Origin of the sequence: Paenibacillus sp. 276b, from assembly GCF_900107875.1 — a bacterium.
Classification (GTDB): Bacteria; Bacillota; Bacilli; order Paenibacillales; family Paenibacillaceae; genus Paenibacillus; species Paenibacillus marchantiae.
On the sequence record NZ_FNRR01000001.1, the window covers coordinates 2,322,524 to 2,437,866 of the forward strand.

99 protein-coding genes (2 of these 99 running past the window's edge) are annotated in these 115,343 nt (G+C 45.4%); 17 read left to right on the top strand and 82 right to left on the bottom strand.

From position 1 onward, the window contains the following. From licT (BLV50_RS09895) to BLV50_RS09920, 6 genes are all read right to left on the bottom strand, one after another. A protein-coding gene (licT, locus tag BLV50_RS09895) for a BglG family transcription antiterminator LicT (RefSeq protein ID WP_063563219.1) crosses the window boundary here: on the bottom strand, positions 1-711 show its 5' portion. Its footprint begins 129 nt before the window's first position; the window shows 711 of its 840 coding nt (coding positions 1-711); it begins with the start codon at positions 709-711; its stop codon lies off the left edge, out of view. A 687-nt stretch (positions 712-1,398) separates the two neighbouring features. Further along, positions 1,399-1,704: a hypothetical protein gene (locus BLV50_RS09900; protein WP_063563113.1), complete on the bottom strand. Its 306-nt coding sequence runs from the start codon at positions 1,702-1,704 to the stop codon at positions 1,399-1,401. A 21-nt stretch (positions 1,705-1,725) separates the two neighbouring features. Next, positions 1,726-2,286: a DEAD/DEAH box helicase family protein gene (locus BLV50_RS09905; RefSeq protein WP_090807272.1), complete on the bottom strand. Its 561-nt coding sequence runs from the start codon at positions 2,284-2,286 to the stop codon at positions 1,726-1,728. Between the two features lie 179 nt (positions 2,287-2,465). Next, on the bottom strand, positions 2,466-3,554 hold the full coding sequence (locus tag BLV50_RS09910) for an acyltransferase (RefSeq protein WP_090807274.1): 1,089 nt from the start codon (positions 3,552-3,554) through the stop codon (positions 2,466-2,468). Positions 3,555-3,705: 151 nt separating this feature from the next. Then, entirely contained in the window at positions 3,706-4,233 is a 528-nt protein-coding gene (locus tag BLV50_RS09915) for a GNAT family N-acetyltransferase (RefSeq protein ID WP_063563116.1), read from the bottom strand. 142 nt (positions 4,234-4,375) lie between these two features. Continuing rightward, positions 4,376-7,087 carry an alpha-L-rhamnosidase gene (locus tag BLV50_RS09920; RefSeq protein WP_090807276.1) on the bottom strand — a complete coding sequence of 904 codons (2,712 nt, stop codon included), beginning with the start codon at positions 7,085-7,087 and terminating at the stop codon, positions 4,376-4,378. 137 nt (positions 7,088-7,224) lie between these two features. Here BLV50_RS09920 and BLV50_RS09925 point away from each other — a divergent pair, with 137 nt between their 5' ends. Further along, a complete protein-coding gene (locus BLV50_RS09925) occupies positions 7,225-8,106 on the top strand; it encodes an AraC family transcriptional regulator (RefSeq protein ID WP_079693973.1) in 882 nt (293 codons plus the stop codon). A gap of 31 nt (positions 8,107-8,137) precedes the next feature. Here BLV50_RS09925 and BLV50_RS09930 read toward each other — a convergent pair whose 3' ends face one another. From BLV50_RS09930 to zwf, 8 genes are all read right to left on the bottom strand, one after another. Continuing rightward, complete coding sequence (locus tag BLV50_RS09930; protein ID WP_090807278.1) at positions 8,138-8,731, bottom strand: 5' nucleotidase, NT5C type; 594 nt, start codon at positions 8,729-8,731, stop codon at positions 8,138-8,140. A gap of 124 nt (positions 8,732-8,855) precedes the next feature. After that, positions 8,856-10,319: a glycoside hydrolase family 1 protein gene (locus BLV50_RS09935; RefSeq protein WP_079693974.1), complete on the bottom strand. Its 1,464-nt coding sequence runs from the start codon at positions 10,317-10,319 to the stop codon at positions 8,856-8,858. 59 nt (positions 10,320-10,378) lie between these two features. After that, complete coding sequence (locus BLV50_RS09940) at positions 10,379-12,298, bottom strand: beta-glucoside-specific PTS transporter subunit IIABC (RefSeq protein WP_090807280.1); 1,920 nt, start codon at positions 12,296-12,298, stop codon at positions 10,379-10,381. 144 nt (positions 12,299-12,442) lie between these two features. Next, entirely contained in the window at positions 12,443-13,285 is an 843-nt protein-coding gene (gene licT / locus BLV50_RS09945) for a BglG family transcription antiterminator LicT (protein WP_062328359.1), read from the bottom strand. 371 nt (positions 13,286-13,656) lie between these two features. Then, positions 13,657-14,760, bottom strand: a complete 1,104-nt coding sequence (locus tag BLV50_RS09950; RefSeq protein ID WP_090807282.1) for a metallophosphoesterase — start codon at positions 14,758-14,760, stop codon at positions 13,657-13,659. Positions 14,761-15,045: 285 nt separating this feature from the next. Further along, positions 15,046-16,464 (bottom strand): NADP-dependent phosphogluconate dehydrogenase, encoded by a 1,419-nt coding sequence (gene gndA / locus BLV50_RS09955; protein WP_064637026.1) that lies wholly within the window; start codon positions 16,462-16,464, stop codon positions 15,046-15,048. Between the two features lie 60 nt (positions 16,465-16,524). Beyond that, a complete protein-coding gene (fsa, locus tag BLV50_RS09960; protein ID WP_063563123.1) occupies positions 16,525-17,190 on the bottom strand; it encodes a fructose-6-phosphate aldolase in 666 nt (221 codons plus the stop codon). A 42-nt stretch (positions 17,191-17,232) separates the two neighbouring features. Beyond that, positions 17,233-18,750 (bottom strand): glucose-6-phosphate dehydrogenase, encoded by a 1,518-nt coding sequence (zwf, locus tag BLV50_RS09965; protein WP_090807285.1) that lies wholly within the window; start codon positions 18,748-18,750, stop codon positions 17,233-17,235. 112 nt (positions 18,751-18,862) lie between these two features. Between zwf and BLV50_RS09970 the strand changes: the two genes are divergently transcribed. Further along, positions 18,863-19,750, top strand: coding sequence for a LysR family transcriptional regulator (locus BLV50_RS09970; protein WP_063563125.1), 888 nt, complete (start codon positions 18,863-18,865; stop codon positions 19,748-19,750). A gap of 108 nt (positions 19,751-19,858) precedes the next feature. Here the strand turns inward: BLV50_RS09970 and BLV50_RS09975 are convergent, their stop codons facing one another. The 4 genes from BLV50_RS09975 to BLV50_RS09990 form a co-directional block, all read right to left on the bottom strand. Then, positions 19,859-20,530, bottom strand: coding sequence for a hypothetical protein (locus BLV50_RS09975; RefSeq protein ID WP_090807287.1), 672 nt, complete (start codon positions 20,528-20,530; stop codon positions 19,859-19,861). Between the two features lie 170 nt (positions 20,531-20,700). Next, positions 20,701-21,285 (bottom strand): cupin domain-containing protein, encoded by a 585-nt coding sequence (locus BLV50_RS09980; protein ID WP_090807289.1) that lies wholly within the window; start codon positions 21,283-21,285, stop codon positions 20,701-20,703. Positions 21,286-21,511: 226 nt separating this feature from the next. Continuing rightward, positions 21,512-22,465 carry an aldo/keto reductase gene (locus tag BLV50_RS09985; protein ID WP_090807572.1) on the bottom strand — a complete coding sequence of 318 codons (954 nt, stop codon included), beginning with the start codon at positions 22,463-22,465 and terminating at the stop codon, positions 21,512-21,514. 127 nt (positions 22,466-22,592) lie between these two features. Then, complete coding sequence (locus BLV50_RS09990) at positions 22,593-23,399, bottom strand: helix-turn-helix transcriptional regulator (protein WP_090807291.1); 807 nt, start codon at positions 23,397-23,399, stop codon at positions 22,593-22,595. A 165-nt stretch (positions 23,400-23,564) separates the two neighbouring features. Between BLV50_RS09990 and BLV50_RS09995 the strand changes: the two genes are divergently transcribed. Beyond that, complete coding sequence (locus BLV50_RS09995) at positions 23,565-25,103, top strand: hypothetical protein (protein ID WP_090807293.1); 1,539 nt, start codon at positions 23,565-23,567, stop codon at positions 25,101-25,103. 486 nt (positions 25,104-25,589) lie between these two features. Here the strand turns inward: BLV50_RS09995 and BLV50_RS10000 are convergent, their stop codons facing one another. The 7 genes from BLV50_RS10000 to BLV50_RS10030 form a co-directional block, all read right to left on the bottom strand. Beyond that, complete coding sequence (locus tag BLV50_RS10000; protein WP_063563130.1) at positions 25,590-25,976, bottom strand: hypothetical protein; 387 nt, start codon at positions 25,974-25,976, stop codon at positions 25,590-25,592. A 19-nt stretch (positions 25,977-25,995) separates the two neighbouring features. Next, a complete protein-coding gene (locus tag BLV50_RS10005; RefSeq protein WP_090807295.1) occupies positions 25,996-26,739 on the bottom strand; it encodes a hypothetical protein in 744 nt (247 codons plus the stop codon). Next, the gene (locus tag BLV50_RS10010) at positions 26,739-28,043 is read right to left on the bottom strand and encodes an SPFH domain-containing protein (protein WP_090807296.1); all 1,305 of its coding nucleotides are present in this window, start codon (positions 28,041-28,043) and stop codon (positions 26,739-26,741) included. Before BLV50_RS10010 ends, BLV50_RS10005 begins: the two co-directional genes overlap by 1 nt. 298 nt (positions 28,044-28,341) lie before the next feature. Continuing rightward, complete coding sequence (locus BLV50_RS10015; RefSeq protein WP_072733359.1) at positions 28,342-29,409, bottom strand: ankyrin repeat domain-containing protein; 1,068 nt, start codon at positions 29,407-29,409, stop codon at positions 28,342-28,344. 199 nt (positions 29,410-29,608) lie between these two features. Continuing rightward, positions 29,609-30,934 (bottom strand): MFS transporter, encoded by a 1,326-nt coding sequence (locus tag BLV50_RS10020; protein ID WP_256337916.1) that lies wholly within the window; start codon positions 30,932-30,934, stop codon positions 29,609-29,611. Between the two features lie 28 nt (positions 30,935-30,962). Next, positions 30,963-31,727 (bottom strand): ABC transporter ATP-binding protein, encoded by a 765-nt coding sequence (locus BLV50_RS10025; protein WP_063563134.1) that lies wholly within the window; start codon positions 31,725-31,727, stop codon positions 30,963-30,965. 10 nt (positions 31,728-31,737) lie between these two features. Beyond that, the gene (locus BLV50_RS10030; RefSeq protein WP_256337917.1) at positions 31,738-34,044 is read right to left on the bottom strand and encodes an ABC transporter permease; all 2,307 of its coding nucleotides are present in this window, start codon (positions 34,042-34,044) and stop codon (positions 31,738-31,740) included. 357 nt (positions 34,045-34,401) lie between these two features. On the opposite strand from BLV50_RS10030, the gene BLV50_RS10035 reads away from it, so the two are divergent. Continuing rightward, positions 34,402-35,376 carry a serine hydrolase domain-containing protein gene (locus BLV50_RS10035; RefSeq protein WP_090807300.1) on the top strand — a complete coding sequence of 325 codons (975 nt, stop codon included), beginning with the start codon at positions 34,402-34,404 and terminating at the stop codon, positions 35,374-35,376. Positions 35,377-35,493: 117 nt separating this feature from the next. Here BLV50_RS10035 and BLV50_RS10040 read toward each other — a convergent pair whose 3' ends face one another. Together BLV50_RS10040 and BLV50_RS10045 are read right to left on the bottom strand one after the other, a co-directional pair. After that, entirely contained in the window at positions 35,494-36,225 is a 732-nt protein-coding gene (locus tag BLV50_RS10040; protein ID WP_063563137.1) for a DUF1361 domain-containing protein, read from the bottom strand. Between the two features lie 34 nt (positions 36,226-36,259). Further along, positions 36,260-36,793 carry a hypothetical protein gene (locus BLV50_RS10045; protein WP_090807302.1) on the bottom strand — a complete coding sequence of 178 codons (534 nt, stop codon included), beginning with the start codon at positions 36,791-36,793 and terminating at the stop codon, positions 36,260-36,262. A 131-nt stretch (positions 36,794-36,924) separates the two neighbouring features. On the opposite strand from BLV50_RS10045, the gene BLV50_RS10050 reads away from it, so the two are divergent. Together BLV50_RS10050 and BLV50_RS10055 are read left to right on the top strand one after the other, a co-directional pair. Then, on the top strand, positions 36,925-37,569 hold the full coding sequence (locus BLV50_RS10050) for a spore coat protein (protein WP_063563222.1): 645 nt from the start codon (positions 36,925-36,927) through the stop codon (positions 37,567-37,569). Between the two features lie 216 nt (positions 37,570-37,785). Next, positions 37,786-38,742 carry a hypothetical protein gene (locus BLV50_RS10055; RefSeq protein ID WP_090807305.1) on the top strand — a complete coding sequence of 319 codons (957 nt, stop codon included), beginning with the start codon at positions 37,786-37,788 and terminating at the stop codon, positions 38,740-38,742. 146 nt (positions 38,743-38,888) lie between these two features. On the opposite strand, the gene BLV50_RS10060 is transcribed toward BLV50_RS10055, so the two are convergent. Then, positions 38,889-39,815 carry a sigma-70 family RNA polymerase sigma factor gene (locus tag BLV50_RS10060; protein ID WP_090807307.1) on the bottom strand — a complete coding sequence of 309 codons (927 nt, stop codon included), beginning with the start codon at positions 39,813-39,815 and terminating at the stop codon, positions 38,889-38,891. A gap of 37 nt (positions 39,816-39,852) precedes the next feature. Further along, positions 39,853-40,299 carry a carboxymuconolactone decarboxylase family protein gene (locus tag BLV50_RS10065; RefSeq protein ID WP_063563140.1) on the bottom strand — a complete coding sequence of 149 codons (447 nt, stop codon included), beginning with the start codon at positions 40,297-40,299 and terminating at the stop codon, positions 39,853-39,855. Positions 40,300-40,658: 359 nt separating this feature from the next. On the opposite strand from BLV50_RS10065, the gene BLV50_RS10070 reads away from it, so the two are divergent. After that, positions 40,659-41,705 carry an aromatic ring-hydroxylating oxygenase subunit alpha gene (locus BLV50_RS10070; RefSeq protein ID WP_090807309.1) on the top strand — a complete coding sequence of 349 codons (1,047 nt, stop codon included), beginning with the start codon at positions 40,659-40,661 and terminating at the stop codon, positions 41,703-41,705. A gap of 124 nt (positions 41,706-41,829) precedes the next feature. Here BLV50_RS10070 and BLV50_RS10075 read toward each other — a convergent pair whose 3' ends face one another. Continuing rightward, the gene (locus BLV50_RS10075) at positions 41,830-42,534 is read right to left on the bottom strand and encodes a cupin domain-containing protein (protein WP_063563142.1); all 705 of its coding nucleotides are present in this window, start codon (positions 42,532-42,534) and stop codon (positions 41,830-41,832) included. Between the two features lie 150 nt (positions 42,535-42,684). Next, positions 42,685-43,737, bottom strand: coding sequence for a leucine-rich repeat domain-containing protein (locus BLV50_RS10080; protein ID WP_090807311.1), 1,053 nt, complete (start codon positions 43,735-43,737; stop codon positions 42,685-42,687). 105 nt (positions 43,738-43,842) lie between these two features. Here BLV50_RS10080 and BLV50_RS32440 point away from each other — a divergent pair, with 105 nt between their 5' ends. After that, positions 43,843-44,136 (top strand): hypothetical protein, encoded by a 294-nt coding sequence (locus BLV50_RS32440; protein WP_143021529.1) that lies wholly within the window; start codon positions 43,843-43,845, stop codon positions 44,134-44,136. Between the two features lie 100 nt (positions 44,137-44,236). Here the strand turns inward: BLV50_RS32440 and BLV50_RS10090 are convergent, their stop codons facing one another. From BLV50_RS10090 to BLV50_RS10170, 17 genes are all read right to left on the bottom strand, one after another. After that, positions 44,237-44,848 carry an SMI1/KNR4 family protein gene (locus tag BLV50_RS10090; RefSeq protein ID WP_090807313.1) on the bottom strand — a complete coding sequence of 204 codons (612 nt, stop codon included), beginning with the start codon at positions 44,846-44,848 and terminating at the stop codon, positions 44,237-44,239. Positions 44,849-44,874: 26 nt separating this feature from the next. Next, a complete protein-coding gene (locus BLV50_RS10095; RefSeq protein WP_256336325.1) occupies positions 44,875-45,297 on the bottom strand; it encodes a hypothetical protein in 423 nt (140 codons plus the stop codon). Positions 45,298-45,356: 59 nt separating this feature from the next. Continuing rightward, entirely contained in the window at positions 45,357-46,658 is a 1,302-nt protein-coding gene (locus tag BLV50_RS10100) for a hypothetical protein (protein WP_090807315.1), read from the bottom strand. A 3-nt stretch (positions 46,659-46,661) separates the two neighbouring features. Then, positions 46,662-47,414: an SMI1/KNR4 family protein gene (locus tag BLV50_RS10105; protein ID WP_072733369.1), complete on the bottom strand. Its 753-nt coding sequence runs from the start codon at positions 47,412-47,414 to the stop codon at positions 46,662-46,664. 70 nt (positions 47,415-47,484) lie between these two features. Beyond that, the gene (locus BLV50_RS10110) at positions 47,485-48,042 is read right to left on the bottom strand and encodes a hypothetical protein (protein WP_090807317.1); all 558 of its coding nucleotides are present in this window, start codon (positions 48,040-48,042) and stop codon (positions 47,485-47,487) included. Beyond that, complete coding sequence (locus tag BLV50_RS10115; protein WP_063563149.1) at positions 48,042-48,461, bottom strand: hypothetical protein; 420 nt, start codon at positions 48,459-48,461, stop codon at positions 48,042-48,044. The genes BLV50_RS10110 and BLV50_RS10115 overlap by 1 nt, the downstream gene beginning before the upstream one ends. A gap of 24 nt (positions 48,462-48,485) precedes the next feature. Next, complete coding sequence (locus BLV50_RS10120) at positions 48,486-49,094, bottom strand: hypothetical protein (RefSeq protein ID WP_090807576.1); 609 nt, start codon at positions 49,092-49,094, stop codon at positions 48,486-48,488. A 187-nt stretch (positions 49,095-49,281) separates the two neighbouring features. Then, on the bottom strand, positions 49,282-50,013 hold the full coding sequence (locus tag BLV50_RS10125; RefSeq protein ID WP_090807319.1) for a ZIP family metal transporter: 732 nt from the start codon (positions 50,011-50,013) through the stop codon (positions 49,282-49,284). Positions 50,014-50,118: 105 nt separating this feature from the next. Continuing rightward, the gene (locus BLV50_RS10130) at positions 50,119-52,068 is read right to left on the bottom strand and encodes an FtsX-like permease family protein (protein ID WP_090807321.1); all 1,950 of its coding nucleotides are present in this window, start codon (positions 52,066-52,068) and stop codon (positions 50,119-50,121) included. Further along, positions 52,043-52,813 carry an ABC transporter ATP-binding protein gene (locus BLV50_RS10135; protein ID WP_090807324.1) on the bottom strand — a complete coding sequence of 257 codons (771 nt, stop codon included), beginning with the start codon at positions 52,811-52,813 and terminating at the stop codon, positions 52,043-52,045. Before BLV50_RS10135 ends, BLV50_RS10130 begins: the two co-directional genes overlap by 26 nt. A gap of 172 nt (positions 52,814-52,985) precedes the next feature. Continuing rightward, the gene (locus BLV50_RS10140) at positions 52,986-53,978 is read right to left on the bottom strand and encodes a sensor histidine kinase (protein WP_090807326.1); all 993 of its coding nucleotides are present in this window, start codon (positions 53,976-53,978) and stop codon (positions 52,986-52,988) included. Next, complete coding sequence (locus tag BLV50_RS10145) at positions 53,975-54,688, bottom strand: response regulator transcription factor (protein WP_063563154.1); 714 nt, start codon at positions 54,686-54,688, stop codon at positions 53,975-53,977. Before BLV50_RS10145 ends, BLV50_RS10140 begins: the two co-directional genes overlap by 4 nt. Before the next feature lie 81 nt (positions 54,689-54,769). Then, positions 54,770-55,873, bottom strand: a complete 1,104-nt coding sequence (locus BLV50_RS10150) for a diacylglycerol kinase catalytic domain-containing protein (protein WP_256336326.1) — start codon at positions 55,871-55,873, stop codon at positions 54,770-54,772. Next, on the bottom strand, positions 55,870-56,913 hold the full coding sequence (locus tag BLV50_RS10155; RefSeq protein WP_063563155.1) for an SPFH domain-containing protein: 1,044 nt from the start codon (positions 56,911-56,913) through the stop codon (positions 55,870-55,872). Before BLV50_RS10155 ends, BLV50_RS10150 begins: the two co-directional genes overlap by 4 nt. Positions 56,914-57,154: 241 nt before the next feature. Further along, positions 57,155-58,171 (bottom strand): iron-hydroxamate ABC transporter substrate-binding protein, encoded by a 1,017-nt coding sequence (locus BLV50_RS10160; protein WP_063563156.1) that lies wholly within the window; start codon positions 58,169-58,171, stop codon positions 57,155-57,157. A 160-nt stretch (positions 58,172-58,331) separates the two neighbouring features. Further along, a complete protein-coding gene (locus BLV50_RS10165; RefSeq protein ID WP_090807328.1) occupies positions 58,332-62,690 on the bottom strand; it encodes a glycosyl hydrolase 53 family protein in 4,359 nt (1,452 codons plus the stop codon). A gap of 240 nt (positions 62,691-62,930) precedes the next feature. Then, on the bottom strand, positions 62,931-63,650 hold the full coding sequence (locus BLV50_RS10170) for a YceI family protein (protein ID WP_090807330.1): 720 nt from the start codon (positions 63,648-63,650) through the stop codon (positions 62,931-62,933). 191 nt (positions 63,651-63,841) lie between these two features. Between BLV50_RS10170 and BLV50_RS10175 the strand changes: the two genes are divergently transcribed. Continuing rightward, the gene (locus tag BLV50_RS10175; protein WP_063563160.1) at positions 63,842-64,528 is read left to right on the top strand and encodes a response regulator transcription factor; all 687 of its coding nucleotides are present in this window, start codon (positions 63,842-63,844) and stop codon (positions 64,526-64,528) included. After that, positions 64,513-65,976 (top strand): HAMP domain-containing sensor histidine kinase, encoded by a 1,464-nt coding sequence (locus tag BLV50_RS10180; protein ID WP_063563161.1) that lies wholly within the window; start codon positions 64,513-64,515, stop codon positions 65,974-65,976. The genes BLV50_RS10175 and BLV50_RS10180 overlap by 16 nt, the downstream gene beginning before the upstream one ends. A 164-nt stretch (positions 65,977-66,140) precedes the next feature. Here BLV50_RS10180 and BLV50_RS10185 read toward each other — a convergent pair whose 3' ends face one another. Then, on the bottom strand, positions 66,141-66,953 hold the full coding sequence (locus tag BLV50_RS10185; protein ID WP_090807332.1) for an AAA family ATPase: 813 nt from the start codon (positions 66,951-66,953) through the stop codon (positions 66,141-66,143). Between the two features lie 364 nt (positions 66,954-67,317). On the opposite strand from BLV50_RS10185, the gene BLV50_RS10190 reads away from it, so the two are divergent. Both BLV50_RS10190 and BLV50_RS10195 read left to right on the top strand, forming a co-directional pair. Next, entirely contained in the window at positions 67,318-67,470 is a 153-nt protein-coding gene (locus tag BLV50_RS10190; RefSeq protein ID WP_090807335.1) for a DUF1540 domain-containing protein, read from the top strand. Between the two features lie 202 nt (positions 67,471-67,672). Beyond that, on the top strand, positions 67,673-69,130 hold the full coding sequence (locus BLV50_RS10195; protein ID WP_090807337.1) for a 4-hydroxyphenylacetate 3-hydroxylase family protein: 1,458 nt from the start codon (positions 67,673-67,675) through the stop codon (positions 69,128-69,130). A 22-nt stretch (positions 69,131-69,152) separates the two neighbouring features. Here BLV50_RS10195 and BLV50_RS10200 read toward each other — a convergent pair whose 3' ends face one another. From BLV50_RS10200 to BLV50_RS10210, 3 genes are read right to left on the bottom strand one after another with little or no spacing between them, the layout of a single operon-like run. After that, on the bottom strand, positions 69,153-69,719 hold the full coding sequence (locus BLV50_RS10200) for a nitroreductase family protein (protein WP_072733380.1): 567 nt from the start codon (positions 69,717-69,719) through the stop codon (positions 69,153-69,155). Between the two features lie 52 nt (positions 69,720-69,771). Next, on the bottom strand, positions 69,772-70,575 hold the full coding sequence (locus BLV50_RS10205) for a hypothetical protein (RefSeq protein WP_090807339.1): 804 nt from the start codon (positions 70,573-70,575) through the stop codon (positions 69,772-69,774). Between the two features lie 6 nt (positions 70,576-70,581). Beyond that, positions 70,582-71,034 carry a flavodoxin gene (locus BLV50_RS10210; protein WP_064636952.1) on the bottom strand — a complete coding sequence of 151 codons (453 nt, stop codon included), beginning with the start codon at positions 71,032-71,034 and terminating at the stop codon, positions 70,582-70,584. A 262-nt stretch (positions 71,035-71,296) separates the two neighbouring features. Between BLV50_RS10210 and BLV50_RS10215 the strand changes: the two genes are divergently transcribed. From BLV50_RS10215 to BLV50_RS10225, 3 genes are all read left to right on the top strand, one after another. After that, entirely contained in the window at positions 71,297-72,160 is an 864-nt protein-coding gene (locus BLV50_RS10215) for a class I SAM-dependent methyltransferase (protein ID WP_090807341.1), read from the top strand. After that, positions 72,160-72,894 carry an RluA family pseudouridine synthase gene (locus BLV50_RS10220; protein ID WP_371129227.1) on the top strand — a complete coding sequence of 245 codons (735 nt, stop codon included), beginning with the start codon at positions 72,160-72,162 and terminating at the stop codon, positions 72,892-72,894. The genes BLV50_RS10215 and BLV50_RS10220 overlap by 1 nt, the downstream gene beginning before the upstream one ends. Before the next feature lie 119 nt (positions 72,895-73,013). Further along, positions 73,014-73,358, top strand: coding sequence for an MGMT family protein (locus tag BLV50_RS10225; RefSeq protein WP_072733382.1), 345 nt, complete (start codon positions 73,014-73,016; stop codon positions 73,356-73,358). Between the two features lie 112 nt (positions 73,359-73,470). On the opposite strand, the gene BLV50_RS10230 is transcribed toward BLV50_RS10225, so the two are convergent. The 25 genes from BLV50_RS10230 to BLV50_RS10350 form a co-directional block, all read right to left on the bottom strand. After that, positions 73,471-74,982: a DHA2 family efflux MFS transporter permease subunit gene (locus BLV50_RS10230; RefSeq protein ID WP_063563169.1), complete on the bottom strand. Its 1,512-nt coding sequence runs from the start codon at positions 74,980-74,982 to the stop codon at positions 73,471-73,473. Next, positions 74,979-75,425, bottom strand: a complete 447-nt coding sequence (locus tag BLV50_RS10235) for a MarR family winged helix-turn-helix transcriptional regulator (protein WP_063563170.1) — start codon at positions 75,423-75,425, stop codon at positions 74,979-74,981. Before BLV50_RS10235 ends, BLV50_RS10230 begins: the two co-directional genes overlap by 4 nt. A gap of 242 nt (positions 75,426-75,667) precedes the next feature. Further along, the gene (locus BLV50_RS10240) at positions 75,668-76,105 is read right to left on the bottom strand and encodes a MarR family winged helix-turn-helix transcriptional regulator (protein WP_063563171.1); all 438 of its coding nucleotides are present in this window, start codon (positions 76,103-76,105) and stop codon (positions 75,668-75,670) included. Between the two features lie 229 nt (positions 76,106-76,334). Beyond that, the gene (gene gyrA / locus BLV50_RS10245; protein WP_063563172.1) at positions 76,335-78,797 is read right to left on the bottom strand and encodes a DNA gyrase subunit A; all 2,463 of its coding nucleotides are present in this window, start codon (positions 78,795-78,797) and stop codon (positions 76,335-76,337) included. 12 nt (positions 78,798-78,809) lie between these two features. Then, positions 78,810-80,789, bottom strand: coding sequence for a DNA topoisomerase IV subunit B (gene parE, locus BLV50_RS10250; protein WP_063563173.1), 1,980 nt, complete (start codon positions 80,787-80,789; stop codon positions 78,810-78,812). 76 nt (positions 80,790-80,865) lie between these two features. Continuing rightward, positions 80,866-81,855: an ABC transporter permease gene (locus tag BLV50_RS10255; RefSeq protein ID WP_063563174.1), complete on the bottom strand. Its 990-nt coding sequence runs from the start codon at positions 81,853-81,855 to the stop codon at positions 80,866-80,868. Next, positions 81,848-82,813 (bottom strand): ABC transporter ATP-binding protein, encoded by a 966-nt coding sequence (locus tag BLV50_RS10260; RefSeq protein WP_063563175.1) that lies wholly within the window; start codon positions 82,811-82,813, stop codon positions 81,848-81,850. The genes BLV50_RS10255 and BLV50_RS10260 overlap by 8 nt, the downstream gene beginning before the upstream one ends. Then, a complete protein-coding gene (locus tag BLV50_RS10265) occupies positions 82,814-83,680 on the bottom strand; it encodes a GDSL-type esterase/lipase family protein (protein WP_063563176.1) in 867 nt (288 codons plus the stop codon). Positions 83,681-83,927: 247 nt separating this feature from the next. After that, the gene (locus BLV50_RS10270) at positions 83,928-84,728 is read right to left on the bottom strand and encodes a CAP domain-containing protein (RefSeq protein WP_256337918.1); all 801 of its coding nucleotides are present in this window, start codon (positions 84,726-84,728) and stop codon (positions 83,928-83,930) included. A gap of 349 nt (positions 84,729-85,077) precedes the next feature. Then, positions 85,078-85,536 carry a GNAT family N-acetyltransferase gene (locus tag BLV50_RS10275; RefSeq protein WP_062328403.1) on the bottom strand — a complete coding sequence of 153 codons (459 nt, stop codon included), beginning with the start codon at positions 85,534-85,536 and terminating at the stop codon, positions 85,078-85,080. Continuing rightward, entirely contained in the window at positions 85,526-86,713 is a 1,188-nt protein-coding gene (purT, locus tag BLV50_RS10280) for a formate-dependent phosphoribosylglycinamide formyltransferase (protein WP_063563177.1), read from the bottom strand. Before purT ends, BLV50_RS10275 begins: the two co-directional genes overlap by 11 nt. Before the next feature lie 136 nt (positions 86,714-86,849). Beyond that, the gene (locus tag BLV50_RS10285; protein ID WP_072733385.1) at positions 86,850-88,700 is read right to left on the bottom strand and encodes an ABC transporter ATP-binding protein; all 1,851 of its coding nucleotides are present in this window, start codon (positions 88,698-88,700) and stop codon (positions 86,850-86,852) included. Further along, positions 88,697-90,469 (bottom strand): ABC transporter ATP-binding protein, encoded by a 1,773-nt coding sequence (locus tag BLV50_RS10290; protein WP_063563179.1) that lies wholly within the window; start codon positions 90,467-90,469, stop codon positions 88,697-88,699. Before BLV50_RS10290 ends, BLV50_RS10285 begins: the two co-directional genes overlap by 4 nt. Positions 90,470-90,790: 321 nt before the next feature. Next, the gene (locus BLV50_RS10295; protein WP_090807346.1) at positions 90,791-94,462 is read right to left on the bottom strand and encodes a dynamin family protein; all 3,672 of its coding nucleotides are present in this window, start codon (positions 94,460-94,462) and stop codon (positions 90,791-90,793) included. Positions 94,463-94,516: 54 nt separating this feature from the next. Continuing rightward, positions 94,517-94,726: a hypothetical protein gene (locus tag BLV50_RS33070; RefSeq protein WP_072733387.1), complete on the bottom strand. Its 210-nt coding sequence runs from the start codon at positions 94,724-94,726 to the stop codon at positions 94,517-94,519. 31 nt (positions 94,727-94,757) lie between these two features. Next, on the bottom strand, positions 94,758-95,030 hold the full coding sequence (locus BLV50_RS10305) for a hypothetical protein (protein WP_024630585.1): 273 nt from the start codon (positions 95,028-95,030) through the stop codon (positions 94,758-94,760). A gap of 23 nt (positions 95,031-95,053) precedes the next feature. Continuing rightward, the gene (gene nth, locus BLV50_RS10310) at positions 95,054-95,749 is read right to left on the bottom strand and encodes an endonuclease III (protein WP_063566827.1); all 696 of its coding nucleotides are present in this window, start codon (positions 95,747-95,749) and stop codon (positions 95,054-95,056) included. Positions 95,750-95,911: 162 nt separating this feature from the next. Then, positions 95,912-98,650, bottom strand: coding sequence for an S-layer homology domain-containing protein (locus BLV50_RS10315; protein ID WP_090807348.1), 2,739 nt, complete (start codon positions 98,648-98,650; stop codon positions 95,912-95,914). 72 nt (positions 98,651-98,722) lie between these two features. Continuing rightward, the gene (locus BLV50_RS10320; protein ID WP_090807350.1) at positions 98,723-99,406 is read right to left on the bottom strand and encodes a GerMN domain-containing protein; all 684 of its coding nucleotides are present in this window, start codon (positions 99,404-99,406) and stop codon (positions 98,723-98,725) included. 35 nt (positions 99,407-99,441) lie between these two features. Continuing rightward, positions 99,442-100,854 carry an N-acetylmuramoyl-L-alanine amidase family protein gene (locus BLV50_RS10325; RefSeq protein WP_063566824.1) on the bottom strand — a complete coding sequence of 471 codons (1,413 nt, stop codon included), beginning with the start codon at positions 100,852-100,854 and terminating at the stop codon, positions 99,442-99,444. A 258-nt stretch (positions 100,855-101,112) separates the two neighbouring features. Continuing rightward, on the bottom strand, positions 101,113-102,519 hold the full coding sequence (locus BLV50_RS10330; RefSeq protein ID WP_090807352.1) for an N-acetylmuramoyl-L-alanine amidase family protein: 1,407 nt from the start codon (positions 102,517-102,519) through the stop codon (positions 101,113-101,115). A 274-nt stretch (positions 102,520-102,793) separates the two neighbouring features. Then, a complete protein-coding gene (gene leuD / locus BLV50_RS10335) occupies positions 102,794-103,411 on the bottom strand; it encodes a 3-isopropylmalate dehydratase small subunit (RefSeq protein WP_063566822.1) in 618 nt (205 codons plus the stop codon). Positions 103,412-103,442: 31 nt separating this feature from the next. After that, complete coding sequence (gene leuC / locus BLV50_RS10340; protein ID WP_063566821.1) at positions 103,443-104,864, bottom strand: 3-isopropylmalate dehydratase large subunit; 1,422 nt, start codon at positions 104,862-104,864, stop codon at positions 103,443-103,445. A 455-nt stretch (positions 104,865-105,319) separates the two neighbouring features. Then, positions 105,320-107,908 (bottom strand): metallophosphoesterase, encoded by a 2,589-nt coding sequence (locus BLV50_RS10345; protein ID WP_090807354.1) that lies wholly within the window; start codon positions 107,906-107,908, stop codon positions 105,320-105,322. Positions 107,909-107,927: 19 nt separating this feature from the next. Next, positions 107,928-108,764 (bottom strand): chitosanase, encoded by an 837-nt coding sequence (locus BLV50_RS10350; RefSeq protein WP_256337919.1) that lies wholly within the window; start codon positions 108,762-108,764, stop codon positions 107,928-107,930. 301 nt (positions 108,765-109,065) lie between these two features. Here BLV50_RS10350 and BLV50_RS10355 point away from each other — a divergent pair, with 301 nt between their 5' ends. Then, on the top strand, positions 109,066-109,905 hold the full coding sequence (locus BLV50_RS10355) for an AraC family transcriptional regulator (protein WP_090807356.1): 840 nt from the start codon (positions 109,066-109,068) through the stop codon (positions 109,903-109,905). 257 nt (positions 109,906-110,162) lie between these two features. Here the strand turns inward: BLV50_RS10355 and nagA are convergent, their stop codons facing one another. After that, entirely contained in the window at positions 110,163-111,305 is a 1,143-nt protein-coding gene (gene nagA, locus BLV50_RS10360; RefSeq protein WP_063566818.1) for an N-acetylglucosamine-6-phosphate deacetylase, read from the bottom strand. A 26-nt stretch (positions 111,306-111,331) separates the two neighbouring features. Next, positions 111,332-112,117, bottom strand: a complete 786-nt coding sequence (locus BLV50_RS10365; RefSeq protein WP_177031153.1) for a DeoR/GlpR family DNA-binding transcription regulator — start codon at positions 112,115-112,117, stop codon at positions 111,332-111,334. A gap of 457 nt (positions 112,118-112,574) precedes the next feature. Between BLV50_RS10365 and BLV50_RS10370 the strand changes: the two genes are divergently transcribed. Next, a complete protein-coding gene (locus BLV50_RS10370; protein ID WP_064636917.1) occupies positions 112,575-113,495 on the top strand; it encodes a LysR family transcriptional regulator in 921 nt (306 codons plus the stop codon). A gap of 220 nt (positions 113,496-113,715) precedes the next feature. Here the strand turns inward: BLV50_RS10370 and BLV50_RS10375 are convergent, their stop codons facing one another. From BLV50_RS10375 to BLV50_RS10385, 3 genes are all read right to left on the bottom strand, one after another. Then, positions 113,716-113,901 (bottom strand): hypothetical protein, encoded by a 186-nt coding sequence (locus tag BLV50_RS10375; RefSeq protein ID WP_024630602.1) that lies wholly within the window; start codon positions 113,899-113,901, stop codon positions 113,716-113,718. 86 nt (positions 113,902-113,987) lie between these two features. Further along, positions 113,988-114,809 (bottom strand): carbon-nitrogen family hydrolase, encoded by an 822-nt coding sequence (locus BLV50_RS10380; RefSeq protein WP_072733397.1) that lies wholly within the window; start codon positions 114,807-114,809, stop codon positions 113,988-113,990. A 48-nt stretch (positions 114,810-114,857) separates the two neighbouring features. Next, on the bottom strand, positions 114,858-115,343 hold the final stretch of the coding sequence (locus tag BLV50_RS10385; protein WP_090807361.1) for an ABC transporter substrate-binding protein. The gene runs 1,161 nt beyond the window's last position; 486 of the gene's 1,647 nt are visible here — the last part of the coding sequence; its start codon lies off the right edge, out of view; its stop codon occupies positions 114,858-114,860.

Sequence of the window (115,343 nt, forward strand, 5' to 3'; positions counted from 1 at the left end):
AGGATACTTTTTCTGAATCATCTCGAATAACTCATCGTCGTTGTTGCTCTTATAATGCTTGCCTTTTACCAGCCGTTGGGCGAAAAACTTCAGATGAGTCACAAATCGATAATAATTCAATGAGTTCTCGTCAAAGTCCATTTTGAAATGATATTTGATGATCGTCAAAATCTCCTGCATGACCTGAGTCATGCTTCGGATGTTAGGCATCTCTTCGTTAAGTGCTGCATTTACAAAATGAAGTGCCATAAACCCCGCCTCATCTTCCGGCAAAAGCACACCAAACTGATCACAAATCATATTTAACGCTTCCAGCCCTACCTCATATTCGTCCTTGTAGAGTTGCTTGGTCTCCCACAGCAGTCCATTACGGATGGGCAGATTGTTACGATAACGTTCAATGGCAAAATGAATATGATCCGTCAGATGCAGATAGATACTCTCGTTTAGCTTTTTCCCAAGCTTCAGCTTGGCATAGGCAATAATCTCTTCAGACACTTTCATGTATTCCAGTGGTATGCTCGCGATTAATGCCTTGAAATTTTCCTGAATATTTTCATTCTGTAAAGTAAATATCTTATCAATATGCTGCTCCGACACCTCATCGCCGGCTCGCTTCTGAAAAGCAATTCCCCGGCCAATAACGATGACTTCACGTTCATCTTTAATCGCAACTACAGCATTATTGTTTAACACCTTCTCGATCTTCACTTTATCCACTCCAATATACAGAAAAAGGCAAACCGTGCCTTCCATGAGGTCACTGGCCTTGCCCATTTCACTTCAATGTTAACTATATGTGCGTTCATGGTATTACATTTTTCTACATTGTGCAACAAAAAAATCGATGATGCTTTCCACCTAAAAAAACACTTTCTGATTGCATAAATGAATCTGTTTATCTGCTTTGTATTTTTTTCTGTTTGCGAATAATCATTCTGTATCTATCTACCTTCCCATTATAAGCACTCCCTTAGCATGACGCCTTATCCAGGGAATTATACTTGCACCCAAAGCTCCAGATCCAGAATTTCAATACCTGTCTGTATTAGATCTGTATCATTCAGCCTACTCCTCTCCTTCCACTTCGTCCATTAATAAACCAAAATTTATAGATACGTTCATGAACATTTTCGCGCCAGTTCAGATAAAAAGTGCTTGCACTTATTCACTATATTTTGGCTAATATGCTTCTTGAAATTCTGTTGAATTCGGATCATAAATAAACAAAAAAGCCCTCCTTAGAGGAGGACTTAATGTGTCCGAATGATGAAAAATTGCATACAAAAAAAATTAATTATCATTATTTCGTCACGCTTTTCTCACTTTTTTGCAGATATATATCATCTCTCGAATCCATTGGCACTCTATTTCTTCATTTTTCGTGTAGTCGGTTCATCATGATTTATTCTTTTTGCTTTCCTTCTCCAGTTCTGCTTCGATTCTTCGATTAATGATCTTCAACTGGTCCGAATCCAAGTGTTCGATATCCGTTAACTGTTTATCGATCTGGTACTCTTCCGCTTCGCCCTTGTGCATCAATCCTAGATGATGCTTGATGGATCGAATATCCTCGCGCATACTCATGGTCTGACGATAATTGTCTGCAACAAGTGCAAATATAATCGCGCCTGCCAGAATCGTACCATATGGCATCAGAAGACACAGAACAAATCCTACTATTAAAGCCAAAATGATATACATGCTTTTCCCCTCCACTTTCAATTACAGTTTGAATCGTTCTTGGATTAGCTGTGCCACGTCTTTCGGGCTCTTGTCAGTGTTATTAATCCGAATATAATGCTCATGCGTAATTTCTCCAGGCTCGGAGTTCAATCGATATTTCTCCATACTCGAAAGCAGATCCTGCTCTGACCATTCGACATTACGCTTCGTTGCTTTGTGCAGCAGCCGATATGGGCTCTTGTTACGCTCCAATCGTTCCGCCAGATCAGCCTCCAGTTCAACATAACATACCTCTGCACCTCTGGACTCAAACAACGCACAGACTTTGCGAATGTACTCCCAATCCTCTTTCATATCGAATGCCCACACAAATGTAAAAATCAAACCGGGCAGCTCGCTCTTCGCCACTTCTTCAAAAATCTCCTGACGGAACAGATTAACAAGTCTCTTTCCTTGAGGTGTACCATAACTGAAATAAGGTGACACCAATTCAATCGTCATATGATTGTGAAACAATTTCAGATCGGTGATCTTCTCCAATTCCTGACCCACCGTCATTTTCCCTACAGCCTGTGGACCAAAAATAATGATGAACTTCATTCCACCACTCCTGACATTAACAACATGTATTCCATTACTTGAATTTTATGGACATTAGTCCATAATAACGCCTCTTCGACAAATAAAAAAGAGATATCAAGTCACCCGCTGAATGTTCAGGGCTTGAAATCTCTTTTTCGGTTTTACTTTATATTCATCGTTACACAGTCTGCCAAACGTTAACGTCCGATCAGGACCCATCCCCACTTCATTCGACGAAGTCCCATGGCAATAATCCATGAGAGCAAAATCGCCACAACATAAGACAGCATAATACCAAGACTGAAGTGTGGGGCGAGTTCCACGGTGAGTTCTCTTCTCCAGAACAAGAGCACTAATGGGTGTATTAAGAATACACCAAACGCCACCGTACCCAAAGAGTTCAGAATGCGAGTTGTCCGATTAGATCCATTCTGTTTCCATGCACCTATTCGTTCACATACGATCAGTAAGAGTAAGCAGGCTGAGAGAGTAAACAGATTACGGAATAGAAATAGCAACGTATAGGTTAGCGCCGGAGTTGCGGCGAAAGCCGTTTTTATATAAGTATTACCGTAAATAAACACTGCTCCTCCGCTCAACAATGCAGCAATCAGCACATAACGGTACGAGAACAATTTCTTCAAAGCCGCATCGAAGTTCAACCCAATCCATGCACCGAATCCAATAACAATTAGGTAACTGGGCAGCAAACTCCCCATCCGTGAGAAATGAAACTGCAAATGCAACGCGTAAAAAACAGCCTGCGTAGCAATAAAGAACAAAGGTAAATATCGATTAAACAAACGATAACGTGTTAACGATAGAAGTAGTGGAAACACCACATAAAATTGCAAAATAATCAGAAAAAAATATAAATGCGTGTGTGCAGTACCGGTTAACAATTGCTCCGAGAACTGCTTCACATGTGCCAGAGGTTCTTTGCCTGCTAGCCATTGTTTGACGATAAAATAAATGAGTGACCAGGCCAGATAAGGCACAAAAACATAAAATAATCGCTTTTTATAAAAAGCGGGCATCCAGCCCTTTTCCTTTATCTTGGAGCTGTAATTGTAGAACAACACCAATGAGGACAGAAACAGGAATGCAGGTACGGCGAATTGCAGAAAGCTGTTCCAAAAATAATAAAAGTTATGATCCAACGTGTGCTTGGGATAATGTGCAACTGCTGTTGAAGTCGCATGAATGGCGACCACTGCCATAATTGCAAAAGCACGATAGAGATCCAGATACTCAATACGCCGGGGCCGATTAACCGGTTGATTCATAATAAAACCTCACTTATGCCTGATAGGATGATAGTTTCCGGCCGCAATCCAGATTCTAACCTTTATTTTAATCAGCAGACGTGGGTATTACAATCATGATCTATATTATTTTTGTTAAATTACAACAAGATTCAGCATTATTCGACATTAGCTATTTACCTATCCAGAACCGCTCAACGATATTCCCGTCAGGTTCTACATAGTCTTGATCCTGGATGCCCCCGTTACGAAGAATAACTCTTCTGGATGCCTCATTATGTGCGTCACATACGACTAATACTTTGGGAATCCCAAGATCTTTGGTAATTTCCAAGGAAAGCTTGAGGATCTCTGCACCGTATCCGTTTTGCCTCTCGCCTGGACGAATTCCATAACCAATATGCCCTCCGCTATGGAACAGCTTCTCATTCAATTCATGTCGTATATTTACGGCTCCAACAACTCGATCACTCTCCGTCACGAGCCAGTATGTACTGTCCCTAACCCAGCCCTCAGGAATATCGATGCCTTGTTCACTGCGTTCCAAAAAAGCTAACATCTCTTCAAAAGGATAGGGCTCTTTCGAAATGACCCACGGTACCATTGATTCTCCGCTTGCAACCCAGTCTTCATAAAATGCTGCATACGTTTCTTTATATTCAGCTGAAGGTTTGACTAGTCTAACTTTTTCTTTGCTCATTCTAAATACGTCCTCCTTACTCATAATGTCTCTGTCCAAGTAAAAAAAAGAGAACCTGCGTGTGCAGATCCTCTACTCGGTCCAGCTTTCGCTATTATATTAGTTCACGATCCTGCTTGCTTATTCCTCTAATGCACACTAGTTATACTGATTCCACCTGTTGTGCGTGCACTTCCTGATCTGCTTTAATTACCTTGTATGTGAATTGATAGCTTCCTGATCCCAGAGCAATTCGTACATCTGATCCCTGCGTTTGAATTTCGTGAATGTCCGCTACTTGGTCCACAGCTTTTCCGTTCTCCAGGACCGTCTGCACATCTGCTCCAGGAAGAAGGACCGTGCCTGTCGTATTGGCAGGAATGGTCACACGAACCTCCATCTCGTTATTATCGCGGCGATACCAGTTGGATGTGACAGAACCGTACATGGTCTCGAAACTCGCTTCGACCCACTCCAGTCCTGGTCCTGGTTTGGGCTCGATGTGTACGATGCGGAACCCGGGCTGTTGCTCATCTGTGTTAATTCCGGCAACATAACGATATAACCACTCCCCTATGGCACCGTAAGCATAATGGTTGAAGGAATTCATGTCTGCACTCCACAGACTGCCATCCTCCCTGATTCCGTCCCAATGCTCCCAAACCGTAGTTGCACCTTGTGTCACTTGATATAACCAGGATGGATAGTCTTCCTGAAAGAGCAGCGTATAGGCCAGATCATGATTTCCCGTATCACTCAATACCGGATTCAGATAAGGTGTTCCAACAAATCCGGTGGTTAAGTGGTTTCCAGCGTCCGCAACCAGTTTTCCCAACTGATCAATGGTACGTTTCCGAGCTGCAGAATCCAATAGGTCAAAATGCAAAGCAAGTACATGGGCAGTCTGAGTGGGAACTGCAAGTTTGCCCGCAGGTGTCACAAATTCATCTTGAAAGGCAGCAACAATGTTGTCATGCAGATTATCAAAATAAGTTACATCTTCCGCTTGCCCTAACACCTCAGCCGCCTTCCGTGTTAGAGAAACAGAATAGGCGTAGAATGCAGTTGCTACGAAATCCTTATCTGTAGCCCCAATATAGCTGTCCGGCTTGGAATCCAGCCCGAGCCAATCCCCGAAGTGGAAGCCAGTATTCCACAAGTAAGGATTCTCTCCTTGAGCATGAATGTAATTAATCCAGCGCTTCATGCTGTCATATTGCTCGGCCAACAGCCTGACATCACCGTACATCTCGTAGATCGTCCATGGACAGATCACCGCGGCATCCCCCCAGGCAGCGGAAGAATGATTCGTATCCCCCCATCCGTCTGACGTGGAACTTCTCAAATCAGGAACGTAGAAAGGAATGCCTCCATCCTCCCCCTGATCCGCCTGCAGATCCCTCAGCCATTTGGTGAAAAAAGGCGCCGTATTCATCAGGTATGAGGATGTTCGTATAAACATCTGCGCGTCTCCCGTCCAGCCCAGCCGCTCATCACGCTGCGGACAATCTGTCGGTACGTCAACGAAATTCCCTTTTTGCCCCCACAATATATTGTGATGAAGCTGATTCACGAGTGGACTGGAGCTTTTGAAATCACCGGTTCGCTCCATATTGGAATGCATAACTACACCTGTGAAATCCTCGAGCCGAATCTCGTCTGGGAATCCAATCAACTTCACATAACGGAATCCCTGAAATGTGAAACGTGGCTCGTACGTCTCCACTCCACCGCCTTTTAGGGTATAACGAATGCACTGCGTTGCACCACGCAGGTTGTCAGTGTAGAAATTACCCTGATGATCCAATATCTCGGCATGTAGCAACTCAACCGTATGCCCCGTTTCACCCTGAATTCTGAATCTCACCCAACCGACCATATTCTGTCCCATATCCAGCACACGTTCTCCCAGTGGAGTTGTAAGCAAGGCGATAGGTTTAATTTGCTCTATTGGCGTTACGGGAACGTTCTCTTGTGCAATAATAATCTCCTTCGAGTAATCCAGCACACGTACTGGCGACCATTGGACTGAGGATGAATCCTGCCAATCAGATTCCATACGTGCATCATACGTTTCACCCATATAAATGTCCGAGCTGCGAATGGCGCTGGGGGAACTCTTCCAGTTTCGATTCGAAATAATATGTTCTTCTGAACCATCGGTATAATGAATATGAAGTTCCAGCAGCAAGCCTGCGTTCGTACCGTATATCTCCTGCTTTTTCTCCCATCCCAAATGTCCTTTGTACCAGCCATCTCCCAGATAAGCACCGAGTATATTCTGTCCATTCTGAAGCTGATCGGTAACATCATAAACCTGATATTGCAACCGCTTACTATAACTGGTCCAGCCCGGGGTGAAGTACGCTTCGCCCACTCGCTGATTATTCAGATGAAGTTCGTACAATCCAAGTGCAGTCACATATATTCTTGCCGAAGCTACAGGCTTTTTCAATTCAAACGAGGTACGCAGTCGTGGGCAAGACTCATCCTGCTGAGAGGAAGGATCGACTGTGATCCACTCCGCCTGCCAGGCATCTTCACTACCCATGAATCCCGTCTCGAAATACGCTGTCTCCGACCAGTCTGATTCATCTCCTGCACGTTCCCAGGCACGAATGCGATAATAGTAGCGGGTTCGTGCTTCGGGCACCCAGTGCTCCAGTTCAACATGAATGGACTGATCAGAGCTTTTTTTGCCGGAATCCCACTCCATCTGAGCAAAATCTTCCGTCCGTGACAACTGAATTTGATAATCTGACTGTACACAATTTCTGTGATCGGATTGCAAATGCCAGCTTAATCTGGGTGACGTGATATCTAGTCCAATCGGATTTACTCTATACTCACAACGCAGATGACTTATGGTCAACATCAGAGAAACATCCCTTTCCATCGTGGTTTCCAATTCAAGGTTACGATATAATTATATCGATTCTGTGATCGGAAATACCCGGTAATGAGGACAGTTTAACCCGGTAATCTGGTCATTCCAACTAAGGAGGCTATTCCGTGAATCCAACCATTCAGCTGTTCAAGAGTGAATCCTTTTTCCAGAATAATCTGAAGCTGTTCGTGAACCGATGTTCCGAGGATTTTATGGTTCCCTTTCACGCACACGAGTTTGTTGAGTATAGTTATGTGGCAGAAGGAAAGGGCTTTCATCACATTGGTGACGATATTATTCCGGTACACAAAGGGATGTTATTTGTCATTCCAGTCGGCGTTCCTCATGTATTCCGCCCAGCTACTGCGAATGTATCAGAGCATCCACTCATTATCTATAACTGTCTGTTCAATTCCGAACTGATCCACACCCTGTCCATTATTATTCAGGAGCAGGAGATTCGAAACCATCTGACAGACCTGGAAAAGAATCGGGTTCCTTATGTATCCATCACAGATTACAGCCAACGGATGGAAGAATTAATGGTAAAACTGTACCGCGAATCTGCCGTTCCGGGAATCGGCTCTTCCACGATCCTGTATACGCTTGTTAGCCAACTCGTCGTGACGACTTACAGACAGATCCATCAAGCTACCTGCAAAGAGAAGGAAAATGCGACTGATATGGAACATATCCTTCATTACCTGGACCAACATGTTAACGAACGAATCCGTCTAAGCGAACTGGTGAGTATTTCTGGTTGGAGCGAAAGACATATTGGGCGCATGTTCGTGACCCATACCGGGCGGACATTTGGTGCTTATCTACAACATTTGCGCATACAAAAAAGCTGTGAATTGCTGAAGAATTCACAACATAAAGTCAGTTTAATTGCTGAACTTGTAGGTTACCGGGATGTAGATTCATTTTACGCTGTCTTTAAACGAATTACGGGAGAAACCCCGCAGAGCTATCGCAGGAACTTCAGAACTGAACCATTGAATTAAGTGTTCCTGCCTTCCGTTCCTTTTCCAGGAATCATCTCTGTAGCGAATCAAGCTTGCTATCTGCATGTTCTGTTTCAAGCAGACGATCTACATAAGCCTTTGCACCTTTCCAAGAGGTCATTAACGGAAACTGATGCTGCTCCCGTTCGTTTATATTCCAAGGATGAGGGATACAGATGACTTTTTTTCCGTCATTCATCGCGGGTATCAGATTATGTGCTCCATCATCAATTAACAGATCGAAGTTAATCAAGTTTTTCCGTTTACAGGTTATAAACTGTTCTGGAGATATGTATGGCATGTGCTTCTGAAGCCAATCCCACTTCCCCACAACCGTTTTGGGCTCAACCGCCGTTAGGATTAGCAGATCATAGGCTTGATGGAGCTTTTCCACCTCTTCTACTACATATTCATCGTAAATCTCCAGTTCCTCAAACAGCCCTGGCCGACCGTAAAATACATCATGTGTACATTCCGGATGGCGCATATGGGATGTGTCCCAATGTATCATATCCTCATATCGCAGCGGATGGGTTGGGAAGTTGATGTTGTTATGATAGATGGCTCGCTTGACCAGATGACATATGGTGTCATCCATATCTACAGCAATAATAGGTTTCTTCATCTTTATCCCCTCCAATAGGATCACAGTATATCATCATCGTTGTAACAGCGCTATCCTTTTTGAGCTCAAAATAAAAAGCGGCCCCTGCGCCGCAATAACTGCTGCGCAAGGACTGCCCCCGAAATCAACCCAAATCTTCGCCATTCGTAGCGATGACGTTCTGATACCAACCAAAGCTCTTTTTCTTATAGCGATTCAATGTGCCTTGTCCGTTGTCGTCCTGATCGACGTAGATTACGCCATAACGCTTGGACATTTCCGAAGTGGACGCACTGATGATATCAATCGCACCCCAGTTGGTATAACCCATAAGGTCTACCCCATCCATGACTGCTTCTTTCATTTGTGTAATATGTTTTCTCAGATAATCTATCCGATAATCATCATTAATGGAACCATCGGCCTCTACGGTATCCTTGGCCCCAAGTCCGTTTTCCACGACAAACAATGGCAATTGATAACGATCATACAGCTCTTTTAGCGCCACACGAAGTCCGATCGGATCAAGCTGCCAGCCCCATTCTGTACGCTCCAGGTTCGGGTTCTTAATCGTGCTGTACAGGTTGCCTCCAGTTACCCCATATTCCTCCGGATTCACTGCGGATACCAGCGATGTGTAATAGCTGAACGAGATGAAATCAACCGTATGCTCTTTCATGATCGCTTCGTCTCCTGCTTCCATCGCAATGGAAATGTCATGTTCAGCCCAATAACGAGCCATAAAGGTTGGATAACTTCCTCGCACTTGTACATCAGTATGCAGCAGGTTCAGCTGATTATCGATCTGAGCTTGCAATACATCCTCCGGCTTCGACGTGGCCGGGTAGTGAATCATGCGCGCAAGCATACAGCCAATCTGGAAGTCCGGGTTAATCTGACGCGCCTTCTGCGTTACCAGACTGCTGGCAACAAACTGATGGTGAAGTGCTTGATAGGAAGCTTGCATCACATTATCGACACGATCTTCAATGATGCCTCCACCCGTGAATGGCTCAATAATGGTTGTGTTGATCTCATTAAACGTCAGCCAGTATTTCACCTTGTCTTTGTAGCGATTCATTACGGTCTCGGCGTATTTTACAAAATGTCCGATAACTTCCCGACCTGCCCAGCCGTTGTACTTCAATACCAATGACATCGGCATTTCATAGTGAGAGAGCGTCACGAGAGGTTCGATATTGTGTTTACGCAATTCGTCGAATACTTCATCATAGAAACGCAATCCTTCTTCATTCGGCTCTGCGTCGTACCCGTTCGGGAAAATACGCGGCCAGTTGATGGAAAGACGGAATGTCTTGAAGCCCAGCTCGGCGAATAACGCAATGTCCTCTTTGAAGCGGTGATAGAAATCAATACCGTAACGCTTCGGGTATCCCTTCGCACTGTGGTGAGCCATCGCTTTCTCAACCGTTGCACTGGTCACGTGCATCAGTTCTCTAAGGTTGGTGTAATCCTTTTTCTCAAAATAAGGAACCATATCCGCTGTGGACCAACCTTTGCCCCCTGCATCAAATCCACCTTCAGCCTGGTTGGCAGCAATTGCGCCGCCCCACAAAAAACCTTCTGGAAACCCTTGTCGATTGATCATGCGTATCTCTCCTCTTCTTATTGATGTCGTCTATTTCTTCTTAAGTTCGTCTTTAGACTTTAAATTTCAGCTTTCAATACTTCTTCACCGATTGTAATTGCACCCAATTTCACAGGCAGAACCTGCTTGTAATCTGCTGTATTCGTAACGACCATCGCCGTTGTAATGTCATATTCCTTGGAGATTTGATCAAGTTCAAACGTGAGTAACTTATCTCCGGCCTGTACACGTGCTCCCGTAGCGACATGGGCCTCAAAATACTGACCGCGCAGTTTCACAGTGTTGATCCCCACATGGATCAGAAGCTCCATTCCGTTATCACTGCGGACCACGATCGCATGTTTCGTTTTGAACACATTCATGATGGTACCTGTAACTGGTGACACCAGTTCGCCAACCGTTGGAACAAATGCCACACCTTTACCCATCAATTCATCGCCAAACGTTGGATCATTAACTTCTTTGAGTGCAATCGCTTTACCCGTCATCGGTGCGATGGCTACCGCATCACTTGTTGGTGTTGGAGCCCCCATATCGTCCACGTTCACAGTTGCAGCATTGTTGGAAGGTGCTGCCGCTGGTGTCGTAGAAGCGCCTGGTGAGAATTGAGCCAATGCCTCGGCATCGCCCTCTTCTTCCTTGATCCCGAACACAGTTGACATAATTGCACCCACGACAAAGGCAAGAATCATACCGCCAAAGGAGTACCAGAAGGTTTGTCCGATCAGGGATGGCAGACCCGGGAGACCACCGTTACCTGCAAGCACATAAGCTTTGGCTCCAAAAGCAAGAGCGAATCCGCCACCCACTGCACTACCAATCATCGCAGCGGCAAACGGTTTTTTATATTTCATGTTTACGCCGTACATGGCTGGCTCGGTTACACCCATCAGAGCTGTGAAGCTGGTGGACAATGCAACGGTTTTAAGCTTTTTGTCTTTTGCACGGAAGAATACGCCTAACGTCGCTCCTGCCTGTCCCATATTGGAGATGAACGTCAGTGGCAAGAATTTATCGAAGCCTAATGTAGCAATATTGCTCAGGATGATCGGTACGAGCGCATAGTGCATACCTGTCATAATAATGAGCGCCATCGCGCCGCCCAGAACAATCCCTGCAATTAATCCGCCTTCGTTCAGCAGCCAGTTAATACCACCGGACAAGCCGCTACCTACAAATGTTCCCAGTGGACCGATCGCAATCAGTGTTACCGGAACCATAACAAGCAAGGTAATCAGTGGCACAAGCAGCAACTTCAATGCTGCTGGAATAACGCGGTCAACCCATTTCTCAACATAAGACATCAGCCATACGGCAAGCAAAATCGGAATAACCGATGAGGCATAGCTGACAGCCGTTACCGGAATACCAATAAACGCAACCGATTCACCGCTGGATAGCAATGCGCCCATATCGGGATACATCAGCGCAGTACTTAGCGCAATGGCTACAAACGGATTACTGCCGAATTTACGAGCGGCACTAACTGCGATTAGCAGCGGAAGGAAGTAAAATACGCCATCCCCAATGGCGGAAAGGATACGGTACGTGTCAGTGCCTGCTGACATCCACTCCAGGGATACGAATAATGCAAGCAATCCCTTGAGCATACCCGCAGCTGTAATCGCTGGAAGCATTGGTGCAAAGACACCCGCAATCGTCTCAAAAATATTAAGAATTACATTTTTACTTTTTTCCGGTTTAGGCTGTTTATTTTCTGTACTTTGCTGTATTGCCGGATGTTCCTTCACCATAGCATCAAATACTTTGGACACGTCATTCCCGATAATCACCTGGAATTGATCTCCTGAGATATTTGTTCCCATGACTTTATCCAGTTTCTTAAGTGAATTATTATCCACTTTATCGTTATTTTTCAGATCAAATCTCAGTCGTGTGACGCAATGATACACTGAGTTGATATTGTTTGTTCCCCCAACGGCTTTGATGATTTCCTGTGCCATTTCCTGATGTTTCATGATCATGTCCTCCTCATTTTTCCAATAAAAAATACCCGAACAAATAGCCACGTCTTCTACGTGTCATTCATTCGGGTATTGCCTGATTGAACAGTAACAAGCCCATTAGATATTTAGTTAGGTTTTGGTTCATGTGCTGATATTTCATTGGTCACGCTTCGGTTTCATTAACCGCTCCAGATGAAGGGTCAGATACAACTGTTCCGAATGCGTCATATCATACTGATAGTTCTTATGGATAAAAGTCTCAATTTTGCCGATACATTTGAAGGTTTCGGGATAGTTTTTCCGTACAACCTCGTATAAATACTCCTCCGCATCGTCATGTGACGAGTGGGTAATTACCCGTTGGCAGAAATACTTCAAATGAGTAATGAAACGGAAATAGTTGACGCTATCTTCATCCAATTCGACATTGAAGTGATATTTGATAATGTTCATGATCTCTTGAAGCAGCTGCATCAAATGAGTAACATCGTTCATGGAATCATTGACTTCCGCATTGATGAAATGCAGCGCTATGTTGCATATTTCATCCTTCGGAAACTCCACATCCAGTCTTTCCTTCAGCAGGGTGAGCGCTTCCCGGGCCACGTCGAACTCGGCCTTGTAGAAATGCTGCACTTCCCAGGAGAGCGGATTGCGTGTAATCATTCCCTTTTCCAGGCGCTGGACAGCAAAATGAATGTGATCCGACAGTGAGACATAAATCCCGTCACTGATGGTTTTGTTCAATTGCGTACGTGCCAGTGTCACTATATCATCTGTCGCCTGCAGAATTTCAATCGGCACTTCCGTGACGATGGACTTGAACTTCTCATAGATCGATGCATCCTGAAGCCGGAATACTTTCTCAATCCGTTCTTCATCAATCTCATCGCCCGCCTTGAACTTAAATCCGATACCCCGGCCGAGGATCAGCAGTTCCTGATTTTTGTCATCCACGGTACTGACAATATTGTTATTAAATATCTGTTTAATAATCATTATGGACCCACCTGTTTTTTCTGAGGATTAAAAAAGGGCAAAACCAAAATAGAAATAATAAAATCATTTCCATAGTGGTTTTGCCCGCATTACCGGTAACAAGCCTCGGATCTAATTTATCATAACCTGAAAACGGTGTCAACCCAAAATGCTACGACTGTTATTTTACTTTGTCTTGCTTTCAAGAAATATTTCCCTACAGTTCCACGGGTGAGGGGTATGCAGTCTTAATATGTACATGTTGATACAGAAACAAACTGGAGAAGTCTTCTACTCAACGTGGGAATGTTTTCTTTTCACGGTAACTCATCTGACTTGAGCACAAATAGGAGCCCTTCTTCCGAAGGGCTCACTGTTACTCATATCGCTAATTATTGTTGGAACGTCACATTAATCTGTACAATCTCCGAACGACTGCTAGTGCGAATCGGAGGTCCCCAGAAGCCAAATCCAGAGGTTACGATGGAGTGCATGGAGCCCTTTTGCAGATAACCCCAATCATTCTCGTAGATGGCCTGTGTAATAAACTGAGCGGGTGCGATCTGACCACGATGGGTATGACCAGACACAACCAAATCTACATGGTTTTGCTCCGCAATATCCAAATCATAAGGCTGGTGATCCATCATGAGCACAGGCTTACTCAAGTCGGTATCCTGCATCAATGTCTCTACTTCTGAACGATCCTTCTCTGTCCGGTCTTTGCGTCCAATTAGGGTGATCTTGTCATCCAATGTAATTTTATCATCATACAGAACTTGCATATTACTCTTCTCCAGAGCAGCAATCAAATCCTCAATCGGACCATTATACTTGTCGTGATTGCCCAGTGAGGCGTACACCCCGTAAGGAGCTTGAATGTCGCTAATAATATCCGCAATCCCACTCTTGAGATACATATCCAGGTTATCATCGATAATATCACCAGGATACAGCACCAAATCCGGCTTCAGTGCGTTAATTTCTTCCACCATGCGTTTAGCGTGAGCAGGGCCGGACAGCAGGCCAAAGTGCATATCCGCAGCCATCACAATGTTGAGGCTGTCGACACCTTCCACTTTTTTATCAATCTGAATGCTGTATTGTCTTACGACTGGACTATAGGCGTTATAGATACCGTAGCCCAACGTGGACAGCAAGAGCACGAGAGTGACCACCCCTGCCCATTTATGAGCGTAATGTCTTGGAATACGGGTTAGTCTAAGCAACCATAGCGTTAGATGAACCACGGGCAGAATTAATAACAGCAGAGAAAAGATTGCAAGCCAGTATGAACCAATAACACTCAGGAAGGAAATACTTCCAAACAACCTTGCCAGTATGAAAGAAATTGAAAGGAATACGAGCGCAACGATGTAAAACCAACGAAATCTCGCAGATACAACCGGCTTCATCCAGCTCCATCCGCTCCGTCCTATGTAAAACACTAATAAACCGTACACTACCAAAAACAAGATGCCTGCAAGTACGAACATGCTTCCGTTAACCTCCACGTCAATAAGTTGATTGCTGAATTTTCTCCAACCAAATTCCAGTCCATCTGCACAAGTATAACGTAGTTAAAGGGGTGAGGACATCTGTTTCCATTCCTCAGATGCGTACAATTTATTACAATTTGGAATACTTAAATTTCAATCATATATTAGGCGATACATCGACCCATAGCCTGTCATCTGAATAAAAAAGCATTCCTGCGTCCGCTCATGACTAACTAACATCATGAACGAGCACAGGAATGCTGAATGATCTCGAATTACATATTACTCGTTGGTGTCCATCCATTGGAAGTGGAATGAACCTTCTTTGTCCACACGTTTGAATGTGTGAGCGCCAAAGTAGTCACGTTGTGCTTGCAACAGGTTCGCAGGCAAACGTTCAGTGCGGTAGCTGTCATAGTAAGACAACGCGCTTGAGAATCCAGGAACTGGAATTCCTTGAGTTACCGCAGCTGCCACGACTTCACGCCATGCACCTTGGTAGGATTCAACAATGTTTTGGAAGTATGGGTCCAGAAGCAGGTTTTTCAATTCTGCATCCTTGTCATATGCTTCTTTGATGTTTTGCAGGAACTGTGAACGGATGATACAGCCACCGCGGAAGATCATGGCGATGTTGCCGTATTTCAGATCCCAGCCATATTCGTCTGAAGCTGCACGCATTTGAGCAAAACCTTGTGCGTAAGATACGATTTTACTTGCAAACAGCGCTTTGCGCACATTTTCGATGAACGCTTTTTTGTCGCCAGAGAATGCTTCAGTTGCTGGTCCGTTCAAAATTTTGCTTGCTGCTACGCGTTCGTCTTTCATTGCAGACAGGAAACGGGAGAATACGGATTCCGTAATCATGGACAATGGTACGCCGAGATCCAGCGCGCTTTGGCTCGTCCATTTGCCTGTTCCTTTTTGTCCAGCTGCATCCAGAATGACATCAACCATTGGTTTGCCGGTTTCCGGATCGTATTTGGAAAAGATGTCTGCTGTGATTTCAATCAGGTAGCTATCCAGCTCGCCTTGGTTCCATTCCGAGAAAATTGCATGCAATTCTTCAACGGACACATTCAATACGGATTTGAGCAGGTGGTAAGCTTCACCAATCAACTGCATATCCCCGTATTCGATACCGTTGTGCACCATTTTCACATAGTGTCCGGCACCATCTGGTCCAATATAAGTGCTGCAAGCATCGTCGCCTACTTTAGCGGAAATGGCTGTCAGAATGGGTTCAACGAGCGCATACGCACTTTCTTGTCCGCCTGGCATGATTGCCGGGCCTTTCAGAGCGCCTTCTTCCCCACCGGATACACCTGCACCGATGAAGCGGAAGCCTTTGGCTTCCAGATCTTTGCTGCGGCGTTGGGTGTCAGGGAAGTATGCGTTACCTCCATCAATGATGATGTCGCCTTCGTCCAAGTGTGGCAGCAGTTGTTCAATGGTTGCGTCCGTTGCTTTACCCGCTTGAACCATGATCAGGATTTTGCGCGGAGATTCCAGGGAAGCTACGAACTCTTCAATCGTAAATGCGCCTGTCAGGTTTTTACCTTCGGCTTCTTTGAGAAGATCGTTCGTTTTCTCCGGGGAACGGTTAAATACCGATACCGAGAATCCTTTGCTTTCAATATTAAGGGCAAGGTTTTTACCCATTACTGCAAGTCCGATGACACCGATCTGTTGTTTACTCATTATGTCCTCCCAATACTCTTTATATATAGTAGGTTAAAATTCGAGATCAACAATCCGTTATTACTGAACTGTTTTTTTCCAGTCTGCTGCGAATTTCTCCATGCCTTGATCTGTCAGCGGGTGTTTGGAGATTTGTTCAATGACGGAGAATGGAACAGTAGCAATATGTGCTCCTGCCATTGCTACACGTGTAACGTGGTCCGGATGTCTTACAGAAGCCGCAATAATCTGTGCATCCAGGTTATGTGTACGGAACAGCTCAGCAACTTTGGCAACCAATTGCACACCATCTTCGGAGATGTCATCAAGACGTCCCAGGAACGGGGATACATATGTTGCACCAGCACGAGCAGCTAGCAGCGCCTGGTTCACTGTGAAGATCAACGTTACGTTGGTTTTCACACCTTTTTTAGTCAGGTATCGGCAAGCTTCAAGTCCTGCAAGTGTCATTGGCAGCTTGATTGTGATGTTTTTGTCGTTGTTATTGATTTTGATCAGTTCGTCTGCTTGAGCAATCATCTCTTCAGCTGTGATCGCATCTGGTGTTACTTCCGCAGATACGGATTCAACTTCAGGTACTTCACGCAAAATCTCTTCAATACGGTCTTCGAATTTCACGCCTTCTTTGGCTACCAGAGAAGGATTCGTTGTTACACCAGACAGGACGCCGATTTTGTATGCTTTTTTGATGTCTACCAAGTTTGCTGTATCGATGAAAAATTTCATATTCAATTACCTCCATGGGATGTGTTTTATTGTTTTTTTATGTTACAGATTTGCATTAACAGCCAAAGGAACTTCAATATCATCTTCAGCCTGCTGATCGGCAGGTTGGTCAAACCACCAGTGGTGCCCTTCTGCAGCGAGCATCTCATCCGACTCTGCTGGTCCATAACTTCCAGCCGGGTACAGATGAAGCGGGAGCAAATTCTCCTGGAATGCATCCAGAATAGGTTGTACCCAAGCCCAAGACAGTTCTACTTCATCCCAATGGGCAAAGAACGTTGGATCACCATGCAATGCGTCATGAATCAAGTTCTCATAAGCCTCGGCCAGATCCTCACGATCTGGTGACAGATCGATATGAACAGGTTTGAACTCCCCTTTGTTTTGCGGGTCGCTGGCATTCAGCTGCAGCGTCATGCTCTGGTCAGGACTCATCTCAATCACAAGCAGGTTCGGTTTGGAACCGTTAACCACGTTAGCCTGTCCAGATGGTTCCTTGAATTCGATGACGATGCGAGTTGATTTTTCCTTCATTCGTTTACCGGTACGGATATAGAAAGGTACTCCGCGCCAGAAGAAGTCATCAATCTGCAATTTGGCAGCAATAAAGGTATCATTCATCGTATTCTCGGCAACACCCGGTTCAGCTGCATAACCGCTAACGGATTTACCTTGAATGTTTCCTGCAGCATACTGTCCGCGAATGACACTTGCACACACGTTTTGCTTTTGCAGTGGCTGAATCGATTCCATAATGTGTTTTTTCTTCAAACCGACTTTTTCCGTGGTGCTGTTATATGGAAGCTGGATCGCCATCATCATAAGCAATTGCAGCATATGATTCTGGAACATGTCACGCACGGCGCCTACATGATCATAATAGGATGCCCGTTCTTCCACGCCAACAGTCTCATTAGCGGTGATCTGCACATTGGAGATATAACGGTTGTTCCACAAAGCCTTCATGATCGGATTGCTTTGATGCAAGGTTTCAAGACGCTGCACCATCGGTTTTCCCAAATAGTGGTCAATCCGATAAATTTCTTCTTCTGTGAACGCCTCGCTTAATTTGCGATTGAGATCACGAGCCGATTGTAGATCATGTCCAAATGGCTTTTCGATCACAAGGCGTTTCCAGCCCGCAGTTGATCCAAGTCCACTACCCTGAATGTTCTCTGCAATGGGTTCGAAGAATTCTGGACCAACCGAAAGGTAGAACAGACGATTGGATGGAATGCCAAGTTCAGCCTCTCTTTGTTCCACTAAATTTAACAGCTCTATATAATCTTCCTTATGGCTTATATTCAATACACTATAACGGAAAGCCTGCACAAATGATTTCACAACTTCAGGATCAGCAGGGCGTCTGGAAAATTCATTTAATGATTTTTCAACTTGTGCCTGAAAGAATTCATCAGACCATTCTCTGCGTCCTAAGCCAATCAGCGAGAAGGATTCCGGAAGTTTCTGCTCAATGTATAAATTATATAAGGCTGGATATATTTTTCTTTTGGCTAAATCGCCAGTCGCACCAAATAAAATAATGCTCGTTGGTTCCATCTCACTATTCTCCTTCCAAGTAACTCTGGTTTCTTTGCTGTAGTTACACTATAATACGTTTCATAGCCATACAAGTAATTAATATATTTCACAGGAGCTATAGACGATATCTATGACAACAAATTATGAATTATATAAGGTATTTTATTGGGCTGCCAAAACAGGAAGTTTGACCCAAGCCGCCAAAGCGCTATATATTACTCAACCAAGTGTCAGCCACGCCATCAAACAGCTGGAAGAAAGCTTTGGTCTCACGTTGTTTTACCGGAATTCCAAGGGAGTTGCGTTAACACAGGAAGGTGTGAGTTTGTATTCCTATATTGAACAATCCCAGATTCTGATCTCGCTGGCCGAGGAGAAAATGGCTGCATTGAAGAGTTTAGACAACGGAGAGCTAAGGATTGGTGGCAGTGATTCGCTGTTCAAGCATTACATGCTTTCCTATCTGGAAGAATTCCATGTGCTCTACCCTAACATCAAGCTGCATCTAAGTCATGGGACAACGCCGGAAGTCATCACGTTTTTGAAAGAAGGCAAAATTGATTTGGGTGTTGTACGGATGCCCATCGTTGATCCGCAACTTGAGGTCAGGGAAAGTATCCAGCTCAAAGACTGCTTTGTCGCGGGCGAACGTTATGCTCAACTGAAGGATAAAGTTATGACATTGGAAATGCTGCTGGAGCATCAACTGATTCTTTTCTCCAGAAACAGCCGGGTTCGAATGGCAATTACGGAGCTTTTTAACAGCTATGGCTACACGCTCAAACCTGAGATTGAGGTCGGCAGTGTGGATTTGTTAATCGAATTTGCACGTAGGGGATTGGGCATATCGTATGTCACCCGTGAATTTATTTCCAAAGAGCTGGAAGAAGGCTCTCTCTTCGAAATTCAGCTGGATGTAGCCCTGCCCCCTTCACATGTTGGCATCATGACAAAGCGTAATATGCCAATTTCACTGGCAGCCAACCGGTTTATGGATCTGATTTTCAAGGCGGATTAAGATTCGTCGGTCTACTGGTCTACAAAAAAAGTGCCTCGTCACCCCAAAAGGATGATGAAGCACTTTTTTTGCTATATTCATTTTTCTAAGTAGACAACCTACCAATTCTCATCTTAATTCAAGTTCTCTCAATCTGCTCTCAATTCTCTCAGGAATCATAGTAAACAGTTGCTGCCAAGGCATGAATAGACTCGGCTCAAGCAAAAACTCCTCAAACTCCATAGAGGGAACAAACGCCTTGGTCTGCAGAAAACTCCGCACGCTGGCGTCAATTTCTTCATTGGTCTGGAAATAACCTTTGAACATCTCGTTCACAAGCAGTCCGTCACAACCCGCATTGGCGCCTGCTGCACTATACAAATCCGGCAACAATTCAAACACCACAGGGATTGGAGAAAAAGCATGTTTGCCTGGCTGCGAGTATAGACACACATGGCGTCCAACCACATTAACTCGATCCTTCAACAATCCCCGAAGTACTCTCCCATGGAAGCTGGCTTCACAGTCCACGACTTCACCGTCATGGCCCACATATATCCACACATGCTCCATTTCGTACAAATGCCCAATTTCATAATCCCACCAAATCGAAAATTCAATCACATATTGGACCGCCTCAACCGGAAAATGAATCTCCCGTTGAAATGACGGTGAAGGTCCTGATTGATCCAGAATGGAAACGCCTACAAAATCCGGGTAAAAGGGTTCATTTCGATCAAACATCAATACAGGTGCATAGCTTATCGCGGTTTCCAGCATTTCCTGCTCAGTCATAGTCATGGATCGTCCCTCCACATTCTTTGAGTGCTACTACTGTAACAAGCCAATGTTATGCCTATCTTAACAGAGAATCCGGAATGTGTTAATTGGAACAAAATTCAAGCCCGTAACTGGAAAATTTTCCGGTCACGGGCCTAAAATCGGTCATTTGATAGGAGAACGAGATAACGTTATCCCTTTGAGTTTTTGGATGATTTAGTAGCTTTGATCGCCTGATCGGAAACAGAATCCACACATCCAATCGGCGGTCCCAAAATCGCGTCATTTTTGATGGATGCCACCGCCGTCCTGTACGCCTCCTCATCAATACAGTATGCACGATGGGCAACTTCAGGCGGTGTTGCAGCCAGGAAGTCAGCCCCCAGCACAATGTCCGGTGTAGGTTGATCAAAAATCGTCAACAAGTGCACATCATCGGTCTCCGCCACAAACCAGTGAAACCATCCTTGAGGGAATATCGAAACCTGACCTGGCTTCAAGTGATAACTTATCCGCTCCCGCTTGAACGGATCGTAGACAGAGGTGGTAATTTCCCCGTTGATCAGAACGACCATCTCGGTGACATTTGTATGCCAGTGTGGCTGCACAATAATTCCTTTGCTCATGTGTACATTGAAGAAACCATTTTTGATCGTAGGCAGCTGCGGTCCAAATAACTGGGTAATATAATTGCGCGAATCACGCTGATAATTCAACACCGCTGTCGAATCGGCCGCCAACTGAACATTCGGGGCTTGTAGAATCGGATTAGTCATACCGCTGTTTCCTCCTTGTAGGCGTACATCTCATTGTTGTACTGTATGCGCTAATTAGCGGAGATAATACCGAGGACACGGTTCCAATGCAATTTTTATCCGACCGTGTAACTTCATTTGTCAATTAGGTGAAGATCATCCACTCGTAAGTAGAACACAAAAACACCCTTTTCCTGTTAAAACAGGTCTGGGGCGTTAAGTGTTTTATCTATAGGCTTGGCTTATATTAAGCAAGGCCAGGGTATCTTCCCCCTGCGGCAAATCCTTTGGGAGATATCCGTTCAATCTCAGCCCATTCATCATTGGTGAAAGAAACGTGCAAGGCACCAAGATTCTCATGAACTCTCTCCAAACTGCGAGTACCAGGAATCGGAACGATATGTTCTCCCTTTTCGAGTAACCAGGCGAGTGCAAGCTGAGAAGCAGTGCATTCTTTTTGCATAGCCAGTTCTTGGATCAGGCGCACCACCTCCAGATTTTTCTCGAAATTCTCACCCTGGAAACGTGGATAATGACGACGATAATCGTCCTCTGGCAGATCGTCTATCGATCGGATCTGACCAGTTAAGAAGCCGCGCCCTAATGGACTATAGGGTACGAGCCCAATGTTCAACTCGCCGAGCAATGGCAATATCTCATCTTCGAGCTCACGACTCCACAATGAATACTCCGTTTGGAGTGCTGTGATGGGGTGAACGACATTCGCACGACGAATAGTCACTGCAGACGCTTCAGACAGACCTATATAACGGATCTTTCCCTGCTGTACCAGATCGGCAAGTGTTCCCACCGTTTCCTCAATGGGAGTATTGGGATCAGGGCGATGTTGATAATAGAGATCTATATAATCCATGCCCAGGTTGTACAGACTGGCATCTACTGATTTTTTGATATACGCCGGATCTCCCTTGGGCCCCTGGGTATGTGTTATACCGAACTTGGTCGCTACAATAGCATCGGCTCTTCGCCCTTTGAGCGCGCGCCCAAGCAATTTTTCGTTGCCTCCAAATCGCTGCTTTTCATATTCACCGTACAGATCAGCTGTATCGAACATCGTTACTCCCGCATCCAGTGCACCCTGGATTGTATGAACGGATTCTTGGTTGTCTGGCATCATCATCACGCCCAGCCCAAGCCCGGATATCTGCAATTTATCGCTTCCCAACGTTCTTGTCTTAATCATGTGGTTCCCTCTTTTCGTTAATAAATAGAAAGATATTGAACTTGTATTCATTCTATTTCACGAACAAAGACCCAACCACAGTCTGTTTATGCTAGTACTAGAATTACCACCCTGATCGTTGTTGTCACTCCACAACGGGGATGTACACACAACAATGAATACCTGACTGTTCGTTAAGATTGCTCATGGAAAAGATATCATAGGCATGGGCAATACCATCCGTCCGATCTGTTGTCTCGAGAAAGATCCGGTTGACTTTTTTCTGTTTAATCTGGTGCAGGCTCCAAATATTTTGAAAATCCGTGCTGTCTTCGATCAATTGTTGCACTATCTGGTAAAACTCAGGTTCACCCGGGTACTTGTCATAGTACGTACGAAACACCGCTACCGAATGCCGTGCAAATTCATCCCAATTATGCATACGTTCCCGGAGCGTTGCATCTAGAAATAACATTCGCATCATGACACGGTCGTTCACGTTCATCGAGGAAAAGTCAAAAAGCTTCTCATTCGCTGCCTCATTCCATGCAAGTACTTCAGACCTTTCATTCGTAATAAATGAAGGGTATGCAAGTTGACTAATGATACTCTGCCATCCCGCTTCGAGATGTGAATAGGAGGCAGGGAATTCATGCTCTGCATTGGGGTCCCATAAACGAAATAGGTGTCCCTTCTCTTCCTCACTTAACTGGAGTGCACCCGCTATACTTTCCATCACCTCTCGAGACGAGTTAACCTCTCTCCCCTGCTCAAGCCACGTATAATAAGTTGCACTGACACCCGCAAGCACGGCAACTTCCTCACGTCTTAATCCCGGCGTTCTCCGTTGTCCATACGATCCGGTGATCCCGGCTTGCTCTGGCTGAATTCGGCTCCTCCGAGATTTCAAAAATTCACCAAGTGTTTTACTTCGGCTAATACCTGTAATCATAAATAACCCCCCTTAGATATTCAGATTTCTATGAATTCAAATACGGCTCTATCCAAAATGGATGTGATTGAACGCCTTTGATATAATTCTTTTATCATCATTTTGCAAGATCCTTAGTTTACAAAAAGCTTAGCATTGATTTATACAGAACGAAAGGAGCACAACATGGTCCCAACGATCGGAGACATTTACTGTGTATACGTCGAAAGTTTACAACAATATGCTGCCTGCCAGGTAACTGATCTGAAAGAAACCGGGAGTAAGGGGTCCCGCCAGCTTGCCGCAATCCTGCAATTGGACTGGACAGGAGATCAGCCGCCCGATGAAACGGAACTTCTGGATATGAAACCGTTGAGCTGCAATTACTATTTTTGGAAAGGCACTTGGGATCACAGCTTCGTGAATGCTGAGGTTCCACCGCATTATGTTCTTGCAGGTAATCGGGCTCCACTCATAACGGAAGAAACCCGAAGTTATAGCGCAGGATGGCAGATCGGAGAGAGTCTGTATCGGCAACATCAATGGGATGCCATCGATGAATCACGAAGGGAACACTTCAAACAAGCTGCCGAAGACTATAGTGAAATTCCACTAGGTGATGCAATGGTGAGAAAAAACACCAGTATCCTGCGCAACTTCAGACCAACCTCTGCCGAGGATGTCGTCGCACTTGCCCAGTTTCCTTGTCTTACACATATCGAAATGCGTGGATATACGGAAGACATTATTCCTTTTTTGGAGCAGAATCCCTTTATATATGAACTTCATATTCATGAACATGGACAAACCGCACTGGATTTAAGCAAAACACATCTAACCAAACTTGTGCTGGATATGAACCGTGTGAACAGCTTGACTCTTCATTCCAGGATCGAGTTTTTAAGCTTTATGGGAGACGTGTCCCCTGACTTGCATGTGAATGCTTATGAAAAAGGCCACCGAATGACGTTGAATGTAGCAGCGACCGTACCTCAGATTACAGCGTTATCTCGGCTTGGAGGTTTGTATGTTCGAGAAATTACGGAGCTTGATTTGCAGCCTGTTGTACATACTTATCCTGAGCTTTCAGAATTAAGATTGTGGGGAAAACCCGGCAACGTAAGCAATATACAGTCAATTCAGCAATTGACCTCTTTGCAGACCTTATCCATTAACGATCTTTTTGGATTTAAAGGAGAAGATTTCCCTGGCCCCGAGCAGCTTCCCGAACTAAGTACACTCAGGCTGACCAGCCTTCCCTCAGACGCCGCCAAATCCATTAAGGCAAACTATAAAAAGGCAGCTCAAACCCGAATCGATCTGAAGATTGGCAAACCACGCAAACCGGAATGGCTTGCCGAAAATCTCAACAATCCTTTTCGGGATTGGGACGGGAGGGATCACATCAAAGCAGCGTATGCCAAAAAAGCAGCTCAAACCTACAAACAGCACCTCAAAGAAATTCGAAGATTAAGTCAAAATATGAGCGATTTGGACCTTATACAGAAACAACTGATGTTATTAGTGGAGAAGTACACCGAGACGTTTAACCAAATGGAGGCCAAAGCCAACTTTATTGAAACAATCGAACGTGAAGAAATTTATAACGCCCTTGTTGAATTGTTGGATCAATTGGAATCACAACCGGGAATTGACCAGACAAGTGCTATTAAAGTTAATCGCAAGGAGCTGGATGAAGTGTTTGAACACAGGAGAGATTTTTAGATTCAGGATGTGTGAGATAAGAGGTTATTTCTCTTACTTTTATCCGCAAAACGAGCTAAAGATAAAAGCCTGACTCCATAGGAATCAGGCTTTTATCTTTTTCGTGTCCATTCAGAACTATTTTACGGAGCTTCAACAGTTGTTCCACAATATTCACAATCCGTGGATTGCTTCCGATATACCTTCGCCTTCGCACCACATCCCGGACAACTCACCGAAACCTTCCTTTGTGGTTCCTCGACCTTTTCTTCAGCGTCTTTTTCATCGGATATATTAATCTCTGTATAGTGGATTGTATTGTGACAGGTGTAACTAACGGTATTTCTATTGTAACTTGAATAAGGCAATGGGTATGCCAATTGCATAAATCATAAAAATGATCCAAAAAACTTTCTCAACATCAAGATTCCTTCAAAAACAAATCTTTATAACCGGCTTCTATCACATCGGGAATCAACAAAATGGTCATGGTGTCTATTATGTTAGCTAGGAGATCCTCATCGTTGTTCCACAATACTCACAGTCCGCAGACAAATTCGGATATACCTTTACCTTGGCTCCACACCCCGAACAATTCACAGATACAGGTTCTTGCGGTTTCTCGTATTCATGATCGTGGTACTCATCCTCATAGTACCCTTCATCATCATATTCCTCGTCACTGTCGTAATGGTATTGATACTGATCAGCCTTGGGATGGAATTTAGGTCGACTACACATTTTAATTCCTGTAACAAGTACGATAACGCCAGGTATAAAAAGAATAATCGTACTAATAATAGCCATTTCGGTTCCCTGGGATATTAATAATATAGATAATAAGATGGTCAGAGATGAAAGTATAATGAATATAATTCCAAAAAATTTCTTCACAGCTTTTCCTCCTATGAATTTATGATTTGCTTGTCACGATCTGTTGATTCCGCTCTTTCAAACGGGACTTTAATCGGGATAGTTGTGAAGCAAGATGCTCGCTATTCACCAGTTCCCCTGCTTCGTAATGAGCTGAAAGCTCACTGTTTATCTTTTCAATATCCATCAAAATCTGGCGGTCATTATATTCAAGTGAATGTGGAGTGATCGGGTCACTATATTTCACAAGTTCTATTAATGTTTGAACGGTCTTCCTCTCTTCTTCCGCAGTCAGAACGGAATGGCGCTCCATCGTGTGAAACAGCTGCTGCAAAGCGTTTTCAATCAAATGTAGATTGACCAATTTCGTTTGCTCAACGGCTTCATTACGACGTGTACTTTGAATAAAGATCAAAATGATGCCACACAGAATGAGGGCGATAGCTAAAGTTACTGTATGTAACAAAACGAACCAGCGGAGACCATGATCTGCTAAACCTGTAAACAGAGAATATATCATTACACAAATCAGATACATCACCAACACAATCCCTAGTGCTGTGTAACCAGGAACCAGTTGCTTAAAGCGATCCATATGTAGCATGACATGCCTTATATAAATCCAAATCGCCGTAATCGCGACATAAGAAGCCACAAGATTCATCCAGAAAGAAAACGATACAATGGCATGACTAAACACCGTAAAAGAAACGACTGAGGCTACCAGCATGCAGATCAGATAGATGACATCCAAAATGAAAAGATTGCTCCGTTTATTCTTCACTATTCCTGCCCTCCATCTTGCAGATTGTTTCCGCAATCCAGACAGAACTTCTGACCGGGCTTCACTTCATGTTGACATTGACTGCATTTCAAAGATAGACTCGAGCCGCAATTGCCGCAAAATTTAGTTTGACCCGAATTCATATGATTGCACTTTGGGCATGGGCTAGGCATCGGTTCGTGACACTGAACACATTCCAAAGCATTCTCAGAATTATCCGCCCCGCAGGATGGGCATGCATGATATTTGTCACCACAATTGGGACAAAATTTGGTCCCTTTTTGCAAGGCATGTCCACAGTTGTTACAACCGGTCGTTGCTGATTTTTCGGCAAGTGAATTGCCGCATTTGCTGCAAAAAGAGCTATGCTCCTGGTTCGGATGGCTGCAATGTTTGCATATGCGTACAGCAGGTGTTTCCGTTGTAGCCATTACTTTAGACATCTGGGACATCTCGCTACTAAATGATCCCCCCAGTCCAACGCCCATCCCCATACCAAGCCCTGCACCCATAATATCCGATTGCATGCTTCCTTCATTTTTGGCTGCACCTTCAAGCGTATCGAATGAACGCTCTTGTTGATAAGTGTACCCGATAATATCCATTTCGGCTTTGCGTGCCAACGCTTCTCTCAATCGAATGACCGAAGGGTCCTCTTCAGGCAGATTGACATTGTGGATATACAGGTTGATTAACTCAATACCAAACTCTTCAAAAGCAGCTGCGATCGTATCAGCAAAATGTCGTGATATTTCAGCGATATAAGCATTGATTTCCAGTACACTTACTTTTCTATGTATTAGATAGGAAGACAGCATGGAGTTAATGTTCATAATAATTAACCCACGAAAGTAATTGACCATATTAGCCTGGTTAAATTCAGGCAGCGTTCCCACAAGTTTGACCAGAAATTTGCGAGAGTCCGCTATTTTTATTCCCATCTGTCCAAATGCTCTCACAGGAACGATAATATTATATTTCGGGTCCTGTACCTGAATTGGATTTGCTGTTCCCCATTTCACGTCTAATGCGCTTACTTGATTGACGTACCACACTTCTGCTGCAAAAGGTGATTTACCTCCGAACGGAAGGTTAACGATCCGGTTTAAGATCGGGATATTCGCCGTACTTAGCGTATGTCTTCCTGGGCCGAACATATCAAGCGCCCTTCCATCCTTAAAGAGGATCGCCTGTTGGGATTGATTCACAATCAACTGGGTCCATGTTCCCAATTCATTCTCAGGGTGTTTCCAAGCAAATACATCAGGTGAACCGTCATACTTGATTACGTCAATAATGGCCATTTCTCTTCCTCACTCCAGTAGTAGAATACTAAAATTTCATTGAAACAATTGTACTAACAATCGCTTTCTAACAATCTAAAGTTAAACCATTTTATATCTTACTTATCTGCTAATCTTTCAACTAAAATGTTTTTTCATGTTTAGGCATTGCTATTTTACCATTTATAACCTCCTTTCGCACTAGTATAGTTACTATTTCATGAGATATTTTTCCTATAGATGAATGTTAGAGACACTAAAGAACCTCCTGTATATCGACAATATACAAGAGGTTCTTGTGATGGCGGAGGCCCACCGGTTAATTCAGGAGATTCTCCATATATGATGCGGGATCGGCCATGAACGCTTCGAACGTGGAGATTGTTCCATGCTCCTGATGTTCAATATCAGCGTAGCCAATCATTTTTTTGCTGGGATTCCAGACGATCAGAATATGGGAGTACTGCTCCACGTCAGAGGATATGCGCAGCAGTTTCTGTCTGCCCAGCTTCATCTCCACCGTATCGATCAGATGGAAGAATTCGATGTATCCCACGCCGGACGGATTGTCCGGCAAGTCGATTCTGCGGGGACCTTCCGTTAGAAAACGGATTAATGCATCAGGCAGTTTGTACGATTTGAGCACATGCAATTTATTGCTCAAATTGTGAAATTCTTGCGGTTCATGAGATTTCAAATACTCTGCCATTTCTGCGTTCTTCTGACTAATCGCAATCGTGTATGCTCGTTCCCCGTCCTTCTCCTGAATGGTCACATCCGCCCCCTGTTCCACCAGAAATTGAACCATCTTCATATTGTTGTTGCGAGCCGCTATCGTAAGCGGTGTGGCCTTGTAGGGATACACCATATCCGGTTCATTATAGTTAATATCTACACCCTCATCCAGCAAGTACTGAATGGTTTGCAGATCGTGGTCTGACACTGCTCTTCGCAGTGTTTTTCCTCCGTATTTTCGAATATCCAATCCTAGTTCTTTCACAACGGCTAAATTCTTTTTGTTACCGTAATAGGCTTCATCATATGCATTCGACTTCACCTTGCTCAACCCGTTCAATTTGGCACCCTTCTGATGCAGATATCGGATGATTTCTTCCCCGCCATATCTGACCGCCTTAAGGATCGCTGGATTATCCTTTACATTCAAGTTTACTCCGTTATCCACCAAAAGCTTGACCACTGCCTGTTGATTGGTGATTAGAGCAATATCCAATGGCGTCAATGCTATGTATTTGCTGAGCGTAATCTCTTTTTCTAGATCCATGCCCTGTCTAATGAATTCTTCTACAGCGATAACGTCTCCCTTGTAAATCGCCATGGCGTGATCAGGCAACGTTTCAAACGTACCTTGGTTTCCGATTTTGAACAAAAGGCGTAACCTCCCTCTGGTTAATATCTACACGACTAAAAGCTTCTGATGCTCATTATAATTAGTATACCTGCTATCCTTTTTATTTGTACAAACCTCTACCAAAATCATGATTCCAGTCCTAAAGCCTTTCAAACAAACCAGCCCCGAAACATAAAATTCCGGGGCAAGCATCCTCCTTTAAACTACACCAACTCAATCAATCATGCGCTAAATTCGTTGGGTCTGTTGGCACAATATCAACCCCCTTCTCTAATCCCTTAATGGATTTAAGTTGAGAAGTGATGACTGCAATAACGATAACAAACACCCCTGCAATAATAAACAACAACGCAATGCCTCTTCCCGGACCAACGCCGATATATGATCCTACGGTCGAAGCTAGTGCTCCACCTTCCACCAAAAGCGGGTTGAAGACACGGTCTGCCAAAAAACCTGCGAGACTATAGGATACAATAAAACCCAATTGCGATAATATGCCGATGATTCCCCACACCCTGCCTTGCTTCTCGTTGGATATGTTATTACGCACTAATACATCTGCACTCATATTGACAAAAGGCAGGGAGGCCAAAAACAGGAAACCTGCAAAGATAATGATAAAAATATTGGTGGAAAATCCCAAGAGGGAGAATGATATTCCGGACATAACCAGACCCAGAACAAGTATTTTTGAATATTTTTTACTCATGGTGAACATGCCAATGCACAGGCTGCTAATCAGCATACCGATCGCGCTCACAGATAGAAACGTGCCAAGCATCCTTGAATCCGAAAATGATAAGATCATAGGACCAATGAGTGTCTCAAGAAATCCAAGATAAAACGTGATGATTGAAATAATAATGACGAGCAGAAGCACGCCTTTATTCGTCGTGACTTCAATCCAGCCATCGTTTAGCTCAACAAGCCAAGGCTTCCTCTCATCATCGCTTCGCGCTGCTTTAATGCTTTTCCGGATAACAAGCACCGCTAGAATGGCAACCATATACGTCAACATATTAATGACCAGAATGACTTCAATGGTTGTTATACTGAGCAGAATTCCCGCTAGAATGGGCGAAAATAGAAACTTGGATGATTCGGCGAGCTGCATCAGCCCGCTGCCCTTTGAATATTGATCTTTATCGAGTAAATCGGTGGCTGAAGCCTTATAGGCTGGACTTTGAATAGCCGAGAACACGGAACTGAAAGTGACCCCAACATAGAGATACCATAGTTCAATATTTCCGATCAGGATCATGATCCAGATAAAAACGAGACCACCGGCAGAACCAAGATCACCTATGACCATCATCATGCGCCGGTCAAAACGATCTGCAAGGACTCCACCTATAGGACGCAACAAGATATTAGGCAAAAAGGTAAACAGTGTAATCAGCGCCACAGCTGTCGCCATATGGGTTTTCTCAAATGCGTACACTCCAAGGGAGAATGCCGTCATTCCGATCCCCATTGTAGATATGAGCTGTCCGAACCATACCATCAGAAATTTGCCAAATGACTTGTTCTCCATCTGTTTCATTGGATAAACCCCTCTCCAATTAACCGTGTTAGAACCCGTGATCCGTTAGCCATTTACCTAAGCTACTCTCTCTCGCTTTAAGGTCATGCTGTTTGTTAAACTTGCCCATGTTACGATCTGCCACCAGTTTGCCGTCCATCATGAATAAAACCCGTTCAGATCGAGCTGCGACTTTGACATCATGGGTAACGATTAATATCGTTGTTCCAGAAGCATTAATGTCTCCAAGAATATCCATGATTTCATTGGTTGAACGTGAATTCAGTGCTCCCGTGGGTTCGTCGCCAAACAGAATATCAGGCTGATTGATCAGTGCCCTGCAGATGGCGATCCGTTGCAATTGCCCACCCGATGCCTGAGTGATATTGTGGTTGGCCAGTTCATTAATCCCCATTTTTTTCATCAAATTGAGTGCTCGTGTATTAATGGAATCTCTACTGCTTTTTTTGGCCAGATAAGCAGACAGAATGATATTGTCGAGTAGATTCAGATTTTTCAACAGATGGATGTTCTGAAATATAAATCCCATCTTGTTCAAGCGAAGCTGTGCCAATTCTTTCTCCGAGAAATCCGAAATTATCTTGCCAGCAAAATAAACACTCCCGCTACTTACCTGATCCATGCCGCTGACATTGTATAGCAAGGTTGATTTTCCTGATCCCGACGGACCCATAATCGAGACAAATTCGCCCTTCTTCAATTGAAAATTAATATCCTTCAAAATAGGATGCTTCTCACGCTCACCAGTACTGTACGATTTGTTCACGTTTTTGGCTTCCAGGATTATAGTCATGGTTGTCCCCCTATTCGATAATCATTTTGGAAATGCTGGATTCTTTGATGGATTGAATACTGATTAGAGCGGTACAGATAATCGTTACTGCCAGCAGCAGCGGACAAAGTACGTACGCCTGTAGCGGGTCAATGACAAAAAACATATGAGACGCTCCGAAAGAAGCCATTATTGCACTGATCAACCACTCGCCTGCAGTATTCGATAGCACGGTTCCTACAAAGACGCCAACACCCAAAACAATAAGGGACATTGATACATATTTGAATTTAATTGTGGAGATGGAAAATCCCAGACTTCTGAAAATCGCGATATCACCGCTGTCCTTTGCGACAAGCATTTTCAGGAATAATGATGTGATCAAGATCGTAACCAATACTGCTACAACAAGCGCCAACACCGTAACCAGCTTAAGCTGATGAATTGTTCCTCCGAGTGTTTGATATAAGTAGCCTTTTAAATCGGTCACCTTTGCAGGAGAGAACGCTTGCTCATATTCCGCAATTTTATCTGAAATCTTACTACCGTCATCTTTCAAATCCAAACTTACGACATACCAGAGCACACGATCCTTGTTATAGGGCAGCCGTGCTTTGGCAGTCTTTCCACCATTGGTCACATCCTGATATACACCACTGACGGTCATTGTTTTTTCCTGTCCATTTACGATCAGTACCAAGGAATCTCCTGTCTTCTTCTCCATGTCTTTACTGTTCGCATCAGACAAAGCAATTTCATTTTCATTTTTCGGTGCCGCACCGTTTACATAAGACAAAGGAAAAACATCAAAATCACCTGTCTCTACGCTTAAATGATCATAGCTACCTTCACTGTTCAACACTTTGAATTGGCTTGTGACAAGGGGTGAGTATCGAAGTACGTTCTTATCCTTTTGAACATAATCAATTAATTCAGCGTAACGCTGTTCGATATCTTCAGAGTGCCTCAGATCAATACGCATATCGCTTTGACCTACACCCATGTAAGAAATGAAACTAGGAGCTTGTAACGTATGGAGGAAATTTATAGGTACGATCATAATAAATGAACTTATAATAAACACAAACAACAGCAAACGGAACATTTTCATTCGTTGGATGACTTCTTTTAAGCCTAGAAAAACTGGAACCGATAACCACCGATTTTGAGACAGGCTTAGTCTGTTTTGACTTAATCTTGTCTCACCCATACTGCCCGAACGTAATGCCTCAACAGCTGAAATGTGATTAAAACGCCGAAGCACACGGTTGCAGAAAAATACAACGATGGCAAAAATTAAGACAGCCGCAAACAATGTTATGCCGTAGTGCAACCATGTCTTGGGAGCTACCCCCATGTAGAGCAACATATTGGACATGAACAAACGGTTAACCCATAGTGATGCTAGAAACCCTGCGATAGAACCCACTCCTGCCATAACAATATATTTACTCAAGTAGAGTTTCTTAATATTACGCTCGGATATGCCTATAGCTTTCATGACGCTAATCTCTCGATAATCTTCTTCAATGGTAGCGAGCATGGTGAAACGAATGCAGAGTACAGCGATCACAATCAAGATCAAACTGACCAGAATGATTACAGCTGCGACTACCCCGTCGGTCAACGCATTCAACATCTGAAACAGATTGTAGTTCACAATAGGACCAGCGTTCGGCAAACTCGTATTTTGATAGGCTTGGGTAAAGTCGCTAATCATCTTGGAATCTCTAAGTCTAAATTCAATCAGATACTCCGACTCTCCCGTATTTTGTTTCAAGGTTTGGAATTCACTCTGACTGATGACAAAACGTTTGGAGTGAATGATCGATGGATTCATTTGAGCATCACGTACAAATTCCACAATCTTGTATGTTCTGCTGAAAGAATCATCTTTAATATGAATACGGTCACCAATGCTCAATTTCTTCTGCTGCAAGTAATAAACGGGAACCGCAATTTCTCCATCATTCACCTGCACAATCTCACTATCCAGATTCAGCAGAAAATCAAAATCCTGATTTTGTACAACAAAATCAAGATCCATGATACTGTTTTTCTCGGCCTCCGCTCCAAAAAACAAATGAGAACCGTCAATGTTAATCATTTCTACGATCTGGTGTTTATCTACCATTTCATTTGTCTGTGCCCATGCATTCACCTTCATTTTATCCAGTTTACCTGCATGCATTTGTACAACATGAGGCGTCTTGGATTCTGTAAATAAATGGTGAATTGAACTTGTTAACTCCATAATCATTCGTGTACCTGAAGAAACAAGTAAAGCAGCTAGTAAAATAAAAACAAATAGAGCGATGTTGATTCCTTTTTTCTTCATAAGATCATTTCTCAACATACGTAATAGCATGAGTTACACTAGCTCCTTTGTATGGAACACTACTTTGGAATAATCAGGTACACTTTATGTAATTAATTTTTGCCGATATGTCCAACCCTACAGACCAAAGCTCATGTTCCTCTTTTTCTGTAAAATAACCCCATTTATTATGTGACCCGATTGTATCAATAAATATGAACAACTGAATCAGTCTGCGGTCCAGTTCTTACTAATCCCTGAGTCTGAGTGAGGTGGATGAATTGAGAACTTATTTATTCCTATGCTATGATAATGATTCAAACCTTTTTCTAATGAATACTCAATTTATGGGGTAAGTCCCAAATAAGAAAGGACACTATGAATTCTTCATCCATACCATCCATGTTGCATCAAATGATCCCACCGCTGGATCTGCGCAGTTGCTTAGTCAGCGTACGTGGTGAAATCATTTACGAACACTACCGTAATCAAGAAGCAGCTACCCATATTGCCAAAATCAATTCCTGCACCAAAAGTGTGTTGTCCGCGCTCATCTGTATTGCTATGGATCAAGGGGTGCTGCCTGAGGCTGACACGCCGATCTCCACCTTTTTCCCACAGCTGGTATCAGACTCTGACCCCCGCAAACCTGAAATAACGTTAGAGCAGTTATTAACCATGACAGCCGGATTCAACTGGGACGAATTCGGAGGACAGAATTCATTTCCGCGTATGACGCGTACGGATTACTGGGTGAAGTTTGCGTTGGAGCAACACTTAAGTCATGTGCCAGGTACATATATGGAATACAATTCAGGGGTATCGCAGATATTGTCTGCCATCCTCATGCAAAGTACAGGTATGTCCGTAGCTGGGTTCGCGGAACGTTACTTATTTGGCCCGTTGGGGATTCAACAGTATGAATGGGAAAGTGACCCACAAGGTGTACATACCGGGGGGTTCGGTTTAAAAATGTTGCCGCAAGATTTACTAAAATTCGGACAACTGTTTTTGCAACAAGGCATGTGGAACGGGCAGTCGCTGATTTCGAGTGATCTTGTTAGCCGCTCTACAAAACCTGCCATTTCGGTTACTCCACCCAATCATGGTAGTTACGCTTGGCATTGGTGGGTAGATGCTTATACCAACGAAACTTCGGAAGCTAAGGTTGCGGAACAGCCCACTTCCATACTCCACTATTATTACGCCCGTGGATTTGGTGGTCAATTTGTATATATCGTCCCGTCCCTGGAACTCGTTGCCGTGCTCACCAATGACAAACGAAAGAAGGAAAAACCTCCACTGGATGTGTTCCCCAAGCGGATTGCTCCTGAACTGTTAAAATGCTTGTAGCTTTCTTCGTTTTCATTTAATGGGTAATAAATAACCCCCAACCGTTAGGGAGTTTTCCCGAATAGTTGAGGGTTATTTATTACGGCTTTATTAGAACTAGACATGCCAGGCTCTCGATTATCGCAAGCCTTGCAGTTCAGCCTCTGAACTTCCTACCTCCGTCTTTCTATCACGGTAAGATCTGGTATTAATTAGATAGTATAACGTTGCGTAGATCGTAAGAATAAACGTGCCAAAGAACATACAGAAAGCCAGCGATGGACGACTTACACTCTCATGCATAAGTTCAACCAGCGTCTCTCGATTGGTTAACGCATCCCAGCTGTTCAAGCGATATACACGTCCCAGCAGAACACCGTAACTCCCCAGTGCACAACCCGCTAGCACAAATATCCATGAAAACCATCGTCCCAGTTTGTGATGGATCACTTCCTGAAGCTGATACATCGAAAGAAATCCGAGCAATAAACCCGTCCAAACGAACATCAAAACCACAATTAAGTCATACCAGTACTTGTAGTCCAATCCATTGCCTCCGCCATAATAGCGGGAACTGCGTGCCGTCAGGTGGACAAGATCCGTTACAATGTAGGAAGAGTTCGGGAAGAACAATAGCCAGAGCAGTCCGCTTGCAACGACAAACCATGTTGCCCCTTTCCATTTAACATGGCTAAAGCCATAGGCCACATATGAAAACACAAAAGGAATCCAGCCCAAAAACAGATTCCAGATAAGGAAGCGAAAATAGCGCTGATCCAGCCAATCCGCAGCTGCGTAATACAAACCTAGAGTCACCACTGTGACCACACTAAGGAAAATAAATACTTTGATATAATTCAGTTTTCTCAATGATATTTACCTCACTTGATCCAATGAAATACATTCAGTTCCGAAAATAACGGATAATCTCTTCCTTGTTCTTTTCCACACGCAGATTCAGTCCACGTTTATCCTTTAACCCATATTGCTGTAGTTCATGTCCCGGATCAAGCACCAACGGTTTTTTTATTACATCCTCCAACAAGTTCATTGTCAGTTGATAGGCTTCACGCAGCTTATCCACCGGAATAATCGATTCATATCGCTTGATCAACTCAATCAGACGTTCCGCATACACTAGACGCACCATACTGTCCGCACTCATCAGTTGTCTTGATGCGAATGCTGTGACTGCAGCAATAATCAGCGGATTTGCATGATATCTGGCAATCGACGTAAGCTCATCAACCGCGTCCCAATTCATGATGGATAATTCAGAGATTAACTGACCTATTCTTTCTTCCATCCATGTCTGCTCCAGCTCTTGCGGCACATCCCATTGTTTATATTCTGCATAAACACCACCACGATGCATCTGAACAGCGCTCCCATAATGTTTAACGAATAACGCTTTGGGAACACTCCAATCGATTTCCATCCAACCACCACCATACCTGTCTCTATTTTCGCTTATAACCAGCACACATTACATAAATTTACTGTTGAAGACCATACTAGGATCATACCATTTCCCAAAGGAGAATCAAATTCACAATGAATCCAAATTCAATGCAGCCTCCAGACCGAATACAACCAGCTAACAACACAAATTCAGACTTCACACCCCACTTGAACCATGGCGGGCATGAAATGTTCGATATGCATGAAATTCTGTCAGGAGCCATCAACGTATTGGATCAATACATGATCTTCAGGACGTTTGTACAAGATACTGAACTTCTTCATATTCTTGATCGTCAATACAACTTCATGTTATCCCAATATAATCTGACTGCAGAATGTTTCTCAACCGGGCACAAGCCTCATCACGAGACTGCAACCTACATGATTCCGAACATCGTGCAACCTGTGTATGGCCTCAAGCCGTCCGCTCCGAAAAAGCCAAATCAATCCCTTTCGGATGTCAAAGATGCAGGCATCAGCGGTCATATGCTGGGATTAATCAAGTCTCACGCCTCTTTGCTGGCTATGTCTGCACCTGAAATTACGAATGGCGCCGTACGCCGGGTCATCGCTTCGCAGGTTCAACAGTTTATCGAGATGGCTTACGAAATTTTCACGTATCAAAATCAACATGCCTACTATCAAGTGCCTCAACTCAGTACAAATGATACCACACAGATGCTTCAGGCCTACGTTCCAGCAAACGGCACACCTCAGATGCCAATCAACAATAAACCACCTCTCCATTAATTTAAAATAAGCTTAATCAACAAAGAACAGTATCTTCAACCCACTCAAGGTTGAAAGATGCTGTTCTTTGTTATTTCCAGAATCAACTAATGTTTACAGCATGTCTTGAATAACACATTTTATTTTAAAAGAATTCTCCCTTGATTCGATTACCAGAAACTGGTTTAATCAGAATGTGGTCACAATTACTCATTATGTAACATGGGAGGTTTTTGAATGCGATTGAATCCATCGATTAAACTTGGTTTTCTAGCCATTACATTAAGCTTTACGGCCATCAGTGCAACTCTGATAACATCCCAAACTACATTGGCTGCACCTGTCCCAGCTTCCAAAGCGGTATATCATCAATTTCAAATGTATTCAAAAAATGCAGTGAAATCCACGCCCAGCCTGGTTCAGGCACGTAAATATCTATTGAATCATATCGATGAAGTCGGACCTTGGCAGGCCACTTTGATGACCCTTCAACTGGAGAATTTGCAAAAGATCAGACTGGCTGACTTGGATCAAAAAATGTATACGGAACTGTTTCAAAGCGTTCTCTATGAAGCCCATTCCAACATAGGTTATGAACAAAAGCTTACATATAGCAGTCTGCTCAAAGTGATTAAAGATCCGTCCGTTCGCAAGCTCTTGCAGGAAGCTTCCGATCTGGGATTCAAACTGGAAACTAGTGAAGGTCTATACTATCCCATCCTCAATTATGAGATGTACAAAAAGTTTCAGCCCTACGTGAAACCTGACATTGTTGCTTACATTGATATTATGGCTGCGGAATCCAACCAGCCCACAACTTCCGATGCGGCCTTTATCATAACCTGGGATGAACTCATCCGGCGTACTCTAGAAAAGGAAGCTTTCCTGAACAACTTCCCAAGCTCTAATCGTACGTCAGCAGTTAAGAATTCACTGTACGTTGGTTACCTGTTTTATGGAAGTGATAACTCTCCCGCCTATGACTGGTACACGGAAGAAGAAATTCGTACTATCGATCCAGAAGTGAAAAAAGCATATGAGAAGGCTGTGGCAAATAGGGAGCCTAACACGAAGAGTGTACTTCTGGATACAGTGGATAAGATTTTGCATCTTCTCGATAAGAGTAACGACGAACTTACCCCAGAAATCAGAGAGATTACTGACCATGTTGAAAGCCTGTTTGCCAATAATTAATAAATAATAACCGGTCCAAAATGGATGTTGTTAGTTCACAATAAAATTAGCTACAATCTCAAAGCTAAAAAGAAGCGGCACTCCTCTTTACAGGATGTGCCGCTTTAACATGCCTTGAGCCCTTCTTATTCCATTCCAGAAAAGTATTATCTCGATACCGATGTAAGTTTGTCTGGATTCACAACGAGATAGAACCCCTCAATTCGCTCTCCAAGAGAGTCCAGTTCCAAACACAGAACTTCGGACAACTGTCCGTTTTCCAGTAACACAAGGTGCTGCTCTCCGTTGATAAATGTAGGCACCCAATCTCGTTTTCGCAATCGGGTAAGCACCCGGCGAGAGGTCAACAAGGCGAGTACACCCTTACGAACCCTCATCGTTCTCATGACCGTATGCACACGTCCACCGCCATCTGCCGTAAATACCGGTTGTTCAGCAAGCAGCTCCAGCATCTCGGAGACATCATAATTCAGAAAAGCCGTTGTAAAACGAGCCAGCAATTGCTCTTTTGCAGCATAATCTGCAGAACTCTGTTCCATCGGCGGAAGTCTATCGGGAAGCTTGCGTCTGGCCCGGCTAAAGATCTGACGGCAGTTGCTCTCTGATTTGCCCAGCCAATCCGCTATTTCCGTATATTCATACTGAAAAGCCTCACGAAGTACAAAAACGGCACGCTCTATCGGGGAAAGCTGTTCCAACATAACCAGATAAGCGTAGGAAATCATCTCCTTCTGCTGTACGGTTTCTTCCGGAATGTTACCCATTTTACCATCACTCATCGGCTCGGGAAGCCATTCTCCAACATAACTTTCCCTTTGATTGCGGGCAGAGTTTAGCAGATTCAGACTTCGGTTTACGATTAGTTTAGCAATATAGGACTTGGTATTACGGATATCATCAAGAGACTTGCTCTGAAGCTCTGCAAAACAATCCTGCACAATATCTTCAGCCTCCACAACACTGCCAAGCATGCGGTAAGCAATGGAAAAGGCATAGGCTTTGTAACGAATATACAATTCACCAACTTCCAGAGAAGACACTTCTGGCTCATTGGTGAGGGAATTGAATTTCATGAGAATGGCCTCCTCTGGCAGATGGTAGGATGTTTACTTAATTAAAGCAGCCTGGATACATCCCTGTTGTAATGGCAATCCGGTTCCAGCTATTAATTGTGTTGATCGCCATGATCAGATCCACCAGTTCGGCCTCACTGAAATGGTCTCTAACTTTTTCATACAATTCAAGTGGTACGCCTTGTTCCGAAATAAGTGTTACGGCCTCAGCCAGCTCCAGCATAACACGTTCTTTTTCCGTAAACAAAGGCACCTCGCGCCACACACTCAGCAGCAAAATGTGATCAGCATAATCTCCAAGCTTCAACAGATCTTTAGCATGCATATCAAGACAGAACGCACAACCATTGATTTGGGATACACGGATTTTCAGTAGCTCATATAACGGTTTGTCTTCAAACTGACCTGAAATGTGCTGCTCCAACGCCATCATTGCTTTGAAAGCACCCGGGTTAGCCACTCTATAATTCACTCTTAAACTCATTGCATTCGCCTCCGTATTTTGGTCTACAATCTTAAGACAAACCAAGGCTCACATTTGTGACATTTTTCTATAAAAAATTTCTTCAGCATACTCAGGCACAGAATATAGCTCGATTAACAATTAAGTAATTAATCTGCGTGGAGCATAACCGACATGAATATAGTTCACGTAAAGCGTTATGTATAAACAGGGGTTTCCGTATTTATGTTAGCTGTTTGATGTTTTGTTTGTGATTTTGAACAAATAATCATTATACATATTGATACACGAAACAAAAGAGTAGTAACATACGGCTAGAAAGTAAACTTTCCTGACATAAAAAAATGAACGATTCATTATCCTAGCAAGGAGTGACTTCCATGATAACTTCCAATTCCAATCCTCAACTTACATCTGAACTGCCTCGCGGCTGCACGTTCTCCGCAGAAGACTGGCATGTATTATCTCAATATTGGTATCCCATTGCCCAGGCAAGCGAAGTGACAGATAAACCACTTGCCGCTCAATTGCTTGATGTCCGTTTGGTCCTGTATCGCAGCAACGACAAAGTTGTAGTTGCCAAGGATCTTTGTTTTCACCGTGGTGCTCCGCTCAGTAAAGGTTGGGTAGAAAATGGGGAAATTGTCTGCCCATATCATGGTTTCCGTTACAACTGTGAGGGTAAATGTACCGCCGTACCTGCACACCCCAGCTCCAAAATTTCTCCCAAATTGAAGCTTATCGTATATCCTGCAGTCGAACGTTATGGCCTGATTTGGACTTCACTCGCCGGTACCGACGAGCAGATTCTCGCATTCCCGGGATGGGATGATCCAGATTATATCAACATCTTGCCCCCGAACTTTGATATCGCAGGTTCTGCTGGACGTCAAATGGAAGGGTTTCTGGATGTATCCCATTTTGCCTACGTGCATACCGAAACGTTCGGCGACCGGAACAACACCGAAGTGCCCCAATACAAAGTAAAACGCGAAGGCAATGAACTGCTTGCCGAATACTGGAGTTCTGTCAGCAACTATGGTAAAGGTCAGGATAATGTCGCACCCGAAGGTTTTCAGTGGCTGCGTGAATTCCGGGTATTTCCGCCATTTGCCGCATCACTTACGGTTCACTTCCCGGAGAACGACAAGCTTAACATTCTGAACTGTGCCTCTCCCATCTCTGCACGTTTTACGCGGTTGTTCTGTCCGATTACCCGTAATTTTGACAAGGATGCTCCGATTGAAGATACAATTAAGTTTAACTTGCAAGTATTTGAGGAAGATCGGGAAATGGTGGAATCACAGAAGCCAGAGGATTTGCCACTGGATCTGCATGCAGAAGCGCATATTCCCGCAGACCGTACCTCTATCGCTTATCGTCAGTTATTGACAGAGCTTGGTTTGGGACGAAATTACACATCATAAATTGAAAACAAATGGACAAAAAAAGAAGCGTTTCTACGAACGCTTCTTTTTTGTATAATTGCTACACTTTCACTCGTGATAATGTACTGGGTTTTCCCCCATTTAAATGCCTTATATCGTTCACTTACCCTTGATTATTCGTGTTCACAGGAGGTTCTGTATAATACGGACAGCCTGGTTCGTGAATAATGCGGGGATCAACCCATGTTCCCCAATATGGAAGGCGATTCACATAAGGCTGCACGTTGGGATGGCTATTCGAGTTAGGCATGTTGGTGCTCGGGGAAACTTGAGTAACACAGTCCACTGGCGGACCAACAATTACCGTTTTTTGAATTGGAGCAAGCGTTTCCTTCACCTTGTTCTCATCCAAACAATACGTATGAGCCAGAACACTCGCAGGTGTCAGCCGTAAAATATCCGAGCCAAATATGGCTTCAGGAACCGGGGCATCGAAGATAGCCAGCAGATGAGTCTGATCTACCGTTGCAATTTCATAGTGCCACCAGCCTTGCGGAACATTCGCTACTTGACCCGGTGTGATCGTAAAATTCAACAACTCTTTGGTAAACGGGTTAATAAGGGAAACGACCGCTGAACCACTGATACAATACACCAGCTCGGATGCATTCTGATGAATATGAGGATCAACCACATTGCCCGTGCTAAGAAAAATGTCCAGCAAGGATACGTTACCCAATGTGTTTAATTGCTGAATGGAGAGAACATTAATATAGTTATTTCCGTCTTTTTGGAAGAAAGAATTCTGGTTCACGTCAGCTGTAAATTGGGTGGTAGGTGAGGTGAAGTCCATATAAGAGGTTGCCAAAATAAAACGCCTGCCCTTCGCTCTCGGTTTAGGTGATAACCTATAACGCCAGCTTATGCTCTGGGCTTCTATGCGTGAGCCCATTTCTGAGGTAGGCAACATTTAACCAAAAGAACCTTGACTCAGGAAGCCTGATCAGGTTTCTTTTGGTTATTGGTTTTTTTTCATATCCCAAACCTCTTGCCAACTGGTACCGAACGGAATATTCATCAAGTCCACATACTCCAACCAGTTCATTCGTGTAACGATATCTGGTGTCCCCTCAATTAATGAATTCGTAACCAGCAATGCCCTGAGGTTTTTAAGTTTCTCCAGTTCGGAAGGAAATTCTCGTATACCGGAATAAACAATCTCCAGATATTTGAGATTACTCAGTTCACCGATCTCGGGAGGAATACACTTCAATCCCAGCTCCGATTGTGGCTTGGGCCTCCATCCAGGTACAGAAGCAAAAGGGCTGCCACAATATATTCTCAGCTCTCGAAGTTCTTTCAGTTTCCCGATATCTCCAGGAAAACACTCCAGGTCCAATGTCATGATCTCCAATCTCTCCAAAGAAGTTAGTTCAAAAAGAGCTGGAGGAAGCGTGTACAGATCCTGCTCAAAAATCGTCAGCTGTTTCAACTGTTTCAATTCCCTAATCCTTTTAGGAATCTCGGTTAGGCCATGTGAACTGATATTTAGAATGTCGGTCTCATGCTTGATCGCATCATCCAGCAGACATTGAACGTCCTGATGCCGCTGCAAATCGAAGAATAATCCCGTGATCCGCTCCATTAACTCACTTGCTTCTTCTTGTGTAATCCGCATACCATATATGTTCTCATGAGCAACACTAAAAAAATAATCACTTCCATCCTCTTTCAAAAAACAAAGATCATCCGGCAATGATGGATACAACCAGTCATGAAAACGGTTTGCTTCTTCTTTAAGTATCTGCCCTGATTCCGATGTGCAGCGATATATGTAATAAATCCCCTCTGAATACATGGCACCACTTTGCATCATCATTTCTTCCATCGTACAGCTTTCAATAAAGTAAGGCTTCAGTTTCCGCAATACTCTTGAAACCCCTGGTACTTCGTCGACATCGTACCTTCGTCTGTCCACCAGCAAAAAACGATCTGTTTTCTCAATCAACTCATCAATTAACTGTTCATAAGCAGAGCCTCTTGGATCAGTATGAAACGACACAGCTACCAAATCATATCCCCCTTCACCATACCACGTTCTATTAACCCCTCTGTGTCACTCCATTGCATCGCAGCATAGGCTAATATCATCAATCAAACACTGGAGGCATGCATCATGGCATACGGACCTGGTTCAGTTCCTATCCCGCCAACTGCGGGTTATCCTTACCCTTATTATCCACCGCCACCCTATCCATACCCCTACCCTTATCCATATCCCTATCCACCCATCGTACCGTTTCCTCTGCCCTTTCCCATCGGACATATCGGAGGCCCAGGATGGCATGGCGGTTACCCGGGAGGTCCGCACGGTCCATTCCCTGGAGGCGGCTATCCGGGCGGACCACATGGCGGAGGACCCGGGGGCCCTGGTGGACCTGGCGGAGGTTTCCACGGCCATCGTTTCTAATGGTAAAATAGCAATGCAGGAGCTGCTGTCGGCAGCTCCTGTCTTTGTTCAACTTTCTTTAAAATATCCAATGCCCTTCTGTTGAACAGATTCTACCTGCTCAATACTCAATCTCATCCATAATCTTCAGATTACGGTTGGACACTTCCAGCAAGTCTGTAAATGTCTCAGACACATAATAAACAAAGTCCGGATCATGCACATACATAATCACTTGCCCGTAGGTTCCTTTCTCTGTCGGATCAAAATCAAGCATCAAATACAGCGAGCCTCCCGCCATCGTTGCAAAAGGAATCCACTCTTTATGGAATAAGTAGGGCTTAATCTCCGGGTCTAGTTTGCTGATCTCTTCGTCAGAATAGTACTCGTCCAATTTCTCATCTACTTCACAGAAATATTGTTTGGTTTCCCGAATTTCCTTCAATGACATCAGATAAAACGGATTACATTCCTCTGCTTCCGCATCACCCGGATACAAGATATGAAATGCATAACCACTGCCGTCTTTACTCTTATAGAAGGAACGGAAATCCTCCGGCAGCCGGACGCCATACTCTGTTTCAAATGCATTTAGACTTTGCTCAGAGGCACCCTCCCGATGCTGGTATTCGTCGTATAACTGCCGATTTTCATCATCATGGATTTTTTCGTTCAGGAGCTCATTCAACGCATCAAACAAATCATTCCATTTTGCATTAGCCTCAGGTGTCATACACACCCCTCCCTTTTCAACTCTTTTCAACCCGTTCCCGCACATATTCCTGATATCCCCAGAACGCCTCTTCTTCCCCTCCCTCCGTCTTCGATCAGAACCATAACAGCGTAGGAAAACAGATCCAGCCACCGTTCCATCAATGCAATCTGTTCATTTGAGATCAATTGATTACTCTGCAACATTCCTTCAGGTTCGACGGCCCATGCACGTCCAAGGTGGGTAATTCCCCATAGTGAAGCCATAATTTCACGATCCAGCGTAGGTTGTTTTAGTTCAGGAGCCAAAACATGCAAGATTTCCATGAGTTCAAGAAAATTTTCCTCATTCAGGTTACCGCGAAAGGGGCGCAAGCTACCAAGAAAACCGGTTTCCATTGTCGAATGATTCAGATCATCGCAGGCAAAGGCATGACATTTCAACAAAATCACTGCTTCTTCACGCTTCATTTAAACCTCCACTTTACCCAACCTTACTTTATCCAGTCTTGATCTTCAATCATTGGTGTTCACCAATGTAAAGGTTCTTCTCCACGCCATAACACGTAGCGCTCAATTTCACGGAGGGTGCCTGTGCCTATACCATACTCATCCATCTGATCAGAGTTAAGATCAAGAATATGCAGCATGCCCCCGAACGTCCCCACTGCAAGCTTGGACTGGTCAGGCGAGATCGCCAAGGAATAGATGGTGCTGCCTACAAAATGTCTCCACACTTCCTGCCCATCACCATTCACACAATATAAATATCCGTATGCGTCACCAAGCACCATACCTGCATCCAATTCTACTGCAGCGTAAACACGGGCATTCTCATCCATTACAGGCCAATCTTCCTTACTCTCATTACCATCGATCGTTTCCAGCTGAACTTGTATTGTAGCACCGTTATAAAAGTGACATGCATTAAACCACACCTTCAAGCTGTCTGCGGTGAAAACCGCATAATGAGGATAGCTGGATTCAGGATAAAGCGAATATGTCTTATTCTGTTCGCGATCCAGAACCATATGGTTACTAACCTGGCTACCGTAGGCAATCCAGCGACCGTCACGTGAGACTGCGGCATGACCCATATCAATCTGTGTATCTTCCAACTCATATTTTTCGATTTCTGCAGGATCCGGGTGCAGCAGGGATACCTGGTCTTGCTCTACCAGGTAGATTCCATAATTGGAGAAAATAAGAACGGATTTCCCATCATTGAATGGAATGAGTCCTTCAAGTGTGCGTTCCGGATGCTCACAGTCAGCAAGGGATTCGATGCGTGGCAAAGACTTCTGGATACTGGATTGGATATCTTCCCAGCGATACACCGCAAGCTCTTGTCCTTCCAGATGGCGATCTGGTTGTCTGATGATACGAATACCTTCTGATCCGGCCAGCGCATAGTCTCCACCGTCTGGCGAACAACCTGCGAAGGTATACTGAGAGAATAGCAACCATCCATGTTGATCAGCCGTATATACACAGCCATTCTCCGTGAAGGTGCTGGTTGTGAATACTATTGTTTCTGTGTTCAGATAACCTACTACCCGAACGGCCTGCATGAAAGATTGAAAATGTTCATTCAATGGCCATGTTGCAGCAGGCAGTTCAAGCCGAAGCCGTTTCAAATCCCCTTGAAGATTGGCTTGCTTCACCATCTCCCACACTCCAGTACTAATAGAAGCTCTGGCATCCTCCGCGAGCTCCGATTCATCCAGTTGCTCTCCTGCCATGCCTCTGCGTACAAATGCATTGACATCTTTTGCGTATCGTTTACCTTCACTTCGCCACGTTTCTGCAATATTTTCTCTCAACCAATTCAATTGTTATTCCTCCACTCCGCCTCTATTGATGACTGTACAATGATTTGCCAGCAAAAATTGATCCAGATCGTGATCCCTTGCACCTTCCGTCCCGTGCATCTCTTCATAGAAAAGCGCAATTTCCCTGCCGTTCGCATAATTAAAACGTAAATATCCACCCATGGAGACCATAAAAAGCTTACATGTGTACTCATTTTCCATCACTGCATCCCACTTGAATTTACTCTTACACAAATCGGCCAGTTCTTTCATGGAGCCTTCACGTTCAACGTTAACCAAATGGTAGAACGTGTGGTTTCGCAGCTCGTTCCACGGTTCAAAATACGCCGGGGTCAGCGGTTTATCCTGATGGTAATATCCGCAATAGATCCGGTCCAATGTCTCTCCAAAGTCAGCTTCTGAGCAAGTCCACAAGATAATATGCTCATCATGACGCGGGAGCCATAACAATCCCTTCACCTCTGGATGAATCGCCAGGAAATCACCATCCACCGAACTGCCGATACTGATGCACTCCTGAAGCTGATCCTGGGTAACCGGTGTATCCTCCGTGTGCATCCAAAAATCATATTCAGCAAAAGGTTTCAATACCTCCTGGTCCGGCCGCTGCACATTCATCCAGCCCGTATACGTGCCTTCCCCGTATTGTTCCAGCCATTGGCGATATGACGCAGGTAACGAGGTAGAATGCTGTTCTTCAAAATGATCCAGTTCCTTAGCCGGTATGGGCTTCAACGCACGAGTTACTATATACATTCACGACATCTCCCTACGATCGTTTCGTTCAATTCACCAGTCATTCAACCGGTCAGCAAATTCAACTAGCCTAAGCCAGTTCTTCCTGCACAATTTCGGTTATTACGCCTTTGCGGTTTACAATGCGTATGGCAAATGCATCATAGCCGTCACGTTTCACCTGCTCAAAATCCATGCGCTCTCCCGTAATTAATTCGTAGGTTCCGTCTTCATCTACATCTTCCCCGAACTCATCATCCCACGGCACGTTGTAAAAGGCAGATAGTTGTACTTCAAATATATCTTCCCCTTCGACGTCCAGGTAGGGCCTTAGAGGCCTGTAATTCAGGTCTTCCTCCGGATATGTCTCACACAGCATCGCATCATAACCGTATTTGGCTGAATCGATGAGTAAGTAACGTTCCCCTGTTACGGTATGCTCTGCATATACAATGAGCGGTGTCGAATCATGCCAGGTTATCAGATCATCTTCGGTTAAGTCACCATAATAAAAAATATGGAACTTGTCATGTCCGTCGCTCGTCTGCAACTTGCCTTTCCATTCGACTTCATGAGTCTGAACATCCGAAATCTCCCGAACCAAACCTTCCAAATATGTAGGTCCTTTATGTACACCAAATAAATTCATCATCTCGCCTCCGCTTTATTCATTCGAATGGTTACGACTTTATGTTCTTCATCCACATCCAGCTTCACATCGATGTCCAACTTATCATAGAACAAAGCCGTAACGTTGATATAAGGATCACGAGCAGCTTCGCTGCCTCCATTGCTAGAACGACTCATCCCCTGATGAATAATGGATTGTACCAGCTGTCCATCCTCTTTTCCAGTATTTTGATAAGTATAAATCACCTCTTTGTCCTTATTATAAAAATTCAACAACGTTGTAAAATCTTTAGCATTAATATATTGCTTTTCGGATTTTACATATTCATTCTCTGTGGATTGATATCTCACTGTACCCGCCAGATAGGGATTATCTTCACTGGATCGAACATCAAACTCCTGATAAGCGATGTGAAAAAGGTATTGAATATGATTCACATTTTTGACTCGCGTTCTGCTGGTTTATCCAGTCTTATGCTGAAGTTTGGTCAATGTGCGGACAACCAGCTCCCTGTTCTTGGCGTTCTTAATATATGCGGGGATGGAATGTGAAGCCGTCTTCAAAGGTACATTTCCAGGTTTCACGCGCAAATCAGCCGAAATATATGAAATCAGATAGTTTAAATGCTCCCGATTAACAGCCCATAACACCTTACCTCTGATATAGTCCAAAAAGTACAATTCCATATCAAACACAGGATCTCGCCCCTCTCGAATATCGGGATAATACCCTCGGTATGCTAGCTTTTTATGTAATTCGACATCATTAACGGTCCCGCAGTGCGGGCATTCAATATGTGATGCTTTGTGAGTTATCTTTTTCTCATCCGTCACTTCAATATTGAACCAGCGCTCACATCGGATGCAATTGTTCTTGGCATTGTACTGATATTCTGTCTCTTGAATTCCATGAACGTAACATTGCGAACAGTTCCATGCTAGATGATCTTCTTCTATGACAATAAAGGCGTGCCCGCCGCATGGTTTACATTTCACATCGACCTGCTCTCCCCGGCGAAGAACAGCGTAGAAGCTGTATTTATAAGCCCCTTCATCCTCGAAACGTTTCATTTTCAATCCTGCCTTCCCCCTACATGATGACAATCGCTAAAAGCAAACACTCAGCATTTCCCAGTTGTTCTACCTAAAATTATATGTAACTCCAGTGCTTAGCACAAGAAAACACAACGTAAAAAAGAGTACCTTACTCCAGATCATCATCTGAAAGGTACTCTTCTCCCCCATTTAACTCAAGGAATCAAAGGTCAAGTAAAAGCGATACAAGCAATCCCATCGAAGCGATAAAACCTACTACCGGCCCACCTTCTTCGAATGCTTCCGGCATCATGGTCGAGCAGATCATCGCAATAATGCCTCCTCCGGCAAATGCCCCAATAGCCGCGGCCATCTCATCAGGAAGCTGCTCCAGAAATAAATATCCTCCCAATGCTGCAAGTGCAGAGATGATCAGTACACCCAGCCACAAGAGAATAATCTTGGAGCGGGAGTATTTATTGCGTTGAAGTCCAACCGTACTGGACAGACCCTCCGGAATATTACTCACAAAGATAGAAACAACCAACACAACACTGACACCGTTCCCGGCGAGTAGACTGGCCCCCAGCATGATCGATTCGGGAATGGCATCCATGACCGTACCTGCAAAAATACCAAGTCCGCTCTGGCTGGAATCTCCGTTCCCGGTGTTTTCCGAACGCTTGCGCCCTGCTCCCCCTTTACTGGAAATGAGCAAATCGAATAGCGTGTACACTACGGCCCCTGAGGTAAATCCAATCGCCGTCGGCACAATTCCACCATCATTGAGCGCATCCCCAATTAATTCAAATGCAGCTGCACCAATCAGGGTACCTGTACCAAAAGCCATGATCCAGCCAATAACTCGTTTCGGAATTTTCAGAAACAGCGCAGCAAGTGCTCCTATGACAACAGCCGAGGCGGAGATGCCGCCCCACATGAATGCAGTCCACATCCGGGATGACCCCTCTCATGTTCATATATGATCTATCACTCCATTAACCGGAGCATAGAGAACAAAAACAGGGGAGATGACCAGATTAATATAAAACCGCTAACTTTAAACCATCATTTTGCGTAGTGAAGATATATATCTTGAACGAATGACGAAGAAATAGAAGGTCTGTGCCAGCAGAAATGCACCAAATACGGTTAATACCGGAACAGTATAATTCGTAATACCGAATTCAGTCAGAAACGGCTTAACAACAACGAGCGTTTCAACAATTGAGATCAGGATTGGGAAGAAAAAGAGAACCGCGATCTGAATTGTGGATGATCGTTTCATCTCCTGAAAACTGAGACCCATTTTAGACAAGGAATGCACCATTTTCCCATCTGCCTCCAGATCCGTGTGCAGCCTGAAATAGAGAAAGCTCGCTGAGGAGATCGAGAAGATCAGTCCAATGAATATCCCCAAAAAGGTGAAGAGTGCCGTTGTCTGTCTGAATTCTTCGAAGTCAGCATATCGCGTCGTGAAAAAGCCCGAAAAATCTTTATCATTAGAGTTATTCCTCATGATTTCATCCATGCCCGCCAGCCGATCGCTTACCATCACTTCAGATGATTGCCTATCGGGCACCGATCCCCCCCATGAAGGGATATGATAAAGATATTTACCGGAAACAGCATCTTTGTCCAATTGTCCGGCAAGAGCCTTAAACTCTTCATCACTTACAATAACTAGGGCTGATGTATACAGAAGCCCGTTGAATTCCGGTTCATTTTCAGTATATTTAATATCGAATGTAACAGGCCCTGAATTCATATCCAGCGTTAACTGATCGCCCTTGGCATAGGAACGAAATCTTTCTTCATGTCGAGGCTTCTCCACATTGCGTGAATCAATGAATATACTGGAATGAGCTGAGAGCTTATAGGTCGGTTTGTTCTGGATTGTGTTGAACTGGTTGAAATCACTTAGAGACATCACACTGATGCCGCTATCATCCGTACTTGTCCAAAAATATTCCAGATAAGCGTTCTGATATTGAAGACCCGCAGCGTCAAGAACCTCATTGACGGGTGCCATGTTAGGTTCTTCCGATGCACTGTACACGTTATAACGAATCGGAAAATGTTTGTCTCTAAATACTTGTCGATTCTGTTGATCCAGCGACAAAATGACCACTGCACTCATGGAAGCAATCGCAATAACCACCGTCACCATAAACAGCATGCGTGCATTATCTTTTATTTTGTAACTCATCTCGGAAATCCATAGCAAGCGTGTACCATGCCACACCCGTTTGCGGTTACGTTTCAACAGACGAATGGCCAGCACGGAAAGCTGCGAGTAGAAAAAATACGTACCTGCAATGCCTGTCACAGCAGCGATCAGAATACTCTCACTCGACAAACTGCCGTATAGCGCAATGAATCCCGTAGCGAGAAACGCAAGCCCAAGAATAGAGAATACCCATGATGCTTTAGGTTCCTTTTTGGGTTTGCTCGTGCCCGTTAGCAGCTCCAATGCGCGCTTATTTCCGATAAAGATCAGTGTGAACAGGGAAATGCAAAAGAACAGTACTAAAAAAGCAATCACTGTAATCAACATGGCCTTTACCGGGAAATAAAAAGGCAGGTCTTCCATACCGATAAATCGGGTGGTTAACATCAGGAACAGCTTGGATAATAACATGCCTCCACCTATTCCAGCCACAATGGACAGACATCCGATAAACATATTTTCCAGAATGACCAGTCTTCGAATCTGTCCTGGTTCCGCGCCCAAGATGGTTAAAATACCGAATTCCTTGTTCCGTGATTTCAGAAATGCACTAATGGAATACATAACAAAGAAGATCGCGAAAACGTATACGATGACGGAGGCAACCTGCATTCCCGCTGCCGTAGTCTTGCCAATCGGCAATTTCTCAACAAACGGATGATAGATAAACATCGCATACGCGAAGAATATCATGACCATGAATGCACTACTTAGGAAAAAGGCGATGTACGCTCGCCCGTTTCGGCGAATGTTGTTAAAGGCGTACTGAGGAAAGCTCATGCGAATTCCCTCCCCAGAAGGATAATGTATCAATAATCCGTTGAAAGAACGTCTGTCGGTTATCGCCACGATGCACTTCGGCTGCGAGCTTGCCATCCTTGATAAATACAATCCGATGGCAGTAACTTGCGGCAAGTGGATCATGCGTGACCAGCATAATGGTTGTTTTCTCTTGCTGGTTGATCTGTTCAAGCGATTCCATTACCGCTTGAGATGAGGTGGAATCCAGCGCACCTGTCGGTTCATCGGCCAGTACAATGGATGGCATATTAATCATGGCCCTGGCAATGGCTGTACGCTGCCGCTGTCCGCCCGAGATTTCATAGACGCGTTTATCCAGAATGTGATTAATTCCAAGCTGAGTGGTAATCCGATCGAGTCTGCTCTCCATCTCCTTCAGCTTGACCTTGTCCAGCGTCAACGGAAGTACTATATTTTCAGCAACGGTCAAGGTATCGAGCAGATTAAAATCCTGAAATACAAACCCGAGTTCCCTGCGTCGGAACATGGCAAGTTCTTTCTTTTTCATATCAAACGGATTCATGCCATTAATCAGCACCTTGCCTGAACTTGGCTCATCAATGGTCGAGACCATATTGAGCAACGTCGTTTTCCCACTGCCCGATGGCCCCATAATCCCTACAAATTCACCCTGCTTGATGGTCAGATGAATATCACTAAGGGCTTTAGTCTGCACTTTGCCCTGATACACTTTGTTTAGTGCCGAAACTTGCAACATTTCCATGGTGTTTCCCCTCCAACTAAACTATGCTTTCTTTTCATATCCTTATCCTAAACGACCTCCTACAACCCTGCTATCGATTTACCTTAAACTTTCCTTACACAGCGTTTAAGGTTATGTTCCCCCTTCTTCCTATTCCATAAAAAAAAGCACCTCGCCCATAGGCAAAGCACCTCTATTTTCGATTCATCCAGCTGAATCGGACCAATGTTCCTTCATCGGGTTTGGAGAACAATTCTATCTGGTTACCCAAACGTGTACTGATCTCACGGACCAGATATAGTCCCATACCTGTAGATTCATGATACTGTCTTCCCCGCTCTCCGGTGAAGTAAGGATTAAACACACGTTGAATATCTTCAGCCGATATGCCGATACCCTGGTCCTGAATATCTAATACGATTCGTTCTTCCTCAATATAGGCGGTAATCATGACATTTTTACCAGCTTTGCTATCTGAGTAATTAACGGCATTGGTCAAAATCTGGGTAAACATGAACCGCAGCCATTTGGAGTCACTGTAAACTCGAAGGTCGTTGTCCATTCGAATATACGGTGTAATTCCTCTGCGAATAAACAAACGTCGATTCTCAGCTACGCTGCTTCGAACCACCTCGGGTAGAGACAGAAGCTCTACGCGAAAATCCCCTTCGAACTGTTCCAGGCGTGAAGAATGAAGTACCATTTCCAACCCTTTGCGCATTTTATCCAGCTCATCCTGTATGCTGCCTGCAGTTTTATCATCATCCACATCTTCCAGGGTCAACTGAATGATGGACAGTGGTGTCTTCATCTGATGGACCCAGCGATTCATGAACACAACCTGCTGCTCACTATGAATTCGCAATTGACCCATCTCATTCTGACGGTTACGCTCCAGTTCATGCATCAATTCCTGTAAAGAATTAGCCACAGGGGCATTACCAAGTGATTGGAAAGGTTCCTGTACCAGCCGTTGTGGCTGCTGGAGCACACGGTAATATGGATGGAGCTGGAAATAACGTACGATCAGATACACGAGCAATACAACTGTACTGAGAAACATGCCATAAAGAACAATCCTCATGGGGCGATCCTCACCAGAAAGCCAATATACACTTGGGACAAGCAGCATTTGCAGCAAATAAAATCCGATGAGGGGTAGCTGATCTCTTAAGAACAGTTTCATTGTCGGTCCTCTTGGACAGGTGACTCCAAATCAAGCAATCGGTAGCCCGCTCCGCGAACGGTTTCCAAAACCTCTTCTGCCCCCAGATCCTTCAGCTTGCGGCGAACACGTGTAATGTACACATTCAACGTATTATCATCAATAAAATGCTGATCTTCCCACATCAGTTCGAGCAAACGTTCCCGGCCCACCACCCGACCGGCCTTGGCCATCAGCGCTTCGACCAATATGGATTCCTTCTGAGTCAGCTCTACGGAAAGACCATCGAACTCCAGTACATATCTTTCGGGGTACAGTAGCATAGAGCCATTTTTCACTTTCATTTCTGGTTGAACAGCTGCATACATCCCATATGCTCTACGCAGGTGACTACGAACTTTAGCAAGTACGACCTCGTATTGAAAAGGCTTCGTAATATAATCATCCGCCCCATGTTCCAGCGCCATAACCTGATCCATGCCACTGTCACGAGCCGAAATAAATAGAATGGGACATATGGAATGCGAACGGATCTGTCTACACCAGTAGTAGCCATCAAATTGAGGCAGATTTACATCCATTAATACCAAATCCGGACCGATCTGCATGAATTCATCCAGAACATGACGGAAATCTGCCACAATCTGCACTTGAAAACCATTTCGGATCAGATATTCACCCAGCAATCCTGCGAGCTTGGCATCATCTTCAACCAGCAATATCGATTGCATCGTCAACCTTCTTTCCGTTCCCTGACATATCTTCTACATCTAGTTTACCATTCTAGTCAAAAACGGATTGGAAATAAAGGATTAGACCACCAAACGTCCACGTTTCTCTGCCAAGCCAATAGTCGCTTCCACTCCGGAATTAAATTCAAGAAAGTCCTGTTCTACCCCGTCACTGAAAATAACGCCGTCCTCCGGCATCTGGGAGACAATCTGCAAAGGCTGTTTCGGATGAATCTGTCCAAACACCAGATTGGCTGCAGTCGTCCGGCTGGGGAAGGGTTCACGTACTGTAAAATACAGATAAGGCGCATCCCAGCCAAAGTGATTCATGTCGCTCATGCTCCCCTGTGCAGAAGCAGTCGCAGCGATATGTGCTTCTGAATAATCTTTCCCTCTAGGGTTCGAGTTTGAATGAGAGCTTCTGCTGTCTCTATCGGGAATGAACGCTTCACCCGATTGGATGTGCTGCCACGCTTCCGAGCCCACGACTCCAGCAGCACCTGCCAGCACACTTTTGAACCAGCCCGTCGATCCCATTCCCGTGGATACAATCACTCCGCTGGAGGATTGTTGTTCTACCGATGAACCCATGCGAACTTCATAACGAGCAGATACATGCGTCTTTCGGCCAATGAACAGATCGTTGACGCCATAGAGATATTGCCCATCATTCAGCTCCACTTTGGCCAGAGTCACTTCTTTCAGAGAGCGACGTTTACGAATAACATCGGGAATAATGAAGCTCAGATCCTCTACCGTAAATGGCAGCAATACCCCATCCCAACGCATGGGGTCAGGATTAACACCAATGAGCGGCTGCTCGGTTACATACTTGAGCGTATTGGCAACAAGACCGTCCTGTCCAATCACTACCACAATGTCCTGTGCTCCAAAAATAAAGTTGGGCACATGTTCCCGATCAATGGTCTGAACCCGGCCCAGTTGGCTGAGCTGCTGCTGGGCTTGCTGCACGGAATGATGATAACGTCTGTCCTCCTCCAGGTAATCACTGAAGTCTGCTCCCAAGCGTTCGATATAGAACTGCGCTTGTTGGACCGTATTATAGCGGACCACCAATTCTTCCAGCCTCGTTCTGCGTTTGACCAGAATCAACTTGTATTCGGTCATCGGTTCTCCTCCAGTAATGTGTGCGGCTACAGTCTGGCTTGCCTTCCCAAGTCTCATCGTGCCCGACCTCCCTGCTGCTCTCTTGTCGGTGGATTCATCAATCCTTGCAGCAGATCCGGCGAAATGTTAAGCTGTCCAATTTTCCCGGCATTCTCAGCCAGCTCCTGGAATGCAAGGGCAATCAGTTTATCCGAGTTCATACCCATGTTAGCCATCGCCTGTAGCACGCTAGGCTCCACCTGTTGTAACGAGTTCATCACGGCAGCAATTTCATAGGCTTTGGCATCAGCTTCGGCATTCTGATTGGCAATCGTCAATTCAATAAGCTGTTGTTTCCGTTCCTCCATCGCCGTATTGAATTGGAGCTGTTCCTGTTCCATCTCATTTTGTTTCTGTTTCACCGAACGCTCTGCATGTAATTGTGTTTCTCGAATCTGCTGTTTCTTCGTCTCAACGGCAATTTCCGTGTTTAGTTCGTTCTCCTTCACTTTCCGCTCCTGTTCAATGGATGCGTTGCGACGTACATACAGCGCTTCGTCGGCCTGGCGTAAAATCTCTTCCCGCGCTTGTGCTTCCAGTGCACGCATCGTCTCTTTATTGGGCAAAATGGCCAGAATGGACAGACTCATCAGCTCTACGCCCAATTTCTCCAGTTCCTGACTCTGCACCACTTCCCGTTTCATGCTGCTGGCCAGCCGTTCGCTCGATTGAATGGCTTCCTTCAGGGGCATTTGCTCCAGATGTTTTTTGGTCAGCACTTTGGCGGTCGTAATCACACGTTGATCCAACTTGCCAGGATCGTCGGAAATATATCTGTTTTTGCGCAAATTGTACGTGTAGTTTAAGCTTTGGGTGATTTTCATATAATCAACGATACGATAGCTCAGTTGACCCTGAACCGTAACGGTTTGATAATCAGCTGTTATTTCTTCGAACATAAAGGGCACATCCACCGAAGATACAGGCAGAACCACCACCGACGTCGTCGGCTCATAATAGTAGAAGGACAAACCCACTCCTTGAAGCTGAACCTGCCCGTTCTTCACTTTCATTACGTACTCACTGGGTTGAAACTTCACGAATCGGAATCCAAACATCGCTCATTCCCCATTTCTTAATATTGTCATTTTGATATTATCGAAATGATAACAAATGAATTCGATATTGTCAATATGACATTAACAACTTTTTTTTGCTTTTATATAAAAAAACCTACCTTAGGCAGAAGCCTTAAAGCAGGTCGATTTTCTATAATTATAGTCAGTAATGACAACTCATTGTGGGTTAAGTTATGCGAGGCGCTAGCCTAACATTAGAAGTCATCAAGCTGTTAATCATTTATTTGTTTTGTTCAGCGCTCTTCAAGATCAGATCAACAAACAAATCGATCTGGGCAGTAATGGCGATTGGATCATATCGATAGAATGTATCAAAATCATTCTCGAAGAACCGGTGATTCTTCACCGCATCCAGACCGTTCCATACTTTGGACTGTTTGAATTCCTTCAGTGCTTCGCCTTTTTTCTCAGGATCGTACACCGTCATGAACATGTAATCCGTAGCATATTCAGGCAGTACTTCGAGCGATAGCTGCACGGTCTGATTGTCTTTGCTCACCTTGCTCGGCATTTTCAGCTTCAAAGCATTGTATACAACTTGCCCGCCCCGGCCTGCGTTGTCGCCAAAGATCCACAGATCCCCTTTGTCCGTCAACTCGTATAATCCAACGGTTGTATTTTCGTCCACGATACCTTTCAGCTTCTCGCGTCCCTCTTCCGCCTTTTTCTCATAATCGGCAATGAACGCCTTCGCCTGATCAGGTTGACCCATTAAATCACCAAACAGCTCAACTGTCTTGTAGATATCTGTGGCTGTACCATATGGGATATGCACAGTTGGTGCAATTTTGGACAGTTCCTCGTAGTTATCATCATACATCACAACGATCAAGTCAGGCTGTAATTCCAGCGTCTTCTCCACGTTCACCGGATAACCCACGTCTGTGGTGTCTTTCAGCTTGTCCTTAATGAACGGATTATCAAAGGCACTTGGCTCCACACCAATCAGATTACCGCCTACAGACAGAATTTCGCCCCCGTAGTAATCGGTCACGATGCGTTTCGGATGTGCAGGAATGGTAACCGTCCCTTTATCCGTCTCATATTCACGTGTTTCACTTTCCGCTGATTCATTCTGAGCTGTATCGGTTCCAGTGGATTCCTGATTCTCACTCGTCTGTCCTGAGCCGCTCCCCGTTTCATCCGTTGTCTTTCCTGCATTTCCGCAGCCCGCAAGAACTAGCGTAAACACAATGAATAACGTGCAGATGGAAAGAATCGATTTGGATTTAAACATAAACATGATGCCCCCTATAATTCATTGCTTTTTGTGATAATGGTAATCATTATCATTGGAATCATAGCAGAATTGATTACTAACTGTCTACCATTTTAATTGAAATCCATAAACATAGGGATCGAGCCAGAAAGACCCGATCCCTATATCATATATACACTTAGAATTTATAAATCTGCTCCATCATTCTGGCTACAGCGACTGCCCCCTGTGCACGGTTGGCATGCTTTTTTGGCGCAAACGTGCCATCCCCCATTCCTCTAAGTAGACCTTGCTCCTGCATGGATGCAACAGCTTGTTTTGCATATTCAGCGATATCTGTGTTGTCATTAAATGTGGTGCTGTTGATTGTTGAATCAACGGCTGTACTGGTGTTCTGCTTCATGATCTGTATTGCACGGTTTAACATCACCGCCATGTCCTCGCGGGTAATACGTTCATTGGCTGCGAATGATCCGTCTGCTCTACCTTGCACGATTCCCATCTCCAGACCAAGGCGTACGGAATCTGTATACCACTGATCATTCTTCACATCCGTTAGAGCTGAAGTGGATGTATCCGGCAAACGTGATTCGCCAATCCCCTTCATGATCATTTGCAGAAATTGCGCTCGTGTCAGCTCTGCTTGCGGACTGAATCGGGTGTCTGTCATGCCTGAAATGATTCCTTTGCCATACAAATTCTGAACCTCTTTAATGGCCCAGGAGTAGGATTGTAAGTCATTCAACGGCACCTGCACTTCAGTAATCACGAAACGGCCTGATTGAAGCGGCTTGAAAGCCAGACTTTGGGTCATTTCATCATATTGAGTAAAGGTTACTGGTTTCATTTCACCATTTGCCAAAAGGGATTGGATAACCAGTACAACGTCTTCTGCATTTGAATTTTGAACATTCGACATCGCAATTTCAATGGATCTATCAGTCCACTGTAACGGCTGCCCATTCAACAATAGATCCACACTGACCACGTTGCGGTTACCGATGGCTTTCTTTTGCGCTTCAGACAGATTGGCTGTGGAGTCTTCGACCAGAGTGACATCCATTGTAACTCCATCTTCATTACGAGCATCCTTCAATAGACTTAATGGGATGCGGACAGATGTCTGCTTCATGATCAGCTCCAGCGACTGTAATGCCTGAGTACGTGCCCATTCGTGAAGTTGATTTGCATTGAGCCGGAAGGTCGCAGCCTTTGTATCCTTAGGAACATCTGCAATCAAGGTGAGCTGTTTGCTGCCTGCTCCCATTCCGTCAATCGTTTGAGACAACTGCTTCATATCAGGTTGAATCACATAGGAGCCCGCTCCGGTACTTGTACCTTTGAATGTAATGGAACCACTTTCTCCTGGACTACCGGATTCAACAGGTGGCGTTACAGAAGGATTGCCGGGATTCTGCGATGATCCAGGCGTGGAAGGCTGTGCAGGTTGACCGGGCTGTGACGGCTGACCCGGAGTCGACTCTTGCCGTACAAGCTGACTAAGCGCCTCTTTCAACGCGTTATCCGCAGCACTGATTTCCTGTGCACTGGCTTCTGCATCATCCATAAGCACACGAGCATACGACAATGCCTGTGCAAACCTATTCCAGCTTACGGCCGTGTAATCATTTTGATGCAGCTTCGCAACGGAATTCACTGTAGTTCCCAAGGCAGATTTGTCCGCCAGGAACATACCGTAAGCTTCAAAATCCATAAAGCCTACCCACTGAGAACCAGCGGTAATGGTCAGTTTAATATAACGCGCCTCCGTGCCTGCGGGCAGGATATGCCTTGGACTGGTGGATACAACCACATCACTTGTTGTATCCACGACTTTGACAAAGTTCTTGTTATCGTTGGATACTTCGATCTTGTATTTAATGCCTCCACTCCACATGGACATTTCCAGCTTACGGATCACAGCGGTCGCCCCCAGATCCACTTGCCACCAACTATCCACACTTTGGTCTGTTCCCCATGAAGTAGTGGGGTCACTGTCAATCGCTCCCCCAGGTGAGTTGTCTTTTCCACCACCAGTACCGGCACTGCTTGATGCAGTAGCTGTTTTACCTGTTGTTAATGCCTCCAGCAAAACAAGGTTGTTATGGGCTTTCTGAAGTATTGTCAGAGCCTCCTGCACTTCCGATTGTATGGCATCCTGCTTGTCTCTGACCGTGATTGCCGATAACAATGCCGCTTTCAGGTTTGCCCAGCTTCGCTGTGTATATGAAGATTCGGTCAGCTGCTGGGTTTCACCGATGAACTGTGTCAGCTCAGTTTTGTCTACATTGGACAACCCATGAATTGCTGCTTCCACTTGTTTTACTGCTGTATTCACCTCGGTCTGAGTGGCTCTTAGATCTGCCATGATCTGTTCTGCACGAGTAAGAGACTTAGTCAGAACAGCCCAGGTTGCAGCAGACCAATCTGCTTGCTTATATGTTTTGGCTTCGGTAATAATCTCCTCGAGAGCGTTCCGATTCGCCGCTATAACATCAAGCTGCTGCATAACCTCATGAAGAGTGGCAGTCGCAGCGTCCGTATCCTGTTGTGTCACACCAGATGTATACGCCAATTTGTACGTATGCTCGGCTGCCGCAATGGCCGGAGCGAGTGTGGTCCAGCTTTCAGGTGTAAAATCACTGGATACCAGCGCCTTTGCACGCGTAATGGCTGCCGACAAATCTTTCCGATCTGCGGGCAGAATGTCTAAACCACGTTTGTACACATCCAGCGATGGCAGGGCACGCCCTTCATACGAGTAACCGCCATTCGCCGGATATTCGTCATAATCAAACATGGCGTGATTCTCCCATGCGTCTCCCTCGGAAGCAATCCAGCCTACATTGGCCGCAATCCATGCAGGCTCCCAATAGAAGAAACCCGCTCCCTTCTGATCCGGAACTTGTGAGATCATGTCCATGATGCCTGCAATCGCATCGTATTGTCCCTGCACGGTTGCCGGGAAGGTAGCACCTCCCACATTCAGCGTTTCCGGGTTGCCAATAATATTGCCGTGAGCGTCCCCGTTTTTATACGAGAATGGATAGGACGTCTCAGCAATAATGACTTCTTTTCCATATTTCGCAGATACTTCATTCATCGTTTTGCGCACATCTGCGAATGTTCCGTGCCAGAATGGATAATAGGACAGCCCGATGATATCGTATTTCAAATCCCGTTTCTCCAATTCGCCGAAATACCAATCAAATGTATCCGCTTTGCCTCCTTCAGCCAAATGGATCATAATTTGAACCTGATCTCCACCAGGCACTGCGCGAACACCATCCACTCCACGCTGAAGTAATGCAACGTTTTCATCAAAGTTGACGTTGCTCTTCAGCCCGTTTAACACACCACTGTTGATTTCATTACCGATCTGAACCATGTCGGGCATCGCGCCCGCATCCTTCATCTCGCCTACCACTTCACGTGTGTAATCATAGACAGCGTTCTTCAATTCGTCGAATGAAAAGTTTTCCCAGGCCTTTGGACGAAGCTGTTGGCCCGGATGTGCCCATTCATCAGAATAATGGAAGTCGAGCAGGACCTTCATGCCCTTGACCTTTACCCGCTGGGCCAGACGAATCACATCTTCCTTGTCGTTATATCCATTGGATTTCTGTGGATCATTCCACAGACGAAGCCGCACATAGTTCACTCCACGGTCTTTGAGAATATCGAGCAGATCGCGCTCAGCTCCATTGCTGTCCAGATAATAACCTCCATTATCCTCAATGGCTGTTAACGTGGAAATATCCACCCCTCTGACAAAATCACTACGATATCCTTCTACCGTAACGGTAGCTACAGGTTGAATGGGAGCTCCATATACATCACCTGTAACGGTAAAGCTGCCTGCTGATGCATATTTTGAAGGATTAATTTCCTCCCATTCAACCGGGACAAGGCCCGATTTCTCGTTCTGGTAATGTGCCATGACTTCATTAGGCAGAACTGGGGCACTCCGGCTTACGGTTGTTACGTTGACTGTATCATACTTCTCGATGTCTGCCGGGTTCCGCACCTCTTCCTCCCCCCAGATTTGGAATTCAGAAATGCCAGGCCACCAGTCGGTACCCGCATAATAAGGAATCGTGACCTTCACATATTGAACCGCATCTGCCTGAAAATCCAGATTGACCTGTGATTCCGCTTTATCGTTGGCAGAGTGATCTGCCACAGGTGTCCAGGTATTTCCGTCCTCAGAAACTTCAACCAAAAACTTCACAACCTCGTTTGCATCCTTCCACGTTAGTTCCGCACCGGAAAGGTTGTATGAAGCTCCCAAGTTTACCGTCAGCCAATGCGGTTGATCTGCTGAAGTAGGACTATTCGCACTCCATTTAGTATCTCCTTTGCCATCCACCGCTTTTTCTTTATTGCCCCCCCATTGTAGATCCTCCGAGCTGACCGTAACCGCCTTATTCAGCGCAACGTTTACTTTCGCCGCTGCCGCTGCGGGCCGAACTACCAGCCCCAAATCACAGAACAACAACAGTAATACGAGACAGCCACTTATGTATCTTTTGTGCACGCTTGATCTCCCCCTAATCGTATTTGGTTCAACTTGAACAATGAATGTTGTAAATCATTATTATTGTAAGCGCTTTACAATAATCGAGGACACGGTATTATGCCAAGGAAACAGCAGTTATTTTAACACATCGAATGGTAATTCCTTGCTCACTGTGGATCGATTCCCATTCCTAACAAAAAAAATCTGTCCCTCTGCCTGATTAGGCAGATTGGAACAGATTTTAGCCTTACTATATGCTTACTTGCTGAGCTTCAGCTCCAGTTGAACCTGAATGTCATTTTCAGTAGAAAGGACCACCGAATGTGGATTCTCCATACTAAAATCTTCAAAGGTAACCATCGTTGTGGCGGACAACAACACCTGGTCATTTTCATAAGCGGCTTTTACGTCAAACGTTACCTCTTTCTCGATCCCTTTTACCGTTAGGGTTCCGTTCATTTTAAAATCTACGGTCTGCCCTGCCGGCCATTCCGTGGGTACACCTTCAAATGAGGTAGCCTTAAATGTAGCTTGTGGATAAGTACTTGCATCGAAGAAATCAGCCCCCTTCACATGTCCATCCCGCTGGCTATTGCCTGAATCAATGTCACTCATCTCAATCTGTCCATCCGCCTTCATCTGGGACGCATCGTCTACATTAAGGGTCAGGTTACCACTCACCTGCTCGTCGGCAAAATTGACGGTTTCCTGTGATGTCGTTACCGAGAAATATACTTTTGAACCTTCGCTGATGCTCCAGTCTCCATTCAGTTGCTCTGCTCGCGCTGCATCGTTGGATACGCTTGTACCACTGTCCGATCCGGCTTCCGTTGCGGACGCGGCGGTGCTGACAGGAAGTACCTGTTCAATCTCAACGTTGTTGCCCAGGTAACTGTTCGCGAAATAGTACCCTCCGCCTCCAAGAATAACAATTGCTGCCGCGCCTGAGATCATCCATGTTTTTGTCTTTTTATTCATCTCTATTTTCCTCCAATGGGTAACTGTATAAGTTGGTTATTTATCAGCATCTTAACAGCCCAATGTGTCAGGATGACGTCAAGAAATGACATACAACGCATTTTTTTCTGAAAATAATTGCCTCATTGGCATTGTGCTTCCGCTCATGTAAAATCAGTACACAAGCTTCTGAAGTGAAAGGAGACACCTTCTTGAAATCCATACTCATCGTCGAAGATGAACAAGCTATCGCCCGTGTGCTGGCTGCCTATCTTCGAAAAGCGGGATTCGATGTTCGTCATGTAGCGGATGGACCCACTGCTTTAACTCAATTTGATGCGGATGTTCCTTCCTTGGTTTTGCTGGATGTGATGCTGCCCGGAATGGACGGTTGGGATCTGCTGCGAATCATCCGCGAAAAAAGTGCTTGTCCCGTCATCATGCTAACCGCACTGGATGATATTCAGGATCGACTGAATGGGCTGAATGCCGGTGCGGACGATTATATGAGCAAACCCTTTGTGCCCGAGGAAGTGGTCGCCAGAGTCAATGCTGTGCTTCGCCGCAACCCACACTGGACAGCCGAAGGTGAGGGCAAACGTTACTTTGGCAATCTGGTCATTGACCTGGCTGCCAAACAGGTACTTTTGAACGGCGCCGAGGTTGCACTGACACCACGTGATTTGTCCCTGCTCCTGTTTCTATCGGAATACCCCAACCGCACATTTACCCGAGACCATCTGATCGAACAGGTATGGGGCATGGACTATGACGGAAGTGATCGGGCTGTGGACCTGTCGATCAAACGGCTGCGTCAGGCGTTATCTCACTGGCTACCGGAAACGGGAGAAATCCGGACTTTACGGGGAATGGGGTATCAATTTTGGATCGCCAACTAAAACGAAATACACCGAAACGTAAAACATCCATTCTGTCTTACTGGACGCTTCGTTATTTTCTAATCCTCTGCATCGGCTTTACCATTATTGTTGCAGGGGCACTTTACTGGATCAGAACCACTTCCATTGAGAAAGGTCTCAAAACGGCCCAACTATTAGGTCTGGAAATCGCCGAGAAGGTAACTGGCACAGAAAACAAACTGTATATTCCCCCGGATCTTGACAGACTGGTGGACAAACGTACCAAGCTTTTCAATACAGATAATTACTTTTGTATTATGGTGCTCGACAACAATAATCAATTGATTTATTCCAAACCAAAAATGACGCAGCAGGATGTGTATTATCGGCTGTCTGACGACCTGCGCGAACCAAGAAACAATAAATTCGCCGGGGTTACGGTTAACGTCACAGATGACGATCAGACGCTCGGTAAAGTGTGGGTCATGCAATCCAAAAAGTCCATTGCATACAATCCGGAAACGATGCTGGTGGTGTGCATCCTTTTCGTTGCTTTAATCCTGTGTGGTTGGTTTACAATCTACCTCCTGTCCCGCAAGCTCTCCAAGCCTATTCGCCAGGTCGCCCACGCCGCGGAGCAGATTCGAAACGGAAACTATGAAGTCAATTTGGATCTGAATACACGGGAACGGGAGATGAATGAACTCGTTGAATCTTTTCGCGAGATGTCCATTCGTTTGCAGCAATTGGAGGAATGGCGTGCCCTGTCACTTGCTGGGGTAACCCATGAATTGAAAACGCCGGTAACGTCCATTAAAGGGCTCGTGATGGCTGTCCGGGATGATATCGTTAGTCCGGAGGAAGCAAAGGAATTTCTGGACATCGCACTCAAAGAATCCGAACGTATGGAACGTATGGTCGCTGACCTGCTGGATTACAATGCGATGAGCGCTGGAAGTGTTGCTGTTCGTCGGGAACGCATAGATCTGAATTTGCTGGTGGGTGAGATTATCTATCAGTGGAAAATCGCTTATGAGGACAAGTCTCCCGAAATTGAATTGCATACACCTTCGGGTACGCTCTATACCATCGGTGATACCCTTCGGATTCAGCAGATCATTGTCAACCTGCTCAATAACGGACTGCAAGCAGCCGCTTCCGACCATGCTGCCGTCTTTCATATCCGTTTGCGTGCGGAGGAGGACAACCTGTTTGTTAATGTGCAGGATAACGGTACGGGTATCACCAAAGACGATCAACCCAAGATCTTCGAACGTTTCTACCGTGGCGAGATCAAAAAACGCCGTACCCGTGGACTAGGTCTGGGACTGACCTATAGCCGCTTGCTTGCTCGAGCCCAGGGAGGGGAGCTGTCCCTGACCTCCAGCAGTCCTGAAGGCAGCCTTTTCACCTTAACTTTGCCACGATGGTCTGGTCCTGAAAAAACAGAGATAGAACCATCTTATCGCGCAACGGCTAACGCTTAGCAGGACACGATGTCTGCATGTCATATATAGCTTTCTTCATTTGCCGCCAAATAACCAAGAACAAACGGCCATTCAACTTGCTGAAATATCGAATAGCCCGACATTCCTTCATAGGAACCGGGCTATTCATTATGTGAGAGTGGTTGCTGATATTCATATACAAGCTATGTGGCCAGTACCCGCGGCTTATATTCTGCATACGCATCATTAATGAATTGCTCATGTAATGGGATGTTGGCAATAATAGCTTTCCGTTTAGCTTTTAAGACAATCTGCTCTACATCGGCATAACTGCATCCTGTGAGGCGTTCACACGTGAATTCTTCCAGTCGGCTCTCCTGCTCAAACTGCCCCATCAACTTGCTAATATATAATCTACGGCTCGATTCATCCGGCATCCCATAAGTTATTTTGGTATCAAATCGCCGCCATATCGCATGATCCAGCTGGTTCTCCAGATTCGTAGCAGCAACCAGAATGCTGTCTCCTTCGAATTCGTCCAGGCATTGCAACAATGTATTGATGACACGAGCCATCTCTTTAACCTCATCATTACTTTCACGCGTACGACCTACGGCATCAAATTCATCTAGAAATAGCACACAGGGGTTAGCCCGTGCATATTCGAATAGTTTACGGACATTGCTTCCCGTCTCCCCAAGGTGGCTGTGTATAATGGCATCGAGTCTTACAAGAACCAGGGGAAGCTGAAGTCGGTGTGCAAGATGAAAAGCGGTTAATGTTTTGCCTGTACCCGGAGGACCAAACATCACCATTTTGTTCGGCATTGGCACATCATGTTCTGCAAACTGATCTTTCATACCGAGAATCGTAATAAACTCCTCCACAACCCGTTCATTGTCTGCGGAGAATACAATATGCTTTGCCTTGCGTCCACACTCTTTCGGTGAATAAAAAGCGGCCATATCGATGCCTTTCGCTCGGGGTATCCGGTTTACATGGTTGGTTTTGCTCATCGTTGATCGTTCTCCTTCTTCTATGTCTCAGGGGATCATCCAAGTTAAATGCTATCGATTCATTCTCATCCATATTTAACGATCTTTTAATCGTAATTATTACTATTAAACAATAACATAAGACGGCCCCTTTGCAAAGTTTCCGTGACTTGTCCATCATTTTGCGTAAGGTCCCGTCCAATTTGTTGCAAGCGGAAGCAAAATTTGCTATTCTAAATATGCATCGTTGTGTATAACGCAAAAAAAGCCCTCTATTCACTCGAGAGAACACAAAATTTTTCCAGATTTGCAAGCGGCAACTTGCCATTTCCGGAAGTTCTTTTATACCAACGAATGTAATCCAATTAAAGCGAGGTTATCAATCATGGCAAAAGACGTATTATGTGAGGTTAATTCATGTCGTCACTGGGCTGAAGAGAACAAATGCAACGCATCTTCAATCTACATCGTGAGTCACAGTTCCAAAAAAGTAAGTGAATCCGCTGAAACGGATTGCAAAACATTTGAAGTAAAATAATAAAAATTCAGTTTGTTCAAGTTAAAGGAGCCTTCGCGGTTCCTTTTTCTTTTTCTATTGTAACAAGAATGATAATTATTATCAAGCTCTTTTCTGCAAAATCTGAACTCCCTCTCTTCATGCACATTGGACTGCCTATTAACGTACACTACGAGAGCAGTCAAACTGCCCATGAACGAATAGATCATAGAGGTGAGTAACGATGCCCGTAAAAAGTGGCAAACAGTATATCGAACGTATCGATGCCCAGACAGTCCCCTGCTGGTACAGAGGGGAGCTTATTACCGGAAAACGTTCTGAACATTTTGCGTTTGCAGGTTTGATGGAAACACAAGCGAAGTTGTACGATCTTCAGTCTGATCCACATCTAATCGATACGATGACTTATGCATCTCCTGCTGACGGAAAACCAGTAGGTATGTCCTTTCTGCCTCCAACCAGCGCAGATGACTTGCGCAGACGCCGAGAAGCAATGAATATTTGGTCAGGGACTCACCATGGTTTTTTGGGACGATCACCCGATTATATGAACACAGCAATTATGGCCTTTTATACTGGAGCAGATATTCTTGAAGAAGTATCGCCACAATACGCTGAAAATTTGAGAAACTACTATGCCTACTGCCGTGATAATGATATTACCCTCTCCCATGCCTTTATCCAGCCTCATGCCAGTAAAATTTCAGGACTATTGGACGCGACCGAAGATGCCATTGCCGCCAAAGTGGTTGATCGCACTGAAGAAGGTCTGATCATTAATGGTGCATTCATGATGGCCACTCAGGCCGCCACGTCAGACGAAATCCTGGTGTATCCTTCCCCTTCACCGGCACCGTTCGAAGATGAAAATCCGTTCGCCTTTGCCTTTGCTGTACCGAATGACTTGCCTGGAATTAGCCTGATCTGCCGGGATACCTACGCAGCCGAATCTAATTTCAACTATCCACTCAGTTCCAGATATGAAGAGATGGACAACATCGTCATTTTTGATCATGTGCTTGTTCCTCATGAACGGATATTCTTCGCCGGTAATGAGGAAATGTCTGGCCGCCTCTTTAGTGGAAGCCATTTTCACATTCACGCAGGACATCAGGTCGTATGCCGGTATATTGCCAAAACGGAATTTGTTCTGGGCACCATTCAGTTACTCGCTGACACGCTCGACCAAGCTGCTGAAACGCATGTGGTAGAGAAAACAGCCAGGGTACTCGCGGGTCTTGAAACGTTAAAAGCACTGGCTCTGGCAGCAGAAGCCGGTGCTATGGAAGATGGACGGGGATTTATAATACCTGCCTCCAAACCGTTAATGGCAGCAAACCTTTTATTTCCCAAACTGTATCCAGAGATGATTGAAATTTTGCAGCTCTTGGGTTCCAGCGGCGTAATTATGGTGCCTCAGGAAGAAGAATTCCGCTCCGAAATCGCGCCGCATCTGGATACGTACCTGAGAGGAACCGACATGGTATCTCAGGAACGCACAGCATTGTTCCGCCTAATCTGGGAGCTTGGAGCAGGATCATTCGGAGGCAGACAGACCCAGTTCGAACGGTTCTTTTTTGGTAACACGATCACTGTGTCGAATCGGATGTATTCAGCAAGCTCAGCAGATCAATCGTATCGTCAACTCGTACGCAATTTTATTGCCAAGACGGGCAAATAAGAATGAGGATTGATCCCCTCGTTTAAACCAGATGGTCGTAGACCGTCATCAGTTCAGAGGCTGGTCTGCCTGCGTCGGTGTCCCGAAGTGCAGACTGGTCTCCGTAACCGATGTGGAATACACCCAATACCTTTTCCTCACGCGTTAAACCCATCAAATTCATAAACACGGGATGCTGTTGATAATCATTGATCTTCCAGACGGCATTCAAACCTTGTTCCGCTGCCAGGATGCAAAAACGTTTGCTCCAGGCTTTTGCAGGCAATAAATGGTCCTCCCTGGCACTTGAAGGGGCGACAACAACCAGATGTGCCGGAATAGCTTCTGTATATTGATATGTAGCCCAGTCTCCGTAACGATCTGCCAAATGTGGTGGGTAACTCTGTCTGACCGCCTCCAGATACAGTTGACGTCCTTCATTCGCGAACAACATAAACCGCCAAGGCTCTGAACTTATCACATATAAAGATGGATCTGCTTCATCAAGCAACCGTCTTATAACCGACTGTGGTACAGGCAACGGGCTGAATTCACAAGTTCCTGTACGTTTCTTGCCGCTTGCTGCATCTTGTCTCAAACCGGTAGACATGGATCATCCCTCCTTAATCTGCAAGATATATCACAACATCCCTTGTCATTCTTTACATCAACCAGTTTTTTTTCGGTTCAGTCTCACTTCTCCACCGATCGACCTCTTCATGTACTCTGGCTTTGTCCTGAACCGTAAATTGATCAGATTCCACCTTCTCTGCGCTCGGAATGCTGTCACGAATCAGTCGAATATAATCCATCGAACGGATAAGTGATTGTCGTCCCGGGATATATCGAATCTTGCGACCTTCAAGCAAACAATAGATTTCGATCATACCTGGCAGCTTGCCAAATGCTTCCCAGCAGAACACGCTCACCATATGCTGGAACGCCTCAACCACGTTTGGATCATGGACAACCATATATTTTTGGATGAGAAGCGAATCCCAGCCCTCTGGCTGCCAGGCCGCCTGGAAGATCATGGACAGATGCATCGACAAGGTAGGAAGCTCCGTTCGCCATTGTTCAAACAGAATGGTCGGATGCTTCAGATCATCGTTCATCGCAATTGCAAGGGATAATTCATCGGTAATTTTGTTTTTTATATCCCAGTAATGAAGTACTGATTCGAATCCGGTTGCCTTTCTAGGCCACCACTTTTCGAGTAAATACTGTACAGGCACCTCTTTGCGGACTTCCGGGTCCATACTGTAAAAAGCATTAACTGCATGGCTGACTGCATATTGTACACGGTGTCTCCATTGCAGCGGTGAGCGCTGTTCAGCCTCCGGTTCCGGGCGGATGAACCGATGCGGGCTGCGCAGCATCTCTTCCAATCTGTAATCTTCAAGCAGCCGTACCGGGGTGTCTGACATTCCCGGCTGAAGAGCTGCCTGAACATTATGTCTTAACATGAGTCCTTAGGACACCTGTAATCCGGCAGCAGCAAAACGTTTGCCAAAGTCACGGCACGTGTCCTTCTCCTGCTCCATCGGACTGTATTCAATCTTCAGCATCTCTGGAGATACCTCCGCCCCACGTTCCACCAGCTTCGCTGCCGCGAGATCTACGGCTCCGCAGTACTGCTCGTAAGAAGTATCCCCGCTTCCGAACACCGCTGCCCGTTTGCCACTCAGATCAAGCTCATCCAGCTCTTCGTAAAAATCGAGGAATTCATCCGGCAGTTCACCGTCTCCCCACGTGTATACTCCAATGAGAAACCCGTCATAATCAAGCACATCAGCTGCATTGCAATCCGTTACGGACTTGAGATCCACTTCATGCCCACCTTGTTTAATTCCTTCGACGATCAGTTCCGCAATCTCTTCCGTATTTCCTGTCATACTTGCATAAGCCACTAACAATTTAGCCATCTATTTTTCCCTCACTTTTTATTGATCATGTCATACTGTTCCTGAAGAAGTAACATTTGAATTTATCAAAATCATATGTGATAATGATTATCATTGTCAAATTAAATTTTCAATCGGTTTCCATTTCAGTATATGGTGATGGACCAAATTCAACACCATATTAGGCACTGCACCCTTTCAGGCGCCTACCACAACTGGCGTACAGGCCCTTTTTTGTTGTACAATAGTATCCAAATGACTTTTGAAGGATGGATAAATCATTATGTACGTAGCAAAGAACTGGAAGGACTATGAAGTAATCGATACAGGAGGCGGCGAAAAGCTGGAGCGTTGGGGCGATGTGATTTTGCGTAGACCCGATCCACAGATCATTTGGCCCCTTGAAAAAGAAACCAATGAATGGCGCGAGGTTCACGGCCATTATCACCGCAGTTCTTCGGGCGGCGGCAGCTGGGATATGAAAAAACCGATCCCAGAACGCTGGACCATCGGATATGAGAACCTGAAATTTCATATTAAACCAACCAGCTTTAAGCATACCGGTCTGTTCCCTGAACAAGCGGCTAACTGGAGCTGGATGATGGATAAAATCGCAGGAGCAGGTCGTCCCATCTCTGTACTGAACCTGTTTGCATATACAGGCGGCGCAACAGTTGCTGCAGCTTATGCCGGAGCTTCAGTTGTTCACGTGGATGCGGCTAAAGGCATGGTACAGTGGGCCAAAGAAAATGTTCAATTATCCGGCCTCGCGGATCGTCCTGTTCGTTTCATTACAGATGATGTTTTCAAATTCGTACAGCGCGAACAACGTCGCGGCAATCGGTATGACGCGATTATTATGGACCCTCCTTCCTATGGCCGCGGCCCTAACGGAGAGACATGGAAGCTGGAAGAGAACCTCTATCCTTTCCTTAAATCCTGTATGGAAATTCTGTCCGATAACCCATTATTCATGCTGGTCAATTCCTACACAACCGGGATTTCGTCTACCGTTCTGCGCAACATGCTGACAATGACGATGTCTGCCCAATACGGCGGTCAAATTACAGCTGGTGAAATTGGTCTTCCAATTACCCGTAGTGGTCTGGATCTGCCATGCGGTATCTTGGGCCGCTGGGAGTCCTGATGATGTCCGAACATTCGCAAACAATGGGAGATATTCCGATTCTGTTTGAGGATAATCATCTGTTAGGCATCACGAAACCGGTCAATGTACCTACCCAGGAAGATGCATCAGGTGATCCGGATTTGCTTGCACTGCTAAAACAGGATTTGAAAGAACGCTATAACAAACCTGGCAACGTCTATCTCGGATTAGTACATCGTCTTGACCGCCCTGTTGGTGGTGCCATGATTTTTGCCAAAACATCGAAGGCGGCTTCAAGATTATCCGAGACGGTTCGGGGACGTCATTTCCGCAAAATATATGCGGCTGTTGTACATGGCAAGCTGCCTGCACAGCAAGGAACGTTAAAACACACGCTGCTGAAAGATGCACGTACCAATACCGTCACCGTTGTGCCTAAAGGTACCGCCGGCGGTAAAGATGCTGTGTTGGATTACCGGGTCATCGGCGAAACTGACCGTTACAGTCTGGTTCACATCGAACTGCACACAGGCAGATCTCATCAGATTCGGGTCCAAATGAAAGAGATGGGCTGCCCCCTGTTTGGAGATCAAAAGTACGGTGCAGGTGTGAATAAACCTGGACAGCAAATTGCTCTATGGTCTGCCATCGCTGCTTTTCCCCACCCGGTAACGAAGGAAGAAATTGTGCTGCAGTCCCTGCCTCCCCGTGAATTTCCATGGGCAGAGTGGCCGGCTGCTGTGTACGATAAAGCATTTAAAGCCGAACATTAATTGATATATTTAAAATAATCATTCACAGGATCAGGTCAAATCTGACCGTAAACCGTGTCATCCAGATTCCTTATCTGAATGGCGCGGTTTTTTTACTCCAATGGAAAGGAAGACCTACTATGACACCTTTTACGAAGCAGGTCGTCGCCATCATCGCAGCAATCCCTGAGGGAAAAGTCATGACCTATGGACAGATTGCCGCTCATGCAGGCAGCCCGAGAGCTGCCCGACAGGTTGTGCGCATTCTGCACTCCATGAGCCGGAAGGAGCGGCTTCCCTGGCACCGCGTCGTCAATGCCAAAGGTCTGATAGCCATTCCCGACGAGCATTCACGCCTGATGCAGGAGACGGAGCTTATTAGCGAGGGTGTTGAATTTCAGATGGATGGGAGTATCAACCTTAGACTCTTTGGTCATGATCCTGGTCCTACCTTCCTCTTTGATTCATCAGCCGATGAAGAATAACGTCAAAACAAGGCAAAACAAAAAGAGAGTTCAAGCAGTGTGATCTGCCTGAACTCTCTTTTGTATATATAAGACCTTTATTGAATGAATAATAACAGTAATCTAGGTTGATTTATGCTGTTGCATTCACTTTCTGTTGCTCAGTTGTTACATGTTCAGTAGCCGGTTTTGTTTTACGGATGAAGAAGGCCAGAACCAGAGCAACGACTGTCATTGCGGTCGCTATAATAAAAGCATAGTTTACCCCGTAGATGGTTGCATCTGCGGTAGCACGAAGCATTGCAGCCTTATCATCTGTAGCGATTTGGCCTGTAGCCAAGGTATCTGCCAGATGGGATTTCAACTTGCTACTCATAATCGTAACGAGAATCGCTGTACCAATCGCACCCGCAACCGTACGCAGTGTGTTGGACATCGCTGTACCATGCGCATTCAGACGCTGTGGCAGCTGATTCAGACCCGCTGTTTGAATTGGCATCATCAACATCGACATACCGAACATACGAGCTGTGTAGATAAACATCATGTAACCATAAGTAGTGTCGATCGACAGGCGGCTGAGCCCCCAAGTTGTGATAGCGGTAATTGCAAGACCGGCAACGGACAACCATCGCGCTCCGACTTTATCGAAGATGCGACCTGTGATTGGAGACATAATCCCCATCAAGATGGCGCCCGGCATCATCAGCAAACCGGATTCAATCGGTGAGAATCCACGAATATTTTGCAGGAAAATCGGAAGCAAAATCATACCTGCAAACATCGCCATCGTAACGAGCATGTTAATGATCGTTGTTAATGTATACATGTTGTATTTGAAAATACGGAACTCCAAGAGTGGATGATCGGTTGTCATCTGTCTAATCACGAACAGAATCAGGGATAACGCCCCTACGACCAGACAAGCAATTACAATTGCACTGCCCCATCCGTCTGTACCCGCATCACTGAAGCCGTACAGCAAGCTACCAAAACCGAGTGTGGATAAAATAACACCTGGATAGTCCAATTTAGGTTTGGATTGACGTGTTACATTTTTGACAAACGCAATACCGATTGCAGTTGCAATAACGGAGAATGGCAAAATGATATAGAACAACAGTCTCCAGGAATAATGCTCAACCACATAACCTGACAATGTTGGTCCAATGGCCGGAGCGAGAATCATCGCGATCCCCATTGTACCCATCGCCTGACCACGCTTCTCAATAGGGAAGATCGTCAAGAATACAACCGTCATCAGAGGCATCAGGATACCTGCACCTGCCGCTTGAATAACACGACCTACCATCAGGATAGCAAAGTTCGGACTTAAACCACAGACCAAGGTTCCTAATGTAAATAGCGTCATGGCTGTAATAAAAATTTGACGTGTGGAGAATTTAGCGATCAGATACGCCGTAACCGGAATCAACACACCATTGACGAGCATATAACCCGTAGTCAACCATTGTGCTTTGTTCGCTCCGATGCCGAGGTCCTCCATAATTTTAGGAAGAGCTACGTTCATCAAAGTTTGGTTCAGGAAGGCGACGAATGCACCGATTAACAATGCGGCCACAATCGGGCCTTTCCTAATGTTGTCCATCGCTGAGGATGGCGCTGCTGCTGCAGTAGTACTCATTGGTTGTTCATCTCTCTTCCTTCTAACTTTTCAATCATTTGATTATGAATTCTTAGCAGGTGCTCAAGGTCTTCCTTCGGGATATCCAGAATAGGTGACACTCGCTCCATCCACAAACGGTGTGTTTCCTCCTGAGCCTGTTCCCCTTTGTCCGTAATCTGAAGCTTTACAGATCGACGGTCCGAGTCGGATCGCGTTCGAACAATGTACTCACCCTTGACCAGACGCTCCACCACAGCGCTCATGGAGCTGCTGCCCATATGACAGAGATCAGCCACTTCATTGATACCAATCGAAGGGCGCTCCTTCAAAATGGATAACACCATAAATTGAATCGAAGTGAGCTCAATTTCCTTGTTTTCATTCCAGAATGCCCGGAAGAGCAGTTGATTGACCTGCCGAAACGAATTAATAATGTAGAATACTTCGTATGTGTCAGACATTAATTCACCCTTTTTACTTATGGAATATAATATTTCGTACACGAAATATCAGGGGAACAATTACTTATTATAACAAAAATATTTACATAGTCAACTCTTTACATATAAAATTTTAGAGATTATTCTTACCTATCCAAAGCAGGCAAAACTCTTTAAAGTACACATCAATAAAAAATAACCACAGCCCTCCTGCCTTTTCAGCAAGAGTTCCATGGTTACTATTATTCGTGCGTCCATCGTCTTTAAGATGTGGACAAGGCATGCTCTTTTGTTTTTGGTGTCGTCATTTTGCCTAATAGATAAACCAGCAACTGCTGGTTATGCATTGAAATGTTGCTGAGCACCGAATTCATAAATTCATTACGAATCGTGATTCCCCGTTCGGTCTCCATGCGTCCCTTATCAGATAAGGATACCCATACAATTCGTCGATCCTGATCATCCCGATCCCGGCGAATCAGTCCGTTTTTTTCCATACGATCCAACAACATCGTTACTGCTGCGGGTGTTGTAGCCAGAAAAGGGATCAGATCGGATGGTTTCATCTTCTCGTGATCCTCAAGAACCTCCAGTACGGCCAGCTGCGCCTCTGTTAACGAGGGTGCCAGCTCATGATCCATATGCAGCTTGTAGTCCTTAGTCAGCCTCGACCAGCACTTGGCAAAATCGGAATTATACATCTTGAATCGCTCCTCTCTGCAACCGGTTATCACTTCACCTGCTTAAGTTTTCGCCCTTCAAAGCCGCATTCCTGCTGCCTTTTTTCAATTTCCCAGCGATCGACCGTAATCGACGAAGGTTGTTAAACTTCGCATGGAGGTCCTCTTTTAATCCGCGTTTGAACAACAAAATAAGACTCCTCACATGACAGGTTTCCCTGCTCTGCAAAGAGTCTTTATTGAATCCTTATTAGGAGGAAGAAGCTGCCTGATTCTCTGTGAGATCCATGATAAGCTCCACAATTTCATCCTGTTTATCCACATGCACAAGCAATTTACCAATATGTTTCCGTTCAGTAATAGGTACAGCTTCGGAAGAAATGTGATGTGTTTGACCTTCCTTGGTCATCACCGTTACATTCCGTTGTTCCCGACAATAGAACGCTCCGGCAATTCGGCTACCGTTCGGTTTTACCCGTTTGCCTTCCTTGAATTCAAATGTTGCCAGTCCTTTGCCGCCACGGCTCTGCAGAGCATAATCCAGCAGTAACGAGCGTTTTCCATAACCCAAGTCAGACAATATAGCAACCTCGCCTTCATCGCCTTCCACCCACAGAACAGATACGACTTCATCCGTTTCTTTTAACTGAATACCACGTACGCCTCCAGACACACGACCCATCGGATTTACTTCATCCTCACGGAAACGGATGGCCATGGCTTCTTTGGTGATCAGCATGATGTCCTTGCCACCTGTACTCAGATGAACGGATAATACCTCATCATCCTTGCCGACTTTGCATGCGGCTACTGCGCCAGAACGCTTGGTGACGTATTCCTTCAGCTCGGTACGTTTAACCTGTCCTTTGCGAGTGACAAAGACCAGACTGTGATCCGGCTCTTCGAAAGATTTAACAGCAAGCACACTTGAGATTCGATCGTCTTTTGCCAGAGGAATGACGTTGACGATCGCCGTCCCCGGATCTTTCCACTTGAATTCCGGTACCTGATGCACAGGCAACAGGAAATACTGGCCTTTCTTCGTAAATACCAGCAAATTCTCAAGCGTGTTTACTTCAAGGACCTGAGCGATATAATCGCCTTCCTTCACACCACTTGCGTTACGTTCCCCGCCGGATCGTGTGAATGATTGCATGCCTGTACGCTTGATGTATCCCTCTTTGGACAATGTGACAAATACATCTTCTGCGTTCACCAGCACTTCCAGATTAACCTTGAGTTCTTCTACTTCGCCTTGAATGGCTGAGCGACGATCAATTCCGTATTTCTCACGAATCTCCATCAGTTCTTTACGAATGACTCCGATCAGCTTGCGGTCACTATCCAGAATGGAACGTAATTGCGCGATCTTCTTCATCAGTTCGCCAAGTTCCTTTTCCAGAGAAGTAATCTCCAGATTAGTCAATCGGTATAATTGCAAAGTCAGAATGGAATCCGCTTGACGTTCGGAGAAACCAAACATCCACATCAGGTTATTTTGAGCATCCTGACGGTTCTTCGAAGCTTTAATAGCCGCAATGACCTCATCAAGGATGTTAAGAGCTTTTACCAGACCTTCCAAGACATGTGCACGGTCTTCCGCCTTCTCCAGCTCAAAGCGGGTACGGAACGTCACAACTTCACGCTGATGGGCAATATAAGCCTCGAGGATTGATTTCAATCCCAATTGCTGAGGGGCTTTGTTTACAATCGCAACCATGTTGAAGTTGTAAGTGACCTGCAAGTCGGTTTTCTTCAGCAAATAAGCCAAAATACCTTGTGCATCCGCTTCTTTTTTCAGCTCAACCACGATTCGCAGGCCTTCACGCCCACTCTCATCCCGTACTTCGGCGATTCCTTCAACCTTTTTCTCCAGCCGAATGTTCTCCATCGCTGTAACCAGACGGGATTTTACGACCTGATAAGGAATCTCAGTAATGACGATTTGCTGTTTGCCACCGCGCATATTCTCGATATCGGTTTTGGACCGGAGATAGATCCGTCCTTTACCTGTGCGATATGCATCCAGAATTCCGTCGCCGCCCATGATTAATCCGCCTGTCGGAAAATCCGGACCTTTGATAAACATCATAATCTCGTCCAGTTCAATCGACGGCTTCTCCATCACGGCAATACAAGCATCAATGGTTTCACGCAAATTATGTGGAGGGATCTCCGTTGCAAACCCGGAGGAAATCCCACTTACGCCGTTGACCAGCAGGTTCGGATAACGCGATGGTAATACAACCGGTTCTTTGGCCGTATTATCAAAATTATCCTTAAACAGAACAGTCCGTTTCTCGATGTCGCGAAGCATCTCCATAGCGATGGACGACAAACGGGCCTCTGTATAACGCATCGCTGCAGCCGGATCATCATCCTGTGATCCCCAGTTACCATGACCGTCCACGAGCATATGGCCCATTTTCCATGGCTGTGCCATCCGCACCATACCTTCATAGATGGAGGAGTCCCCGTGAGGATGGTAGTTACCCATGACATCCCCAACGGTTTTGGCTGACTTACGATATGGTTTCTCCGGCGTATTTCCTGAATCGTACATGGCGTACAGAATACGCCGCTGCACAGGCTTCAAACCATCCCGTACATCGGGAATGGCCCGGTCCTGAATAATGTATTTAGAGTAGCGACCGAAACGGTCACCTACGACCTCTTCGAGAAAGGCCGGCATAAATTGTTCTGATAGGCTCATTCCAAGCACCTTCTATTCTTCGTACTCTGTAAAGTCGACATTCTCTACAATCCAGCGTTTGCGTGGATCAACTTTATCACCCATAAGCGTAGATACTCGACGCTCCGCTTTCGCTGCATCAACGATCTGTACCTTGAGCAATGCACGTGTTTCCGGGTTCATTGTAGTCTCCCACAGTTGATCCGGATTCATCTCGCCAAGCCCTTTATAACGTTGGAGCTCCACATTGGTTCCAAATTCTTTCATGTAATTCGCCAGCTCTTCATCGGTCCAGGCATAACGTACACTTGCCATTTTGCCGGATTTGCGCGTGAGTTTGTAAAGCGGCGGCTGAGCAATATATATTTTTCCTGCATCAATTAACGGTTTCATGTAGCGGTAAAAGAAAGTCAGCAATAGTACCTGAATATGTGCACCATCCGTATCAGCATCCGTCATAATTATGATTTTGGAATAATTGCTGTCTTCAACTGCGAATTCGGTTCCAATACCCGCCCCGATCGCCGATGTAATGGCGCGGTATTCTTCGTTTTTGAGGATATCAGCCAACTTCGCTTTTTCCGGATTGAGCGGTTTCCCCTTAAGCGGGAGTATCGCCTGGATCTTGGAGTCACGCCCCTGTTTGGCTGAACCGCCTGCGGAATCCCCTTCGACGATAAACAGTTCATTCCGGGTAAAATCCTTCGATTGTGCCGGAGTCAACTTGCCATTGAGGTTGGAGCTTTCGCTGCGTTTTTTGCCCGTCCGCATCTCATCACGTGCTTTGCGTGCAGCTTCTCTGGCTCTGGAGGCCTGAACCGCTTTGCGAATCAACGTTTGCGCAACCTGCGGGTTTTCTTCCAAAAACCGCTGGATGTTCTCGGACACGACAGAATCCACTGCGCTTCGCGCGGAAGCGCTACCGAGTTGATCCTTCGTTTGTCCTACGAATTCGACCTCCGACATTTTGACACTGATGACAGCCATCATGCCTTCACGCAAATCATTACCTTCAAGGTTTTTATCTTTTTCCTTAATCATGCTGGTACGCCTTGCGTAATCATTCATCACACGTGTATAAGCTGCTCTGAATCCGGTCTCATGTGTACCGCCACCTCTAGTGGGAATCGAGTTGACGAACGACGCCAGCGTTTCCGTATAACCCGCGTTATACTGGATCGCCACTTCGACCTCAATGTCATCCTTCTCCGCATAGAAGTGAATGACATCATGCAGCACATCTTTATTTTCGTTAAGAAAAGCAACAAACTGGCTTGCTCCGCCTTCGTACATGTACTCATCCTGATTGCCTGAACGTTCGTCCTTGAGCATAATTCTCAGCCCCGAGTTCAGGAAAGCAATCTCCTGAAGACGTTCTGCCAGTGTATCATAATTAAATTGAATGCCGCTCTGGAACACGCGAATATCCGGTTTAAACGTAACTTTGGTTCCCGTTCGATTGGTATTGCCCAATACTTCGAGACCAGACACCGGTTCTCCGACATGCTCAACGCCTTTTTTGTCCTGCCAATACTCGAATCGTTGACGATGAATCTTGCCATCACGGAAAATCTCGACTTCAAGCCATTCGGACAATGCGTTCGTAACTGACGCACCTACACCGTGCAAACCGCCTGATTTTTTGTATCCTGATCCACCGAACTTTCCGCCTGCGTGCAAAATCGTAAACACGACCTGGGGAGTAGGAATCCCTGTTTTATGTATACCTGTCGGAATTCCCCTTCCGTTATCCTGAACCGTAATAGAACCGTCCTTATGCAGCGTGATATCGATTTTGGAGCAGAATTTGGCGAGATGTTCGTCGACAGCGTTATCCACGATTTCCCATACCAAATGATGTAGACCCGAAGAGCTGGTGCTGCCGATGTACATCCCCGGCCGTTTCCGTACCGCTACCAGTCCTTCAAGTACTTGAATGTCGTCCGCGTCGTAGCCTGAAGACCCTTGTCCTCCGCCTGTCGAACCTGCCGACATATCGATTTGCTCGACCATTCATGCTCCCCCTTCTTAACTTGCAACTAAAAAAATGCCTAAAATGCAAACAGATGTTTTCTTATCCTTGTCCATTTTAATTCAAGATATCCCGTTTCGTAAAGACAATGAATGACACAAAGAGTGAAGCAATGCCCCAAACACTAAGCACAATAAGGGAAAAACCTAAATTCATCCCTTCGATTGGTGGCAATCCGCCAGACAAATAATTTGGAAGTTCGAGGTTAACCATGAACAAATATTTGGCTGACTGCCAGGATGCGGCCATACTGGTGAGAATAGTTCCTGCTATGAGTGCTGCCATCATGATGACAATACTTGCTGCTGTACTTCGCACTAGCACAGAGACCATGAAGGCAAGCATCGCCACAATTATACTGACGAACCAGATGAGCCCTGCCTGCATTAGCATATACAACCACTGGTCCACTGCATGGACTGCTGACATATCGACATCTGTACCCACAACCTTGAATCCGGTAAAGATCGGCATACCGAAACCTTTATATCCGAATACCGCTCCCGAAATGACATAACAGATGACGTACGCCGACACCACAATAATCGACACGAACATAATCAACGTGATGAGCTTACTCAGCAACACTTTCCAACGTTTGACCGGACGGGTCAGAAGCATTTTAATCGTACCTGTGGTGCGCTCACCGGATACCAGATCCGAGGCAATCGCCATAATGAGCAGTGGTATAAACAATCCAACGGCGTTATTCATGAATTCCCGCGTAAAAGTTACACCGCCAGGCTCCTTCGGATTGATGTCATTCTCCAGATAGTATTGCATTTGCTGGATGTACACAGTCCTGTACTTTTTGTATTCTTCAGGTACCCGGTCACTGCCAAGCGAGTTCTGATTATCCGTAATGGCTTGTTGCAGCTCAAGCCGCCAGTCGCCGCCAAACTTGTCACGATTATTTTCCGCAGATTTCATCTGGGCATACGTAAACATCGGAACCAGGACCGCGAGTACGATAAAAATAATATAAAGACGTTTTTTCTTTACCATTTTGATCGTTTCGTTTCGGATCAGCGGCATGATGTTACTCAATGGATTCACCTTCTGTCATTTTTAAGAATAGCTGTTCCAGCGTAGGCTGAATCCGCTGCACTCCTTCAACCTGAATTCCGGCTTGCACCATTTGCTGGACTAGGGCCGGAATTCGATCTTCATGCATTTCAGCAACGACAGCATTCGGACCAAGCCCTGCAACAATGGTATCGTCCATAACATCTGCAGGCCGATCCACCAAGGAAACACCTGCATTCAACAGCATTTTTTTACCTTCCTCCAGCGGAGTAACATGCCATATCGCCAATTTGGAATGGTCTTCAATCAGTTCATTGACGCCGCCAACTGCCAGCACGCGCCCTGCACTTATAATCGCCACCCTGTCACAGAGAAGTTGAATCTCACTAAGCAAATGACTGCTGACGAATACAGCCATGCCTTCACTTGCAAGCTGTTTGATAAAGACGCGAAGTTCCTTAATCCCTTTGGGATCAAGTCCGTTCGTTGGCTCATCCAGAATCAGCAGCCTTGGGCGACCAAGCAATGCCTGTGCAATGCCAAGTCGTTGACGCATCCCCAGAGAGTAGGTTCTTACTTTATCATGAATCCGCTGATCGAGGCGTACAATATCCACAACTTCCTGAATACGGTCATTATCCACGCCTGGCTGCATACGGGCAAAATGCTCAAGATTTTCCCATCCGGTCAAATACGTGTACACTTCCGGGTTTTCAACAATGGAACCCACATATCTCAGGGCCCTTTCAGGATCACGGTTGACATCATACCCACAGACTTGAATTTTACCTTCTGTCGGTTTAATTAAATCAACTAACATCCGGATGGTTGTTGTCTTCCCGGCACCATTGGGTCCCAGGAAACCGAAAATTTCGCCTGGTTTAACGTCAAAAGTAACATCCTTAATGATCCATTTGCGTCCAATCTTTTTCTTCAGATGCTGCACGGACAATACGGAATCAGTCTGTTCTTGTGCCATTTATTTTCCGCTCCCTTCTGCTGGAGTCTCTGCCTGATATTCCTGTGCAATCCGAACCGCAATTTGCTCGTAGCCTTCTCCATTGGGATGAAAATGATCTGACGACAGATATTGTCCCAGATGATTTTCAAACAGATCAAATGTAGGTACAAGTGTCATCTTGTCCTCATTGTTCAGAACCTTCATTGCAGCATCGTTCCATGCAGCTACAACTGCATTTCCTGGCTCTTTGAGTTCTTTCACATCCCCAAACGGATTGTATAGCCCTATGTAGGCAATCTGTGCATCAGGGTTAATTTCTTTCACTTTCTTCAAGATCTCCTGCAAACGCTTCGACGTCTCCGGTAATGCCGCAGCAAGTGTCTCTGCCGTGGGCGCGTCTTCTCCCTGTAAAACCTGTCCACCCTGGAATAGATCATTGGCTCCGATCGACAACAGAATAAAGTTGGACTGTTGTAAGACATAACGTACGCCTTGTTCATCTAGCTTGCTCAACAATGCGTCTGTTCTCAAACCGTTCACACCCATATTGTTAAGCACTTGCACATCATATCCCTGATCTTTGAGCAAATTACCTGCCCGCCTTACAAAACCAAGCCCCTCATCATCCCCAGTACCTCTTGCCAGGGAATCACCGATTACAGCCATTCGAATTTTGCCATCTTTCACCACAGGTGTTGATTGCCCGCTATCCTTTGCAGGTGTCGTTGTCTGCTGTCCTGTACCTAATTGGGCATCTCCCTCAGGAAAAATGACGTCTTTAATGGCGTATCCAAATCCAAATAACAGCAGCAATGTTGTTAATATGGACACTGTACTAATGGTTCTCCAGATCCATGGCGCTGAATCAAGATTTCTTTTTTTCATTCATCACATCTCCGCTCATGTACACCTGGCTGGGTGCTTAAAATTTAAAATGATTTTACATTAAGATGACTCTTTTTCTAAATAACATAAATGTTCTGTCGTTAATTTGCAAATTTTGCCGCTGTATTAAGCAGAATTCAGTTTCAAATATGCTTTTACAAAAAAAAGCTATGTCATGCACAGCTTCGAGCTGTGATGACATAACCTTTTTTTGAACTAAAATCAAAATATTCTTCAATAAAATGAATTAGTTACCGATAAATTCTTGAGCCCAATATCCGTTGTAGAATCCAACACCAATTTTCGTAAAGTTTTTACTTAGGATATTCGCACGGTGGCCTTCGCTATTCATCCAAGCTGTAACAACCTCTTGAGGTGTTTTTTGCCCTTTTGCGATATTCTCGCCAGCATAGCTGTAAGTTACTCCGAATTGTTTCATCATGTCAAACGGAGAACCATAAGTCGGTGATTGGTGATCAAAATAATTGTTGTTGCTCATGTCTTTAACTTTGGCTACAGCCACTTTGTCCAAAAGAGCGTCGGAAGCCAATGCGCTCAGGCCAGCTTTGGCACGTTCAGCGTTCACAAGTTTTACTACTTGAGCTGCAAAATCCGATTGTGTGCTCTCGCTACCACTGTTGCTTGAATTGCCTGTATTGCCCGTAGTCGTTCCAGTTCCAGTTCCACTATTTGAAGGATCTTTGGTTGGTGTAGTTGCCGGTTTCTCTTCTTGAGAAGGTTTTGCAGGTGTTACCGGTTTTGCAGGTGTTGTCGGTTGAGCAGGTTTGGTAGTTTGATCAGGCTGTGTTACAGGCTTCTCTACTGTTGTTTGCCCCTCGCCAGTTGATACAGTGTAACCATTATCTTTCAGCCATTGTTCAATGTACGCTTTTAAGCTATCCGCACTCGTAATTTTAAACGTTGTAGTTTTAGTAGTTGTTTTATATGATGCATCTGCAGCAGAAGCGGAAGCAGGGAGCATAACCCCTACGGCGAGTACGGCTGTCAGACTGCTGGTTACCACGGTTTTCATCCATTTCTTCTTCAAATTCATTCATCTCCTTAGAAATATTAGTTATGACAACTTTGTAATTAATACTCTAGGAGTATATCAATTGAATAGTAGATTGTGAACCCATAAATTATGGAAAAGTAACTTTTTTGTCATTTTTAATCCTGTTTCAAAGAGGCGTGGACGGTTTATAGTACATTGCACCATATCCTGCAACTTGCTCTTAAAACACTGGTATATCAACTAAAACCCCAACCATCAACTTTAAAATACGGCATAAAAAAATGGCATCCGGACAAGAAATGCTTGCCGAATGCCACTTATCTTCTATTTATCATTCACCACACCAAAAACGTGAAGATCGCGATATAATAAAACTCTTTTTCTATAGAAGGACTTTACTGAAACGATAGCCTCTCTTTTGGAAACCAATATGCTCGTAGAAAGAATAGGTTGTTGAAGTCACTTCACGGTTCGCTCCGGTGACAAACAATTGTTTCCCACCTTGCTGTCTGCCCCAATCCTCGGCACGAGCCATCAGACGACGGCCAATTCCGCCCCCACGATGCTCTTGCCCTACAATCAAGGACGTAATTTGTGCGGCAGGTTCCGGATAGGCATGACTTTGCACACATTGCAAGCCAATCACACCAATAATCTGTTCATCCACTTCGGCAACAAGCATGCATGCGTTTGGATTGCTTTCCAAACATTCAATGCGCTCTTTCATGACATTGGCTGTTGTGGGATAGCTGACCTCTCGCATCAGTCCCGTTACCGCTTCAGCATCTCGCAGTTCACACTCTCGGATCATCAGTACAGGGGCCTCAACATTATTGGACATGATTTACCTCCACTTTCAGCATATTAGCGGCTTGTACCGCTGTTTTACGAGCTTCTTCCACATCTTGGCCGGCACTTAATGCTACGGCCATTCGGCGTCCCACTTTGGTCTCAGGTTTGCCAAATACACGAACCTGAGTACGAGGAAGCGCCAGTGCTTCTTCAATCCCGCCTACAGTAAAGTCAGATGTTTCATCATTAGCCTTCAGCGTTGCTGAAGCTCCCGGTGTCAGTAAATGTACACCTGTGACCGGAAAACCAAGAATTGCACGCACATGCAGCGCAAACTCGGAACTATCTTGCGTTACCATAGTAACCATGCCTGTATCATGCGGACGAGGCGATACCTCGCTGAACACAACTCCATCTGATGTCAGGAATAATTCGACCCCGAACAGTCCATAACCACCGAGTTCATCCGTAACCAACTTGGCAATATGACAAGCTTGTTCCCATTGCTCTGGTGTCATCGCATGAGGCTGCCACGATTCGACATAATCCCCATCTTTCTGAATATGACCGATCGGAGGACAAAATACAGTCCCTGAGACAGATCTAACAGTGAGCAGCGTAATTTCGCTGTCAAACTTCACAAAGCTTTCCACAATGACACGTACGGATTTGCCACGTGCTCCCGAAAGAGCAATGTTCCAGCAATCCTCTACGTCATCCGATGTACGGCATACACTCTGCCCTTTACCGGAAGAACTCATTAGTGGTTTGATGACGCATGGTGTACCCAATTCACGAACAGCTTCCTGAAGTTGTTCCAGGTTGTCCGCAAAAAGATAGGCCGCTGTCGGAAGGTTCAATTGTTCGGCTGCCAGACGGCGGATGCCTTCACGATCCATCGTTAAACGGGCAGCACGGGCCGTAGGAACGACACAAAATCCTTCTTCCTCAAGCTCGAGTAAAGCTTCTGTTGCGATTGCTTCAATCTCAGGTACGATGTAATGAGGTTGTTCCTTTCGGATCAATTGTTTCAGAGCTTCGGCATTTAACATGTCGATGCAGTAAGACCGATGCGCAACCTGCATGGCAGGTGCGTTTTCGTAACGATCAACAGCGATCGTCTCTACTCCCAGTCGTTGAGCCTCAATAACGACCTCTTTTCCCAATTCTCCGCTGCCCAGTAGCAGCATTTTTTTGGCTTGAGCCGAAAATGGAGCACCCCACATGTTCTTTCCAATCCTCCCAAAGAGAAATCTTCTATATCTATCTCTCTATTTTCGGGGTTTTGGTTAAAGAATGCAAGAGTGCTCCCTATTTTTCTTGTGAATTTTACAAGATTTTTTGTGTTTTTTCGATCAATTTTTACAAAAATCTGTATTGAGCTTCTATTAACCCATTATAAACTCCTTGTTTCTGGATAAGTTGCTCATGGTTTCCTTCTTCCTTGATTTCACCATGATCCAGCACGATAATGTTATCCGCATTTCGGATCGTGGAGAGACGGTGGGCCACCATAAAGGAAGTTCTTCCTTTCAGCAACACTTTCAAAGCCTCCTGAATTTTGAGCTCTGTTTCGGTGTCGATGCTGGCAGTTGCTTCATCCAAAATCAAGATTCGAGGGTCAGCCAGCAAGGCACGGGCAAAGGATAACAATTGCCGCTGTCCCATCGATAATACATTCCCGCGTTCTTCGACTTCCGTATCGTATCCACCCGGCAGCTTCATAATAAATTCATGGGCATTAACTGCCTTCGCAGCTTCTTCCACTTCTTCATTGGTTGCATCAAGCCGTCCAAAACGAATATTATCCCGAATGGTGCCAGAGAAGATAAACGTGTCCTGCAACACAATACTGATCTGGCTGCGCAGACTTTCAACCGTTACATCCCTTACATCCTGACCATCAATGGTGAGACGTCCGCCTGATATGTCATAGAATCGGCTGATGAGATTGATAATGGTACTTTTACCTGAACCCGTATGACCTACAAGTGCAATCGATTGTCCGGCATCTGCAGCGAAACTGATTCCCTTCAGCGCCTGTCTGCCCTTCTCATATTCAAACACCACATTGTCGAATACAATATCTCCTTTAATAGAAGCAAGCGGCTTGGCTCCAGGTTTATCCGCAATACTTGGCTCCTCATCCATAAACTCAAAAATCCGTTCGGAGGAAGCCATGGCAACGAGCAACTGATTGTACATCTGTCCCAGACGGTTAATCGGGTCCCAGAAGTTGCCGACATAGTTAGCAAAAGCTACGAGCAATCCGATTGTCAGCTGCCCTTCTTGAATCAGATAAGCACCAAACCAGAACAGGATTAACGTACCGAAGCCGCCCGTAATTTCAATCAGAGGACCAAAGCCTTGGTTCATGGCCGATGCTCTATCCCATGATTTTTTGCTGGACAGATTCATGTTGTCAAAATACTTCATGTTTTCTTTTTCCTGCGTATAGGCCTGAGTCACACGAATCCCCTGAATGGATTCATTCAAATGGGAGTTGATGCGTGAGTTCTTCATACGTACATCCTGCCAGGCACGGCGGATCAGCACACGCAGTTTGGTCGAAATAATAAACATGAGCGGAACCGTAATAATGACCGCGAGGCCCAGTTTCCAGTTGATCAGCAGCAAAATGACGATAATCCCCAACAACTGCACACAGTCAATCATGACATTGACCGCACCGTTGGTGAACAGATCCTGCAGGGAGTTGATATCATTGGTGACACGCACCAATACCGAGCCCGCAGGTCTTTTGTCAAAGAAGTTAAAGGACAGCTTCTGGATGTGTTTGAACAAATCCGAGCGAAGATCGTAAATGACCCGTTGCCCGATAATGTTCGTCAATTTGATTCGGTACGTATTAGCCGCCCATTGAATCAGATACAACACAAGTACAGAACCAGCAATAATATAAAGCATCGTCAAGCTTGGCAAACCCGTTGCAGGTGCAATTGCTTTATCAATCGCCAAACTGATCAAAAATGGAACGGACAATTTCGTAATGGTACCCAAAATCATCATTAGAATAATGAGTGGCAAGAGTTGTCTTGCATAAGGTTTCATGTAAGCGAACAAACGTCCGAACTCACGCCAGTTAAACGGTTTTTCAATTATTTCGTCGTCCTGATATACAAAACGTTCATTCATTTTCTTATCAGAGGTCTCTTTGACCTCGCGCCTATCAGCTACCGTTTCGGCACTCATGAATTCACCTGCTCCCCAGCCTCCCGCTTACCGCGGGCAATATAATCTGCGTATTGAATCTCATATACGTCCCGGTAAGGTCCAGGCTCTTCAATGAGACGTTTGTGTGTGCCACGTTGAACGACACGTCCTTCATCCAGTACCAGAATCTCATCTGCGTGACGCAAGGAAGAGATCCGATGCGCAATGATAAACGTCGTTCTTCCACGCATGACTTCCTGGAATCCGGATTGAATTTCATGTTCGGTCTCCATGTCGACTGCACTGGTTGCATCATCCAGAACGAGAATTTTCGGGTTTTTCAGCAGAGCTCTAGCAATTGCAATCCGCTGTTTTTGTCCTCCCGACAAGCCCATTCCCCGCTCCCCGACGACCGTATCGTATCCTTCAGGGAATTCCATGATGAATTCATGTGCTTTGGCCAGTTTGGCTGCACGGATAATTTCATCCATGGTTACATTTTTGAGTCCATATGAAATGTTGTTGCGAATGCTGGAAGAGAACAGGAACGTTTCCTGGAACACAGAAGCAATCTGACTCCGCAGGCTGCGAATTCCAATGTCCTTAATATTTTTTCCGTCCAGCTTGATGGTGCCCGAGTTCACGTTGTATGCACGCATCAGGAGCTGAATAATAGTTGATTTACCCGAGCCTGTTCCTCCCAGGAAGCCAATGACGGAGCCCGGTGGCGCATCAAAGTTAATATCGGTCACTGCCGGCATTTTATTGCCGTAAGCAAAGGTAACGGATTCAAAGGCCACATGCCCTTTGACTTGATCAGCCTCTACAATGACCGGATCTTCTGTCTCTTGTACATCTACCGGCGTATTCAAAAGTTCCAACACCCGTTCACCCGATGCTTTGGATTGCGTATAGTTATTGATATGGAAGCCAAGGTTCCACATTGGACCGATTATGTACCAGATCAAACTGAAAAAGGCAACGAGTTCACCGAGTGTTAACGTTTTCTGAATAACCATGTTTCCGCCAATGAGGAGCAGAAGAACTACGCTGACCGAAGCGAGAATCTCCATGATCGGAAAGTATTGACTCCATAATGTTGCTGCATGAATCTGGTTCGTTTTATAACGCTCGTTACGGACGGCAAACTTCTCCACTTCGTGAGGCTCACGTGCAAATGACTTTACAGTACGCACACCTGTAATATTCTCCTGTACTGCTGTCGTCAAAGAGCTGAGTGCCAGCCGCATTTCTTGGAATGCAGGGTGAATTCGGGATTCGAATCTCAGCGCAACGAAGGCAAGCAGAGGAATACATATGAGCGTTAGCAAGGTAAGCTTCCAACTCATGGTCATCATCATGATTGCGCCGAATACGACCATCAGAACCATGTTGAGAATTTGAGCGAAGCCAAATCCGATAAAGTTACGGATCGCTTCGAGATCTCCCGTGAGGCGGGACATCAAGTCTCCCGTTTTGGCCGTGTCGTAATACCGGAAGGATAAAAATTGAAGCTTTTCGTAACAAGCGTTACGAAGTCGGTACGCCAGGAAGTTTCCGAGACGCCCTCCAAAAAGACCATGTAAAAACTGCATTCCCGCTTTCAGAATAACGACACCTAATACCGTTAAAGCAAGTTTGGGAACGTCTTCAAAATTGCGCGGAGTGATGACGTCATCAATCAGTATCCTTAGCATGTTCGGATACACCAGTCCAAGCGCGGTCGCTATGGCGAGGCATAAGATCGATAAAAATAAATACGAGCGCTTCTCCCAGAAAAAGATCTGCAATTGCCTGAGAACATCCATGTCTCTCCTCCTCTTATATCGTTCAAAATCAGTATGAACATTTATGAAGTTTATCACCGTCCCCCCTTCGCGGCAAAGCGAATAAGCGACCATATTCAGGCTACTTTCACCTTAATGCGTCATTAAGGGAGGTAGATACCCTTCTATCAATCAAATGTTTGAATATTCTCTTCCTTTCAGGTTGTTCGTACCAAAAAAGGCTCCCTGTATACCTTTAGAGGCAGGGGCCTTTTTTGGTACAACGACAACATTTCAACATATCGCTGTATATCTCATTTCGCTTTTCAACCGTTTACATACAGACATGGATTTGAATACCTTTTATTCACATTCAATCTGCCCCAGTTGTACAGACAGACTCTCCCATTCTTCGGCAGGAATTCCACTGGTCAGAGTCTCATGGAGGGCACTCACGGCCTCCTCAAGTCTCTCTTCCAATTGACGGGATTGATGCTGCAAAGACTGCCCAAGCTGGTTGTCATAGAATTGGACCAGCTTATTTTCCGCAGCAGGCAGAACATCGATCACCATCTGTTTAATAACTGGGTCAAGTGCCTCCTGCAGCCGCTGTCGTCCATCTCCTTCGAAGAACTGTTTTGGATTACGGAAATAACTCAGATATGTTTTCCAACCCGAAGGTTCTTCCAAACGCACCTCGTCCAGGACAGGTGTACTCCAGCGTTCGTTCAGCGGCAACGACAGATCCATTCCTCCGGATAATCGTTTCAATTCATCTACACATTCGGTCACTTGTTTGTGCAGCCAAGTCTGACCCGCCTGTTCGAGTCGGAGTGTAGTGGCAAGCAGTTCCTGCTCCAGTTCGATGGCAATCATGCGCAGCAGTTCGCGACCGCAGGCTGCAAAGGCTGCTTTCAGATTCCCACGATCCTCACGAAGAACGGATGGATGGAACGCTTCTGCCATGAACAGACCAAAACGATAACCCAGGCGCTGCCGCACATGGAACAGAAGTTCAGACGTTTCCTGAGCCAGTTCTGCCTTCATGGACCGTTCCGCAAGCAAATGTACCCTCTGAAGCGACTGTTCCTGGATTGAGCCCAGCTCATCCCGACGTCGCTGTAGAACCTCTTCCCCCTGAGTCGCATCCTCGGCACGTGTCTTCAGACGTTTTATCACCCGTGCGATCTCTTCAGAAGCTCCACCAACTGCAAGGTCCGCAAGCTCACTTCCTGCAAATCGGTTAAATTCTTCCTCGAACTGAATGAAGCCGGATTTCTCCAGCAAAGTCGCATCATTGCCCGTCTTGCCTTCCATTGCCAGCATGCTGGATACAGGAAATAGGCGTGGTGCCCGAATGCCATTACTGCGCAGCTGAGTACTCACATGGTCAAGAACCTGCTCCAACTCCTCTTCAGAGGAAGACAAATCACTTGCATTAACTACAAAGAACATTTGATCCATCGCCGAGCTGTCTTTGACGCGTCCCAATTGATTCAGGAACTGTCGGTCTCCTTGAGAGAAGGCATGATTGTAGTACGTTACGAAAATGAGTGCATCCGCATTCTTCATATAATTGAATGTGACGCCCGTATGACGGGCATTCACAGAGTCAGCCCCTGGCGTATCTACAAGGACAATGCCTTGTTCTGTCACATCACAACTGTAGTACAGGTCAATACTATCGACAAAGCAAGACTTCTTCTCATTGGCGACAAAGTTACGATATCCGTTCAGATCCACCAGCACATCCTGGCCGAGTTGAGCTGCGGTGTCCTCCCAGCCTGCTGCGGCTGCCTGCAAAAAGCTGTAATGCGGGCGCCCCGCCGGATGCACATCCTGTGGTGAAAGGGCTTTGACGCGTTTTTGCCAGTCTGCCCCAGGCTCGCCCAGTCCAAGCAAACGGAAGGAATACGCAAGATCCTCCTGGAAGGCGTCCGGGGACTTCATCCGGACCCGGGCAGTTCCATGCTCCGCGCCACCGGTCGGAGCCATGATCCGGTTAATTGCCGCTGTCGTTGGATGCGGCGAGACCGGTAACACGGCTTCGCCCAGCAACGCGTTGGCGAAGGAGGACTTACCGGCGCTGAACGCTCCGAACAGCGCCAGCGTAAACGTGCCGCCCGCAAGCGAAGCCGCGCGTGCACGCAGATCCCGTACCGCCGACCCCATGGCGGGGTACGGCTCTACCAGCGCAGCGGCGGCTTCCAGCCGTGCCGCCGCTGCGTCCAGGCGCCGGCGGCGCTGTGCGCCAGCCGCCGGCTGCCCGTGCACCGCCGCTTTGCGCGGCGGCGGTGCCCCTGGAGTCTGTGGCTGCGCAGCCACAGACTCTGCCGTGCCCGTGTGCGGGCCGGGTGCTTCACCCGGCTCGTGCGCGGGCACGGGCGGGCCCTGCACCTCCGGCAATAGCCCGGAGGTGAGGGGGCCCGCAGGCGGCAGCAGGCTGCGCAGCCCTGCTGCCTCGGCGTCGGCGGCGCGCTGTAACGCCGTGTAGCGCGTCGCCGACGCGGATTGCGCCAGCAGCGCTGTGCGGCTGGCGTCCAGCGCCTGGAGCGCGGCTTCGCCTTGCGCGCCCAGCGCTTCAAGCAAGCGGTCGGCCAGCATCATGGCCGACCTGCGGTAACGGGCCTCAATCTCGCCCCGTATATCTTTGCTGAATTGAAGCACATACTCGGGAGATACTTCTGCGCTGGCGCTCCGTTTCATCTCCAGCAGTGCTTCATCTACTGTAGGCAGCTCCGCGTTCAGCGCCTGCTCCCACTCAGCACCCCACAGCTGATGGGCTTCGCCCAACTGTCTAAGCATGGTACGGATATGCACTTCTACTTGTCCCGAGACCTGATCATGCAGAAGTCTCACAAGCTCAGCGGCACGACGCAGTTTCTCCTGCTCGGTTTTACCACCAGAGAACAATAAGCCTACCCGGAAACCGGGTTTACGGCTCTCCAAATAAGCTGCCGCAGAGGTACGAATATCGGCAGGGGTTAGGTTCGCATTTGCCAGAAGGGGTTCCAACTCCGCCCGAAACTTCTCCCGTTCCCGTGATGGTTTGGAACGAAGTTCTGCTTCCTTTTGATCCAGGAGACCCAACTCCCGTTCCAGGTGTTCAATACCTTCCTTGCCCCCTACTTCCTCCAGGAGCGCTGTCTCTTCCTCTTCGCGTTCTTCCGCACGTCTAGTCAGGTGCTGCTCAGTCACATGGCTCGCAGAGCTTGCAAGGCTATGCTTGATTAACCCTTCCTTCTCATTCATCATATGTTCAATCAGTTGAGGAAGCTGCTTCCACTGGCTGTAACGATGCTCCTTGTCCCGAAGCGAAGTAAACAGCAGACCATCATACCGGACTTCCCAGGCTGCAAAAATAGCTTCTACACCTTCAACATATTGGTCAAACGAAAGCTCCCGTTCCCGATGTTTATCAATCTGGTTTACGATTAGAAACAACGGTTTGCCCCAATCGGATAAACTTTTGGCAAAAGAAAGGTTGCTTTCCGATTGCACATGGTTATAATCCATCACATAGAACACCACATCGGCAAGATGAAGTGCTGAATGTGTTGCTAGGCTGTGCCCCTGATCGGTCGAATCCACGCCTGGTGTATCAAGTAATACCGCATCATCTTTCAGTAGGGGAATGTCGTCCCATACTTCAATGGAGGTGTATGCCCCACCATTCTTGCAATACTCTTCCAATTGTTCTGGCGAAACCTCAAGTACTCCCGCTGAATTGTCAGCGCTTACGTTCGATGACGTATAAATAAGTGCTCTCGGCTCACCGTTACGGATGGATACAACATTCGCACTTGTAGGTACAGGACTCGAAGGCAAAACCCGCTTGCCACATAAACTATTAATTAGACTCGATTTGCCTGCCGAGAAGTGTCCACAAAACGCAATCGTTAACTGTTTCATTTCCGCCTTACTGATCAAATCCGTTAAAGCCTGTACAGCTGTATGGTCCCCTGTCTGCTCCATCGCTTCTCGCAGTGGAAGCAGAGGTTTGGCCATCTCTACTGGGTAATCTGTTCTGGACATGACTGGCCTTCCCCCTGGCTCCTCTAATTTGACATCTGGTCCGATGTCTTTATCTTATAATTCATTTATTTTACCATTATCAAGTTTGAAATTGAACGGTTTGAAGGCAAGATGGCTGACAAAGAAAATTGCACATCGCAATTCTCCACATAAAAAAATAAAACCGATCCTGTCGGTTTTATCTGTGAAACGATTGTATTCCATAAGAAGCATGCTGCGTCCATGCCCAATGGGATCACCTTCAAAAGGATAACCCAGTGACATAGAAGCAGCATATCTTATTATTCCAAATCTCTTAAGAAACAGCGTTCTCCATCGAAGGCAGCAAAATTTCAAATACTTGTCCATGCTGCAGAATCGTAATGTCACGACCTTTGTCTCTCATGACAACCACTTCTGGTTTCGTGGACATACGCTCCAAATAATGTTCAGGCACATCGCCAGAATGGCTTACAGTGATGCCTTCTACTTCTTTTTCTTCGTTTTCAGCCATTTCCTGTTCAACGATTTGTTCGAAAATATCGGAGAAGGCCTCAAAATTGTCAGTGTACACGGAAATGCATTTCATGATTACTCATCCTCTTCTACTCATTAATTTATTTTTCGTTTTGGGGTTGTGGCACGTTCCTTATCTTTCCTGATTTGGGACGTTTTCATACGCTTTTTACCTTCTCTGCATATGTCCAGCAATGGACAGACATGACATTGAGGGTTTTGTGCCTTGCAATGGTAGCGTCCAAAAAATATGAACCGATGATGAGTTAAAGTCCACTCATCCCGGGGTACGCGCTTCATCAGTTTTTTCTCGACTTCAAGTACGGAGTCATCCCAACCTGCTAGTGCCAGCCTTTTGGATACACGTTCAACATGCGTATCCACCGCAATTGCCGGGACTCCAAATGCATTGGATACAACGACATTTGCAGTTTTCCGCCCGACACCAGGGAGCGTCACAAGCTGATCATGTTCCTGCGGTACATCACCGCCATACTGCTCTATTAAAATTCGGCACATGTTCTGAATATGCTTGGCCTTGTTTCGGTACAAACCGATACGCCGGATATCCTGTTCCAGTTCTTCGAGAGGAACAGACAGATAATCGGCAGGACTGGTGTACTTTTTGAACAAGTCTGCGGTTACCTTGTTTACCGTTTCGTCGGTGCACTGGGCAGACAATAGGACGGCTACAGTCAATTCAAACGCATTGCTGTGATTTAATTCGCAATGTGCATCAGGAAACATCGCTTCCATTGTTTCGAGTATATGCCTAACAGTGGCTGCATTCATGAAGAGCTACCTCCCACAAAATGACTCCACGAGGTGGAGCCTTACTTCGAAGCTTCTTTCGAGTACTTTGCGGGGACCCCAAAATCTTGCAAAAAAAACGTCCTGATACGGGAAAGATCCCGCATCAAGACGGTCATTCTTTTGATCCTCGAAAAGAAACGATTACTGTTTTTGGATCTCCAGTACAACGTTGTTCAGGAGATACAATACAATATTATCATTATCTTTGAGAGATTGCACGCTTAAAGTGTTGTCACCCTGGTGAACAAATGCGCCTGTACCCAGTGCAAAACGATAATTCGTGTCAGATGTGGACTCACGTTTAACCAAAATTTGGTTACCGACTCCATCATAAGACCAGAACTGTTTGCTCATGACCGTCAACACTCTGAAACGGGTGGAATTATCCGTATCCTTTGTCATCTCAACACGGTCACCTACAGTAAGACTGCCAAGTGTGGTTAACGTAGATCCCGATTTGACCACTTTTACAGAACCACTAACAGGAACCGTCTCACTTTGACCATTGAACAGTTTCAGTGTAACTGACGAAGCATCAACAGATGTAACCTCCGCAAGCGTACGTTTAACGACTTGAACCGCTTTAGGCGTAGTTCCTTCAAATGTAACGTTAATCAGGTTGCCCGCTGTCAATTGTGACGCCGTAATGGTCTGACCACTTTCTCCTGTCAAAACCGCTTGATCGACATAGAACTGACTTGTCAGCGAGTCCGATTTCACGCGAACACGTCCATTGGTTTCTACAGAGACTACTTCAAATTGAGCCACGGTGTTCAAAGCCACTTTCTGCACATAGTCCTGATTCGAACCAAGCGTAACTGTGACACTATCACCGATCTTCAGATCACTCAGACTTGCTCCAGATTTGTTGTAGATCTCAATTGTTGGAACCGTAGAGTACGGCACCGTGATCGTTTGGTTTCCAGACAACAAACTGATTTTTCTGCCCGAAGTATCAATACTGCTGATTGTGCCTTCGTATTTGTAGATCACTTTAACGGATAGCGCACGAGTTCCCACATACGTCAGATCCAATTTGCGACCATCATTTAACAAAGACTCCAATCCAGCAAGTGTAGGCTTCGTTGTGTTGTAGTCCAGCTTCGTTTTGTCATCCAGCGTGAATACAAACGGTTTTTTATTGCTGTCGAGAACCGTCAATACTTTTGTTTTACTGTTATAGGATACAACGGAAACCCCGTTCATTGGCTCCATCTGACGTCCGATTACTTGAATGCGCGTCACACGATCTTCAGAGTTTAGCGTAAGCTCAACCTGATCTCCATTGGTTGCGTCCGTAATCAGATCATTCAGCGTTGCATCCTGGATTCCGTTGATGACTACTTCAGGCTTTTCTACCAGCAGCTTCGCTTCCAGCGATCCACCTTCACGTTTAAACGTCAGTGTGGACTGGTTACCACCGATCTCCACCAGTGTACCGCGTAAAGACTGCTCTACACCTTGCGACAATTCGATCGTTTGCAGGATGCTGTCTTTCACCGTATACTTCACTGCACTTCCCGCTTTGAGCTCAGCCAAGGAAAGGATTCGGTCCTGATATCGAATGATCAGATTATCGTTATACGTGTATTGCTCTGTAGTTCCGGCTGCATTGGTAAGCTTAACCGTTTTGGCAGAAGTCGTTACTTCAGCAACGACACCACTATCACTTTTGTTAACAATACCGGACTTCACACGAATAACAACTGTCTTTTTGTCAGCCGAGAACGTCTCACGTTGTACTTCAATGGTGCTATCTGCTGTAATATCAGACAGTTTGATTGCATTTCCATTTTGATCCATAAATGCTGTTGTCTCATCATAGCCGTACGTTTCATAATTCTCGCCTACAAACAAGCCAATTTTATTACCTGATAATGAACGAGCAAACGTACCTTCAACGCTTTCTACCTGCGGCGTAGCATCGACCACTTCGACATAGGAAGCCGTACCGGTAGTACCTACAATCTGAACTTTTGTATACAGCTTCACATCCGCAGACGATGCACGGGATTCACTGTCTTTTGTAAAGTAAGGCGTACTGCTGTTCACTGCGAAGTTAACAGCTTTTCCGTCCACAACAAGCGTAATCTGCCCATCTTTTATTCCAGTTACATAACCCGTGAATGTGTTCGCATACTTCGTATCCGTTAACGTTTCGCCGCGGCTAAAGAATGTAGCAAGTTGGGCACGAGTTACAGAGCCCGTTGGGTTAAACTTGTTGCCTTCTACACCTTTGGCCAGATCCAAACTTACAGCCAGATTGATGTACCCTTTGCCACTTTCGGAAATGCTATCATTATCTGCAAATCCGGTAGATTGATTGTTTTGTGCTTTCGCTTCAGCATCTTTGTTCAACGAACGGATCAGCAATTTTGTAATCCATTCACGTGATGCCTGCTTCTGCCCCCAGGATGTTTTGGATACATCCACAGTAGATTCTTCGGTTTTATCAATCAGTCCCAGTTGAAGCGCCAAAGCGACATATGGCTTGAAATAGTTTCCCACTTCCATATTTGTCGGTAATGCCGTAGCCGTGCTGTCGTTCAACTGGTTCTCCTTGTTCATAAAACGGATCGCCATCGTCACAGCTTCCTGCTGTGTTACCGCGTCTCCTGGACGGAACAGGCCGTTGTTACCGAGAAGAATGCCTTGATAGGCCAGTTTGTACACATGTTTCTCAGCCCAATATCCGACCTTGATATCACTGAACAAACCGGTTGGTGCAGCTGTATTGCTTACAGTTGCAGTCTGGCCTTGCCCCGTATCTGTTGATTCTGCTGCCATGGCAGCTCCGCCAGCGCTAAGGGCCATCATGCCTGCAAGCACGGCTGAAACTACTTTTTTAGAGTGTGATGGATTGTTATATTTAAAAGTCACCTGTGATTCCCCTCTCTCATGTAAAACGGCCGATATTCCGCAGATTCACGGTAAAACAACATGCTGTACAACCTATTCGGATCGTGTCATTGGATGCTCAAGATCCACATGGCCCATCAAACTCTCGGATTGCTGGCCATCTACCAGCAAATCAAGTGATTTGACTTCATCAAACTGGAAGAATGTTTGCTTCAAAGCATCAATGGCAAACACTTCGCCACCTGCACCAAGACGTGCTGTATCCGGCATGTGAATATCCAGGGTAAGCGCGCCATCTTTAAACTGAACAGATTTCAATTCAATTTCTTTCGCCCAAAGCGGAACGAGTTTGTCGTCCTTGCTTTGTTGTAGCGCCGCAAATGCAGCCTTGTACTTGGCTTCATCAGAAGCGTAAGAAATATCTGCCGATGCTTTGTGCAATTCCAACTCTTCCAGATCTGTGTAGTACACTTCAATGGTCTTCTTCTCATTACTTTCGGAAGTTCCAGGTTTCTCTGAAGTAGTTCCACTCGATGGAGTCGTTGTACCCTCCGTAGTGCCTTCAGTGTTATCCGGTGTCGTTGTTGTTGTATCCTCCGGATCCACAGTTACAGGTTCAGTAACATCCGTCTCATTCTGATCCTCAGGCGCATTATTCTCTGTTCCCGCACCTTGAGTCTGATTTGGAGCTGGAGCAGCTGTTGGCTTGCTTCCACATCCAGCAGCAACTGTCATAACCGTTACCAGCAGCGCTGCAATCCATAATTTTTTGTTCATTCTAACTCCGCCTCCTGATCATAAGGGTTGAACCCTTATTTAATTCCCAGATACTCCTTGATCCCTGCAACAATCCCTTTGGCTACACTGTTCTGGAAACTTTCAGTGAACAATGCGGCTTCATCGCTCTTGTTGCTCAGGAAACCGGCTTCCAGCAAAACAGCCGGCATCGTTGTTTCACGGGTTACGTGGAGACTTGCCGTTTTTACTCCGCGGTCCTTCAGACCAGATGATTGCAAGAGATACTTGTGCATCACCGTAGCCAATGCCTTGCTATTCGAACGGGTGTAATACGTCTCCACACCGTTTGCCGCTGCAGACCCGCTGTTCGCATGAATGGAAATAAAGATATCCGCCTTCAATTTTTCTGCGATCTTTACTCGTTCACTCAAAGCCAAAAATGTATCATCGCTGCGCGTCAGCACAACGTCAATGTTAGATTCTTTTTTCAGCAATGCTTCCACTTTCAGAGCCATTGCCAGATTGAAGTCTTTTTCCTTCTTGCCGGTTACACCGATGGCTCCCGGGTCCTGATTACCATGTCCAGCGTCTACAACAACAACTTTTTTACCATTGTTTCCAACAGGAGGTTGCGGTGTTGTAGTGCCTTCTTTGTTCAGATCAATCATAACCAGACCGGAGTCACTTTGCACGTCATAACCTTTGGCATTGCTCAGATCAATGACAAAACGAAGAGTAGAAGGACTATTGCTGTACAAGGAATAACGAATCTTCGACACATCCGGATATCCACTCACGACAAGCTGTCCATTCTGGTTGCTGTCCAAAGCTTGTCCTTCACTAAAAGAGTCAGCGAATGCGGTATTTGGCAAGTCTATAACGATTCGATCCGGTCCTGTCATCGTGAAGACGTTCGGCTTCGTATTTCCACTTGTTGCAATCAAAAAGCGGTTGTCACTGAAGCTGATGCCGTTCACCAGTACAAGACCATCCTGATCCGATCCTCCACCATCATTACCAGAGTTCGGAGGAGTGGTTGTCCCGTTTCCGGAACCTGAATTCTGGGTAACTAATGTTACCGTCTTCGTTGTATTGTTCCAACCCACCTTAAGACCCATTTGCTCACCAATGAACCTTAAAGGCACAAGTGTGGTTCCATTTTTCACGAGTGGCGGGGCATCCAGGTTCACGTTACTGCCGTTCACCGTTGCCGTCTTCTGTCCAACAATCATCTGCATGGCAGTGTTGTCTTTGCTAATAGTCACGGTGCTTGTTGCCTGTTTCCAGTCCACACCATATCCCAGGCTCTCCGAAATAACCCTAATCGGAACCATCACGCTGCTATTGATAATTTCCGCTTTGGCATCCGTAGGCTGCACAATTTCTTTCCCATCTAGGATAATGTGCGTATCTGCTGCTGCATGACTATAGCCCGGGAAAACGAGCCCAAAGACAAATAACAGTACCAAAAAACCGAACTTCTTCATCCTTCACCCCTACCATTCTCATATTTTTTTGCCGCATGTTGTGAACCTTCAGCTCCGACTGACTACTGAGGCATTACCAGACACCTATTAGACGCCTCGTACTCTCAAAAGTTGCGAATATATTCCAACATAACAGAAAAAAAACGTTGTCAAATCAAGCTTTTTCTACATTTTATTGTCTGAATTTTTCCTTAATTATCAATTATGCATCTCGAAACAACGGACTACCCTGACCTTCATATTTGCGCACAACCCACATTAAAGACCCAAATATTCTACAATTCCGTCTACGATGGCCTGTGCACATTTGTTCTGATAATCTTCAGTCAGCATCATTGCTTCATCAGCTGGATTACTCAGAAATCCAAGTTCAAGCAGAACTGCGGGCATCGTTGTTTCACGGGTTACATGCAGACTTGCCGTTTTGACTCCCCGATCCTTAAATCCTGTAACCTGCAACACATGCTTATGCAAAACATCGGCCAAATCCTTGCTATCTTTACGACTGTACAACGTTTCAATTCCATTAGGAACAGGAGTTGTAAACTTGTTTCCATGGATCGACACAAAAATATCCGCCTGATTCAGCTGGGCAATATCTACACGCTGCTGCAGGGATAATTCCGTATCATCCTGCCTTGTAATCACCGTCTGAATCTCCGTAAATTGTTGCAGAAGTGCCTGAACTTTGAGTCCCACAGCCAAATTAAAGTCCTTCTCATAGGCACCTGTCACACTGACGGCCCCTGACTGTCGTCCACCATGTCCTGGATCAATAATGACAACCTTTTTGCCATCATTGGTTGGCACAGCAGGCTGACTTGTTGGTTCTCCATTACTCGCCGCAAGGTCAACAAGCAACACGTTGTTCTCGCCCAGTGACCATTTGGCAGTCGCCACCTGACTCAGATCAAGGACCACACGCACCGTTGAAGGCGTTTGGCTGAACATTGCATATCGCACCTTGGAAACCAGCGATGAATCCGTAACCAGAAGAGTTCCGCTGCCATCCGGATTGGAAGCCTGTCCCTGGATGAACTCCTTAGCAAATGTGGTGCCGGGCAGATCTACGATGATACGATCAGGTCCGCTGAGACTGGAAACCTTCGGTGTGATTTTCCCGTTCGTCGCCAAGATTAGACGGTCCCCGCCGAAGCTGATACTTTGAAGCTCAGACAGACCTTCTGGTTCAGGAGCCTCCACTGGGTCATTTTCACCTTCGGTACCTGCTACAGGAGGAATACTTGATAGGCTTACTGTCTTGGTTCCATTGTCCCATCCCACCTGAAGACCCATGCCTTCACCGACAAAACGTAGCGGAACCAGTGTAGTCCCCTGTTTAATTAGAGGCGGAGAATCGAGACTCACCCGATTTCCATTCACGGTGGCCGCATCTTCGCCTGCCGTCATCTGGATACTGCTGTTACCTTTGAGAATACGAACAGTCTGAGTGGCTTTCTCCCATTTCACCTGATAACCGAGGTTTTCAGAGACGATCCGAATGGGCACCATCACGGTTTTGCCAGTATTCTCGGCTGGAGCTCCCGACTGCTGGTTAATGGTCACACCGTCCAGCACAATCGAGGGAGACGAATCGGCATTTGCCATGACAGGAAATAAACAGAGGAACAGAAAAACAAAGACTGCTGCCGACCATTTCTTCATACATCAACCACCATTCTGTTTGTCTTTTGAACCTTCGACCTGATTCGCAGTGATGCAACACTCGACTCTATCTACCCTTCCATAATCTACTAATCAGTTTATCAGATATTGTCACTTCATCCGGTTACAACGTTGTCATATTTAGTCGGAATATCCTATAACTCGAAAACATAATTGCATCATTGCCAAATGCAAAAAACCTCCAATTCGATCCAAGGAACGGTGAAGTTCCCTGCACGATTGGAGGTTTGAAATACAAATTACAGATGAAAGATTAGACTGAGGCCGTTTGTCCAAACAGCTTTGCCGCGTGGCGTTGTTCATAAGCCCCTATTTCGTCATCATGTTGAAGCGTGAGACCAATATCGTCCAATCCTTGCAACAGGAATTGGCGACGATGCTCATCCAGATCAAAATCAATATGCAGTCCGTATGCATCTGTAATCGTTTTGTTTTCCAGATTCACATTCATCTCATAGCCTTCATGTGTAGCTGTACGCTGGAACAGATCTTCAACCTGCTCTTCGGAAAGTTTGATCGGCAAGATCCCGTTTTTGAAACAGTTATTATAGAAGATATCCGCATACGATGGTGCAATTACACAACGGAAACCGTAGTCCATAATGGCCCATGGTGCGTGCTCACGAGAAGATCCACAACCAAAGTTGGCGCGTGAGATCAGAATGGATGCCCCTTCGTAGCGAGGTTTATTCATTTCAAAAGAAGGATTGTTGTTGCCCTCTTCGTCAAAACGCCATTCGTAGAACAAAAATTGTCCAAATCCGGTCCGTTCGATCCGTTTCAAAAATTGTTTCGGAATGATTGCATCTGTATCTACATTGACCCGGTCTACCGGTGCAACGATGCCTTGCAGTGTTTTGAATTCTTCCATATCATTCGTTCTCCCTTCAATCCGTTCGTTGTTAGATAGCTGCTTCCGTTTTGAAATTCCAGTCACGTACGTCAACGAAGTGTCCCTTAACCGCTGCTGCAGCCGCCATTGCAGGAGATACGAGGTGAGTACGTCCTCCACGTCCCTGACGTCCTTCAAAGTTACGGTTGGATGTCGAAGCACAACGTTGTCCGGGTTTCAATACGTCCGGGTTCATTGCCAGACACATACTGCATCCTGCATCACGCCATTCAAATCCAGCCTCAGTGAACACTTTATCCAGACCTTCTTTTTCCGCCTGAATTTTAACACGTCCCGAGCCTGGTACAACGATCGCTGTAACATTACTGGATACGGTGTGACCTTTGGCTACCTGTGCAGCAGCACGCAAATCTTCAATCCGTCCATTCGTGCATGAACCGATAAATACATAATCAATTGGAATTTCGGAGATTGGTGTTCCAGGTTCCAAGCCCATATATTCAAGCGCTTTTTCAGCTGCTTTACGTTCGTTTTCAGTTGGCAATTCAGCCGGGACAGGAACTTTCGAAGAAATGTCGGTTCCCATACCTGGGCTAGTACCCCAAGTCACTTGCGGAATCAATGATTCCACATCGATTTCAACAACATGGTCGAATTCAGCACCTTCGTCGGTTACAAGCTCTTTCCAGGCAGCAACCGCTTCATCGAATTGGCCATCGGCAGGTACGTATTCACGTCCACGCAGATATTCAAAAGTTGTTTCATCCGGAGCAATCATGCCCGCTCTTGCTCCACCTTCGATGGACATGTTGCAGACGGTCATACGCTCTTCCATGCTCAGTTCACGGATCGATTCACCTGTATATTCAATAACATATCCAGTAGCAAAGTCTGTACCGTATTTGGCGATGACTGCGAGAATCATATCCTTCGCCGTTACACCCGGGTTACGTTTGCCGACAAAACGAACTTCCATCGTTTTGGCTTTGGCTTGCTGCAAACATTGGGTTGCCATAACATGTTCTACTTCACTCGTTCCGATCCCGAATGCGAGTGCGCCAAATGCGCCGTGTGTGGACGTGTGGCTGTCGCCACATACAATCGTTTTACCTGGATGAGTCAGACCGAGCTCAGGACCCATAACGTGTACAACACCTTGATCAATGGTATCCAGATCATACAGTTTTACGCCGAAGTCACGGCAATTTTGTGAAAGTGTGTCGATTTGTTGTTTGGAGATTGGATCCGTAATGTTAAAACGATCTTTCGTTGGAACGTTGTGATCCATTGTTGCGAACGTCAACTCAGGGCGACGAACTTTACGACCACTCAGACGCAGACCTTCAAACGCCTGTGGGGATGTTACTTCATGCACCAGATGCAGATCAATATACAAAATGCTTGGTTTGCCTTCTTCCTGATGAATCACGTGGTTTTCCCAAATTTTCTCAAACATCGTTTTTTTACTCATCATTTTCACCTCATCATAAGTTCGGTCCTTGGAAGAGCCTCAGTAGTTTCTTTAAAAGTGAAGCTCTTGAATGACATAAATATATCACCCTGTCCTTCATTGTTCCAAGATATAATATCTATAGATGTAATAGGTTTAACCTATAATGAGGGAAAAGCAAATAAACCACTGCTCTATGCAGAGGTTTCAATTGATAACAATTATCATTATCATATAAATCTTATACTACGTTCCAGCTTCTTCGCTGTCAATGCTTTTTATATTAAATAGAAAAAAAGCAGCCCTGATGCCAGGGCTGCGATGACTAATTCTCACCAGCTCTAGACGGTCCCGTCCACACACAGTACAAACGACGTATGAATAACCGAATGAAATAAATGAGACAACGGATCAGCAGATTGAGGTCTTGAAAAAAAGTACGATCGCTACCTCCCGTATTCCCCACATCTATCCATTCATTGCATTCCTGCCTCTGCTGGAAGTGAATTACTTCTTGTCCCCACTGCTTTAATAACGAAATTGTAGGCTTTGGCAGAATCTATGCCGTTTAAAGTATAGCTGTAACTTGTCTGACCGCTGACCGCCGGCACATACAAGCTCCAATTCGTGCTGACTTTATCATTCTTCTCGTAAATCCGGTAACCTCGCACCGGCTCAGAGCTAGTTGCTGGCGCTTTCCACGAAAGAACTGCACGGTTCGCTGACTGTCTTACTGCGCTTGGATTTTCGACTATGCCTGGTTTGCCGTCCGTCCGTTTAATACTGTAAGCATCATAGACGGCAAGAGGTTTATCTTTAACTGCTGTGTAGGATGTAACTTTCAGCACGTCGCTTGTAATGGAAACATCCAGGAACATTTTCTTATTGGGCTGATCGTTTTTTGCTGCAAAAAACGTGTCTGCGTCTGGATTAAGAGCATAGAATTTCGAAGCGGCCGAGTTCCCCATTAGATACACGGTCCCTTTGGGATTCAGCACATTTCCATGCTCATCGGTAATGACATTCTTAATCGGAACATTGTTCAGCATTTGAAAAGATCTCATATACATATGGTCATGTCCCTCAAACACCATATCCACACCCAGCTCATCAAATACAGGAATCAGATATTTCCGGTAAAATTCTACACGTTCGCTTTCTGCCGAAGCATTATCTCCTGAAGAATAAGCTCCCTTATGCATAGAGACGAATTTCCACTTCTTGTCGGTCTTTGCCACCTGATTCCGCATCCATTCCAATTGCTTCGTGAACTGAATATCCGCTTTGTACGGCTTGACCTCCCCTTCGTACTGGGAATTGATTTGCATAAACAGGGCATCGCCGTATTCGAAAGCATATACCGACCCGTCATGAGCACCAGTCCCCACATCTTTTGGAAGATTAAAATGGTTATAAAAATTATTATTCGGATAATCCTCGATCTCATGGTTGCCGATTATCGGCGCAAATGGTACATTGGCAAATTCTTTTTTCGGCACACCCAAGAACCACTGCCACAGCTGCTCCAGATCACCGTCATCCGTTAGATCCCCTGTAAGAAGAACAAACTTTGGATCTACCGTTTTCTCAATAGCTCTCTTAAAAGTATCCTGCCACAGATCGAAATTGGATTTACTTGAGCCTTGGGTGTCGGTTACATAGAGGAAATGGAAATCCTGATTATCCGCCTTGTCTGTGGTAAAAGAACCCGTCTCGCTCCAGCCGTCCACATCACCGTTACCGGCGCGATACATATACTTGGTTCCAGGCTTAAGACCGGTTGCAATAACCTTGTGGCTGGCGAACTTCTTATACTTCTTGGAACTTCTGTCTCCTAACGTCATTAAGGTTTCAATAATTGTTGAACTACCCTCATAAGAAGTTGCCAGCTGTTCTGGGAATTCGCTTCCTCCGGCTTTGGAGGCCTCCACTACTTGCACTACTGTACTTCTTACGGTTTCGGCCGTATACCAGTCAAAAGCGATACTTGTCTTGGGGTCCCCATTAAAAGTCATATTCAGCAGCGTTGGTGTTTTGTTGCCGGTATCCGGAGACTTCGTCTTAAAGCTCCAAGTAATATCGTTGTCCGGTGTCCGGCCGTCCCCAGTCCCCTTAACAAGTTCTTTAGGGATGGTCACCTTGTAAGTTTTGCCGGCAGTAAAATTAGGATGGCTGACTTTAACCGTGTCTTGACCGAGGGGCGAGGCAGAGATGTTGGTAAGAGGGACATTATTTTCTGTGATTACAACTTGATGACCACTAACGAGACTAATGGCTTTATTAAACTTCACTGTAATCTCTGCGTTAAGGGAAACATCTGAAGCCCCTGAAGCGGGAGTTTTATTTACCTCAAGTGTGGGAGTGTTCCCTGGTTCGCCGCTGATGCGTGTTCCTTTAATTACCACATCTTTGATTCTGCTTGAACCTGAGCTGGACACCGTTCCCCCGCTTACGCTTTTCGCAGAGTTTACCACCCAGCGGATATAGAGTACATCTTGATTGTTTGTTTCCGCAGGCAATGCGAGGTTCGTTAATTTGCAGGAATTATTGGAACAATTAAAATTGTTCTGGGCAAGAACCATTTTGCCGCCCGAAACATCTGTCCATTGTTGCTGATTCGTACTGTATTGCACCTTAAAATCCCTAGGTCCTGTACTTGAAGATGTTTGCTGTGAAGAGAGGTCGATACCTTCGAAACCTTTGGTCGAAACCGTGGCAAGCCAGTACTTAATGCCCGTTCCTTCATGCCAGCCCTGGTTGCGTACGCTGTTCTCACCTGACTCATAGGTGTATGCATCCGTATTTGTTCCTACATCACGAATGGATGAAGCTGTTTGATATATCCCGCCGGTAGCCGGAAATACTCCGTTCTCACCTTTGTCTTTAAAAATCCACTGGGCAATCGTTTCCTCAACTGCAGTTGCTTCACTTGCAAGATCTTCCTCATTTCCTTCCCTTCCTGCTGAGACAAAACCGGTCAGTTCCATGACAAGCAGCAAACCTATAACCAATAGACTAATTACCTTGGAGAATCTGTTCTTGAGATAAGATTGGTTGTTGTCCATTCGCCTCATCTCCCTCATATTATTGGAGTTTCCAGTTGGTAACTTGAAGTACTGCCGAATCTGCGCCCTTCAGGTCTGTTTCTCCCATGTTCAGCAAATTGCTCCACTGCTTCACACGATTCTTTCCGTTAGGCGGAGAGTTGTAGTCATTCGTATCCACAATCTTGGTCCGTTCTTTATAGAATGTAGTCATGAAAGTCTTCTCATCCGTGCTGCCTCCTGATTTACCCAAAAGCCCTTGAAGGGTCTCAGAACCGCCGGTCGCTCCATGGTTCAGCGCTGCGTCCACGAAGGAACCAATCGTTAATGCCGAGTTAAAGCCGCGTTTGCGGGCCTGATCCACACTGTACTTAATATAAACATTGTAGAACGTTTTCCACATAGCCTCTCTCCACTCGGGATCATTTTGCAAATTGCCGATTTTTTTGCAGAAACTCTTTTCGCTTTCATTGATTTCGAGGATCTTCCCTTTCATCGAACCCTTGACACCGATCCGGGCCAATGCTCCCTTAACCGAAGGATTACTCGCGCCTTTGGCAGCGTCATATTCCTTGAACAGATCCGGACCGTCGGGACCGGTATCATTTGAGCCGCCTGTAGTCGCACCGAATATTCCAATCGTATATCCGCGGTTATCATCAATATCTTCACAATATCCGTAAAACTTGGTCCAGTTCAGATCGTCCTGCTCCGGTTTGTTGACAAGCATCATAATATTGTTCCACTGCTCACCATCCAGACCTGTGTTGGTACGTAAGAATTGAAGTGTTGCAGGGGAGAAATTAGAATTAGGGTTCCCTGCCGCGTAACTTTTCTGTTGAGACGTATTGGACAGAGAGCCATAAGAAAAAATCATTGAAAAACTGAGCAGGAGCATCAATGAAAATTTCATCTTCTTGAAAACCTTACTGTTCGTTGAATTAAGCACCGCAATCTCTCCCTTAATTGAATAGTATAAGCGCTTTAACTTTTAGAAATAGGAACCCTATCCCCAAACCTATCCGCCCCCCTCCTTTTTTAACGATTAATAAATTCCACTCAAGCTTATCTCAGAAAAATTAACTATACAGCACGTATTTTCTTGTAATTATTAAATTTTCATACATATATTGCTATGAACCTTAGATCAAGTCTACAATCCTCTTAGGAGGTGCTGAATGAAGCCGGTATTTTATGAGTCTGCTCTTTTTGATGTCAGCCGCAAGAAACAGGTATACACCAGCATGCCTTCAAGACACTATCATGATGCTTATGAGATTCTGTATTTAATATCCGGGGATTTTTATTATTATATAGGCGATAGAACCTACCAGGTTGCGGGCGGAACACTGCTATTTATGGATATTCACGAAAGGCACAAACTGGTTAATTCCGGCTGCAATATGTATGAACGAGTTACACTGCTTTTTAAGAAAGAATTCCTGCAGCAATTCTGCACCCGCGGTCAATGTGAGGATCTGCTCGAATTGTTCAAAAGTGATTACCGTGCTTTGAAGATGACCGGAAAGGATCAGCATTTCATCGAACAGCTTTTTCAGAAGATGATCCAGGAAGGGAAAAAGCAAGCCCGCGGGTATGAACAATACCAACAAATATTATTGGTAGAGTTGCTCCTCTATCTTAACCGTAAACTATTTGACAGCCTTGTCGCTCCATTGGTGGAATCCAATCGTACACACAAGAAAGTCCTAGACATCGTTAATTATGTAAATCAACATTATATGGAACCGCTTAAGCTCTGTGAGATTTCACGGCAATTCGACATAAGCTCTTCCTACCTTTGCCGAACTTTTAAAGAATCCACCGGGTTCAGCTTCATTGAATATATCAATAACATCCGTATTAAAGAAGCTCGTGATTTGCTGGTGGGCTCTTCTTTTAATGTTACTGAAATTGCGGGAATGGTTGGGTTTGATAACACTTCCCATTTTGGAAGAACCTTCAAATTAGTGATGGGCATCTCGCCACTCTGCTTCCGCAAACAATTTAAATCTTAATAGCAAAATCACTGAAATACCAATCATTAAAGAAAATAAAATGCCCAATTCTTCAAAATCGGCAATGGATTCTGTAAGGCAATACGTTAGCGGATCCATCCATTACAATCACTCACTTTCCTCATCCCAATTCAAGTCGAAATTTCGTTTCCCAACCCAAGAACCCCTTATAAAAAAGGGGTTCTTGGGTTTATTTATGTAAAGCCCACTAGACTTATCTAATGGGCTTTCTCTGTGGAATCGCAAATAATAGTGATTTATAGAATTTGACCGCCCACCATCGTCCAGAGAACCTGAAATTCATCATCCAATAGGACCAGGTCGGCATCGAAACCAGAGGAAATTTCCCCCTTTTGTTGAAATCCAAGAATATTGGCCGGCGTATTTGAAGCCATCTGTACGGCATCTATCAAGGGAATTCCGGTTTCGACAGTATAACGTAAGGCTTCATTCATGGTAACTGTACTGGAGGCCAGTGTTCCATCCTCTAGTCTTGCAATGCCACCCGAAACCGTGACATGATGGCCTCCAAATAGATAATTCCCATCGCCCATACCCATTGCTTGTAAAGCATCTGTGATCAAGACCATTCCTTCCGGTCCTTTCAGGTTATGAATCAGTCGAATAATAGCAGGATGCAGATGGACATTATCCACAATAGCTTGAAGACTTACATGTTTCTCTTCAAAAGCAGCCACGATTAGACCCGGATCTCGATGATGGATCGGCCGCATGCCATTAAAACAATGCGTCACATGACTCGCACCTGATGCAAAGGCTTGTTTGGCTTCCTCATATGTGGCATCCGAATGAGCGATCGCTATAACTACTCCCTGTTCTTTCAAAAAGGAAATCAAGTCCATTCCTCCCGGCAGCTCGGGAGCAATAGTAACCATCTTAATGAGTGACCCTGCTTCCTGGAAAATGATCTTCATTTCTTCTATGTTGGGATGCCGCAAATACTTTTCATTCTGCATTCCTTTTCGCTTCGGGTTCAGATACGGTCCCTCTAAGTGAATCCCTGCGATCTTTGCTCCCACTTCTTGTCCTATTACACGCTTGACACTACGAATCATTTCCAGAAGATCCTCCATCGTAGAACTAACAGATGTAGCCAGAAATGAGGTACACCCCGTTAAAGCACATTGGCGTGAAACTTCTTGAATACTCTCTTCAGTACCGTCCATCATATCAAAGCCATTGGCACCGTGGATATGAACATCTATCATCCCAGGTACTAGCAAATGTCCTCTCCCATCAATCCGTTCATACTCCCCTTCTAGCGTAGGAAGATCACCTGTGTCTACCCTCATGATTTTCCCTTCAGAAATCCACACATTGGCTGATGGAACGATACGGTTGCGAAGTGCCATTTGTACATTATGCAAAATATAATCCATAAAAATCCTCCTCTTCCCGATGGTTATCAGTCTTGCTTTCGAACCTCTTCATTTTCTTCCTGACACTCAATAACAGTGATGTTCTTCTGATCCAGAACTTCTCTGATCTCACTCGGGAGTTCCTGATTTGTGACTAAAATGTCAACGAAATCAAAGTCCAGCCGATGAATAGATTTGCCAATAAATTTTGTATGATCGGCTACTACGATAACCTGATCAGATCTTCTGGCCATTTCTTTCTTTACCCGGGCATCTTCTTCATATGGATAATAAAGTCCATCAGACCGGATCGCCGATGCTCCGATGAAGGCTTTATCAGCACGAATTTCACTTAGTTTATCGATAATGGAAGAACCATATAAAAAGCGGTGCTTTACATTCAAGTAACCACCGAGAATATAGATTTGAAGATCCTCTCGATTGGACAAGATCCCTACGTTATCAATCGAGTGCGTGACCACCGTGCAATTTTTTGCGCTAATTTGTTCCGCTACAAATTGCACCGTGGTTGATACGTCTAAAATCACAGTCTCATGGTCTTGGATAAGTTTTGCCCCACACTTCCCTATTTTTTTCTTACTCTCGGATTCATCAATCAAACGATCCTGATAAGACAGCATTTCTTTCTGTAACTCAGGTAACGATAGCCCCCCATGAGTTCGAATCACAACGCCTTCTTGTACTAATCTAACAATATCCCTTCGTGCAGTATCCCTTGATACTTCAAACAGCGTACATATATCTGTAACACTCATCGATTGGTGATGTTTCAAGTATTCGAGTATTTTTAACAATCTTTCCTCTTGATACACAATACATGCACCTCCTTTTAAGTAAGTATAAGTTTTATTTTTAATTTTCGCAAGTTATTATAAGTAAACCTTAAGTAAGTGCAAGTATTTATTCCTGACTGTTCAATGAAAAAGACGTTAGCCAGATGAATTTACATCCGTTAACGTCTTCATAAGTTAAGATTTACTGCTAAGAAAAAATTAATGAATGGATTTCGGAGCCATTTGCTTATCAAATTGACTTAAATCACTCAGATAAATATGATCTTGAGTCCAATGGACTCCCAATAGGTTTTTTTTAATGCTCGTTGCAGAATTGGACTTCACGCTTTTCACCCCCTTGAGGGAGTTTCTTTTTGTTATAGTTTTGCCTGTGTTGTATTAACTCTTTTAAGCAGTTTAAGCGTTTCAGTTAAACTAATCATTTCTTATTTGTAGTGATATAATGATGGCATAACGAAAGGAATGAAGTGTGCATATGGAATTCAGACAACTTCAATATACGCTTCAAATTGCGGCAGAGCGGAACTTCTCCCGAGCAGCCGAGAAACTGCACATCGCCCAGCCTTCTTTAAGTCAGCAGCTATCCAAACTTGAAAAGGAACTCGGCGTACTGTTATTCCAGCGTAATACCAGCACCGTGGAACTGACCCATGCAGGGGTGACTTTTGTAGAGCAGGCTCAGAAAATTATTGATGCAGTCGAGCTGCTCAGACAGGAAATGTCGGACATTTCCCAGCTGCGTAAAGGTAAAGTCGTTGTAGGCAGCATGCCGATCACTGGCTCCCACCTGCTTCCGCATGTGCTTCCCGCTTTTCAACAGGCCTATCCCGAGATTGAAGTAACCTTGCTGGAAGACTCCGGGCTGACGCTTGAAAAGTTGACGGCCAGTGGCAAGGCTGACTTAAGCCTGCTCTCCCTCCCATTGCAGGAGCCAAGTCTATCTTATGTAACGATAGGTGAAGAGCGAATTGATCTGGCTGTTCCCCCAAATCACCCTCTGGCACGCAGAGGAGATCCAGAGCATCCGGTTCCAGTAAGGATGGAAGAGCTTCGCGATGAACCTTTTGTTGTGCTGAAGAAAGGACAAGGCTTCCGTAAACTTACATTTGATCTGTGTGAGGAAGCCGGGTTTGATCCCAACGTGGTGTTTGAGAGTACAAACATTGAGACGGTGCAGTCACTGGTGGCTACAGGTATGGGGATTACATTGGTTCCGCGCTTCATTGCCCGCGCGCCCCGCAGTGAATTTGTTCCTGTTTATGTACCGCTAGCTGAGCCAACCCCCAGTCGTACCCTTGTCGTTGCATACCGCCAAGGACGGGTTCTCTCCAAAGCCGCGGAGGCATTCATCCATACGTTTCAACAAACCGTTGCCGAGCTCTCTCAAGGAGAATAATTGGACGGTCAGCGAATTGGCCCGCCATACATGGCAACAAAATAAACAAAGGCTTGACCCATAAGGGCCAAGCCTTTGTTCTATACTCGTCTCCCGCATCCGCAGGATAAAGTTCTTACATGGTATTAGCAGTACATCATCGTTACAGTACAATGTTGCTGATATCATCATTGAATTGTTAACGTAAAAACGTACATATGAGAATTTCAAGTTTGGCGGTTTATTTTCGCAAATTACGTTCACTTGTCAGCCTGTTCTGTTGATTCACAAGGCGGCCTTCGTCCTGAACAGATTGTTCAGGTGGTGATAGCCCTCCTGCCCCATTCTCTAAGAATGGCCTCAAGTGATCTACCCTAGTGTTTTCCTGTTCCAGTCTCCTGAGCGTATCTTTCACATGGTTGTCCATTGATTGATCATCCTCCTTGGTGACGGGATAGTTATCATTACCCGCCTCCCGGATGAATAAACACTTTATTGGAAAATTGCAGATTTTTATTTGCTGCCAAAATAAATGCCAGGTCTACGGTCTTCGAATACCGGGATACGGCCACGAACCTCATCCACAAGCGAAGGACGGATAACTCCGGTCACGATCTCTTCTCCTTCTCCACCTTCAGCCACAATTTCACCCCAAGGATCAATAATGAGGGAATGCCCGAAAAATTCGGTGTCTCCGCTTTTCCCTACACGATTGCAGGCAATAACGTACATCTGATTTTCGATGGCCCTTGCTGTAAGCAGTGTGCGCCAATGATGCAAGCGCGGGTTCGGCCATTCAGCGGGGACAATTAATGCTTTGGCTCCGTTCAAGGCAAGGGTTCGAGCAAGCTCAGGGAAACGGATATCGTAGCAGATCGAAGCTCCAGCGGTGAGGCCATTTTCCAATTCGAATATTTCCGGTTCTGCACCAGGCTGCAAATACTTTTCTTCATCCATCAGACGGAATAAATGCAATTTATCGTAACGTGTCACCTGATTTCCTTCACTGTTATAGGCGTACATTGTATTGTAAATTTGGCCATTACGTTTCTCCGCAATGGAACCGCCAACGATGGAGATTCGATGTTTTTGGGCAAAAGCCGCGAGCCACTCTCTTGATTTCTGGCCCTCCGGGTCAGCAAGCTCATGAATTTGTTCCAAAGCATAGCCCGTATTCCACATCTCGGGCAGCACAGCCAATCCCAGGTCGGGAACCTGTTCTAGCGCTCGTTCGAGCAAAGACTGCATATGTTTATGGTTGGCCTCAGGGTCTCCGAGCTGAATATCGCCCTGAATCAGGGCCACACGCATTTCCCCTTGTTGTTGTTCTATCATAACCAGCACTCCTCTGAACCGTAATACCTGTAATCATAGCTTGATCATTCAAACATCTGCAACCTGTTTTCGTTCTGAACTCCTACATAATAACTCGGGCAGCAATGTTAACAAACGGTTGCTCGTCAGCGCATCGCCCAAATTCCATGTTGTCTCCTCTACTCCGTACACTTGCCCCTTCTGCACGGCTGGAAGTGCCAGCCAGCTTGGACTCTGCATCAACTTCTCTGTGGCCTGCCTTGCAATAACCTCTTCAGGAAGCAAGACAAATATATGATCACCGGCATACTGACGAATGGCTTCTGACGAAATTTCCTTATACGCTCTGCCCGCGGCAAGCGCCTCCTTCACTTTCGTAACGGGTCTGAATCCCATCGGATGATACAAGAGTGAGGCCAGACCAATATTGCCCATGACAAATAATCGGGCACCCCGATGATAGGTGAATACGGACGCCGTTTCCCCCGGTTCAATTGAAGCATGAATCCTCATCCACATCTTTTCCATACGTTGCTGATAGGAGGAGAGCCATTG

What these genes read in the sequence shown, in the direction of transcription:
- parE (WP_063563173.1), bottom strand. Translation starts at nt 80,789, where the DNA reads ATGGTCGAGCAAATCGATATGTCGGCAGGTTCGACAGGCGGAGGACAA.
- BLV50_RS10060 (WP_090807307.1), bottom strand. Translation starts at nt 39,815, where the DNA reads ATGAAATTCAATTCCCTCACCAATGAGCCAGAAGTGTCTTCTCTGGAA.
- BLV50_RS09950 (WP_090807282.1), bottom strand. Translation starts at nt 14,760, where the DNA reads ATGTTCGTACTTGCAGGCATCTTGTTTTTGGTAGTGTACGGTTTATTA.
- BLV50_RS33070 (WP_072733387.1), bottom strand. Translation starts at nt 94,726, where the DNA reads ATGTCACTGGGTTATCCTTTTGAAGGTGATCCCATTGGGCATGGACGC.
- BLV50_RS10220 (WP_371129227.1), top strand. Translation starts at nt 72,160, where the DNA reads ATGATGTCCGAACATTCGCAAACAATGGGAGATATTCCGATTCTGTTT.
- BLV50_RS10070 (WP_090807309.1), top strand. Translation starts at nt 40,659, where the DNA reads ATGATAACTTCCAATTCCAATCCTCAACTTACATCTGAACTGCCTCGC.
- BLV50_RS10205 (WP_090807339.1), bottom strand. Translation starts at nt 70,575, where the DNA reads ATGTTAAGACATAATGTTCAGGCAGCTCTTCAGCCGGGAATGTCAGAC.
- BLV50_RS10295 (WP_090807346.1), bottom strand. Translation starts at nt 94,462, where the DNA reads ATGTCCAGAACAGATTACCCAGTAGAGATGGCCAAACCTCTGCTTCCA.
- BLV50_RS10355 (WP_090807356.1), top strand. Translation starts at nt 109,066, where the DNA reads ATGAAGCCGGTATTTTATGAGTCTGCTCTTTTTGATGTCAGCCGCAAG.
- BLV50_RS10135 (WP_090807324.1), bottom strand. Translation starts at nt 52,813, where the DNA reads ATGGAAATGTTGCAAGTTTCGGCACTAAACAAAGTGTATCAGGGCAAA.
- leuD (WP_063566822.1), bottom strand. Translation starts at nt 103,411, where the DNA reads ATGGAAGAATTCAAAACACTGCAAGGCATCGTTGCACCGGTAGACCGG.
- BLV50_RS10265 (WP_063563176.1), bottom strand. Translation starts at nt 83,680, where the DNA reads ATGAAAAAAAGAAATCTTGATTCAGCGCCATGGATCTGGAGAACCATT.
- BLV50_RS10055 (WP_090807305.1), top strand. Translation starts at nt 37,786, where the DNA reads ATGCGATTGAATCCATCGATTAAACTTGGTTTTCTAGCCATTACATTA.
- BLV50_RS09970 (WP_063563125.1), top strand. Translation starts at nt 18,863, where the DNA reads ATGACAACAAATTATGAATTATATAAGGTATTTTATTGGGCTGCCAAA.
- BLV50_RS10325 (WP_063566824.1), bottom strand. Translation starts at nt 100,854, where the DNA reads ATGAAGAAGTTCGGTTTTTTGGTACTGTTATTTGTCTTTGGGCTCGTT.
- BLV50_RS10350 (WP_256337919.1), bottom strand. Translation starts at nt 108,764, where the DNA reads ATGATTTTTTCTTATGGCTCTCTGTCCAATACGTCTCAACAGAAAAGT.
- BLV50_RS10230 (WP_063563169.1), bottom strand. Translation starts at nt 74,982, where the DNA reads ATGAGTACTACTGCAGCAGCAGCGCCATCCTCAGCGATGGACAACATT.
- BLV50_RS10240 (WP_063563171.1), bottom strand. Translation starts at nt 76,105, where the DNA reads ATGTATAATTCCGATTTTGCCAAGTGCTGGTCGAGGCTGACTAAGGAC.
- nagA (WP_063566818.1), bottom strand. Translation starts at nt 111,305, where the DNA reads ATGGATTATATTTTGCATAATGTACAAATGGCACTTCGCAACCGTATC.
- BLV50_RS10140 (WP_090807326.1), bottom strand. Translation starts at nt 53,978, where the DNA reads ATGAAACTGTTCTTAAGAGATCAGCTACCCCTCATCGGATTTTATTTG.
- BLV50_RS10025 (WP_063563134.1), bottom strand. Translation starts at nt 31,727, where the DNA reads ATGACTATAATCCTGGAAGCCAAAAACGTGAACAAATCGTACAGTACT.
- BLV50_RS09975 (WP_090807287.1), bottom strand. Translation starts at nt 20,530, where the DNA reads ATGACTATGACTGAGCAGGAAATGCTGGAAACCGCGATAAGCTATGCA.
- BLV50_RS09910 (WP_090807274.1), bottom strand. Translation starts at nt 3,554, where the DNA reads ATGAATCAACCGGTTAATCGGCCCCGGCGTATTGAGTATCTGGATCTC.
- BLV50_RS10130 (WP_090807321.1), bottom strand. Translation starts at nt 52,068, where the DNA reads ATGAGCTTTCCTCAGTACGCCTTTAACAACATTCGCCGAAACGGGCGA.
- BLV50_RS10050 (WP_063563222.1), top strand. Translation starts at nt 36,925, where the DNA reads ATGCAGCCTCCAGACCGAATACAACCAGCTAACAACACAAATTCAGAC.
- BLV50_RS10215 (WP_090807341.1), top strand. Translation starts at nt 71,297, where the DNA reads ATGTACGTAGCAAAGAACTGGAAGGACTATGAAGTAATCGATACAGGA.
- BLV50_RS10370 (WP_064636917.1), top strand. Translation starts at nt 112,575, where the DNA reads ATGGAATTCAGACAACTTCAATATACGCTTCAAATTGCGGCAGAGCGG.
- BLV50_RS10045 (WP_090807302.1), bottom strand. Translation starts at nt 36,793, where the DNA reads ATGGAAATCGATTGGAGTGTTCCCAAAGCGTTATTCGTTAAACATTAT.
- BLV50_RS10065 (WP_063563140.1), bottom strand. Translation starts at nt 40,299, where the DNA reads ATGAGTTTAAGAGTGAATTATAGAGTGGCTAACCCGGGTGCTTTCAAA.
- BLV50_RS10225 (WP_072733382.1), top strand. Translation starts at nt 73,014, where the DNA reads ATGACACCTTTTACGAAGCAGGTCGTCGCCATCATCGCAGCAATCCCT.
- BLV50_RS10185 (WP_090807332.1), bottom strand. Translation starts at nt 66,953, where the DNA reads ATGAGCAAAACCAACCATGTAAACCGGATACCCCGAGCGAAAGGCATC.
- BLV50_RS09930 (WP_090807278.1), bottom strand. Translation starts at nt 8,731, where the DNA reads ATGAAGAAACCTATTATTGCTGTAGATATGGATGACACCATATGTCAT.
- BLV50_RS09915 (WP_063563116.1), bottom strand. Translation starts at nt 4,233, where the DNA reads ATGAGCAAAGAAAAAGTTAGACTAGTCAAACCTTCAGCTGAATATAAA.
- BLV50_RS10235 (WP_063563170.1), bottom strand. Translation starts at nt 75,425, where the DNA reads ATGTCTGACACATACGAAGTATTCTACATTATTAATTCGTTTCGGCAG.
- BLV50_RS09995 (WP_090807293.1), top strand. Translation starts at nt 23,565, where the DNA reads ATGGTCCCAACGATCGGAGACATTTACTGTGTATACGTCGAAAGTTTA.
- BLV50_RS09980 (WP_090807289.1), bottom strand. Translation starts at nt 21,285, where the DNA reads ATGACTAATCCGATTCTACAAGCCCCGAATGTTCAGTTGGCGGCCGAT.
- BLV50_RS10375 (WP_024630602.1), bottom strand. Translation starts at nt 113,901, where the DNA reads ATGGACAACCATGTGAAAGATACGCTCAGGAGACTGGAACAGGAAAAC.
- BLV50_RS10380 (WP_072733397.1), bottom strand. Translation starts at nt 114,809, where the DNA reads ATGATAGAACAACAACAAGGGGAAATGCGTGTGGCCCTGATTCAGGGC.
- purT (WP_063563177.1), bottom strand. Translation starts at nt 86,713, where the DNA reads ATGTGGGGTGCTCCATTTTCGGCTCAAGCCAAAAAAATGCTGCTACTG.
- BLV50_RS09990 (WP_090807291.1), bottom strand. Translation starts at nt 23,399, where the DNA reads ATGATTACAGGTATTAGCCGAAGTAAAACACTTGGTGAATTTTTGAAA.
- licT (WP_062328359.1), bottom strand. Translation starts at nt 13,285, where the DNA reads ATGATTATTAAACAGATATTTAATAACAATATTGTCAGTACCGTGGAT.
- BLV50_RS10110 (WP_090807317.1), bottom strand. Translation starts at nt 48,042, where the DNA reads ATGAATTTATTTGGTGTACATAAAGGACCTACATATTTGGAAGGTTTG.
- BLV50_RS09940 (WP_090807280.1), bottom strand. Translation starts at nt 12,298, where the DNA reads ATGAAACATCAGGAAATGGCACAGGAAATCATCAAAGCCGTTGGGGGA.
- BLV50_RS10125 (WP_090807319.1), bottom strand. Translation starts at nt 50,013, where the DNA reads ATGTGGACTGCATTCATGTGGGGCGGCATCTCCGCCTCGGCTGTTGTC.
- BLV50_RS10150 (WP_256336326.1), bottom strand. Translation starts at nt 55,873, where the DNA reads ATGAGACTTGGGAAGGCAAGCCAGACTGTAGCCGCACACATTACTGGA.
- BLV50_RS10120 (WP_090807576.1), bottom strand. Translation starts at nt 49,094, where the DNA reads ATGAAACGTTTCGAGGATGAAGGGGCTTATAAATACAGCTTCTACGCT.
- BLV50_RS09935 (WP_079693974.1), bottom strand. Translation starts at nt 10,319, where the DNA reads ATGATCAATCGACAAGGGTTTCCAGAAGGTTTTTTGTGGGGCGGCGCA.
- BLV50_RS10095 (WP_256336325.1), bottom strand. Translation starts at nt 45,297, where the DNA reads ATGAAGCGTGAAGAAGCAGTGATTTTGTTGAAATGTCATGCCTTTGCC.
- BLV50_RS10105 (WP_072733369.1), bottom strand. Translation starts at nt 47,414, where the DNA reads ATGTATATAGTAACTCGTGCGTTGAAGCCCATACCGGCTAAGGAACTG.
- BLV50_RS10090 (WP_090807313.1), bottom strand. Translation starts at nt 44,848, where the DNA reads ATGACACCTGAGGCTAATGCAAAATGGAATGATTTGTTTGATGCGTTG.
- BLV50_RS10305 (WP_024630585.1), bottom strand. Translation starts at nt 95,030, where the DNA reads ATGAAATGCATTTCCGTGTACACTGACAATTTTGAGGCCTTCTCCGAT.
- BLV50_RS10145 (WP_063563154.1), bottom strand. Translation starts at nt 54,688, where the DNA reads ATGCAATCGATATTGCTGGTTGAAGATGATGCCAAGCTCGCAGGATTG.
- BLV50_RS10285 (WP_072733385.1), bottom strand. Translation starts at nt 88,700, where the DNA reads ATGAGTGCCGAAACGGTAGCTGATAGGCGCGAGGTCAAAGAGACCTCT.
- BLV50_RS09905 (WP_090807272.1), bottom strand. Translation starts at nt 2,286, where the DNA reads ATGAAGTTCATCATTATTTTTGGTCCACAGGCTGTAGGGAAAATGACG.
- fsa (WP_063563123.1), bottom strand. Translation starts at nt 17,190, where the DNA reads ATGAAATTTTTCATCGATACAGCAAACTTGGTAGACATCAAAAAAGCA.
- BLV50_RS32440 (WP_143021529.1), top strand. Translation starts at nt 43,843, where the DNA reads ATGGCATACGGACCTGGTTCAGTTCCTATCCCGCCAACTGCGGGTTAT.
- BLV50_RS10190 (WP_090807335.1), top strand. Translation starts at nt 67,318, where the DNA reads ATGGCAAAAGACGTATTATGTGAGGTTAATTCATGTCGTCACTGGGCT.
- BLV50_RS10200 (WP_072733380.1), bottom strand. Translation starts at nt 69,719, where the DNA reads ATGTCTACCGGTTTGAGACAAGATGCAGCAAGCGGCAAGAAACGTACA.
- gndA (WP_064637026.1), bottom strand. Translation starts at nt 16,464, where the DNA reads ATGAGTAAACAACAGATCGGTGTCATCGGACTTGCAGTAATGGGTAAA.
- BLV50_RS10330 (WP_090807352.1), bottom strand. Translation starts at nt 102,519, where the DNA reads ATGAAGAAATGGTCGGCAGCAGTCTTTGTTTTTCTGTTCCTCTGTTTA.
- BLV50_RS10210 (WP_064636952.1), bottom strand. Translation starts at nt 71,034, where the DNA reads ATGGCTAAATTGTTAGTGGCTTATGCAAGTATGACAGGAAATACGGAA.
- BLV50_RS10345 (WP_090807354.1), bottom strand. Translation starts at nt 107,908, where the DNA reads ATGGACAACAACCAATCTTATCTCAAGAACAGATTCTCCAAGGTAATT.
- BLV50_RS10155 (WP_063563155.1), bottom strand. Translation starts at nt 56,913, where the DNA reads ATGTTTGGATTCCGATTCGTGAAGTTTCAACCCAGTGAGTACGTAATG.
- gyrA (WP_063563172.1), bottom strand. Translation starts at nt 78,797, where the DNA reads ATGAGCCTATCAGAACAATTTATGCCGGCCTTTCTCGAAGAGGTCGTA.
- BLV50_RS10020 (WP_256337916.1), bottom strand. Translation starts at nt 30,934, where the DNA reads ATGAAACAGATGGAGAACAAGTCATTTGGCAAATTTCTGATGGTATGG.
- BLV50_RS10290 (WP_063563179.1), bottom strand. Translation starts at nt 90,469, where the DNA reads ATGGATGTTCTCAGGCAATTGCAGATCTTTTTCTGGGAGAAGCGCTCG.
- BLV50_RS10170 (WP_090807330.1), bottom strand. Translation starts at nt 63,650, where the DNA reads ATGAATAAAAAGACAAAAACATGGATGATCTCAGGCGCGGCAGCAATT.
- BLV50_RS09920 (WP_090807276.1), bottom strand. Translation starts at nt 7,087, where the DNA reads ATGTTGACCATAAGTCATCTGCGTTGTGAGTATAGAGTAAATCCGATT.
- BLV50_RS10160 (WP_063563156.1), bottom strand. Translation starts at nt 58,171, where the DNA reads ATGTTTAAATCCAAATCGATTCTTTCCATCTGCACGTTATTCATTGTG.
- BLV50_RS10260 (WP_063563175.1), bottom strand. Translation starts at nt 82,813, where the DNA reads ATGGCACAAGAACAGACTGATTCCGTATTGTCCGTGCAGCATCTGAAG.
- nth (WP_063566827.1), bottom strand. Translation starts at nt 95,749, where the DNA reads ATGAATGCAGCCACTGTTAGGCATATACTCGAAACAATGGAAGCGATG.
- BLV50_RS10195 (WP_090807337.1), top strand. Translation starts at nt 67,673, where the DNA reads ATGCCCGTAAAAAGTGGCAAACAGTATATCGAACGTATCGATGCCCAG.
- BLV50_RS10275 (WP_062328403.1), bottom strand. Translation starts at nt 85,536, where the DNA reads ATGTCCAATAATGTTGAGGCCCCTGTACTGATGATCCGAGAGTGTGAA.
- leuC (WP_063566821.1), bottom strand. Translation starts at nt 104,864, where the DNA reads ATGAGTAAAAAAACGATGTTTGAGAAAATTTGGGAAAACCACGTGATT.
- BLV50_RS10030 (WP_256337917.1), bottom strand. Translation starts at nt 34,044, where the DNA reads ATGAAGAAAAAAGGAATCAACATCGCTCTATTTGTTTTTATTTTACTA.
- zwf (WP_090807285.1), bottom strand. Translation starts at nt 18,750, where the DNA reads ATGGAACCAACGAGCATTATTTTATTTGGTGCGACTGGCGATTTAGCC.
- BLV50_RS10035 (WP_090807300.1), top strand. Translation starts at nt 34,402, where the DNA reads ATGAATTCTTCATCCATACCATCCATGTTGCATCAAATGATCCCACCG.
- BLV50_RS09900 (WP_063563113.1), bottom strand. Translation starts at nt 1,704, where the DNA reads ATGTATATCATTTTGGCTTTAATAGTAGGATTTGTTCTGTGTCTTCTG.
- BLV50_RS10320 (WP_090807350.1), bottom strand. Translation starts at nt 99,406, where the DNA reads ATGAACAAAAAATTATGGATTGCAGCGCTGCTGGTAACGGTTATGACA.
- BLV50_RS10010 (WP_090807296.1), bottom strand. Translation starts at nt 28,043, where the DNA reads ATGGCCATTATTGACGTAATCAAGTATGACGGTTCACCTGATGTATTT.